This is a genomic window from Rhizobium sp. 01L419, from assembly GCF_056400025.1.
This window is the reverse complement of the sequence record NZ_JBFTSM010000001.1, coordinates 335,895-447,319: the sequence shown is the minus strand read 5'-3', so window position 1 is coordinate 447,319 and position 111,425 is coordinate 335,895. Positions and strand designations below refer to the sequence as shown.

The window sequence follows — 111,425 nt, the reverse complement described above, 5'->3', positions numbered from 1 at the left end:
AGCCGGCAGCGATCAACGTGTTGATTGTCGTGCCGAGGCGGCGATGCTGTTTGACGACACCTTTGGCCAGCCAGTCCGTCGTCCGGCTTCCCTCGACGGCATAGCTGTCGAGCGGCCATATGCGCCGTCCCTCACTATCGGTGCTCCAGCCGGCATTGCGCGGTGCCATGAAAATCGGATGCTCGATCGTAAAGACGAAATGCGAGCCGGGAACGAGCGCCCGGTGAACCATCGCAACGAGCCGCACGAAGTTGCTGACATAGTGAAATGCAAGCGAACTATGCGCAAAATCGAACGAGGCTGCCGGCAGTTGCAGCTCTTCGAGATCGGCAATCCCATAGGTGATCGCCTCATCCCGCGTATCCGCCTTCGCCCGGGCAATCATTTTCTGCGAGATATCGAGACCGAGCACGCTTGCGGCACCGGCTGAACGGGCATACCGCGCAAACCAGCCGAAACCACAGCCGAGATCGACAACGCGCTTGCCCGTGAGATCCGGCAATTGCGCCTGAACCGCCGGCCATTCAGCAGCGCCATCAAGCCCCTCGATCGAGCGGCGCATGACGCTGTATCCGGCGAAGAACTCCGCCGTATCATAGATATTCTGGCTCATGACGATCCTCCCGAGAGCAACTGTAAGACACCCGTCATCCTCTCAAGAATATGGCATCCTGGGGTCGCAAGGCTAAAGCCTACATAGCCGCGCTATTCATCGTGAGACAGGATGATATCGAGGAAGGCGTCGCCGTAGCGCTCGAGCTTCGACTGGCCGACGCCGGAAATGCCAAGCAGTTCCTTGCGGCTGCGCGGCCGTTCGGTGGCAAAGGCAATCAGCGTCGTATCGGGGAAGACGACATAGGGCGGCACGCCGAGCGATTTGGCGATCGACATGCGCTCGGCCCTGAGCGCCTCGAAGAGCGTGCCATCTGCACCCGAAAGCCCGGTCCTGCGCTCGGCACGCTCGGTCTTTTTCGCCCGTCGCTCGGAAGGCGCGCGATCCTTGCGGAAGAAGACTTCCCGCTCACGCTTGAAGACTGAACGCGCCTCCGGCTCCAGCTTCAAGGCGCCGAAAGCTTCGTGATCGGTACGCACCAGCCCCATCGCCAGAAGCTGGCGGTAGACGGATTGCCAGGTGCGCGCCGGAATATCCTTGCCGACGCCGAAGACCGGCATACCGACATGTCCGAAGCGCTCGGTCTTCTCATTGATGTTGCCCATGAGCACATCGATCACGTGGCCTGCCCCGAAACGCTCGCCGGTGCGGTAGATAGCGGCCAGCGCCTTGATCGCAGCTTCCGTCCCGTCCCAGGTTTCGACCGGCTTCACGCAGGTATCGCAATTGCCGCATTTGCCGCCATGCGCCTCGCCGAAATGCGCCAGGATCGCCTGTCGCCGACAGGACGCCGTCTCGCAGATCGCCAACAGCGCATTCAGCTTGCCGCGCTCTATGCGTTTGATCTCGTCTGCCGCATTGCCCTCATCGATCATCCGCCGGCGTTGGATCACATCAGCCATGCCATAGGCCATCCAGACTTCGGAGGGCAGGCCGTCGCGGCCCGCACGGCCCGTCTCCTGATAATAGGCCTCGACAGAGCCCGGCAGATCGAGATGGGCGACGTAACGCACGTTAGGCTTGTCGATGCCCATGCCGAAGGCAACGGTGGCGACAAGGCAGAGTTCTTCTTCCTTCAGGAAAGCATCTTGGTTGGCGTCGCGCAGCGCCCGATCCATGCCGGCATGATAGGCAAGTGCCCGGATGCCCTGCGTGTTCAGCCAATCCGCCGTATCCTCGACTTTGGCGCGCGACAGACAATAGACGATACCGCTATTGCCTTTGTGGCCGGCGAGAAAACGTAAGAGCTGCTGGCGCGGCTGATCCCGCTCGACGATCTCATAGGCAATGTTCGGCCGGTCGAAGCTCGTCGTGAAGACCTCGGCATTGTCGAGCATCAGCCGCTCGATAATGTCCTCCCGCGTATGCGGATCGGCGGTCGCCGTCAGTGCAATGCGCGGCACGCCGGGATAATGCTCCGCAAGCCTGCCGAGTTCGCGGTATTCCGGCCGGAAATCATGGCCCCATTGGGAGACACAATGCGCCTCGTCGATGGCGAAAAGCGCGATCTTCGCATTGCTGATAATTTCGCGAAAACCATCCGTGAGGATGCGTTCCGGTGTGACATAGAGCAGGTCGAGATTATCAGAGGAAATAGCACGGCGGATCGCGACATATTCCTCGCGAGAAATGGAGGAATTGAGTGCGGCGGCGCGAATGCCGAGCTGCTTCATCGCTTCCACCTGATCACGCATCAGCGCAATCAGCGGCGAGACGACGATGCCGAGACCTTGGCGACAAAGTGCAGGGATCTGGAAGCAGAGCGATTTGCCAGCGCCGGTAGGGAAGAGCACGACTGCATCGCCACCGGCAACGACATGCTCCACCACTTCCTGCTGACGCCCGCGAAAGGCGGGGTAGCCATAAATGCGCTTCAATACGTCAAGCGGCTGGGCCGGGCCCGCAAACAGGGCGTCCGATGCGGAGAGCGGCGGTTCGTTGCGTTCGGTCTGCTGCATCAGTGGCTCGCAGCGCCCTTGACGCGGCCGGAAAGCACACCGAAGCCATCGATGATGGCTTCCTGGTTCTCAAGCCGCAACGCCTCGAAATGGACTTCCTGTGAAGCGCGCATCAGCCGATCGATCTCGGCATCGTCGCCCGCCTCCGTCGCTTGCGCGATATCACGCTCCAGTTCGATCTTCTGCCAGCGCAGATCCTTGGCACGCTTGTGGAAGGCAAGCGCCTGGCGATAACCCTCGCGGGCATCTTCCATCGCTGCCTGCTCGGTGGCCGTCCAGAGCCGGGCATTACGCACCTGCTGATCAAGGTTCTTCAGGAGCGAACCGAAGCCCGCGACATCGAGGCACTCCAACAGGTAATCACGTGTCAGATGCGGCCCCGCGACAATGGCAGCCGCTCCCAGCATCGCCGACCAGAGCTTCTGCAGATCGCGATTGTCATAATCGATGGCAGCGATCTCGTCATAGTCGTCAAGCATCAGCGCGGGATGGTTGACGACAGTCAGCGCCAGCACACACTCACGGAGCGCCGCATTTTCCTGATGGCCACGCACGAGGCCCGAACGGGTCAAGCGATCCGATGCGAACGCCTGCGTTCGAGGTCCTCCGGCCTTCCCGCCCTGCTCCTTCTGCCCACGGAAATTGCCGCCCCTAGCAAAATTGCTGCCACCACCGAAATTGCCGCCGCCGAAGTTGCGACGATCGCCGCCGCGATTCTGGAACTGCGGTTGGAAGAAGCTGTTCAGCCGGTCGCGCATATCCTGCTGGTAATGGCGGCGCACATTCTCGTCACCAATGACGGCAACGAGCTGTTTCAACCGCGCTTCCAGCTCGGCGCGCGCTTCCGGCGTATCGAAAGTGCCGTTTCTCGCCTCGCGATCCCAGAGCATCTCCGAAAGCGGTTTTGCCTGCGCCATGACCTTATCGAAAGGTGCCCTGCCGTCCTGACGCACGAGATCATCGGGATCCTTGCCATCAGGCAGCAGAGCGAAACGCACGCTGCGTCCCGGCTTCAGATGCGGCAGTGCCAGATCGGCGGCGCGGTTGGCGGCACGAATGCCGGCGCCGTCGCCATCGAAGCAGAGCACCGGCTGCGACGTCATCTTCCAGAGCAGGTCGAGCTGGTTTTCCGTCAGCGCGGTACCGAGCGGTGCCACGGCATTCTCGATGCCCGCCTGATGCAGCGCGATCACATCCATATAGCCTTCGACGGCGATGATCGTGCCTTCGCCATTCGCCCCCTGCATCGAGCGGCGCGCACGGGCGAAATTGTAAAGCACATTGCCCTTGTGGAAGAGCTCGGTCTCATTCGAATTGAGGTACTTCGCAGGCGCATCCGGCGACATGGCGCGGCCGCCGAAGGCAATGACCTTCTCGCGGGAGGACAGGATCGGGAACATGATGCGATCGCGGAACCGGTCGTAGGAAACAGGCACATTCTCGTGCACGACAAGCCCGCAGGCCTCGATCTGCTCCTTGGGCACGCCCTTGCCCGCCAGAAATTCTTTCAGCGCATTGCGGCTGTCAGGCGCAAAACCCAGCCGGAAGGTCTCGATGGTGCGGCCTGTCAGCCCGCGCTCGCGCAGATAGGCGCGTGCTCGCGCGCCATTCGCCGTCTGCAACTGGTCCTGAAAGAACTGCGTCGCCATTTCCATGACGTCGAGAAGCGAGGTGCGCTCCTTCTCGCGTTTTTCCATCTGCGGATCGGCAACCGGCATCGGCACGCCGGCCATGTCGGCAATCGTCTGTACGGCTTCGGGGAAATTCTGGCCTTCGAGTTCGGTCAGGAAGCGGAAATGGTCACCGGTCACGCCGCAGCCGAAACAATGGTAGCGCCCCTTGCGGTCTTCGCAGTGGAAGCTCGGCGACTTCTCGCCATGGAAGGGGCAGCAGGCCCAATAGTCGCCGCGCGAAACGTTGGTCTTGCGCTTGTCCCAGCTCACGCGCCGCGCAATCACGTTCGATATGGGAACGCGTTCGCGGATATCGTCCAGGAAGGTGGGGGAAAAGCGCATCTCTACCTCTTGCAGAACCTCCATATAAGCAGCTTTGCCGCGCCGCGCCACGAAACTTCTGCCGTAAGTCCCGCTTTTCACAGGGCGGGAGACACTGTCACAAACGCTTGCCGACGCCATTCAACAACGCGTTATCGGGATCGCGCAGGGGGTGCGACATTTTTGACATCTCTCAATTTTCGAGGCCCCGGTTTCATCCACGCCGCGAGAACCCGTCTCTTTGGAAGATTCCATAAAAACAATAATTTAAAAAAGAAATGGCCGGTTTGGATTATGCTTCCGGAAGAGCGCCACACGCGTCCGTATACACAATCCGGAAGGTCGGATTCGGGATTATTATATTTTTGTAATTTGAATAAGCCGGGGCGTCGCAATAAGTTCGATCTCAACAAAGCGATCCTCGAGCGAGGCACCATCCCTACCCCCGGCGCCGCCTCGCAAGGGTGCCTTTGCAAATACCCGCCGGCTTGGGTTTCGACCCTGCGTCGCTGACGGAAGCAAAGAGCAAGAAGGCAGGAGCGCCCCCAGCTCCTGCCTTCTTATTTTTGGGAGCAATTCCAGCAAAAGTGCGCTGCGGTTTTGCATCTGGAATTGCGTAAAAGCAAAGAGACGGAGTATTTCCGTCTTTCGGAGAAAACCGGAAATGCTCATGGCTCTCCGCCGTGGCTTTTATTGAGCTTTACCTTACTGATTAACCCCTAAAATACAAAAGCATTGACACTTCCAATAGGCGTGGCAAATGAATGCGCAAAACTCCTGGACAGCGCTATGGCCTACACCGCAGAAAAACTTGCAGCCGATGATAATTTTCTTGCTGCAATTCTTCATTGTGCCAATCAAATGCTCGCGATCTATCGCGAGAGCCCGCGTATTGCATCGATATTCGCAGCACAACAGCGCTGGTTGATGGCGCATGCGGGCTTCGCTCTTTATTATGGCTATCCCGGTGATGAGAAGCGCGGCCTTTACTCTGGCCGTTTCATCGATTTCGTCATCCAGAACAAGATCGCCAGCCGCAACACCGCAGCCGCCTTCGTGCAGGAAATGCTGGCCTATCGCTTCCTGCGCCCCGTTCCGGGCGACGACAAACGCACCCGCTTTCTCGAACCGACGGAAACGGCCGAACACCATTTCACCAAATGGCTGACCGCCCACCTGATGATTCTCGATAGCCTCGATGGCGGCAGCCGCGCGGAAAATCTGACGACCGATCCCAAATTGATCGCGCGCCTGCAGCCGGTCATTGCCAGAAAGATCATCGAGACCGAAGCTGTCCGTGACCCCGGCGCCACCTTCAACCTCTTCAACTGGGCCAATTCCGGCGGCCTCGTCATGGACTATCTGATTTCGCGCCTGCCGGACTTTCCCCGTTCCGCCGACCGCGTCGCCGTCGGTCCACTGTCGCTGCGCGAGATACGCGATCAGTTCATGATTTCCAATACGCACCTGAAGCGCCTGCTCACGCAGGCGGCGGATATGGGAAGCGTGGGCTGGACCGAGCCGCCGAGAAAGGGCGATTTCTGGCTCTCCCGCGGCTTCGTGCTCGAATATTGGAATTATCAGGCGGCGAAATTCGCCATTATCGACGCTGGCGCCGAAACGGTGTTTGGGCCTGCGGTCGAAGAACAACCGCAGGCAAGACGTCTTATTTCAGCAGCTCTTTGACAGTGCCGGAGGCCTTGGCAAAGTCCATCTGGCCGGCGTAGCGCTCTTTCAGGGCAGCCATGATCTTGCCCATGTCCTTCGGGCCCTCGGCGCCGACATCCTTGATGATGGCAGCAATATTGGCGCGCACCTCATCGTCGGAAAGCTGCTTGGGCATGAAGTCCTGGATAAAGGTGATTTCGGCACGCTCCTTGGCTGCAAGCTCGGGACGGGCGTTCTCTTCGTAGATCTTTGCCGACTCATCGCGCTGTTTCACCATCTTGGCGAGGATCTGCAGCACTTCGTCGTCACCAGCCTCTTCCTTGCCGACACCACGATTGGCGATGTCGCGATCCTTGATCGCCGCCTGGATGAGGCGGATGGTGCCAAGACGCTCCATCTGCTTCGCCTTCATGGCCTCTTTGAGCTGGGTGCTGAGTTGATCGCGCAGCATGTCGTTACTCCTTCTGGAGCATCGCACCGAAAAGTGCGAAGCGGTTTTCGGGTGGTCCGATGCTTGAACAAAAACCTGGAGCGACGAATCCGTCTCTTGGGCCGCCGCTTTAGAATGGCGCTTCATAAACCAGGCTGATGCGTGGGATCAAATAAATTGCGAGAATCCCGGCAATATCAGCAGGAAAAGTGCGGCAATCTGCGGTACAAAGATTGACCTAGGCAAAGAGCGTGGCTATCTACCGCCACCTGCACCAAAATTCGTGATCAGGCGTCAAACGCGGCCAAAGCCGCGCGCCTGCACCTGCGAGATCAAATGGCCGGCCAGCGTTACCGAACGCAAGAGCCCGCCGGAAACGGGATGAAGATGACCGCAACAGCACCCTGGACAACCGAAAAGCCGACCGCCCTGCTCGTTCTCGCCGACGGCACCGTCATCGAAGGCAAGGGCATCGGCGCCACCGGCAAGGTCCAGGCCGAGGCGGTCTTCAATACCGCGCTGACCGGTTACGAGGAAATCCTGACCGACCCCTCCTATCTCGGCCAGATCGTTACCTTCACCTTCCCCCATGTCGGCAATATCGGCACCAACGAAGAAGACATCGAAGACCTGACGCCGGCTGCCCGCCACGGCGCAGTCGGGGTGATCTTCAAGGCCGATATCACCGAACCCTCGAACTATCGCGCCGCAAAACATCTCGACGCCTGGCTTAAGGCCCGCGGCATCGTCGGGCTCTGCGGCATCGACACGCGCGCGCTGACCGCCTGGATTCGCGAAAACGGCTCTCCGAACGCCGTTATCGCCCATGACCCCACAGGCAACTTCGATGTGGACGCGTTGAAGGCAGAAGCCAAGGCCTGGAGCGGCCTCGAAGGCCTCGACCTTGCCAAGATCGCGTCGTCCGGGCAGTCCTCGCAATGGTCGCAGACCCCCTGGATCTGGAACGAAGGTTACGGCGAACTCGCCGCCGCTGAGAGCAAGTATCATGTCGTCTGCCTGGATTACGGCGTGAAGCGCAATATCCTGCGCCTCTTCGCCGGTCTCGACTGCAAGGTCACGGTCATGCCGGCAACGGCTAGTGCACAGGATGTGCTCGCCCTTCAGCCGGATGGTATCTTCCTGTCGAATGGCCCGGGCGACCCAGCCGCCACAGGCGAATATGCCGTGCCAGTCATCAAGGAACTGATCAGCACCGATATCCCGGTCTTCGGCATCTGCCTCGGCCACCAGATGCTGGGCCTGGCACTCGGCGCCAGAACCAAGAAGATGCACCAGGGTCATCACGGCGCAAACCATCCCGTCAAGGACCACACGACCGGCAAGGTCGAGATCGTCTCCATGAACCACGGCTTCGCGGTCGATACGAAGTCGCTGCCCAAAGGTGTTGAGGAGACTCACGTTTCTCTGTTCGACGGCACCAATTGCGGCCTGCGCGTTCTCGGCAAGTCGGTCTTCTCCGTCCAGCACCACCCGGAAGCCTCGCCCGGCCCGCAGGACAGCCACTACCTCTTCCGCCGCTTCGTCAACATGGTGCGCGAGAAGAAGGGCGAACCGGCACTCGCCGAACGCTGATATCAGTTCAAGGCCCGTTCAAGCGGGCCTTTTTCTTTGTCCGCATATTGACCTCAACATAACTTGAGGAATTACAGAAGTGCCTGCAACACATCAGATGCAGGAGAAACTGGATGAGCGGAGCTTTCTACAGAATAGACAAATTCGTCGTGCCGGCTGCGGCGCGCGAGGAATTTCTCGTCAAAGTGATGATGACCCATAAGGTGCTGCAAGCCCAGGAAGGGTTCGTCAATCATGCGGTGCTGGAACAGGTTGCCGGCCCCGGCGAATTCAATTTTGTAACAGTTGCCGAGTGGGAAAGCGCCGATGTTGTCGAGCGTGTGCGGGCAGTTGTCGCCGCAGCCCACAAGGCGGCCAATTTCGACCCGCAGGAAATGTTTGCGCGCCTCGGCATTCGCGCCGATCTCGCCAGCTACAAGCCAGTGGCTGCCTGACAAAAAACGGCCGGCCTACGCGCCGGCCGCGACCCCTTCCCGGCGAACGAGGATATAGAAGCGCGCGCAGAGCATGGCGGCAGCGGCCGCAAGCCCGACGAGGAAGCCGTACCAGATGCCGAGCCCGCCGAAACCGAACGGAAAGGCAAAGGCCCATGCGAGGAAGAAACCGATCGGCCAATAGGCGATCAGCGCCATGATCATCGGCACGCGCGCATCCTTCAATCCGCGCAACAAGCCGCTGGCGATTGCCTGCAGGCCGTCGACGAACTGGAAGAGGCCGGCAATGATGATCAGCGGACCGGCATAGGCCAGCACCTGAGGCGCCTCCGGCAGGCTGACATCGAGGAACAGGCGCGCGAGAACCTGCGGTATGGTCGCGAAGATGATGCTGCCGATGATCGCGGCAACACTGGCGATGATCAGCACGGTGATCGCAGCCCGCACCAGACCGGCGTGATCGCCCTGCCCGTGCGCAACGCCGACGCGGACGGTTGCCGCCTGGCCAAGGCCGAGCGGGATCATGAAGGCCATCGAAGCCCACTGCAGGGCAATGCCGTGGGCTGCAAGTTCGATCGTGCCGATATGGCCCATCAGCAGCGAGGCGGCGGTGAACAGGCTGACTTCGGCCAGGATGGTGATGCTGATCGGCAAGCCCAAACGGATGACCTCGAAGAAGGCATGCCAGTCCGGCTTCCAGAAACGCACGAAGATCTCGTAGCGCCGCGTCTCCTCCCTGCTCTGCACGTAGGACAGAATGAACAGGAAACCGGCCGCCTGCACCGCAACGGATACGATGGCAGCACCTTCAAGGCCCATGACCGGCAGGCCGAAATGACCGAGCACCAGGATGTAAGCGCCGATCGCATTCAGCACCAGCATGGCGATGGTGACCTGGAGAATGACGCCGGCCTTGCCGATGGCGCTGACGAGTGCGCGCATCACATTGTAGAGCAGGCCCGGCAGCACGCCGAACTGACCAATGACGATATAGCCATGGGCGAGCTTCGCGACCTCCGGCTTCTGACCGAAGTACTGCAAGATCGCCTCGGAATTGAAGAAGGCCGGCTGCATCAGCAGCCAGTAGCAGATGACCACCCAGATACCCATGCGCAGCGACCGGCGCACCGTCACCACGTCGCCGCGGCCATAGGCCTGCGCCACCATCGGAATGACGGCAATCGCAAAACCCGAACCGAAGATCAGGATCGTGAACAGGAACTGCGCCGAAAGCACCATGGCAGCCAAATGCTCGGCTCCGAGCTGGCCGACGATCATGACGTCGGTCATGCCGATGCCGAACTGCGCCAGTTGGGCACCGATCAACGGCACGCCGAGCATCAGCGTGGCGCGGAAATGCGCAGACCAGCGGTTGTCGGTGGCAGGCGCGGCGGCGCGCACCTCGATCGGCGTGTCCATGACACTCTTCCTGTAATTGAATCTGTTTGGGCCATATTACGGCAAATATCCTGTCGCCTTAGAGCAAAGTAGCGCAAAGAACCACCCTGAAACGGGCAGATGCTGAAAAATTCATCATGGCTTCACTGATTTTGATAGATCACTCCGCGGCGTTGAAAGCGCCTGCCGGCGTCTTCGCCGTCGTCACCCGCATCAAGAATACAACTGCCGCGAAAAGAATGAAAAACGCTGCCAAGAGATAGGGCGCACCGGCGAAGGTGACCGGCGCGTCCGGCTTGGTGAAATAGCCGAACATCTGCGTAAAGATCAGCGGGCCGATAATCGTCGTGATGCTGCTGATGCTGGTGAGCGCGCCCTGCAGCTCGCCCTGTGCCGAAGGCGGCACCTTGCCGGCGGCAATGCTGCGAAGCGGCGGATCGGCGACATTCTCCATGACCGTCAATACGATCACGGCATAGACGACCCAGCCCTCCCAGGCGAAGGCATAGCCTGTGAGAGCGGTCATCGAGAAACACAGGCCAAGCAGCGCTGTCTTCCATTCACCGAGAACAGGGACGACACGCGGAAGAACGAGTCCCATGACGAGAGCTGCGCCGATCCCGTAAATGCCGAGGGACAGGCCGATCTGCCCTTCACTCCAGCCGTAACGGAAAGTCGAGACGAAGGACCAGACCGAGGGATAGACGGCATGGGCGAGGAAAAACAGGAACATGACGAGGCAAACCCAGCCGATGCCGGGATAGTGCCGCATCTGCCGCAAAGCGCCGAGCGGGTTTGCTCGCTTCCATTCGAAGGTGCGGCGGTTCTTCGCTTCCAGCGTTTCCGGCAGCAGGAAACAGGCGGCGACAAAATTGATGAAGGAAAGCGCGGCCGCACCGAAGAACGGCACGCGCGGCCCGAACTCGCCTAGGAAGCCGCCGATAACGGGGCCGACCGTGAAACCGACACCGAAGGCGATGCCGATCAGGCCGAAATTCTTGGCGCGGTTCTCCTCATTGCTGATGTCGGCGATATAGGCCGAGCAGGTGGCGAAACTGCCGCCGCTGATGCCCGCGAGCACCCTGCCGACGAAGAGCATCCAGTAGCTGGTGGCAATGGCGCAGATGAAATTATCGAACGCGAAGGTCAGCACGGAGAGCAGCAGGATCGGGCGGCGCCCGAAACGGTCGCTCAAGTTTCCGAGCAGCGGCGCAAACAGGAACTGCATCAGCGAATAGATCAGCATCAGCCAGCCGCCGTCGACGGCCGCATCGCTGACCGTGCCACCCGTCAACTCCTCCAGAAAAACGGGCAGCACCGGCATGATGATGGCAATGCCGATAATATCCAGAAAGAGAATGATGAAGACCAGGAAAAGGCCGCGGCGAACGAATTTCGGATCAAGCATGAGACATCTCTACAGCCGGTATTTTCTGAAAAGACGATCTCGTCGCCGAGTATATGACATAGCCGATTGAAATAGCCGAAACAATACGTGAACATTTCAATGTTTTGATGGCGGGGCCGCCAAAACAGATGGTTCAGACACTTTTCCGCTGCTCCATCCGCACAAAATCCACAAAAGCCCGCAGCGGCGTGGGCATGTGATGGCGGCTCGGATAATAGAGGGAGGGGCCGGAAAATTCGCTACCCCATTCGCTTAAAATGGGCATCAGCCGGCCATCCGCTATGCCGGGCGTCAGCAGCTCTTCGAACGTGTGGATGACGCCAAGCCCGGCAAGCGCCGCTTCAATTTCCATCTCCGCCGCATTGGCGATGATCGGGCCTGATGGAGTGATGACCAGCGTCTCATCGCCGCGTTCGAACTCCCATGCAAGAGAGGCGCCGCTCAGGAAGCGATGGCGGATACAGCTATGCTCCAGCAGATCCCGCGGGTGCTGCGGCACGCCTCGCCTCTCGAGATAGGCAGGAGAGGCAGCCGTCACATAGCGCTGCCTGCGTGGGCCGATCGGCACGGCAATCATGTCGCGTTCCAGCCTCTCATCATAACGAACACCGGCATCGAAACCGGCGGCCAGCACATCGATGAAATTATCGTCGGCTATGATCTCCAGCGTGATCTGCGGGTAGAGCGCGAGGAACCGTGCGGCGAGTCCGGCCATGAAAAGCTTCACGACTATGCTTGGCACATTGAGCCGCAGAGTGCCCGCCGGATTATCGCGGAAACTGTCGAGCTGACCAAGCGCGGCAGCGACTTCCAAAAGCGCCGGGGACAGCCGTTCGAGCAACCCCTCTCCGGCTGCCGTCGGTGTCACGGAACGCGTCGTGCGGTTGAGAAGCCGCACGCCGAGCCGTTCTTCCAGTCGCCGCAGAGAATCGCTTAAGGAGGAAGCGGAAACGCCGCGCTTGCGGGCCGCAGACCGAAAACTGCGCTCCCTTGCAATTGCAGCAAAGGCATCCAGATCACTGAGGGGAAGATCGTCCATTGTGCACTTACCCGTACGGCCTGTTCGAAACTATCCGGATTATCGCACAGAGTTAACAGCGATAAAACCGCATCCGAAGACGCCATCGGGGCGCTGAAGGAGAAGAAGATGCAGACCTATCGTTTGGGAAAGACCGGCCCGGAAGTTTCGGTCATCGGCCTCGGCTGCATGGGCATGTCGGGCATGTACGGTCCGTCCGATCGCGCTGAAAGCATTGCAACCATTCATGCCGCGCTGGATGTCGGCGTCAACCTGCTCGATACCGGCGATTTCTATGGCATGGGCCACAATGAAATGCTGATCGGCGAAGCACTGAAAGGCCGCAAGCGCGAGGACGTCGTCATCAGCGTCAAGTTCGGCGCGCTACGCGATCCCTCGAATGGCTGGAACGGTTACGACGCCCGCCCGATCGCGGTGAAGAACTTCCTCGCTTATACGCTGCAGCGACTCGGTGTCGACTACATCGATATCTACCGTCCCGCCCGCCTCGATCCGAACGTTCCGATCGAGGAAACGGTCGGCGCCATCGCCGATCTCATCAAGGCGGGTTATGTCCGCCATGTCGGGCTTTCCGAAGTCGGCGCCGATACGGTCCGCCGGGCCGCTACCGTGGCTCCCATCGCCGACCTGCAGATCGAATATTCGCTGATTTCCCGCGGCATCGAGGATGAAATTCTGCCGACGACCCGCGAACTCGGTATTTCCATCACCGCCTATGGCGTGCTGTCGCGCGGCCTCATCAGCGGCCACTGGCAGAAGGGCCAGCACGGACAAGGCGATTTCCGCGCCGTCAGCCCGCGCTTTCAGGAAGGCAATATCGATGAGAACCTCGCTCTGGTGGAAGAACTCAGGAAGATCGCCATCCTCAAGGGCGCCTCGGTCGCCCAGGTCGCCATCGCCTGGGTGGCGGCACAGGGCAAGGATATCGTGCCGCTGGTCGGCGCCCGCCGCCGCGACCGCCTGACGGAAGCGCTCGGCTCCCGCGCAGTCGAGCTCACCGCCGACGATCTCTCTGCCATCGAACGCGCGGTGCCGAAAGGGGCCGCCAGGGGCGCCCGTTATCCGGAGGCCCAACTCAAGCACATGGACAGCGAAAGGTAAGCTGCCCCGGCTGACCGGCACCCTGCTCTCGAGTCGGGTGCCGGATGTCCCGTTCAGATCGGGTTGGAGAATGTATCGCAGGCCGCAAGCTGTCCGCTGTCGAAACCGCGCTTGAACCAGCGCGCGCGCTGGGCCGACGTGCCGTGGTTGAAACTCTCAGGCACGACATAGCCCTGCGAGCGCTTCTGCAGCGTATCGTCGCCGATCTGCTGGGCGGCATTCAGCGCTTCCTCCAGATCGCCGGCGTCGAGAATACCCTTCTGCTGCGTATATTTGCCCCAGATACCGGCAAAGCAATCCGCCTGCAGTTCGACACGAACCGACATCTTGTTGGCGTCGGCCTCGCTCATGCTCTGGCGTGCCTGATTGAACTTCGGCAGGATGCCGAGCAGGTTCTGCACATGGTGGCCAACCTCATGGGCGACCACATAGGCTTCGGCGAAATCGCCGGATGCGCCGAACTGGTCGGAAAGCTGTTGGAAGAAGGCCGTGTCGAGATAAACCTTGTGATCACCGGGGCAATAGAAGGGACCAGTCGCAGCCGAGGCGAAACCGCAGGCTGATTGCGTCTGGCCGGAGAAGAGCACGAGGCGCGGTTCTTCGTAATCCTTGCCCTGGGACTGGAAGATGCCATGCCAGGTATCTTCGGTCTCGGCAAGAACCGTGCGCACAAAGGCGGTCATCTCGTCATTTGCGGGCGCCTGTGAGGAAGATTCGCTCTGCGAATAGCCAGAATCGCCCATCGAGCCACCACCGCCATCCATCACCTGCATGAGATCGATGCCCATCGCCTTGAAGATCAGGTAGATGACGACGAGGAAAATGATCATGCCGATGCTGAGCCCGCCACCGCGACGGCCGACACCGCCGCCCGATGGAAAGCTGAAGCCGCCACCGCGGCCGAAGGGATTGCGTCCCGTACCACCGGAGGGATCGCCGCGGCGATCCTCGATATTGTCGGACTGACGCCGGCCTTTCCATTCCATCTTCGATCTCCCCGGCGATGCGCGCCATGCATGCTCTCAGGAGTAAGTTATATATCCGGTGCGAGGACGAATTCCAGCCGCCGCTTCCTCACGCCGCGCGGTTGCGGCGCGCACGAAAGCGGATAGCGCCAAAAATCGCAGCGGCGACCAGCCCGAACACCGCTGCGGCCAGCCAGCTGTTGCCGGAGAAGGCGACCGCATTCATCAACCGGCCCGGCAGCAGCGTGGCAAGGCCCGCAACGACGATGCCGCCGAAATACATGCCCGATACGATCCGGCGATGCGTGTGGATATCGTGCCGCCGCGCGGCAAGGATCGCCCGCCAGCTTCCGGCCCCGCCGACGCTTCGGCTGAAGAAATGCCGGCAACTGCTTGACGCGACTCCAGCTTTCCCGCTTCCTGATGGTGAGGAGATCTGCAGGAGGATGTCGATGAAAGCTGTGCGCCTGGAAGCGACCGGAAAACTGTATATGCGCGAGGTCGAAAAGCCCGTTCCCGGACCGGGCGACCTGCTGGTGCGCATCGAAGCTTGCGGCATCTGCGGCACCGACCGGCATCTTTTCCTCGGCGAATTCCCCTCCCATCCACCGGTAACCCTCGGCCATGAATTCGCCGGCATCATCGAAGCGGTCGGACCCGAGGTCACCGGCTTCCGTTCCGGCATGCGCGTGACCGGCGATCCCAATATCGCCTGCGGCCGTTGCGAGGAGTGCCACAATGGCCGCGTCAATCTCTGCCGGAACCTGCAGGCGATCGGCATCCACCGCGACGGCGGTTTCGCTGAATACGTCTGCATGCCGCAAAGCCAGGCATTCGCGCTGCCGCTCGAACTCGATCCGCTGCACGGCGCCTTTTGCGAGCCTCTCGCCTGCTGCCTGCACGCCGTCGATCTCGCCAATATCAGGACCGGCGCTTCCGTCATCGTGCTCGGCGGCGGCGTGATCGGCCTGCTCACCGTCCAGCTTGCCCGGCTTGCCGGTGCGACGCGCATTCTTCTCGTCACCCGTAATGCGGACAAACGCGCGCTCGCTGAAAAACTTGGTGCCACCGCGACCGTCGACCCGTCGCAGGCGGATACCATCAGCGGCATTACCGGCGACGGCGGATTGCTTCCTGGCGGAGCCGACGTCGTCTTCGAATGCGCCGGCGTGCCGGAAACAATGATACAGGCACCACGGCTCGCAAGACGCGGCGGCACTGCCGTCATCCTTGGCGTCATGCCGCAAGGTGCAAAAGTAGAGATCGAACCCTTCGACCTCTTGTTCCGCGAGGTGAACCTCGTCAGCTCTTTCCTCAACCCCTTCACGCACCAGCGCGCTGCCGATCTCATCGCGACAGGCGCGATCAAGGTTGAGCCGTTGATTTCGCGCCGGATCACGCTCGAACAGGCGCCCAATGCGATTGCCAATCCGGCCCCCGGCGGCGAGATTCGCACGCTGGCGATACCTGCCGGGCAATAGGCCCCCAAAAGCGATCCGGGATTCCTGTCGATTCCGTGATTTATGGGGTTCCGTTTGCAAAAACATTTGCCTATAAGCCGCTTCTAGCCTGAAAAGACCCTCAATGCGCGACCCGACCCGGTGCCCTCCCACCCTGGCCGGCTTTTTGCGCAGCTAGAAATGGATATCGCCCATGCCGAAGCGCCAAGACATCAAATCGATCCTCATCATCGGCGCGGGACCGATCGTCATCGGCCAGGCTTGCGAATTCGACTATTCCGGCACCCAGGCCTGCAAGGCGCTGAAAGAGGAAGGCTACCGCGTCATCCTCGTCAACTCCAACCCGGCAACGATCATGACCGATCCCGGCCTCGCCGACGCTACTTACGTCGAGCCGATCACGCCTGAGGTCGTCGCCAAGATCATCGCCAAGGAACGCCCCGACGCGCTGCTGCCGACCATGGGCGGCCAGACCGCACTGAATACCGCTCTTTCGCTGAAGCGCATGGGCGTGCTCGACCGCTATAATGTCGAGATGATCGGCGCAAAGCCTGCCGCGATCGACAAGGCCGAAGACCGCGCCCTCTTCCGCGAGGCGATGGCCAAGATCGGCCTCGAAACGCCGCAATCGATGCTGGCCAACGCCACCGACATCAAGGATGCCGACCGCAAGACGCATGAGGCCGAACGCACCAAGTTGCGCGAGGGCTTCTCGGGTCCGGAACTCGACAAGGCGCTCGACGAACTCGAAAACCAGTGGAACCTCGGGGAGACCGACCGCAAGCAGCGCTATATCAGTCATGCCATGGCAATCGCCGCGCAGGCGATCGACGTCGTCGGCCTGCCGGCCATCATCCGCCCCTCCTTCACCATGGGCGGCACCGGCGGCGGCATTGCCTACAACCGCTCGGAATTCTTCGAAATCGTCGGCGGCGGCCTCGATGCCTCGCCGACCACGGAAGTGCTGATCGAGGAATCGGTGCTCGGCTGGAAGGAATATGAGATGGAGGTCGTCCGCGACAAGGCGGACAACTGCATCATCATCTGCTCGATCGAAAACATCGACCCGATGGGCGTCCATACCGGCGACTCGATCACCGTCGCCCCTGCGCTGACGCTGACGGACAAGGAATACCAGATGATGCGCAACGCCTCGATCGCGGTTCTGCGCGAGATCGGCGTTGAGACCGGCGGCTCGAACGTGCAGTTCGCCGTCAATCCCAAGGACGGCCGCCTCGTCGTCATCGAAATGAACCCGCGCGTATCGCGCTCCTCCGCCTTGGCATCGAAGGCCACCGGCTTTCCGATCGCCAAGGTCGCGGCCAAGCTCGCCGTCGGCTACACGCTGGACGAACTCGACAACGACATAACCGGCGGCGCTACCCCCGCCTCCTTCGAACCGTCGATCGACTATGTTGTCACCAAGATCCCGCGCTTCGCCTTCGAGAAATTCCCCGGCGCCTCGCCTGTCCTGACGACGGCGATGAAGTCGGTCGGCGAAGTGATGGCTATCGGACGCACCTTTGCCGAATCCCTCCAGAAAGCGTTGCGTGGCCTCGAAACCGGCCTTACCGGCCTCGATGAAATCGAAATCCCCGGCGTCGAAGAAGGCGAATCCAGCCAGAACGCCATCCGCGCCGCAATCGGCACGCCGACGCCCGACCGCCTGCGCATGGTCGCCCAGGCGCTACGCCAGGGCATGAGCATCGAAGAAGTACACGAAGGCTGCAAGATCGACCCGTGGTTCCTCGCCCAACTGAAGAACATCGTCGACATGGAGGCCCGCATTCGCGAGCACGGCCTGCCCGGTGATGCCGAAAACCTGCGCATGCTGAAGGCGATGGGCTTTTCCGACGCGCGTCTGGCGACGCTTGCCAACAAGCGTCCGAAGGAAGTGGCCGAAGTTCGCAACGCGCTGAACGTTCGCCCGGTCTTCAAGCGCATCGATACCTGCGCTGCCGAATTCGCCTCGCCGACCGCCTACATGTATTCGACCTACGAGACGCCCTTCGTCGGCATTGCCCGCTCCGAAGCCCAGGTCTCAGACCGGAAAAAGGTCGTCATCCTCGGCGGAGGCCCAAACCGTATCGGCCAAGGCATCGAATTCGACTATTGCTGCTGCCATGCCGCCTTCGCGCTGAAGGATGCCGGTTATGAAGCGATCATGATCAACTGCAATCCGGAAACGGTTTCGACCGACTACGACACGTCGGACCGCCTCTACTTCGAGCCGCTGACGGCCGAAGACGTGATCGAGATCCTCCGCGCCGAGCAGGAAAGCGGCGAAGTCGTCGGCGTTATCGTCCAGTTCGGCGGCCAGACGCCGCTGAAGCTCGCCGAAGCGCTCGAAAAGAACGGCATCCCGATCCTTGGCACCGCGCCCGACATGATCGACCTCGCCGAAGACCGCGACCGCTTCCAGAAGTTGCTGATGAAGCTCGACCTCAATCAGCCGAATAACGGCATCGCCTATTCCGTCGAGCAGGCCCGCCTCGTCGCAAGCGAAATCGGCTTCCCGCTGGTTGTGCGCCCCTCCTACGTTCTCGGCGGCCGCGCCATGCAGATCCTGCATGCGGAAAGCCAGCTGCAGAGCTACCTGCTCGACACCGTGCCGGAACTCGTGCCCGAGGATATCAAGCAGCGCTACCCGAACGACAAGACCGGCCAGATCAACACCCTGCTTGGCAAGAACCCGCTGCTCTTCGACAGCTACCTCAGCAACGCTATCGAAGTCGATGTCGATTGCCTCTCCGACGGCACCGACGTCTACATCGCCGGCATCATGGAACATATCGAGGAAGCCGGCATCCATTCGGGCGACAGCGCCTGTTCGCTGCCACCCCGCACGCTTTCGAACGAGATGCTCGACGAGCTGGAACGTCAGGCCAAGGCCATGGCCAAGGCGCTGAATGTCGGCGGCCTGATGAACGTGCAGTTCGCCATCAAGGACGGCACGGTCTACGTGCTCGAAGTGAACCCGCGCGCCTCGCGCACCGTACCCTTCGTCGCCAAGACCATCGGCGCGCCGATCGCCAAGATCGCCGCCCGCGTCATGGCCGGCGAGAAGCTCGATGCGACCTTCGCGGCCTATGGCGAAAAGCCAGATCCGCGCGCGCTCAAGCACATCGCCGTCAAGGAAGCCGTCTTCCCCTTCGCCCGTTTTCCTGGTGTCGATACGCTGCTTGGCCCGGAAATGCGCTCCACTGGGGAAGTCATCGGTCTCGACACCGATTTCGCGCTGGCCTTTGCCAAGTCGCAGCTCGGCGCCGGCGTCGAACTGCCGCGTGAAGGCACAGTCTTCGTGTCCGTGCGCGATGCGGACAAGACTCGCGTTCTGCCGGCGATCCGCATCCTCGTCGAACAGGGCTTCAAGGTACTGGCGACGGGCGGCACTGCCCGCTTCCTCGGCGAAAACGGCATCGAGGCGACCAAGATCAACAAGGTTCTCGAGGGACGTCCGCATATCGAGGACGCCATCCGCAACCGTCAGGTCCAGCTGGTCATCAACACGACCGACGGCAACAAGGCGATCTCCGACTCCAAGTCGCTGCGCCGCGCCACGTTGATGCAGAAGGTGCCTTACTACACCACGATGGCCGGCGCCGAAGCTGCCGCTCAGGCGATCAAGGCGCTCAAGGCCGGCAACCTCGAAGTCCGCCCGCTGCAGAGCTACTTCTGATCCGCAAGGAGGCATTGCCTCCTCGTCCGGAACATACCCCGAGTTTGCTGCTCTTGGATCGGGAGCAGCATATCCTCGTCCTCTTCAAAAACACTGGAACGCAGTGAATCACTTTCTGCACTCAGGCCGCCAAATGCCTGATCAGATTCATGTCCTGCCGGAAGCGGGCAAGCTCCTGCACCTTCCTCTCCTCGTCGGGAATCCGCAGCAGATAGGAGGGATGCACGGTGACGAAGAGCGATCGCCCCTCCTCCATCGCAATCGGGCGCCCGCGGACATCCCCCAGCTTCTGCTTCTCACCGGTCAGGGAAAACAGCGCCGTCGCGCCCATCGCCACGATCAGTTTTGGCTTCACCAGATCGAGTTCCAGCTTCAGCCACCAGCGGCAATGCTGCACTTCGCCCATATTGGGCTTCTGGTGGATACGCCGCTTGCCGCGCGGCTCGTATTTGAAATGCTTCACGGCATTGGTGACATAGAGCCTCGACCGGTCGATGCCGGCATCAGTGATCGCCTCGTCGAAAATCTTTCCGGCCGGACCGACGAAGGGTCGGCCTGCAAGATCCTCCTGGTCGCCCGGCTGCTCGCCGACGAACATGATCTCCGCATCGGCAGGACCCTCACCGAAGACGGTCTGCGTCGCCTTCGCATGCAGCGGGCATCGACTGCAGACGGCTGCCTCCTCGCGCAATGCCTCCAGCGTCCCGACTGGCGCCATTTGTGGCACCGGCATCCGGGACGCCGCTTCCTGAATACGGTTATGATAGGGAAGCGGCATGGTCGCTTCACGCTCGGCCATGGCGAGGACTTTTGCTTCCGCCTCGGCGATCAGGCCCGGAATGAGATCGGCTTCCGGAAGGTTCTTCCAGTATTTCTTCGGCATCTCGGCCTGCATGGCCTTAACCTTCAGCCGAGCCGGATTGAAGATGCTGGCGTAATAGGTGCGCCAGAGATCGTCGGTCGCATCGCTGATATCGGGCTTTTGGCAGGGCGTATTGCTTGTTGTCAGCCGCTCGCCATCCCAGGCAGCCGATCCTTTCGGCGTGACGATCAACCAGTCCATGTCGGTGAAACGGCGCTGGAAGAAAGGCGCCTTGCGTGCCACGATGTAATGATCCGGCTCAAACCAGGCGATGAATTTCCGCCGCCTGCCGTCTGATGTCGCAACCTCCTTGAAGCGGACGAAGGCGGTCATCTTGTGGGCGTCGCGATGCACGCTCTTCTGCATCAGCCGGGCGCGAGACACCTCTTCATCCGAGGCCAGATCGAGCAGATGCCGGTTCTCCTGCAAGCGCCATAGCAGGCTGTAGAGCAATGAAAAACGCTTGCGATCGCTATGGCAGATCACCGCTTCGGCCAGTGCCATAAAGGCTGGCGGGACAGTCATGGGCCTGCCGTTGCTGGTTGGATCGGGCGGCAGCGCATCATGCTGGAAGGCAAAGCCCCTCTCGCTGCTTTTCTCCTGCCAGTCGATCTCCTCTGGCGGAATTCCGGCCGCAGCAAAAGCACGGGCGGCCCTGCGCCACTCCTCGAAATCGCCCCTGCCCTCCAGCACGACCCGGCGCATCAAAGCAACGACAATTGTTCGGGTTGCGGTTCGAACATGGCTCGCAAGTCCGGCCGATCGACCAGCCGGTGCGGCGTCCAGCCTTCGGCTGTGATGAAGGCCTGCACCTTGCGGATCGACACGCCGAGCCGCGACAAATCCTCGAGCCGCAGACGACGTTGCCGCCGTTCGCTTAGGATCGCCTTCACAGTCTTGGTGCCAAACCCCGGCACCCGCAGCAGCTTTTCGCGATCGGCGCGATTGACGTCGACGGGGAAATCGCCGCGATGGCCGAGCGCCCAGGCAAGCTTGGGATCGAGATTGAGATCCAGCATGCCGCCGCCCTGCGTCGAGGTGATCTCGTCGATGCCAAATCCGTAAAAACGATAGAGCCAATCGGCCTGATAGAGCCGATGCTCGCGCATCAGCGGCGGCTTGATGAGCGGCAGGTTCTTCGAACTGTCGGGGATCGGGCTGAAGGCGGAATAATAGACGCGCTTGAGCCCGTAGCTGCTGTAGAGTTGACCGCTGGTAGAGAGGATCGTCGCATCATTGGCGCCATCGGCCCCGACGATCATCTGCGTGCTCTGGCCGGCCGGCACGAACCGTTTGCGCCTCTTCGTCTGCAGCGTCGGCTCGTCCGCCGCTTCGATCTTCAGCCGAAGATCGCCCATCGAGCGGCGGATGCTKGCGGGCTTTTTCTCCGGCGCAAACCGGCTGATGCCGCTATCGGTCGGCAGCTCGATGTTGAGCGACAGGCGATCCGCATAGAGGCCCGCCTCCTCGATCAGGTGCGCTGAGGCATCGGGAATGGATTTCAGATGGATGTAGCCGCGGAAATTATGGGTGACCCGCAATTCCCGCACGATGCGCACCATTTCCTCCATCGTATGATCGGAGGAACGGATGATGCCGGACGAGAGGAACAGCCCTTCGATGTAGTTGCGCCGGTAGAATTCCAGCGTCAGCCAGACGACCTCCTCCGGTGTGAAGCGGGCACGCTCGACATTGCTGGACGATCGATTGATGCAATAGGCGCAGTCATAGATACAGAAATTGGTGAGCAGGATTTTCAAGAGCGAAATGCATCGTCCATCCGGCGCATAGGCATGACAAATTCCCGCACCTTCAGTCGAGCCCAATCCGCCTGATGCCGTCGAATCGCGTTTGACCGTGCCGCTTGAGGCGCAGGAAGCGTCATATTTGGCGGCATCGGAAAGGATCGCCAATCGTTCTTTAAGCGACTTCTTCATAAGGATGTTCACTAAATGTTCACGATGGCAAAATCAAGACGGAGAAGCAGGTCGGCACCCAACTTCCTTTCAAAAGCAGGTACTTCTGGGTGAGGTCGAAACCTTCGATACGAATTTTATGGAAATTGCGCGTGCCGATCTGCTATAACCGACGAACCAAGATTGTAGCACGGTTCCGAAGTTCCCTTCGGGACCTGTTTTCTTTTGTGTCTGCGAGAACTGTGGACGCAGGGAGAGAAGGACGAAAAAATGGTTGATAAGGTACCGATGACACAGGGTGGTTTCGTCAAGTTGCAGGAAGAACTGCGCTGGCGTCAGCAGGAGGAGCGCCCGCGAATCATCGAGGCAATTGCGGAAGCGCGCGCCCATGGCGACCTTTCGGAAAATGCCGAGTACCATGCCGCCAAGGAAGCACAGAGCCACAATGAAGGCCGCGTCGCCGAACTCGAAGACCTGACGGCGCGCGCCGAAATCATCGACCTCTCCAAGATGTCGGGCGACAAGATCAAGTTCGGCGCCAAGGTGAAGCTCGTCGACGAGGACACCGAAGAGGAAAAGACCTACCAGATCGTCGGCGATCAGGAAGCCGACGTGAAGCAGGGCCGTATCTCCATCTCCTCCCCGATCGCTCGCGCGCTGATCGGCAAGGAAGTCGGCGACTCCATCGAAGTCAACGCCCCTGGTGGTTCGAAGGCCTACGAAATCCTTTCCGTTTCCTGGGGCTGATCGCCCGCGCCTTTCTCCGCGAGAGCAGCCAGTGCCGGATATCAGTGACGTCGAGATCATCGCGCCCAACCTGAAACGCCGGCTCTCCGGCGTTACGTCCACGATCGTTCAGTTGATCCCCTGCCAGATCCGGCTGGGGATCAGGATAGCAGCCCTCGGCCCCGGTCTTCCGCCACAGCTTCCGCGCCTGAAATGGCCGCAGCTATCAGGCCTCTGGCGTGCGCCCGCCGGGCGCCGCCATCGCGTCTGGCATGCGCGCCGCAACAATGAAATGGCGGCGGGTATCCTGATGCGGCAGGTATTGCGCATGCCGCTGAAGCTCGTCTTCACCTCAGCCGCCCAGCGCCGCCACACGTCCTATACCCGCTGGCTTATCCGCCAGATGGATGCGGTCATCGCCACCAGCAGCCGTTCCGGCTCCTTCCTCAAGGTGCCGCACACAGTCATCCAGCACGGCGTCGATCTCGAACTTTTCCATCCGCCCGAAGGGGCTGACGACACGATAGCCGCAACCGGCCTGCCCGGCCGTTACCTCGTCGGCTGCTTCGGCCGCGTGCGCCATCAGAAGGGCACGGACCTTTTCGTCCAGGCAATGATCGCATTGTTGCCGCAACATCCGGACTGGACAGCGGTCATTTCCGGCCGTGTCACCCCTGAGCACACAGCCTTCGCCGACAGGCTAAAGGCAGACATTGCTGCAGCAGGCCTTACAGATCGCATCGTCTTCATCGGCGAAGTACCTGATATCAAGGTTTGGTATCGCCGGCTGACGCTCTATGTCGCACCCTCTCGCAACGAAGGGTTCGGCCTGACGCCGCTGGAGGCCATGGCTTCGAAAACAGTAGTTGTGGCCTCTGACGCCGGCGCTTATGCCGAAATGATCGCGTCCGGCGAGAACGGCATCATCGTACCATCAGGCGATGGCGACGCACTGACGGCGGCCATCGCAACCTATCTTGCCGATCCCGCCCTCGCCGCTATACAGGGTGAGGCTGCCTTGCGACACGTGCGGGAAAATTTCGCGCTGGAAAAGGAAGCGACAGCGATCAACCGGATTTACCAGCAACTTCTCGGCGCGTAAGCCGTTCGTCATCCCATTGGCAACGGACATATCAGGGAAGTAGGGACAGGTAGATGTCGACCGCAAATAACAACGAAAACCTGGTCAACGTGCTCTGCATGAAGTGGGGAACGCTCTACGGTGCCGAATACGTCAACAATCTCTACCGCGGCGTCAAACGGCACCTGAAGCGCCAGCACCGTTTCGTTTGCTTTACCGACAACGCAGCAGGCCTCGACGGAGGCATCGAGACCTTTCCGCTGCCCGAGCTTGGCCTGCCGGCCGGATCCAAGGATCGTCGCTGGCAGAAGCTGGCGCTCTTCCGCCGCGAACTTGCCGATCTCAAGGGCATCGCCCTCTTCCTTGATCTCGACCTTGTCATCGCCGACGATCTGGAACCGCTCTTTCAGCACCCAGGCACGTTCCTCATCATCCGCGACGACGATCTCTTCCGCGCCAAGCCGCTACGCAAACTCAAGCCCGCCCGCGACAAGTTCCTGGCCTCGGTCGGCAACAGCTCGGTCTTCCGCTATGAGATCGGCGCCCACGCCTATATTCTCGATACCTACCTCGCCGATCCGGTGGCGGCCATGTCGAAATACGAGATTTCCCAGCAGTTCCAGAGCGCGCAGCTGGAAGCACATGGAAACCTGCAATATTGGCCGCGCGAATGGTGCGTGAGCTTCAAGAACGCCTGCGTGCCGCGTCATTTCAAGAGCTTCTGGCGCGATCCCGAACTGCCGCCGGATGCGAAGATCGTCGTCTTCGCCGGCAATCCGAAAATGAGCGAGGCTTTTGAAGGTGGCGGACAGAAATGGTACCGCCGGATCGGCAATACCGATTGGCTGAGCAAGGCCTGGCGAGGCCAGAGCATCTCACGCGAAAGTGTGTAGCGGTTTTACGACAATGACATGGGAAAACAGGACCTAAAGCATGGCAAGCGGATCTGGAAGATCGCGACACGCTTTGGATTACAGTTCGACGAGCCCGAGCTTCTTCACCTGCCGGATCGTCAGCATGGTGCGCACGGTATCGACATGCTCATTGGCCGTCAGCACTTCGATGACGAAGTCCTGGAAGCGGGTGAGGTTTTGGGCCACGCAATGCAGCAGGAAATCGCTGTCGCCGGAAACCATCCACGCCTGGCGCACCAGCGACCACTCGGCGGTGGCAGCGGCAAAGGCCTTTAGATTGGCTTCGGACTGATGCTTGAGGCCGACCATGCAGAAGGCGACGAGATCGAGCCCAAGCTTCGGGCTGTTCAGCATCGCATGGTATCCTTCGATGACACCAGCCTCTTCGAGCTTACGCACCCGGCGCAGGCAGGGCGGCGCTGAAATTCCCACCCGGTCGGCAAGCTCAACGTTGGTCATGCGGCCATCTGACTGCAGTTCCCGCAAAATCTTTATGTCGATGACGTCAAGTTCAGCGCGAACCACGCTTAGGCCTTTCTTTAATTCCCCGCGGGCAGCTTCTATATAAAGCCACGGAATACGCAAGAAAGTTTCAGTCGGATGACGGAATCTTGCACATCGCCTGTATTTGCCTTGTTGGTAATGCAAGGCTGCCCTTGAATAAAAGCATTGGTCGTTCATAAATGGCGATGGGATCGCGAAACGGCCTTATTCGCCTCTTAGCCGCCGCATCCTGCCAGTCGAAAGGAAATTCCATGTCTGCCCGCCATACCAAGGTGCTCATCATCGGCTCCGGACCTGCCGGTTATACGGCAGCGGTCTATGCCGCGCGCGCCATGCTGAAACCGGTTTTGATCGCCGGTCTCGAACAGGGTGGCCAGCTCATGATCACCACCGACGTCGAAAACTATCCGGGCTTTGCCGACCCCATACAGGGTCCCTGGCTGATGGATCAGATGCTGCAGCAGGCCCAGCATGTCGGCGCCGAAATCGTCAACGACCTCGTGACCGAAGTCGATCTCAACCAGCGCCCCTTCGTTGCCCGCACCGATAGCGGCCAGGTCTGGACCGCCGATACGCTTGTTATCGCGACAGGCGCCAAGGCCAAGTGGCTCGGTATCGAAAGCGAGCAGCATTTCCAGGGTTTTGGCGTTTCTGCCTGCGCCACCTGCGATGGCTTCTTCTATCGCAACAAGGATGTGATCGTGGTCGGCGGCGGCAACAGCGCCGTCGAGGAAGCGCTCTATCTCTCCAACATCGCGAAGTCGGTCACCGTCGTGCACCGCCGCGACGGTTTCCGCGCGGAAAAGATCCTGCAGGAACGCCTTTTCTCCAAGGAGAACGTCAAGATTCTCTGGAACACCGAGGTCGCCGAGATCACGGGCACGCCGGCAAAGCCCCCCATGCCGCCGTCCGTTTCCGGTGCTCGCCTGCGCGATACGCGCACCGGTGTCGTCACGGATGTGGTCATTGACGGCGTCTTCGTGGCGATCGGTCACGCGCCGGCAACCGAACTTTTCAAGGGCAAGCTGAAGCTGAAGGACAATGGCTATCTCTGGACCGCACCGGATTCGACTGCGACCAGCCTGGAGGGTGTCTATGCCGCAGGCGACGTGACGGACGATACGTTCCGCCAGGCGATCACCGCCGCAGGCTTGGGATGCATGGCCGCCCTCGAGGCAGAACGTTATCTGACGGGCCATATGCCCGTTGCCGTAGCAGCGGAGTAATAGTGGCATGAGGGGTGGGGGAATGCCATTGGACTGGGACAAGCTGCGTATTTTTCACGCAGCTGCCGAAGCCGGATCGTTTACGCATGCGGCCGACAAGCTGCATCTGTCCCAGTCAGCGATCAGCCGTCAGGTCAGCGCGCTCGAGCAGGATGTGGGTACCAAGCTCTTCCACCGCCATGCGCGCGGCCTGATCCTCACCGAACAGGGCGAGTTGCTTTATCGCACCGCACATGACGTGCTGCTGAAGCTCGAAACCGTGAAGATGCAGTTGACCGAGACGACGGAAACGCCGTCCGGCAAGCTGCGCGTCACCACCACGGTCGGTCTCGGCCAGGGCTGGCTGACCGACAAGATCCAGGAATTCCTGCAGCTCTATCCTGACGTTCAGATCCAGCTCATCCTCGACAACGAGGAAGTGGATGTGAACATGCGTCATGCCGATTGCGCCATCCGCCTTCGCCAGCCGCAGCAGTCCGATCTCATCCAGCGCAAGCTCTTCACCGTGCATATGCACGTCTATGCGGCCCCCTCCTACATCAATCGCCACGGCGAGCCGCAGACGATCGAGGATCTGGACAACCACCGCATCATCACCTTCGGCGAACCGGCACCGAATTACCTGCTCGACGTCAACTGGCTGGAAATCGCCGGCCGCTCGTCGGACAACAAGCGCATTCCGCACCTGCAGATCAACAGCCAGACCTCCATCAAGCGCGCCTGCCTGCTTGGCATCGGCATTGCCTGCCTGCCGGATTATATTGTCGGCCGAGACCCGGGTCTGATCCAGCTGGCGATCAATGCCGACGTTCCCTCCTTCGATACCTATTTCTGCTATCCGGACGAGATCAAGAACGCCGCCAAGTTGAAGGCTTTCCGCGATTTCATCGTCAGCAAGGCCCGCAACTGGAACTTCTGAGTTCCATTTTTATGGAATGAATTTCAAATCATGCAGCCCACGCATGACTGACATGCACAAAAAAGGGTTGCCGTTTGCTCATTAAAGCACCATATCGCTTATAGCTGATGCACACGGTGGCTTTTCCTCCCAGTTCCACCGCATTAGCTGTTCCCCTCTGGAGGTTTTTGACCTTCACACTTATAAGGGCCCTGGTTTTCCGGTGGCCCTCTTTTTTTGCCTGAATTTTACCTTTTGCCTCAATTTTTGTCGGCAGATACCGCAATGCGGAAAAATTTGTGCAGTGCATAGCTGGCATGCACAAAAAACTATTGAAAGCTGCACAAGGAAGCACCATATCGCACATAGCTGATGCATTTGGTGGTTTCTCTCCCAGTGCCACCGCGTTGGCTGTTCCCCTCTGGAGGTTTTTGACCTTCACACTTAAAAGGGCCCTGGTTTTTCCGGTGGCCCTCTTTTTTTGCCCGTTTTTTTAGCAGCCTGAGAAAAACTCCAGCTCACGCCTCCGTGATTTGCATATCGAAAATCGTCGATCCATATATCGAGAAAATCCGATTTATACTTCGATGAACGACGATGGACAAAGACGAGATTCTCAAGGCGCTGGCCAACCCTGCCCGGATGGACATCCTCAACTGGCTCAAGAACCCGGAAGAGCACTTTCCGACGCAGGAACACCCGTTTGAAATGGGCGTCTGCGCCAGCCAGTTCGAACGCTGCGGCCTTTCCCAGTCCACGGTGTCTGCGCACCTGGGCACCCTTCACCGCGCCGGCCTCGTCACCAGCAAGCGCGTCGGCCAGTGGATCTTCTACAAGCGCAATGAAGAAACGATCGCGACCTTCCTCCAGCAGCTAACGCAGGATCTGTAATCATGCCCCTTGCCCTGCTCGTTCTTGCCTTGAGCTCTTTTGCGATAGGCACCACCGAATTTGTCATCATGGGCCTTCTGCCGGAAGTCGCAGCCGACCTCTCTGTCACGATCCCTGAGGCCGGCTGGCTGGTGACGGGTTATGCGCTGGCCGTCGCACTCGGCGCGCCCATCATGGCAATCTCGACCGCCAAGCTGAAGCGTCGCTCGGCCCTTATCATGCTGATGGCCTTCTTCATCGCCGGCAACCTGCTCTGCGCCATTGCCCCTAACTACTGGGTGCTGATGATCGCTCGCATCGTTACCGCACTTTGCCACGGCGCCTTCTTCGGCATCGGTTCGATCGTGGCGGCCAATCTCGTCAGCGAAGACCGTAAGGCCCGCGCCGTGGCCTTGATGTTTACCGGCCTGACGCTGGCAAATGTGCTGGGCGTCCCGCTCGGCACCGCGATCGGTCAGGCCTATGGTTGGCGCTCCACCTTCTGGGTGGTCACTGTCATAGGCATCGTCACCATCGCCGGCCTGATCGCAATCCTGCCAAAAGACAAAAAGGAAGAGCAAAGCAGCATCCCGCGAGAGATCGCCGCACTGCGGAATGGCCGCCTCTGGATGGCGCTGTCGGTCACCGTCTTCTTCTCGGCGTCGATGTTCACGCTGTTCACCTATATCGCCCCGTTGCTGCGTGACGTCACCGGCGTCTCGCCTGAAGGTGTCACCTGGACACTGTTCCTGATCGGCCTTGGTCTGACGGTCGGCAATCTTATCGGTGGCAAGCTGGCGGACTGGCGTCTTGGCGCCACCCTCGCGGGCGTCTTTGCCGCTATCGCCCTCACCTCCGCAGTCTTCTTCTATACGAGCCGCTTCTTTATCCCGGCGGAAATCACCCTCTTCTTGTGGGCAGCGGCAAGCTTTGCAGCCGTGCCCGCCCTGCAGGTCGGCGTGGTGGGTTTCGGCAAGGATGCGCCCAACCTCGTCTCGACCATCAATATCGGCGCCTTCAACACTGGCAATGCTCTTGGCGCCTGGGTCGGCGGCATGGTCATCGATGCCGGCCTCGATCTCACCCGCGTTCCCCTCGCCGCAGCCGCCATGGCCCTCATCGGCCTTGCCGCCACTGTTCTCACCTATCTCTCCGGCCGGGCGCAGACTGCCCCCGCTGCCGCCGAGTAATCCCCCCAAGAAGAAAGGACCTTTCATGGCCAAGCTTTTCCAGCCGACGCAGATCGGCGATATTGCCCTCAAGAACCATATCGTCATGGCGCCGCTCACCCGTAACCGCTCGCCGGGCGCAATACCGAATGACGTGAACGTCGAATATTATAGCCAGCGCGCCACTGCCGGCCTGATCATCACCGAGGCGACCGCCATCACGCATCAGGGCCAGGGTTATGCCGATGTTCCCGGCCTCTACAGCAAGGAAGCACTCGACGGCTGGAAGCGCGTGACGGACGCAGTCCATGCCGAAGGCGGCAAGATCGTCGTGCAGATGTGGCACGTCGGCCGTATTTCCCACACCACGCTGCAGCCTGATAACGGCAAGCCGGTCTCCTCGACGAACCGTGTCGCCAAGGCGAAGACCTATCTCGTCAACGCTGATGGCACCGGCGCCTTCGCCGATACTTCAGAGCCCCGCGCGCTCGAGGCCTCTGAAATCCCCGGCATCATCGAGGATTATCGCAAGGCGGCCCGTGCTGCGATCGATGCTGGCTTTGATGGTGTCGAGATCCACGGTGCCAACGGCTACCTGCTCGATCAGTTCATGCGCGACGGCGTCAACGACCGCACCGACGAATACGGCGGCTCGATCGAAAACCGCACCCGCTTCACTTTCCAGGTCGTCGAAGCAGTAACCAGGGAAATCGGCGCCCGCCGCACCGCAATCCGCATTTCGCCGGTCACGCCCTCGGGCGAATCCTATGATTCCAACCCGCAGGCGCTCTTCACCCATGTTATCGAAGGCCTCGCCAAGTACGATCTGGCCTATATCCACGTCGTGGAAGGCCAGACCGGAGGCGAGCGCGATTATCGCCAGGGCGACAACCCGTCCTTCAACTACAAGGCGCTGCGCGCTGCCTATGAAAAGGCCGGCGGCAAGGCTGCCTGGATGGTCAACAACGGCTACGTCAGGGACATGGCGATCGAAACCGTCGAAACCGGCAAGGCCGATCTCGTCGCCTTCGGCAAGCCCTTCATCTCCAATCCTGACCTCGTCGAGCGTCTGGAAAAGAACCTGCCGCTCAACACGCCGGATCAGTCCACTTTCTACGGTGGCGGCGCCAAGGGCTATATTGACTATCCGCTGCTCGAAAAGGTCGCCTGAGCTTTCACGAAACGAAATCCCGCCATCCGGCGGGATTTCCAATTCTGCGAGTCACCGCTAGCATGCGGGTCATGTTCTCGCCCTATCTCGAACGCTGGTCGCTGACAACTGACGGCGACCCCATCATCACCCATTCAAGCCGCCTCCTGCCAGTCATCTGGCGGGACAATAGAGCCATGCTGAAAGTCGCAACCCACAGCAGCGAGCGCGAAGGTGCATTGCTGATGCAGTGGTGGAGCGGCGACGGCGCGGCTCACGTCTATGCGCAGGAGGATGACGCGGTGCTGCTGGAACGCGCTGCGGATAAACGCTCGCTGCTGCAGATGGCAATGAACGGCGAGGATGACGAGGCAAGCCGCATCATGGTCCGCACAGCGGCAAAGCTGCATACGCCGCGCCCGACACCCCTTCACGACTCCACGCCGTTAAAGCGCTGGTTCCGCGATCTGGAGCCAGCTGCACTCACCCACGGCGGCACCTTTGCCGAGTGCTGGAAGATCGCAAGCGCCCTGCTGGCCGATCCGCAGCAGCTCAGCATTCTTCACGGCGACATCCACCACCGCAATATCCTCGACTTCGGCGAACGGGGCTGGCTGGCGATCGATCCCAAGCGTCTTTATGGCGAACGTGGCTACGACTTTGCCAATATCTTCGCCAACGAAGACCTGCCGACCACAACGGATCCTGCCCGTCTGAGGCGTCAGCTTCCGATCGTCTCCGAGGGGGCCGATATCGAGCCATCAAGGCTGCTCAAGTGGATCGTCGCCTATTCCGGCCTTTCCTCCGCCTGGTTCCTCGAAGATGATGACCACGTCTCGGCGGAAAAGCCTCTGAAGGTCGCCCGCATCGCGCTTGCCGAACTCGCTTAACTTGCCTTCTCACCATGGGAGAGAAGCGCCGCCGTCGTCGTTGAACGTGCCTCCGGCAGGGATCCCTGTGCGATAAGCGTGGCCCGAACTGCCTCGTCGATGGGAGTGTGCGGCTCGGTTCCGAGTTCGGCGGCCAGCTTGTCGTTTCTCATGCGCAGCGATACTTTCCAGAGATAACGCATCTCCTTCAATTCATGCATGACAGTCATGAAGGGAGCAAGCAGCGGCACGATGAACCACGGAAAGCGGCCGATCCTCGCCTTGCCGCCGGCAACGCGCCTGACCGCCTCTGCCATTTGCCGGCCATCGCCATCCCAGAAGCCGTTCATGTGATAGCAGGCGAAAGCCGGCAGGCGCTCGGCCCGCTCGACGAGCTGCACCATCGTCTCGGCGACGTCGGGCAGATAGGCCCATTGGTGCCCGATGCCGGGCATTGCCGGATTTTTGATGGTACCAACAGGCTTGCCCGGCGTGGCGAAAGCGGCGGAGAACCAGCTGTTGCCCGTGGCGCCGGGTCCGAAGAAATCCCCTGCCCGCACCACGATGACACCGATGCCGGTTTCAGAAGCTGCCTTCAATCGCTTCTCCATCTCGACACGGATCTTGCCCTTCTTCGTCACCGGATGCTGCGGACTGTCCTCGGTCACGACGCCGAAGGCATCCGGCCCGAAATTATAGACCGTGCCCGGCAGCACGATGCGGGCGCCGACGGCGCGGGCCGCGGCAATCGTATTGTCCAGCATCGGCAGAACCAGCTTCTCCCAGTCGCGATAGCCTGGCGGATTGACGGCATGGACGATCAGGCTTGCGCCCTCCGCGGCCTTGCGCACATCGGCCGCGTTCATCGCGTCGCCCTGCACCCACTCGAAACCCTGCTCACTCCCCTTCGCAGCGTTTCGGTTGAGCGCCCTCACCTTCCAGCCGCGCGCCTGCAGCTTGCGGGCGACGGCGCCACCTATGCCGCCGGTAGCGCCGAGAACAAGCGCCAGCTTCCTGTCCTGATATTCGCTGCTCATGATCATCTCCTTGTTCGATGAGACGACTATGCGTCCATGAGCAGATAAACAAAATTGACGAAATAAGTTGCATAGCTATACATAATTATATGGACACCGAACCAAGCTGGGATTTCTACCGCTCCTTTCTCACCGTACTCCGCCACGGATCGCTTTCGGCTGCGGCTCGCGAGCTCGGTCTGACGCAGCCGACGATCGGTCGCCATATTGATGCTCTGGAAGAAGCGGTCGGCGCCGAGCTTTTCATCCGCTCGTCAAACGGCCTGCTGCCGACCGACGTGGCGCTCGATCTGCAACCCTATGCGGAAACACTGGCGACAACAGCCGCTGCACTTCTGCGCACGGCATCCAGCCGGCGCGACACGGTGGAAGGCACCGTGCGCATCAGCGCCAGCGAGGTGGTGGGCATCGAAGTGCTGCCGCCGATCATCGCCGATCTGCAGGAAGCCTATCCCGGATTGCAGGTGGAGCTGTCGGCCTCCGATACGCTGGAAGACCTCACGAATCGCGAAGCGGACATTGCCGTGCGCATGGCCGAGCCACAGCAGGATGCGCTGCTGGTGCGCCGCATCGGCGATATCCCGCTCGGCTTTCACGCGCATCGCCGTTATCTGGAGCGCCACGGCACGCCTCAGACCATGTCCGAGCTCGCCGGCCATCGCCTCATCGGCTTCGACCGGCAGACGGCCTATATCCGCATGATGCGCAAACTCTACCCGCTGGCGGACGAACTCACCTATGCCTTCCGCACCAGCAACCATCTCGCGCATCTGGCCGCCATCCGCGCCGGTATAGGCATTGGTATCTGCCAGACGGGACTTGTCCGTCCGAACCCCGATCTCGTCCACATTCTGGCTGAAGAATTCGAAATCCCGCTCGGCACATGGGTCGCGATGCACGAGAGCCTCAAGACCGCTCCCCGCTGCCGCGTCACCTTCGACGCGCTGGTGAAGGGGCTGCTGAACTATATCAGGTCATGCACGGAAGCGCGCGTCTGACAACACGTCCGATGAGGCCGCAAGGCCGACGACACTATCAGGGCTCGGGCGAAACCTCGGGGGGGTGGCTCTTTGAAACCCCGTCCACGACCTCTGTTTCCGGACGATCACCGCCTTCGGCATATTCCTCATGCCACTTGCCTTGGGCGTCCTGCCAGCTGATCTCGGCGGAATCGCCGCCGACCTGCTGCTCGGCCGCGACGATACGGGCAGCCTCCAGCGCTTCGGCATGGGACGGAAATGCTTCGGAATAGACGTCTCCGAGCTTGTAGGCCCAGCCGCCGTCATGCGGCACGACTTCGTAGACCACCTTGACCATGCATGTCTCTCCTCTTCTTCTTGCGCATCCGTCCGCTTCCGGATCGGCTCCGGTTCCAGCGCGGGTCGCTTGAGAAGATTTCGAGGACGCCGCGATCTGTTTGCCGGCTGCCGTATGACAGGCAGTATTCCATTAAACGCTGAAGACTGCAAATTTCATCGACCACGGGTGTGCTTGCGAAGAAAATACATCGGCCTAGATTTCGCAGAAGAATCAAAATCGGCACTGGTGGCGGAAATGGCATTGCACCTTAAAGAAGAAAAATTTCTGATCGTGGCCGCAGTCGTCGCGGTTATCGCCTACCTGCTGGAACATGCGCTGATGGAGGGCGGCAGGGGGATCGCTCTTGCTGCGGCGGTGGCGCTGATTGCGACCATCGTTCTCGCCTCCATGCGCGTCGCCCACCATGCCGAGCTCTTGGCCGTCAAGGTTGGCGATCCCTATGGTACGATGATCCTGACGCTCTCGGCCGTCGCCGTTGAGGTGATCATCCTCGCCATCATGATGAACAGCGAGGATAGCTCGCCGACCCTGGTGCGTGACACGATCTATTCGGCGCTCATGCTCGATATCAACGGCATTCTTGGCCTTGCCGCTCTGCTCGGTGGCCTTAAGCATGGCGAGCAGCCCTATAACGACAACTCGGGCAAGACCTATGGCGTGATGATCCTGACGGCCATGGGCATCTCGATGATCGTTCCGGAATTCGTGCCTCATGACAAATGGCACTATTATTCCGGCTTCACCATCATAGCGATGATCGCCCTTTATGGCCTGTTCCTCCGTATGCAGGTCGGTCAGCACAGTTACTTCTTCTCCTACAGCTATCCGCGCTCGGAACGGCAAAAGGAACATCCCGACGAACACCATGAGGAAGGTTCGGTCGCGACCTCGATCACGATCATTCTCATCGGCGTCGTCATCATTGGCACGCTTGCCGAATTCATGTCGGGCTTCATGACCGAGGGCCTGCGGGACACCGGCGCACCGATCGCTGTGACCGCCATCGTCGTTGCGGCAATCTCTGCCGCACCGGAAATCCTGACAGCGCTGCGGGCAGCACTCCGCAACCGCATGCAGGCGACCGTGAACATCGCCATGGGCGCCTCGCTGTCGACCGTCATTCTCACCGTACCTGTCATGGAAGCGATCGCGCTCTATACCGGCCAGCCCTTCGTCATGGCCATGTCGCCGGTGCAGACCGTGATGGTGGCGATTACTCTGATTGCCGCCGCCATCAACCTCAACGACGGCGAGACGAATGCCATCGAAGGCATGACCCATTTCATCCTCTTCGCCACCTTCATCATGCTGACGGCGATCGGACTTTGAATCTGGAATCAGCGACTTAACGCGACAAGCGGATTCATTTTCGCAGCGCGTTAAACCAGAAGGTCAGGCAAACAAAAAGCCCACCATCTCTGGCGGGCTTTTTAATGAGATTGGCAGTCGCCGATTACTTGCAGGCGCCGCAGAAGCGCTGGATGCGGCGGCACGCTTCTTCCAGAAGGTCTTCCGAGGTCGCGTAGGAGATGCGGAAGTTCGGGCCGAGGCCGAAGGCCGAGCCGTGAACGACGGCGACGCCTTCCGATTCCAGCAACTCCGTGACGAAGTCCTCGTCGGTCTCGATCACCTTGCCGGACGGAGCCGTCTTGCCGATCAGGCCCTTGCACGACGGATAGACGTAGAAGGCGCCTTCCGGAACCGGGCAGGAAATGCCCTTGGCCTGGTTCAGCATGGAAACGACCAGATCACGGCGGCCTTCGAAGATCTTCTTGTTTGCAGGGATAAAGTCCTGAGGACCGTTGAGCGCTTCGACGGCTGCCCACTGGGCGATCGAGGTCGTGCCCGAGGTCTGTTGCCCCTGGATCATGTCCATCGCCTTGATGAGCTGGATCGGGCCGGCCGCATAGCCGATGCGCCAGCCGGTCATGGCATAGGCCTTGGAGACGCCGTTCATCGTCAGCGTGCGGTCATAGAGCGACGGCTCGACTTCGACCGGCGTGGCGAACTTGAAGTCGCCATAGGTCAGGTGCTCGTACATGTCGTCGGTCAGCACCCAGACATGCGGATGCTTGACGAGCACGTCCGTCAGTGCCTTCAGCTCGTCATGCGTATAGGCAGCGCCCGACGGGTTCGACGGCGAGTTGAACATGAACCACTTGGTCTTCGGCGTGATCGCCTTTTCGAGATCGGCAGCCTGGAGCTTGAAGTTGTTCTCCTGCGTCGTCGCGACGAAAACCGGCGTGCCGCCGCAAAGGGCAACGATCTCGGGATAGGAAACCCAATAGGGTGTTGGGATGACCACTTCGTCGCCGGCATTCAGCGTCGCCATGAAGGCGTTGAAGAGAATGTGCTTGCCGCCGGTGCCGACGATCGTCTGCTCCCAGCTATAGTCGAGATTGTTCTCGCGCTTGAACTTGGCGGCAATCGCCTTGCGCAGTTCCGGGATACCCGAGATCGGCGTGTACTTGGTTTCGCCGCGGCGGATCGCGTCGATCGCTGCTTCCTTGATATTATCGGGCGTATCGAAATCCGGCTCGCCGGCGCCAAGCCCGATCACGTCACGTCCTTTTGCTTTCAGCTCGCGCGCTTTCTGGGCGACGGCGATGGTGGCTGAAGGCTTCACGCGGGAAAGGGCATCGGCAAGGAAGGCCATGATATCGGTCCTACAAGGTTGAAACGGGCAGAAGGCCGGGACCGGAGTTCTGCGCTAAGCTCTATGTCCAATGTATGACATCATTTCAAGCGCAAAGGCGTGATGGGGACAATGATTCTTATTGATCAATTGCTTCAGCTGCACCCTGAAATCTGAACCGGCCTTCGCCGACCGTATGCGGTCGGCTCGCTCAGCGTCTGAAGAACTTGAATCAGTTTCTGAAGCCGGCTCTGTTTTATTCCTTAAAATCAAGGTTATCGCCCGTTTACCATTTGCCACGATTAAGCCGCAACAAATGCTGCGGCATGCCGCAATTCGGTCGTGAGAGCGCCGAGATCAAACCGGTATTCTACCACCATCCGACATTGGTCATTGAGGGTATGCCATGTTTCTGGAAGACGAGCGCGCTGCGGGACGCCTGCGCGCAAGCCGGGTTTCCCTGTCGCTGATGGTGGCAGTCATTGCTTTTGCATGCTGCGTCGTTGCGACGTTCGGCCTCTTTTCAGTCGCCGAAGCAGCACCGGCCATGGCCTCCAGCGCCCTTCAGCCAAGCCATGCCGACCAGACGATCACCCAGGGCCTGACTGTACTTTTTGCCGCTTTCGTCGCCGCGAACGGTTTTGCCATCTGGCTGCGGCGCATCAAGGGTCTCGTTGTTTCCGGAGGCAAGCGCGATGCCCGGTAAATCGCGGCGGACAAGCTGGAACGACGATGAAGACGTGTTCGAGCCGCTGCCGACCTACATGGAACTTGCCATGGCTGCCGCGGTGGCCCATGAAACGCCGCCCGCACTGCAGAGACCCCGCCTCCCCGGACTTTCGATCATCGAGAAACTGGTCGCCGTCGGCATCGTGTGCCTTGCCTTCTACGGCATGGCGCTGATCGGCTGCGGGCTTTTCCTGAAGGCTGAAGCAAAGCGCACCGGCTTCGTCACACAAAGGATGATGAGTGCGGAGCTGCAATATGCTGACTTCGATACCCGCTTCCCTCCCCGTGTGACCAACTGACCTCCTCTCATTCAACCCGAGAACACAAAACCGTTATGGGCTCCCCAATACGGTTGAAGCGTCCCATGCCCCGCGCCACCTTCATGGAACTGACGACGGGGATTATGATGGACGCCATTTCGACATTCCGTTTTGCCGCGCTGCTCGCCACCTTTGCAGGTCCCGCCCTTGCCCAGAGCGGGGATATCGTAAAGACGCAGGAAGTCTCGGTTCGTGTCGAGAAGCTCGCCGAGGGACTGGAACACCCCTGGGCAGTCGAGGTTCTGCCTGACGGCAGCTATATCGTCACGGAGCGACCGGGACGGCTGCGCATTATCCGCGACGGCAAGATCTCCGACCCGGTCAGCGGCGTGCCCCAGGTCAGCGCCCGCGGTCAGGGCGGTCTCTTGGATGTCGCGCTTGCCCCGGATTTCGCCACCAGCCGCAGACTCTATCTGACCGCAGCAACCACCAGCAACAGAGGTTCCGGTACGGAAGTGTTCAGCGCCACGCTGTCATCAGATGAAAAAATCCTGGAGAACGTCACGCCCATCTTCACCATGCGGCGCTTTACCCGCGGCAACATCCAGTACGGCTCGCGCATCGCGATCGCCGGCGATGGCTCGCTGTTCATCAGCATCGGCGATCGCGGCAACCGCGACCGTTCGCAGGACTGGAAGGATGACGCCGGCTCCATCGTCCGCCTCAATGCCGATGGCAGCATACCCACCGACAATCCCTTCAAGGACGGCCGCAAGGCCCTGCCGGAAATCTGGTCCAAAGGCCACCGCAACCCGCAGGGCATCACTTTCGACAGCGCCGACGGCAAGCTCTACACGGTCGAGCATGGCGCGCGCGGCGGCGACGAAATCAACAATCCCGAGCCCGGCAAGAATTACGGCTGGCCGATCATCACCTACGGCCGCGACTATTCCGGCGCCAAGATCGGCGAAGGAACCGCCAGGCAGGGACTTGAACAGCCCCTCCACTACTGGGATCCGTCGATCGCTCCGGGCGCTCTCGCCATCTATCGCGGCAAGATGTTTCCGGAATGGAACGGCAACTTCATCGTCGCCGCCCTGAAGTTCCAGTTGCTGTCGCGCATGCAGCGGGATGCGAGCGGCGCCTTCACCGCCGAGGAGCGCATGTTCGAAGGCGATTATGGCCGAATCCGCGATGTCATCGTCGCCCCCGATGGGGCACTCCTGATGGTGACCGACGAGGATGACGGCGAGTTGCTCCGGGTTTCTCGCGCCGATAACCGGGCCGGCTAAAGCGGGCCTCGCAATTCCCTGCGGATCATGAATTTCAACCCCGACCATGTCTCGTCGATGGCGCAGACCTTGACGTCGACAAGTCCGGTCGGCAGCAGGATTTCGCGTAGCGCATCCTCAGTGATGCTGGTCGGCACATCAGAACTCTTCTTCGGCCAGGAGATCCAGATCATGCCATCAGGCCTGACCACGCAAAACAGCGCCGCCGCCAGCTCTTCCAAAACCGCGCGTTGCGTTTCGAAGACATGGATGTAATCGAAATGTCGTTGAACAACTGCCGGCAGGCCACGATCGACCGAAGCAAAACCGTCGAACCCGCCGATCTCAATTAGCCTCTCGGGAACATTGATCAGCAGGGCCGTCTGCCCCGGCTTCAGCCCCAGTTTCTTCGGGAGCGGCGTGCCGGAATATCCTGCCGTCATTTCGCGACCTCGGGCGATGCGACCGCTTGTTCCAGCATAACAGCAGCAATCCCAATTCCACTCATTCGCATCCCCCGAACCATAAGGACGAGCCTCATCCTTGCCGAAAAGAAATGCAACTGCTAACCGCTGAACAAAACTCCTAGACGCTTCCCCAACATCGAGAGTGGAAATGACGCGTATTCAGGCGAACCTCCTTCTGTTGCTTGCAGCCGCCATCTGGGGCGGAGGCTTCGTCGCCCAGTCGACGGCGATGAAGGCGATCGGCCCGTTCTGGTTCATCGGCCTGCGTTTCGCCATCGCTGCACTCGCCACCCTGCCTTTCACGCTCATCGAAGCCCGCAAGGCAAAGGATGCAACCAGCCGCAGACACCTCGGTCTCTATCTGATGATCGGCCTGGCACTCTTCGGCGGCGCGTCGACACAGCAGATAGGCCTGCAGACCACGACCGTCACCAATTCCAGCTTCATCACCGGTCTTTATGTGATCTTCGTGCCGTTGATTGCCGTCTTCTTCCTGCGCCGCTCGCCGCACTGGATCATCTGGCCGGGCGCCATCATGGCGGTCAGCGGCATCTACATGCTGTCGGGCGGCAAGCTCTCGTCCCTGACCACAGGCGACTTGCTGACGGTCGTCTGCGCTGTCTTCTGGTCGATACAGATCACGCTTGCCGGAACGACGGTTGGCGAAACCGGCCGGCCGCTCGCCCTGTCCAGCGCCCAGTTTGCGGTTACGGCAGTCTGCGCGCTGGTCATCGCCGCCATTTCCGAACCAGTCAGCCTGGCCGATATTCGCGCGGCTGCACCGGAAATCCTCTATGTCGGCATCTTCTCTTCGGGTGTCGCGTTCGTGCTGCAGGTCGTCGCCCAGCGCTACACCACGCCGTCACAGGCAGCGATCTTCCTCTCCGCCGAGGCGCTGTTCGGCGCCACGCTCGCCGCACTGCTTTTGGGTGAGAGCATGCCGCCGCTCGGCTATGTCGGTTGCGCACTGATGTTTATCGCTATGCTTGTAGTCGAACTTGTGCCTGAAATGACCCGCCGCCGCTCGCAACAGGCCTGAACACGCGTCCATTTGTGGGGCGTTAGGGCCATCTAGAATTTTTTTTAAGCAATCGATAAGACGCGCTATCGTTGCATTCTTGGTAAAATCTGCCCGGAACTTATATTGCAGACGATACAAAACGTTAATCATTTGCTCCTAACGGAGGATTTTTTGCGCTTTCGCGAAAACAGGCCAAATCTGCGGGTGTGTTCTTAGGAACACGTTAAAAAACTTTTGCTTGCCAAAAAAACCTAAACGCAGCAATCTTCGCGCGTTCGGGCATTTTGCGAGCATGGGAAGTCCTTAAGAATTTGCGAGCCGGAAACGCTGATATTCCGGTCAGCCAGTTCCAAGAAAGCAGGCGCTAAGTCCTGTCTGGAGCCGGCGGAGGTAGAGGGGACCTTTTTCTCACATTTCAAGATTGCCTGCCAGCGCCTTCGCGAGAAGGCAATAGCGTAATGCTGCCCGTGTGGATGGCGGGTGGAGACAAAAGGACCTGAGGCATGGCCGAGACTGGCACTGTAAAATTCTTCAATACCGACAAGGGCTTCGGCTTCATCAAGCCGGACAAGGGTGGCGCCGATATCTTCGTTCACATTTCTGCCGTTCAGGCTTCCGGCCTGGCCGGTCTGACGGAAAATCAGAAAGTAAGCTTCGACACGGAGCCAGATCGCCGCGGCAAAGGCCCGAAAGCTGTCAATCTTCAGATTTCAGGCTGATATCCTCGCCTAGGCGTGGAATTCGAGTTGAAGCCCGGCAGCGATGCCGGGTTTTGTCGTTCAGCCTTCATTCAGCATGACGCCGCTAGCTTCAGAACCATTGAGAAGGGACCGCTTCTTGGTTCCAGATACCGGGATTTTACGCCATGAACAGGCTTGCAAAGACCATTCTTCTGGCAGCAACCGCCGCTGCCCTGACCCTCTCGGCCATCGGCGAAGCGTCCGCACGTGACCGCTACTGGCGTCATGGCCACGACAACGGCAACGATGCACTGGTTGGTGGCGCTGTCGGCCTTGCCACCGGCCTGATCGTCGGCTCTGCCATCGCCAATGCCAATAACGGTCCTGTTTATGAAGAGCGCCGCTACATCGACCCGCCAGTCTATGAGCCGGAATATGCTCCGCCGCCGGTTTACCGCGCGCCGCGTCCGGTATACTCCGAGCCCGTTTATTCCGAGCCGGTCTATGGCCGTCCGGTGTACGGCCGCCCGGTCAGTGCAATGGAGCCCTGGAGCCCGCAATGGCAGCGTTATTGCTCCTACCGTTACCGCAGCTTCGATCCGCGGACCGGCACCTATGTCGGCAATGACGGCCGCGACCACTTCTGCGTCGCAAGCTGATAGGCTGACACCATTCTGATGACAAGCGCCGCCGCCGAGCGGCGCTTTTCATTTGTCTACACCTCAGCCGGCCTTCTTCTCCCAAGGCATGGGCTCTGCCCCTCCCTGCTCGAAATCGGTCGACTGGGTGAGAACACGCCAGGCGCGATCGGCTTCCATGCGCGCGGCATCCGCCTTTTCCACCGCCGCAGCCGCATCGCTGCCAAGCAGCAACCGAAGCGGCGGCGCATCGAGCGAAGCAATGTGCAGCACCACGGCGGCCGCCCTGGCCGGATCGCCGGGTTGACGGCCGTTATAGTTGCGCTGGTAATCTGCCATGGCTCCAACCGTTTCGGCATATTCCGGGCGGCCTTGATAGATCGCCGTCGACGAGCCGGCGAAATCCGTGCGGAAGCCGCCAGGTTCGATCACTGTGACCTTGATGCCGAGTGGCCCGACCTCCTTGGAGAGCACTTCCGAAAAGCCCTCGACGCCCCATTTCGCCGCCGCATAAGGCGCGCGGCCCACGGGTCCGATCCTGCCGCCGACGGAAGAGAACTGGATGATATGCCCTGCCCCCTGCGCGCGCATGACCGGGATAGCCGCCTTGGTCATAATGATCGTGCCGAAGAGATTGGTCTCGATCTGTGCCCGAAAATCCGCAAGGCTCGTCTCCTCGATCGGCGCGACATTGCCGTAACCGGCATTGTTGACCAGAACGTCGAGCCGGCCGAATGTTTCGACCGCGGTCTTCACCGCCGCTTCTGCAGCAACCTCATCCGTCACATCAAGGGGCAGCGCGAGAACGCTTGAGCCATACGCTTCGACGAGATCGGCAAGCTGGCCGGGATCGCGCGCCGTCGCAACCAGCTTGTCACCGGCCTCAAGCACGGCATTGGCCAGCGCTCGCCCGAGGCCGCGCGAGCTTCCTGTAATCAACCAAACCTTCGACATGGAAACCTCCTTTTCGGTTCTCGCTTCATTTAGGATCTATTGTTTCTTTTGGAAAGAAGGTACCTTATCGATCTATACGCACCTGAAAGTAACTTAGATGAAAGACGATATCTTCGACTTTTGCCGTAACATGAGCGACGAGCAGGATGCACGGGCGCGGCAGATGCTGGAGCGCGCCGCAGCCAAGTGGCCGCTGCGCGTCCTGCACGTGCTTTCGGAAGCCGATGGCCCCTTGCGATTTTCAAGAGTGCTGGAGCGGGTGGAGGACATCAGCCAGAAGGTGCTGACGCAGACGTTGCGCACGCTCGAAAGCGACGGCCTCGTCATCCGCACGCTCTATCCGCAGGTGCCGCCGCGCGTCGAATACGAGCTGACCCCGCTTGGCCGCGAATTGCTGACGCAGGTCGTCTCGCTTTGGCGCTGGATCGTCGTCCACCTGACTGAGTTCGACCCCGTCAAACCGGTGGCCGAACGCTAGAGTTTTGTTTTACGCAAATCCGGACGCAAAACCGCTGCACACTTTTGCTGGAATTGCTTCAGGCAGGAATACGCACCGTCGCTCTGAGGCCGCCGAGCGGGCTGTCGCCAAGCGTGATGTTACCGCCGTGGCTACGGGCGATGTCTCTGACGATGGCAAGCCCCAGGCCGGTGCCCGAGGCATCGAGATTGCGTGCGCTGTCCAGCCGAAAGAACGGCTTGAACACATCCTCCCGGTACTTCTCGGGAATGCCTGGACCATTGTCGTCGAAGATGATGGTCAGCCATTTCGCACCATGCTTGGCCTCGATGTTGAGCGCATCCGCATAGCGCCTTGCATTAGAGGCGAGATTGGTCACAAGCCGCAGGAAGGCATTGGGGCGCACCGAGATATGGTCCTCGCCATCGATGGAATAGGTCAGGGTCTTGCCGTGCAGCTCGAAATCGATCTCGAGCTTCTCGAAGATCTCGCTCAGCTTCAACTCGCCGACATCCTCCTCCACCTCGCCTTTGGCAAAGGCCATATAGGCCTCCAGCATGGTCTGCATGTCGTTGACGTCTTCGTTGAGCCCGGCAAGATCAGGGTTGTCCCCGGCGAGCGCCAGTTGCAGCTTGAAGCGCGTCAGGATGGTTCTGAGGTCGTGGCTGACGCCTGAGAGCATCGCCGTGCGCTGCTCCATCTGCCGCTCGATACGCTCACGCATGAGAATGAAAGCAAGGCCGGCCCGGCGAATTTCGTCGGCGCCGCGCGGATAGAAACTGTCGGCCTTCTGTCCCTTGCCGAAGTTTTCCGCCGCCCTGGCCAGATTGAGGATCGGCCGGATCTGGCCGCGCAGAAAAAGGATCGAGATGGCGATCAGTACCAGTGACGCACCGACCATCCAGAGAATGAAAATATGCGTGTTCGATGCATAGGCCTGGCTGCGTTTGGTGATCACACGCAGGATGCGGTTATCGAGCTTGATCCGGATCTCGATGAGGTTGGAGTTGCCGACCGTATCGATCCAGAACGGCCGGCGGATTTCTTCGGTGATCTCATCACTGAGGATACCGTCGAGGATCGAGAAAAATGGTTTGATGCGTGGCGGCGGCAGATCTCCATCCGGCTCGACCGAAATCTGCAGGTTGAGTTGGTCGCGGGCAATGCGGACTACATCGCTATAGTCCGTATCCTGCGGATAGGTGTTGATGATCTCGATGATGGCGGCGATATCGCGGGTCACGGCGAGCGACAGCCGTTCCGTCACCATTTGCCAATGACGCTCCATGAAGACAGCGGCAACGACCGACTGCAGAAGCACCATAGGAATGATGATGATAAGCAGCGAACGCGTATAGAGCCCTGTCGGCAATCGCCGCCGCAGCCAGCGGATAAACCAGCGCCAGCCGGGCGCAGGAGAGCGGTCTTCCCGCCGCAAGCTGTCGAATGTCACCATTTGCGCCGGTCCCGAACCTGTCGTTTCAGTCGATGCTCAGCCTGTATCCGATACCGCGCACCGTCTGCAGCCAGACGGGATTGGCAGGATCATCCTCGATCTTGCGGCGAAGACGGTTGATCTGCACGTCAATGGTACGTTCGCCGACTTCCGCATCGTCTCCGATCAGTTCGTGCCGCGGGATCGTGTCACCTGCCCGTCGGGCGAAAAGCAGCATGATCTCCTGCTCGCGATCCGTCAGGCGGATCACTTCCGCCGCTTTCTTCAGCTCCCTGCGCGTCAGCGAGAAAGTATAGGGGCCGAACATGATCTGCTCGATCTTCAGCGTATCACCGCCGACGTTGCGTCGCAGGATGTTGTTGACACGCAGAACGAGTTCGCGCGGATCGAAAGGCTTGGAGAGATAGTCGTCGGCGCCGGCTTCAAGACCAGCGATGCGGTTGTCGGATTCGGCAAGCGCCGTCAGCATGATGATCGGCACGTTCTTCACAGCCCTGAGCCCGCGCGTTACATCGATGCCGGATTCGCCCGGCATCATCACATCCATGATGATGAGGTCGAAATCGAGACCCGCAAGCTTGCGCTGTGCCTCCGCCCCGTCAGACGCGATAGTCACGCGAAAACCGTTTTCCGTCAGGTAGCGGTTCAGCAACGCGCGGATACGGGTATCGTCGTCGACGACGAGAAGATGCGCCGCGTCATCGGAAATGCCTGTCTTCACCGCCATTTAATCCGCCTTCTGTCTGTCTCGCATGCCTCTGAGGAATGCCTTTACGCCCTCTCGCGCCTCCGGGGTAGCTCCCTCGAATGCCCGTTCAATACGGCGTGATTGCGGCTCGGCGAGCGCCAGCGCCAGCTCCCTGCCAGATTTGGTGGGGTAGAGCTTGCGCTGACGGCGATCCTCCGGGCCGGCCACCTGCCGAATATAGCCTGAATCGATCAGTTGTTTCAGCACCCTTGCAAGGCTCTGTTTGGTGATCTTCAACGTATCGAGCAGATCCGCGACGGTCATTCCCGGATTGCGGTTGACGAAGTGCACGACGCGATGATGCGCCCGCCCGAAGCCGCTTGTTTCGAGAATGGCATCGGGATCGGATACGAAATCGCGATAGGCGAAGAAGAAGAGCTCGATGATTTCGAAATCGATGATCCCGATATCTTCCATCGGCGTGGCCAGCGGCTCAGGTTTGCCTGCTTTCGAGCTGGTCTGTCGTGGCACTCGGCATTTCCTCTCTCTGTGCGCGATATCAGCGAAACTTTCGCAAATATGTCAACTTTATTGACGCAAATTTGCGTCGCCGACAGCGTCCGCAAACCTTGCGGGAGCCCCGCCCGGACCGTTCTTTCCCTGGAAACTAAAGCCCACCCGGCAAATCTCCAACGCAACGCGCAATTTCCCCTTGCGTCAGTGGATAAAACGTAATGGGGACAACAATCAACAGGCATGGCGCAAACGCACCGGAGGAGGCAGGGTCTTCAAGCTTACCAAGCATAATCAGCGCCTGCACAAGGCGGCGAATCTTCGGCTTCAAAGTGCCCTGCGCCGTCGAGGAGCTGAATGCGGCGGCGATCGAGCTTCTAAAGCGCCAGGGCTTCTCGGAAGCCTACGTGCGGCCGATCGCATCGCGCGGAGCGAAATGATGGATCTTTCCGCCAAGGCGACCGCATCAACGTGGTGATCACCATCTGGCAGTGGGGCAGCTGCTTCAATCCGGCTGAAAAGCTGAAGAGGATCCGTTCGACATCGCCGGATATCTCCGCCCCGATCCAAAGAGGGCGCCGTGAGCCTCCGAGGCAGCGGTCTCTCGTCTGTACCAAATCCAAGCTGCTGCGGAAGCCAAGGGCCATACCGATGCGATGATGCTCGACTATCGCGGTCAGATAGCCGAGGCGAGCGGCGCCCGTATCTCCTCGTCGAGCACAGCATCATTCACACGCCGATTCCGGATTGCTACCTGAACGGCATCGCCCACCAGACGGTGATCGAGCTCGACAAGCGCCGTGGTATCGAAACCGTCGAACTGGCAATCCTCCCGGAAGAGCTGAGCAGCTTCTCCGAATGCTTCCCGACCCGCTCGGCCGCGGAAATCCCGTGTCCGAGATCGGCTCCCATCGCTTCACGCCCTCGACGATATCAGAGAGGCAGACTGTCCAGCATCCGCCGCGTCCGAACCTTCAGCGTGCCTTGGCCATGACCAGCCCGGCGAGCGTCGAAAGGATGCCGCCGCCGATCAGCCCGCCGATACCATCTGCGATCAGACCGGTCATTGCCGCTTCGCCGCCGAGCATGCTGAGCAGCATGCCGCCGCCGATACCGCCGATAGCGCCTGCGACCGTGCGGGCAACGACGTTGATCGCCTGCTGCTTGAGCGCAGCGCTTGCGACGTTGCCGCCGACAGCACCCGCAACCAATTGTGTGATGAGCGGAAGTAGTGCTTCCATCATTCCCTCCTATGGCGATCTCCCCGATCGCCGACTCATGCCATCGCCTGATGGCATGTTAGAATATTATCATATTTCAGAGGAGAAGTAGAGGAATATAGCAACTCATGCGAGAGGAAGCCGGCTCGCACGGATGGGCCTGCCCCGACACGCCCGGGGGCTTTGTCTCCAATATATCACCGCCCGCAGCAGTAGCGAATGACGCCGAGTGGAAAGCGAAGGCGGCCCGAAGGCCGCCTTCCTCAATGGCTTATTGATAGACGTAGACGATACGGCGCGTACCCGGATCGACCAGGACCGGCCGGTCATTGATACGGACATAGCGATACTGATAGTCCGGGATCGTCTGAAACGTCACGTCGCCGGGTACTTCGGCGCCAACGACCACGTCGCCACCAAGCTGTACCGCCTGCCCTGGCGTCGTGTCGATATAGGTGCGGACTTCGTCCGGCGGTGTGATCGCATCAACCGAGCCGACCGGACCAATCAGCTCATCGCCGGGCGCCGGCGTCGGCTCACCCGGCACCACGCTTGCCGTGGTCTCATAGGTCACCACAGGTACACCGAGATCGGTGCGATGTTGTTCGACGACGACGGGCGAACCGCCCTGATCGACCTGTAGGTATTCGGCATAGACCCAGCCTCGCACGCCGCCAACATCGACCCGGCACCAGCGGCTGCCTTCGATGCATCCGTCAAGCACTGCAGTCGAGCCACGCGCAGCAACGCCGACAGAGGGATATTGCGGTCCAGGACCGGAGCGAATGTTCAGGTCGTTGATGGACGTCGCCACCATTTCCGCCTGGGCAAAGCCAGCACTCGCAGCCAGAATGGCGCCCGCCAGCAGAATGTTTCTCTTCAAGGTCATTGTAATCTCCTTGTTGCGATGGGCTGACAACGCACGGTTTTCGTCGTTGTTCCGCCGCGCACGGCGTGGCTGAGGAGCGGCACAAGGGAGACGCCAGCAAGCGACTGAAACGACAACGAAAATACACATAGTGGCGATGGCCCGCCCATTTCCGAAAGTCGATAAATTCCTGTTGCAGTCTGTCTTTTCCGCGTGAGCCGGCCGAAAATTCCGGCTGCCTTCGAGTGTATTTGCGCCTATAGAGACAGGGGTATTGAAAGACGCGAAGCGAGGCATTCATGGGCATGCTCCAGGCCGGCATCATTCCGGTGACACCCTTCCAGCAGAACTGCACCATTCTCTTCGACCCCGACACGAAGGAAGGCGTGGTCGTCGATCCCGGCGGCGACGTGTCGGTCATTGCGGGCGTGATCGAAGAGCATGGCCTCAAAATCAAGGAAATCTGGCTGACGCATGGCCATCTCGATCATGCCGGCGGCGCCAGGGAGCTGAAGGAAAAGCTCGGCGTCGATATCGTCGGCCCGCATGAGGACGACCTGCCGCTCCTGCAACGCATCGAGACCCAGGCTGAGAAGTATGGGATACAGGGCCTGCAGAACGTCACGCCTGACCGCTGGCTCAAGGACGGCGACAAGATCTCCTTCGGCTCCCACGAGTTCGAGGTCTATCACACACCCGGCCATGCGCCGGGCCACGTCATCTATTTCAACCGCGCCCAGAACTTCGCCCATCTCGGTGACGTGCTCTTCAACGGCTCGATCGGCCGAACCGATCTGCCGGGCGGCAATCATCGCCAGCTTCTCGATTCCATCAGAGACAAGGTACTGCCGCTCGGCGACGAAGTCGGCTTCATCTGCGGCCACGGCCCCGGCAGCCGCATCGGCGACGAACGGCGGAGCAATCCGTTCCTGCGGGAGATCTGAGGATGAAACATATGACCTGGCTGAACGCGCCGCCCTTCTTCGAGGAACGCGACGGCGCCCTTCACGTCCGCTCCGGCGAGAAGGTCGATTTCTGGCAGGGCACCTACTACGGCTTCCACCACGACGATGGCCACTTCCTGCACGAAAGCCGAAAGGGCGACTTCACCGCCGAAGTCACCTTCTCCGGCAGTTATGAGGCGCTCTACGATCAGGCCGGACTGATGATCCGCGCCGATGAGAAGCACTGGGTGAAATGCGGCATCGAATATACCGATGGGGCCAGGCATTTCAGCGTCGTGGTCACCAATGGCAATTCCGACTGGTCGGCCTTCCACATCGGCCATGACTTTGATGCCATTTCGGTCCGCGCCACCCGCAATGGCGATGCCCTGTTCATCCAGTACAGCACGGATACGATGGACGAATGGCGCATGGCTCGCCTCGCCTGGTTCGATCCGGCTTTCGAAGAGGTGCTGGTCGGCCCCGTCTTCTGTTCGCCGCAACGCGCCGGCTTCGAGGCCGTCTTTACTGATTTCACATTGAGCGATCCGCTCTCGCGCGAGATCCACTGAGGCCCATCCCTGGGCACCTGCCTGCGATCGGTAACCTCAGCGGCCTACATCAGCTTCTGGCCGTTCGGCACCGGCCGCTCGACCGCAGCAAGCACGATATCTCCCGCCTCATCGGCAAAACCGAGCGTCAGCACTTCCGAGCGGAACGGCCCGATCTGGCGCGGCGGAAAGTTGATGACGGCGAGTACCTGCCGTCCGACAAGCCGCTCCGGCGAATAGTGAACCGTGATCTGCGCCGAGGATTTCTTGACGCCTATCTCGGAGCCGAAATCGATCAGCAGCTTGATCGCCGGCTTCCTGGCTTCCGGAAAGGGATTTGCTTCGATGATCGTGCCGACACGGATATCCACACGCTCGAAATCGGCAAAAGTGATCTCTTCAGCCATAACAGTCTCTCTCAGCCGGCGAGCTCTTCGGCGCGCTTGCGGGCAGCCGCGAGCGCCTTGTCGAACAGCGGCTGCATGGCGTCTTCGGCCATCAGCACGGAAAGGGCAGCCGCGGTCGTACCACCAGGAGAAGTCACATTCTGGCGCAGGCGCGCAGCGTCGTCGGGGGACTGGTGCAGCAGCTCACCAGCCCCCGCGACAGTTTCCCGCGCAAGACGCATGGCAAGGTCCGCCTGCAGGCCAAGTTTACGACCTGCTTCTGCCATACACTCGACGAGATAAAACACATAGGCCGGTCCGCTGCCTGAGAGCGCCGTCACCGAATCGATATCGGATTCGGTAGGCACCCATTCGACAGGACCGGACACACCAAGAAGGGCGTTGACGCCATCACGCTGTTCGGTACTGACGCGCTCATTGGCGAAAGCACCGGTCACACCGCGCCCGATCATGGCAGGCGTGTTCGGCATGGCGCGCACCATGGCAGCCTCTCCGAGATGCTTTTCGAGGAAGGCAAGCGTCTTGCCTGCAGCGACCGAAACCACCACCGTCTGCGGCCCCACCAAGCTTTTCACCGCCGGAAGCACCGCCTCCATCACCTGCGGCTTCACGGCAACGAACAGCACCCCGGCCTTGAGACCAGCAGGAGCGGCGGTGACATGGGAGGCGCCCGCATCGGCAATGGTGGAGAGCATCGTCGGCGACGGGCCGGGATCGACCACGACCACGGCAGAACCCGGAACTCCGCTCTTCAGCCAGCCGGAAAGCATGGCTCCGCCCATATTGCCGGCTCCGATGAGAACCACCGGATTTGCCGCGGAAAAGGTGGCCACAGGCATGTTATGCCTCGCCGACGGTTTCAAAGAGGACCACTTCCATCGCCTTGTTGGCTTCCATGCCGGACCATACGACGAACTGGAAGGCCTGATAATAGGCTTCGCATGTATCGAGCGCGCTGGAAAGCAGCACCTCGACCTGACGGTTGGTGGGCTCAGCACCGCCGGCAAGCAGCAGCGACTGGCGGAAGATGACGACATCTTCCTGTCGCCACAGGTCGAAGTGACCCATCAGCACCTGGCCGTTGATCGCCGAGAGCAGCTTCACTACCTCGTTGACCCTGATTTCGGGAACCTTGATATCGAAGGCGCAGCCGAGATGCAGCGCTTCGAATTCCTCCATCCATGAGAAGGAGACGTGATAGTCGGTCCAGCGCCCCTCGACCGTCATCGCGATCTCGTCTTCGCCGGAGCGCTCGAAGGCCCAGTCATTGTTTGAAGCCACGTACTCGATCATGTCGACCGGGTTCGACTGGCGTTCGACTTCCAATTCCATAAGGCTCATGCAGCACCTTCTTGACCGGAATGAATGCGGCCTAACTTCGTGAACAAACACAAAACAAGACACACGCAATACCGGAAACCATCACTTGGGATGATCGCTGAACCGCTGCCAGACTAACGCAGTGAACCTGCCTGGAGCTTACCAATTCGCTTCGAATCATCATGTAAAATCAGTCTATAATGCCCCTCACGGCCTGCCAGCCCCCTTCAAGGAAATTTGGCCAGACCTGCTGTGGAAAGCACTTATGGAATCAGATTCAGCGGGGGAGGTAAAAGACTCTGCCCATTGGCTTTTTTGGCAGTTTCCACAGGTGAAAAATCACACCAATTTTTTTCTCCAGGATGCGGCATGTTACATATGAGCCACGCCGCACCTTATACAGCATCTTCTTTAAGCTGATATCACTTGCCCTTTGCGGCAAGCTTGGCTTCGAGCGCGGCAACGCGAGCGGCGAGCGCCTCGTTTTCGTCACGGGCCTTGATGGCCATTTCGCGCACGGCTTCGAACTCTTCGCGCTTGACGACGTCCATGCTGTTCAGCCAGCGCTCGGCATGAGCATTGAAGGCGGTCTCGACCTCCTTGCGCACGCCCTGCGCAGCACCCGCGGCATCGGTCATCAGCTTGGCGAATTCATCCATGATGCGGTTCGTTCCGGTCGTCATGGCGTATTTCTCCCTTCGCACGACGTGAATATCAGGCCTTGCGGCCACTGAAATTGAGGTAGGGCTTCGCCGTTAAGGATGCAAGCGCTTTGCACGGGATAAGCCCTTGCGTACGGGGCCGTAACGAACAATGCACTTGACCGCCAAAGATCGCGGCGCCATGTTCCGCGCATCTCAACGGGTGGGAAAACCTTGCCGATAGCTGCTGATCTTCTTGCTATAATGCCTTTCCCTAATATCGACCCGATCGCTTTTTCGATCGGCCCGCTGGCGATTCATTGGTATGGCCTGGCCTATGTCGCCGGCATCCTGCTCGGCTGGGCCTATGCCCGCCGCATTGCCGCAAACGATGCACTCTGGCCGAACAATACCTCGCCCATATCAAGGACGCAGCTCGACGACTTCATCGTCTGGGCAGCCCTCGGCATCGTCCTCGGCGGCCGCATCGGCTACATCCTCTTCTACGATCTCGGCGCCATAATCGAAAACCCGATCCGCGCCGTGCAGATCTGGAACGGCGGCATGTCCTTCCATGGCGGCCTGGCCGGCACGACGATCGCCATGATCCTTTTTGCCCACCGCAACCGCATCCCGATCTGGAACCTCTTCGATATCGTCGCGACGGTCGTGCCCTGCGGCCTGTTCTTCGGCCGTATCGCCAACTTCATCAACGGCGAGCTCTGGGGTCGGCTGACGGACGTGCCCTGGGCAGTCGTCTTCCCGACTGGAGGCCCCTTCGCCCGCCATCCGAGCCAGCTCTATGAAGCCGGCCTCGAAGGCATCGTCCTGCTGCTCGTCCTTGCCGCCCTCGTGTACGGCGCCAAGGCGCTGAAGAGCCCCGGCCTCATCACCGGCGTCTTCGTCTGCGGTTACGCGCTGTCGCGCATCTTCGTGGAATTCTTCCGCGAGCCGGATGCGCAGCTTGGCTACCTGCTCGGTACCCGCTGGTTGACGATGGGCATGGTTCTGTCCTTCCCCATGATCCTGCTCGGCCTTTGGGCGATCTTCCGCGCCCGCCGTCAGGCTGCTGCCCTGCAGCACTGAAGCCACCGGGACGACCGCTATGACCACCGCATTAAGCGAAAAGATCAAGACGATCATCCAGGCAAACGGGCCGATCAGCGTCACCGACTATTTCTCGCTGTGCCTTGCCGATCCCGAACACGGCTATTACCGCACCCGCGAGCCCTTCGGCCGTTCAGGCGATTTCGTCACTGCACCCGAGGTCAGCCAGCTCTTCGGCGAAATGATCGGCGTCTTCGTCGTCCATGCCTGGCAGCGGCACGGAACGCCTGCCGGAGTTCGCCTCGTCGAGATCGGCCCCGGCCGCGGCACGATGATGGCCGACATGCTGCGCGTGATTTCGCGCATCGCCCCGCCGCTCTTCGACAACATGACGATCCATCTCGTCGAGACCAGCGAACGCCTTCGTGATGTCCAGAGCCAGACGCTCGAAGCCTATGAAGGCAAGATCAGCTGGCATGCCGGCTTCGACGAAGTGCCATCGGGCTTCACTCTGATCGTTGCCAACGAACTCTTCGACGCGATCCCGATCCGCCAGTTCGTGCGCACGCAGACCGTTTTTCGCGAACGCATGGTGGGCCTCGATGCAGATGCGGAACTGACCTTTGCGGCGGGTGTCGCTGGCATCGATCCGGCACTGCTGCCGGAGCCGACGCAGAACGTGCCTGTTGGCACGTTGTTCGAGATCTCGCCTGCGCGTCAGGCAGTCATGAGTGCCATCTGCGAGAGGTTGCGGGCCTTCGGCGGCACGGCGCTTGCAATCGACTACGGACACCTCGTCACCGGTTTTGGTGACACGCTGCAGGCTGTGCGCATGCACGAGTTCGATCCGCCGCTTGCCCATCCCGGCGAAGCGGACCTGACGAGCCATGTCGATTTCCAGCAGCTTGCGGAAACGGCAGCGGCTGACGGCGTCCACGTCAATGGCGCGTTGCATCAGGGTGACTTCCTGACCGGTCTCGGCATTCTGGAGCGTGCCGCAGCCCTTGGCCGCGACAGGGAGCCGCACACGCAGCAGATCATCCAGAGCGCCGTCGATCGGCTCGCCGGTGCAGGCGAAGGCCGGATGGGCGAACTCTTCAAGGTGCTCGCCGTCTCCTATCCGGCGATCGACCTGATGCCGTTCCGTCCGGTGGATTGACAGATAGCCTTACGCTCGCCAACATCCGCCGCAAAATGACAACGCTTCGCCGGACGAGACCCGGCCAGGATGACGTCGATCCCTCTCCAAAAAAACCGGAATATCAGATGACAGACGCGGCCTCTCCCGCACCGATCGAAAGCGCGCTGCTGAACGACGCGGCCGGCGGCGCTATCGACCACGGCTATTTCACCCGCGCCGGTGGCGTTTCGCAAGGCATCTATCGCGGCCTGAATGTCGGCCTCGGCTCGCATGACGAGCGCGAAAACGTGCAGGAAAATCGCAGGCGCGTCGCCGCTTGGTTCGATCTGCCGCTTGAGCGGCTGGCGACCGTCCATCAAGTCCACTCCCCTGATGTCGTCACCGTCGGGCTTGATTATGATGGCGCGCGGCCGCCGGCGGACGCTATGGTCACCGCAACACCGGGCATCGTACTCGGCGTCCTCGCCGCCGATTGCGGACCGATCCTCTTCGCAGACCCGGAAAACCGCGTGATCGGTGCGGCCCATGCCGGCTGGAAGGGTGCGCTGACCGGCGTGCTTGAAAACACCATCGATGCCATGGAAGCCCTTGGTGCTGACCGGGGCAATATCGTCGCCTGCCTCGGCCCCTCGATCAGCCAGGCAAGTTATGAAGTCGGCCCGGAATTCGTCGAGCGCTTCCTCGCCTACGATCCGGCCTACGAACGCTATTTCATCCCCTCCCCGACATCGGGGCACGCCATGTTCGATCTGCCGGGACTGACTGTCGAACGGCTTAAAAAAGCAGGCGTGCGCGCTGAAAGTCTCGGCCTTTGCACCTATCCGGACAGCGAGCGCTTTTTTTCCTACCGCCGGACCACACATAAAAAGGAGCCGGATTACGGCCGCCAGATTTCGGCGATCAGCATCAGGGAGATGTAAGCAGCATGGCACTTCATTTCGAACGGGCAGAATTCGCAAGCCGGCTTGCCCGCCTTACCGAGAAGATGAAGGAAGAGAAGCTCGACGCCCTGCTGCTTTTTGCGCAGGAAAGCATGTACTGGCTGACCGGCTACGACACCTTCGGCTACTGCTTCTTCCAGACGCTCGTCGTCAAGGCTGACGGCACCATGGCGCTCCTCACCCGCTCAGCCGATCTGCGTCAGGCCCGGCACACCTCCGTTATCGAGGACATCCACGTCTGGGTTGACCGCGTCAACGCCGACCCGACGATGGATCTGAAGAACCTGCTCGTCGAAATGGATCTGCTCGGTGCCCGCATCGGCATCGAATACGACACGCATGGCATGACCGGCCGTGTCGCCCGGATGCTCGATGCGCAACTGACGACCTTCGGCCAGATCAGCGATGCCTCCTACCTCGTCAGCCGCCTGCGCCTCATCAAGAGCCCGACCGAGGTCGCCTATGTCGAGCATGCCGCCGCGCTGGCAGACGACGCGCTTGATGCCGCCGTCCGGATAGCGAAACCGGGTGCCGATGAATCCGATATTCTCGCGGCCATGCAGGGTGCCATCTTCTCCGGCGGCGGCGACTACCCGGCCAACGAGTTCATCATCGGCTCCGGTGCTGATGCCCTGCTCTGCCGCTACAAGGCCGGCCGTCGCAAGCTCGACGCCAATGATCAGCTCACCCTCGAATGGGCCGGTGCTTACGCACACTATCATGCCGCCATGATGCGCACGATCGTGATCGGCGAGCCGACGCACCGCCACCGCGAGCTCTACAATGCCTGCCTCGAAACCATCCAGGCGATCGAGACCGTGCTGAGGCCCGGCCATAGTTTCGGCGACGTCTTCGATATGCATGCCAGGATCATGGACGAGCGCGGCCTCGCCCGCCATCGCCTGAATGCCTGCGGCTATTCGCTCGGCGCGCGTTTCTCGCCGTCCTGGATGGAGCACCAGATGTTCCATGCCGGCAACCCGCAGCCGATAGAACCGAACATGTCGCTCTTCGTGCATATGATCATTGCTGATTCCGATACCGGAACCGCCATGACGCTCGGCCAGACCTATCTCACGACAGGTGAAGCACCGCGAGCGCTCTCACGACATCAGCTGAATTTCATCGGTCTCTAAGTCTCTGCAATCACCGGCAAGAATCGAGAATTGACAGACAGGTCCCCCTACCCGCATAAATTCGCACGGGGCTGATGCGAATGTGGGAAGGACGAACCGAGGGATGACGCGAGTTGCGACTGCGCCCACGCTCCTGATCTGTCTTGCCTTGCTTTCTGCCTGCAACACGACCGATGCATTGACGCTGACGCCGCCGATGGAAATCGGCGACTCCTCGACGGGTCAGCGCTCATCCACACCGGTGACGCAGAGCGAAGCCGAGCGCATGGCCGGAGCATCACAACGGACCTTCCCGGCGACACCTCGTCAAAACGGCTATACGCCCGCCTACAGCCAGCAGACCTACCCGACCCAGCCGAACTATCCGGCACAGGCCTACCGTCCCGGCAATGGCGCTCCGCCGACGACGATGCAGGCCCAGGCCGATGCGCTTTCCCGCAACGGCTCTTCGCCCGACACTTCCGGACCGATCGAAGGCCAGTCACTCGCACCGCCCTCCTCCGCCGCTGAGCAACCGGCGTCACAGCAGCCGACGCAGACAGCAGCGCTTGATCCCACGGTTTCCTCATCGACTTCGATACGCGGCAATACCGTGCGTTTCCTGCCGATCATCGGCGCGCCAGTACAGGCCGTCACCCCGCTGTCCCGTCAGCTGGGCGCAGAGGCCCGCGCGCACGGACTTGCCATCAAGAGCTCCAACGACACCAGCAGCGACTATATTCTGAAGGGCTACCTCTCCGCTTTCAGCGACGAGGGCAAGGTCACCGTGGTCTATGTCTGGGACGTGCTTGACAATGCCGGCGCCCGCCTGCACCGCATTCAGGGACAGGAAAGCGTGCCGACGGCGGCGACCGATCCCTGGGCCGGCGTACCCGCCTCCGTGATGCAGCAGATTGCTTCAAAGACGATCACCGAGTTCACATCCTGGCGGCAAAGCCAGGGCGGTTAGTCACAAGCTTTTTATAAATATAAACGTATGTGACGCCTTAGCCCTTGCATTCACCGGGAAGCTGGCTAAAAAGCGCGGCTATCAGCGCATAACAGGCGGACCAAGATGAAGGTTTTCGCAGGCAATTCGAACCGGCAACTCGCCGAAGCGATCTGCAACTATCTCAATGTTCCCTTAGGGAAAGCCAGCGTCCGAAGGTTTGCCGATCAGGAAATCTTCGTGGAAATCCAGGAAAATGTGCGCGGTGAGGACGTTTTCCTCGTGCAGCCGACCGCCTTTCCCGCCAATGACCACCTGATGGAATTGCTGATCATGATCGACGCTATGCGTCGTTCGTCAGCCCGCCGCATTACCGCCGTGCTTCCCTATTTCGGTTATGCCCGCCAGGACCGCCGTGCCTCCGGTCGCACGCCGATCTCTGCCAAGCTGGTTGCAAACCTCATTACCGAAGCCGGCGCCGACCGCGTCATGACGCTCGATCTCCATGCCGGGCAGATCCAGGGCTTCTTCGATATTCCGACCGACAACCTCTTTGCCCTGCCCGTGCTGACGCGCGACATCAAGAGCCATTATGACCTCAGCAACGTCATGGTCGTCTCACCCGACGTCGGCGGCGTGGTGCGTGCCCGCGCGCTCGCGAAACGACTGGACTGTCTTCTGGCCATCGTCGACAAGCGTCGCGATCGGCCGGGTGAATCCGAAGTCATGAACATCATCGGCGACATCACCGGCAAGGACTGCCTGCTGATCGACGACATCGTCGATTCCGGCGGCACGCTCTGCAATGCGGCCGACGCGATGCTTGCCAAGGGCGCCTCCAGCGTCACCGCCTATATCACCCATGGCGTCCTCTCCGGCGGCGCGGTCACCCGCGTCACCTCCTCGAAGCTGCGCGAACTCGTGATCACGGATTCGATCCAGCCGACGACGGCCGTCCTCTCGGCCCACAACATCCGCGTCGTGACAACAGCGCCGCTGATCGGCGAAGCCATCAGCCGCACGGCCCAGGAAGAGTCCGTCTCCAGCCTCTTCGACTAAAAGAGCCGGCATTCGACCGGCTCTTTCGATTTAGAACTGAAAAGGCCGGCGCGGAAATCGTCGGCATCTTTCTGCCGCATCTCCATCCCTTGGGCCGCACTGATTGCCGAGAGCAATAAAAAGCTCGCTACCGCAACAATTTTTAGACGCATCTGCGAAATATCCCCATCCGCTGAAGTTGCGCGCATGGCGGAACATGACGCTCGATGTCAAGCACGCGGCATCGATAAAAGCTCTTGAAAAACAAACCCTAATAGAGCCGTCTGGCGGGAAGAAAAAAGCCGGCACGAGGCCGGCTTCCTTTATCTTTGATCGCCACTGAGAAAACTCAAGGCTGCTTCGGAGGCGCCGGGTCCTGCCCTTGATCTGGTTCCTGACCCTGATCCGGTTCCTGCTCCTGGTCTGGCTCCAGCCCCTGATCTTGATCCTGATCCGGCTCCTCGGCATCCGGTCCCTTGATCTGCTGGCCGTTGATCGCCACGGAGCCGTCGCCGGCGACGCTGATATCCCAGCGCGAGCGGCCATCCGGATCGGTCTTGGCGAAACCTTTGGCCATCATCATGCCGAAGGAGACCTGCTGGAGGTTGGGGTCGCTCTTGGCAAGCTCCTGGATGGCGGCGATCGACTTGTCGAGATCCCGCGCCAGGACCGAGGCCTGGACCGAATAGTCCTTCTGCGTGTCGACACGGCCCTGCAGCTTGCCGGTGACGTCGATATCGTAGACGTCGGAGACCGCAGTAAACTTCGGCAGATCCACCACGACGACACCATCATGGAAAAGCTTCTCGGCTGCCTGCCTGCCGCTTTCCTCCGAATTGCCACTGGTCGAGAAATCGATCTTCATGAACTCGTCGCTGAAAGCGGCGAAATCCATGTCTGGAACGGCGATCTGCATATCGAGGCTCTTTGGCAGGAAGCCATGGTAGGCAGCCGGCACCACTGCGCTATCGAGCGTCACGTCCTGGGCATTCACGCCGAAGGCAAACCGGACAGCGTCGCTCGGCCCGTCGATGGAGAAATTATAGCCGAATGCCTTGGCGCCACCGTTTCCAGCAACCGTGGCCACCGCCAGATTGTTCACCGTAATCGTTTCGTCGACGGAGGAGAACAGCGGGAAGGAAGCCTTGAGGACCGACTTCAGCTTCTCGCCGTCTTCCTTGCTCAGTTCCTTCTCATCCACATGATCCAGGATGAAGAAGACGATATCGCGGATTTCCTTCGCCGGCAGGCTCGCGACATTGGCGTTGAAGTCGATCGAATCCGCCTTGATGTTGACTGGCGGCATCTGTGGGCTGGTGACCGTCTCAGACAGCGCGGACAGCGAACCATTCGCCTTGAAATCGAGGCGACCGTTGCCGCTGGCGCTATCGGTCGAATCAAGCCGGTAGTTCATCCCGGCGAAGCTCGCATCGACCTGGTCGGTATCGGACTTCGAGGTGAGCCTGATGTCGCTGGCTTTGAAATCGCCGGAACGCAGATAGGCAATCGCCGGATCGAAGACGCCGTTATAGACCATCGAGGCGATGGAATAGGTGAAATCCGTGGCCTTTTCGTCCGGCCCCTTTAAGTTGCCGGAGATGTTGAAGCTGTTGGTACCTTCGAGGTTCCAGAATCCGTTGTCGAGCGGCGTGGCAAAAACCGACCAGGGCGTCAGTCCGTTGACGACAACCTTGGCCGGGTCCACTTTCGAAAGCAGTTTGGCGAGATCATAAATGACCTCATAGCGGTTGCCCGCCGGGTTGACGGTTACAAAACCGCTCTTTGCAAAATCGTCAGGCAATATTCTCGTCAGGCTGTCACGAAGCTTGTTCGCTCCATCCTGATTGATCTCGGCACCATGCGCTGCCCCGAACAGCGATAGGGCAACTAGGCTCGTTGTCGTGACAAGTTTCAGACGCATCCGCACTCTCCTCAGCCGCTTTGAACGCGGCCATAGGAAGATCGGATATCTTCCGGTGTCAACCCGCCACGTTTGGACAAATGTTATTTTGCGATCACGGCTGAGGGAATAAACTACCCTGCCGGATATTGCCTCACCCGCGCGCTCTCGATCCTGATCTCGCTCGGCGTCAGGCTGCAGTATTGAGCGTAACCGATTGTTGTTCCATTCGCGCAGGACGACCGAAATAGTAGCCCTGGGCCTCGTCGCAGCCTTCGGAAGTCAATAGTTCGAGCTGGCTCAGGGTTTCGACGCCCTCGGCAAGCACGGGGATCGACAGGCCGCGTCCCAGCGCCAGAATGGACCGAATGACCGCCTTTGCCTCATGACTGGTCTCGACTTCATTCATGAAGCTGCGGTCCAGCTTGATCTTGTCGAAGGGGAACGAGCGAAGGGTCTCGAGCGATGAATAGCCTGTTCCAAAATCGTCGATCGCGATCGCAACGCCCTGCTGCTTCAGCGCACGCATGGCAACCAGCGCCTTGGCCTTGTCGACGATGATCGATGACTCGGTTATTTCAAGCTCTAGCCGCGATGCTGGCAGGCCGGTTTCCTGGAGGACGGAACGGACCAGCTCGGCGATGTTTGCATGGGCGATCTGGATGGGCGAAATATTGACGGCGATCTTGATGTCGTCCTTCCAGCTGACCGCTTCCCTGCATGCCTCGCGAAGGACCCATTCTCCGATGGGCACGATCGCACCGCATTCCTCGGCTATCGGAATGAAATCGACGGGCGGGATATTTCCGCGTTCAGGATGGTTCCATCTGAGCAGCACTTCGTAGCCGGTCGTCTTGCCGGTCGCCACCGACTTCTGAACCTGATAGTGAAGATACATCTGGTCGCGCTCGATCGCGACCCAGAGGTCGCGAGCCAGCTTTCTCCTTTCCCGCGACGCTTCATCCATGGACTCTTCATAGAAACAGACGTTGCGCCCGACCTCGTGTTTTGCGCGATACATGGCCAAATCTGCATTTGCGAGAAGCGTTTCGGCCTTTTCGCCAGCCTCGGGGTAAAGTGCGACACCCACGCTCGCGCCGGGGACGATCTGATGCCCCTCGAAATCCATCTTCTCCATGAGTGTGGCTTCCAGCCTCGCAACGAAGTCGTCAAGCTCGGCCCTGTCGTTGAAGCGCTTCACCGCCGCGAACTCATCGCCCCCAAGCCGGGCGACGAGTTCCTCGTCACGCAGGATGCCGTTCAACCGTACGGCCAATGTGCTCAACACGAAATCGCCCGCGACATGGCCCATCTGGTCATTGATTTCTTTGAATTTATCCAGATCGATACCGATGACCGCGACCTTGCTCGACAGCCGTTTGGCAATCGCCAGCTGATGCGAGAGATAGTCATTGAAGGTCGGACGGTTCGGCAGACCAGTCAAAGCATCGTGCTTCGCCATGAACGCGATTTTCTCTTCGCGCGCCAGCCGTTCGGTGATGTCTTCGAATGTCGTGACCCAGCCACCATCCGCCAGAACATTGAACGTCGCAAGAATTGACCGACCGCTCGTCGTCTGATGCACCAGGGTCTTCTGGCCAGAGCGCATGGTCGCCATATGCCTGCGATAGTGATCGATCGCCCGTGAATTTGCGGCATCGCCATCACCGAAGACGATCTGATAGCCGTTGCGAACGATCTCGGAATAGGCAAGGCCTGGGCGAATGAAGTCCTGCGGGAACCCGAAGAGCTGACTGTATCGGGCGTTTGCGAGGATAAGCCGCTCATTGCCGTCAAACATGGAGATGCCCTGGCTCATGTTCTCCAGAGCGAGGTCGAGGTTCCTCGATACATCCTTGATGCGATCCCCGTCGATCTTTGCCTGTGTGATGTCGCGGGTAATCTTCGCGTATCCGATGAGATGATGGCCATCGTCATACACGGGTTGGATAACCACATGCGCCCAGAAAGAGGAGCCGTCCTTGCGAAAACGCAGCCCTTCGGCCTCAAACCTGCCGTCGGCGAGAGCGGATTCGAGAGCTCGCTGCGGAAGGCCCTTCTGCTGATCCTCGGCTGAGTAAAACCGCGTGAAATTCTGGCCGACGATTTCCGCGGCGCTATAGCCCTTCGCGCGTTCGGCTCCCGCATTCCAGTTCGTCACGATACCTGAGGGATCCAGCATATAGATCGCGTAATCGGTCACGCCCTGCAAAAGCAGCTCAAACTTGGTTTCGCTCGCATTCGCCTGCTTGGCCGCCTGGAACGCGATGATCGATGCCGAAATGCCCGATGCGAGCATCGAGATCGACACGACGAGAATGGTCACGAGAAGGAATGGCTTCGAAAGCGCCTGAGGCTCGATCGCGTTCGCGCCCCCTTCGATAAACGACAACGCGCCCATTGCGGTGAAATGCATCAGCACGACGCCGAGCGACAATGCAGACGCCGCAGTAAGAATGCGCCAGTTCGAACCTTTCCAGTTCTTTGTGAGCGTGAATCCCCAGGTCGCCATGGCAACCGATATGATCAGGGCAGCGATAACGAGATGCTTATCCCAGACGACGGTGCCCGGAACCTGCAGACCGGTCATGCCGACGAAATGCATCGCTGCAACGCCGACACCGAAAACCAGGCCTGCGGCAATGTTGGCTTGAGAACCCGCAAGTGACACGGCGGCAAGGCCGGCCACAAAGGTAGACGCAAAAGCCGCACCAAGCGAAATAAGCGTCAGGTCGCGATCGTAGCCGACGACGATGCCCGGATCATAGGCGAGCATCGCGACGAAATGCGTCGACCAGATGCCGAAGCCGCCTGCCGCCCCCGCAACGGAAAGCCATATCCAGCGCGGCGCGCCTTTTGACCTGCCCGCACTTCTCAGGAACAGGATCGTTCCGAGATTGGACACAAGGCATAGGACGGCAGCTACCAGAACCAGCGTAAAGTCATGTTGGTATGTCAGGCAGGATACGATCGCAAACATGAGAAAACCCACTCTTTTCAAGACTGGCATCGGTCTTGCCGCGTTAAAGAAGGGATAATCCGGCGCCTTTCCGGGTAAAGTGGAACCTTCTGTTCGACTTTGTGATTAACGCCCAAACAACGAAGGCTTATCAGCGGTTTTTGGAACTACTTGCAAAATACCAAGGATTGTATTCCGCGATCTTTCGGGTGTATTACCGATGAGGCGCGATCAGCGGATACGGCCAAAGGCATTGGCCCTCTCGACAGGGCCTGTCACCGCTTGCGTTTGCATGACACTTATATTATAGGCCACGCGTCCGCGTAGACACCCTTGGAGGCAACGCGGATGAGGTTGGGCTTGCCCGCCTCCGGTCCGATGGCACAAGGCTTCAAGCCCGCCGCGGGCTCTCCAAATAACCTCGAAAGGACTAGCCATGAGCCACGAAACTTACGAGCTCAAGGCCGAGGCGCGCGAACGGGTTGGTAAGGGGTCCGCCCGTGAACTCCGCCGCAACGGCTTTATTCCCGCTGTCATCTATGGTGACAAGCAGGCCCCAGTTTCTATCGCTATCAACACCAATGAGGTGACGAAGCGCATTCATGCCGGTGGCTTCATGACCACCGTTGCGACCATCGACGTCGACGGCAAGAAGTACAAGGTTCTGCCGAAGGACTACCAGCTCGATCCGGTCCGCGACTTCACGATGCACGTCGATTTCCTGCGCGTATCTGGCAACACCCAGGTTACCGTTGAAATCCCGGTTCACTTCGTCAACGAAGAAAAGTCCCCGGGCCTCAAGGTCGGCGGCGTTCTGAACATCGTTCGTCACGAAGTCGAAGTTCACTGCCCGGCTGACGCGATCCCGGAATTCTTCACGGTCGACCTTTCCGGTCACAAGATCGGCGATAGCATTCATATTTCGGAAGTCACCCTGCCGAAGGGTGTAACGCCGGTCATCACCGATCGCGACTTCACCATCGCGACGATCATTGCTCCGGCTGGCGGCATCGACGAAGCTGCTGGCGAAGGCGAAGCAGAAGCCTGATCGCTTCTACCAATTTGTAAAGCATAAGGCCCGTTTTCCGTGAGGAAGGCGGGCTTTTTCATTGCCGAAAAAGGCCCATTTCAGCAACATTTAACACATTCATGGAAGCATGCTCCGGCCGGTTGCGAAGTCCCGCCCTGCTGCGCGACCGCAGAATATTTTGACCCCGTGGAGCAAACGGAACCATGAATAATTCCGTTGAGAACAGATTTTTTACGATTGTTTGCGGCGCGCTGCTTGTTTTTGTAGCTCCCCTCTTTGTTCTTTTTCTTTTCCTTTCCTCTGAGCGCGCCGACAAGGAAATACGCGACCATATCTCCGTTCTTCTTGTGGCCAACGCTCAGGCGCTCGCCAAGCCGCTTTGGGATCTCGATGCCGATAGCGTGACCCAGATCAGCGCGACGGTCGTTTCGCAGGGCGCCATCGTCAAGGTGGAAGTCCGCGACCAGTCCGGCGAACTCGATGTGAGCCAGTCGACCATTCCGAGATCCTTCGATGGCAAGCTGGTTCAGGTTTCCCGAGCCATCATCTACAACACCGTCGATGGGCCGAAGAACCTCGGCAGCATTTCCGTCTTCTATCCGGCACTCGGCCTGTTCTCCGGCCTGAAGCAGGAAGAAGTCGTCTTCATCTCGATCTTCATTTTCGCGGTGCTGGCCGTTTTCGCGACCGCTCTCATCGGCAACCGCATCTTCGTCATTCAGCCTCTGATGCGCCTGACGGCCGCCATCGAGGCGACACGTCAGCTCGGCTCCCGCCACCATGTCGATTGGCAATCGAACGACGAGATGGGTCGGCTCGCCCAGAGCTTCAACGAAATGCAGACGAAGCTCGAAAACGAGGAAACCGAGCTGAAACTCGCGCATCGCCGCACCACCGACATCTACAACTTGACGCCCGCCATGCTCTTCTCCCTCGACGAGGAAGACCGCATCACCGCCGTCAGCGACTACTGGCTGTTTGCGACCGGCTACCATCGCGCCGCGCTCATCGGCCGAAACTTCTGCGATCTCGTTACCCCCTTCACCCGCGACAAGTTCATCAAGCGCAAGAGCCAGCGTGAAAACGGCACCGGCGACGTCACCGTCAAGTTCGTCTGCATGGACGGCCGCATCATGGACGTCCTCATCATGGAATCGGCGCTCACGACCCAGGGACAGGAAGGTCAGTCGCTCTCCGTCATGACCGACGTGACGGAACTCAAGGCCTCCGAAGACCGCAACCATCGCCAGGCGATATCAGACCATCTGACCGGTCTCTTGAACCGCCAGGGCTTCGAAGCCGTGCTCGACAGCAAGATTGCTGCCGCCGATGCCGCCGATCAGGAACTCGCCTGCCTCTTCGTCGACCTCGACCGTTTCAAGTGGATCAACGACAATATGGGCCATGCTGCCGGTGATGCTGCCCTGATCGAGCTCGTGGAGCGGCTGAAGACCCTGCTTGCCCCCTCCGATGAAGCGGCCCGTCTCGGCGGCGATGAATTCGCGATCCTGCTGCCGGCCAAGAATGCCGAAAAGCGCGCCCGCGCCATGTGCGACCAGATCGCTTCGATCTTCGAGACGCCGTTCGGCCCGGATATGCATCTGAGCGCCTCTGTCGGTATCGCTATCTATCCTCACCACGCCGCGACCGCTGCCGAACTGCTGCAGAAGTCCGACATGGCCATGTACGCCAAGAAGCGTGACGGCAAGAACGGCGCACAGATCTTCGATAGCGGCATGCTCGATCACGCCCGCCGCCGCGCCGAGATCGAAGCCCATATCGAAGCCGGCCTCGCCGACGACTGGTTCGAGGCCTATCTCCAGCCGATCGTCAACCTGAACGGCCGCGGCATCGCCGGCTTCGAGGCGCTGATGCGCCTCAACCACCCCCAGAAGGGTCTCATGCCGCCGGCCGAGATCATCAGCGTGGCCGAAGAAACCGCCAAGATCGTCCGCGTCGGCAATGTCATCATGGAAAAGGCGATCGCCAATCTGGCGAAGATCTCCCGCCTGCCCGGCATGCAGGACACCTATCTCGCGATCAATTTCTCACCGCTGCAGTTCGAGCCGGCGCTCGCTGCCCGCCTTGCCGCTATCCTCGGCCGCCATGGCATCCTGCCGGATCGTATCGTCGTCGAAATCACCGAAGCCGTACTGATGCACGACAACCCACAGATCCGCATGATCGTGACGGAACTTCGCCGTTTCGGCTGCCGCATTGCGCTTGACGATTTCGGTACCGGCTACTCGTCGCTGAGCTATCTCAACCGCTTCCCGGTCGACATTATCAAGATCGACCAGTCCTTCACCCGCGCCATCAATGATGCAGACGACGACGTGCGCCAGAAGAGCCGCATGCTGATCGAAGGCATCACCACGCTGTCTCACAAGATGAATTGTACCGTCATCGCCGAAGGCATCGAGACGGAGGAGGAATGCGGCACACTGCATCAAATGGGCCTCGACTATGGTCAGGGCTATCTGTTCCACCGTCCGCAAAACGCTGCAAAGCTGATCGAGGAATTGAGCATCTCGCTGCCGAACGTGGCGCGTGCTTCATGAACTGACGAGATATGGGAGGTATACGATGAAAAAGCTGCTGCTTCTTGCACTTCTTACCCTACCCTGCTTTGCCACGTCTGCTTCAGCCCAGGCGGTAGCCTTCGTGACCGAGGAATACGCCCCCTTCAACTACCGCGACGGAAAGGTCATCAAGGGTGCGACCGTCGACCAGGTCGAGAAAGTCATGGCCGATATCGGCATCGATTATACGATCGAGGTAATGCCCTGGGCTCGTGCTTTCAGCCTCGCCCGCGCAACGCCGATGACCTGCGTATTCGCGACCGCCCATAACGCCGCGCGTAACGGTCTGTTCAAATGGGTCGAGCCACTTCTCATCGACCGTAACATCCTGATCACCCGCCAGGGATCGGGCGTTTCGGCAGCCGATCTTGAAGACGCCAAGAAATACGTGATCGGCACGCAGCGCGACGATTACACGGAAGTGACGCTGAAGGAGAAGGGCTTCACCAAGCTCGATGTCGCCAGCGATTTCAACGCGACGCTGCGCAAGCTGCTCGGCGGCCGCATCGACATGATGCCGATCTCCGAACTATATTTCCATAAGCTGAAGGCCGACCAGCCCCTGGAAATGGTAACGGTGCTCTCCTCCCAGCCGATGGGTATCGCCTGCGAGAAGAACTTCCCGGACGACCTTCTGGGCCGCATGCAGGCCGCGCTGGACAAGCTGATTGCCAGCGGCGAACAGAAGCAGATTTTCCTGAAATATGGCCTGCATCTGCTGAACTGATGGGCGCACCGTCGTTCACGCCCGCCTTTGCCACTTGACTTTAACGCCGTTTCGCGGTGGTGAACGGCAACAGCTCTTGCAAGGAAAACGGCCATGCTGATCATCGCGGGTCTCGGTAATCCCGGCGCGAAATATGCCGGCAACCGGCACAATATCGGCTTCATGGCAGTGGATGCCATCTACCGCCGCCATAGCTTTTCGCCCTGGTCGAAGAAGTTCAAGGCCGAGATATCAGAAGGCGAGCTTGCCGGCGAGAAGGTGCTGCTGATCAAGCCACAGACTTTCATGAACCTGTCGGGCGAAGCGGTCGGCGAAGCCATGCGCTTCTACAAGCTGCAGCCGTCCGATCTCGTGGCGATCTATGACGAGCTCGATCTTCCGGCCGGCAAAGCGCGGTTGAAGACCGGCGGCGGCCATGGCGGCCACAATGGCATCAAATCGCTCGACGCCCATTGCGGTAAGGAATACCGCCGCCTGCGCCTCGGAATCGGCCATCCCGGCGTCAAGGAACTGGTGCATAACCATGTGCTTGGCGATTTCGCCAAGGTCGACAGTGACTGGCTGGGGCTGCTTCTCGACACGCTCGCCGACAATGCCGAAATGCTGGTCCGCAAAGAGGATTCCCAGCTGATGAACAAGATCGCGCTGGCGCTCGGTGGCAAGGCGGAGGAAGAAAAACCGAAGCCGGAGAAGAAGCCGGCGGGGAAATCTCATATCCATCAGGCCCGCAATCAGAGCCAGCAGAAGCTTCCGACAACCGGCCCCATGGCCGAAATGCTGAAGAAGATGTTCGGCAACAAGGGCGACTGAACGCCATGGCGGACGGGGATTTAAGCATCCGACCTGCGGTTATCCGCGATCTGCAGAACCTGATCACCCTTTACCAGCACCTCAGCCCGACCGATCCGGTCCTCGCGCCTGATGTGGCAATCGAACGTTTCTCCGCCATTCTGGCGCAGCCCGGCATGACGATCTTCATCGGCGTTGCCGGCGAGATTGCTGCTGCGACAGTAACGCTGATCATCGTGCCCAACCTGACGCGCAATGGCGCCTCTTACGCGCTGATCGAAAACGTCGTCACCCACGCCGACCACCGCAAGCAAGGTTATGCCGGCAAAGTCATCCAGCATGCGATTGCGGAAGCTTGGAAAGCCGGCTGTTACAAGATCATGCTGCTGACCGGATCGAGAAATCCGGCAACACTGCGTTTCTATGAAAATTGCGGCTTCGTGCAGGACAAGACCGGCTATCAGATCCGCCGGGCGTCTTGAGACGCGCAGGTCCTGTTCCTCGGGCCCCTATTCCTCAGGCTCCGTGGTGAACATCAGCGGAAAGTCCATCTCCTTTGCAAGGTCGATGGCTTCCTTGGCCTTGGTCTCCGCTATGTCCTTGGTGCAGACCACGACCACGCACGAGCCGAGCTTGTGCGCCGTCATCATCACGCGGTAGCCGGTGTCCTCGCTCATGCGGAAGACGGCCTTCAGCACCATGATGACGAATTCGCGCGGCGTGTAATCGTCATTGACGAGGATGACCTTGTAAAGCTTCGGCTTGTCCAGCTTGAGCTTCGTTCTGGTCTTGGGTTTTAAGGCAATGTCGTTGTCAACCATCGGAAATCCGCCCGTTGATGACATGGGAAGGGGTTTCGATCTAACTAAACCTTTTAGATTGCAGAATTTCGACACTTGGTGCCGGGGGATATCCCGCTACCATAAGAATAAAGCTGCTACGCCCTGTCGGCAAGGGAGCAGCGAGAAAAGCTCTCTAAGACTTGACCGCTCCCCTCCTTTATCCCATAGCCACGACCAAGGACTTCCAGAGAACAGCAGGTTTCAGCCATGGGCTTCAAATGCGGTATCGTCGGCCTGCCGAATGTCGGCAAATCGACCCTCTTCAATGCACTCACCAAGACGGCAGCCGCGCAGGCGGCGAACTATCCCTTCTGCACGATCGAACCGAATACCGGCGAAGTGGCTGTTCCCGATGAACGCATGCAGAAGCTTGCCAACATCGCGAAGTCCAAGGAAATCATCCCGACCCGCATCAACTTCGTCGATATTGCCGGCCTCGTGCGCGGTGCCTCGAAAGGTGAAGGTCTCGGCAACCAGTTCCTCGCCAATATTCGCGAAGTCGATGCCATCGTGCATGTGTTGCGCTGCTTCGAAGACGGCGACATCACACACGTGGAAGGCCGCATCGACCCGGTTGCCGATGCTGATACGATCGAGACCGAACTGATGCTCGCCGACCTCGACAGCCTCGAGCGCCGCACCGAGCAGACGCGAAAGCGCGCCACCAGCAAGGACAAGGATTCCATGGCAATGCTGCCGATCATGGAGGCCTCGCTCGCGCTGCTGCAGGACGGCAAGCCGGTCCGCACGCTACTTTCGAAGCTCGATGCCGAAGAGATCGACATCCTGAAGGGCCTCAACCTTCTGACATCGCACCCGGTTCTCTATGTCTGCAACGTCGCCGAAGGCGATGCCGCGACCGGAAACAAATATACCGAGGCCGTCGCTGCGATGGCGAAGGCTCAGGGTGCCGAAACCGTCACCATCTCGGCGGCGATAGAATCCGAGGTCGCCCAGCTTCCGGATGAAGAGGCCGAGGAATTCCTTTCGGCACTCGGTCTCGACGAAGCAGGCCTCGATCGCCTGATCCGTGCCGGCTACAAGCTGCTTCATCTGATCACCTATTTCACGGTCGGACCGAAGGAAACGCGCGCCTGGACGATCGAGCGTGGCACCAAGGCGCCGCAGGCCGCAGGCGTGATCCATTCGGATTTCGAACGCGGCTTCATCCGCGCCAACACAATCGCCTATGACGACTATATTCAGTTCGGCGGCGAAGTCGGCGCCAAGGAAGCTGGCAAGGCACGCGACGAAGGCAAGGAATATGTCGTCCAGGACGGCGACGTCATCCACTTCCGCTTCAACACGTGATTGACCAAAACATGTCGCGCAAAACTGTGGAGCGGTTTTGCGATAACGACATGCGGAAAACCAAGGCCTAAAGCGTGGGAAACGGATCTGAAAGATCGCGACACGCTTTTAGCTGCCGCTCAGCCGGGCGGCAGCCTTTCCACCACGCCTGAGGGCAAGGCGCGCAGCACGATGCGCCGAAGCGGCATCCAGCCCGTACCGATGACGAGCACGATCACGCCGACGATAACAAGCGTTCCGAAGATGTAGATATCGACGGTCGCACTCCCCTGCCGGAATATCCCATAGATCGCCAGTCCCAGCGTCAGCAGGCCGGACGTCACGAAAGCGCGCCGGTCGATGATGAGACCGACCAGCATCAGCAGCGCGACGATTACGACGACGACAGGCGTCTTGAAGGAATTGGCGTCCATGATATCCAGCCAGCCGCCGTCGAGCGAGAGCAATATCCGTATGCTGTAAAGCAGGGCGGGTGCGGCGACGAGATGAAGCCAGAAGGCCACATCCGATCGCGTCGTCCGGCGGAACCTGTCGCTGAGGTCGAAGCCGAGTGCGGCGACGAACAGGCCGACGGCGCAGGCAAACAGGATGATCGAGACGAGCGTGGGATGATTGAGGATGAAGGCATCGTCACCGCTCGCCCACTGGAGAATCCGGAAGACAAGAGCCAGCACGAGGGCAAGACTGGAGAAGATGGAGAGCGCGAGTGCAAGCGGCACACGATAGCGCAGATAGAAAAGCCCCATGATGACGGGGAATGCGACGATAAATCGGTCGATACCGTCACCGGTGAGCCACAGATCAGCATTGGACGGATAGAGCGACAGCATCATCCGGAAGGTCCAGGCAAAGACCGCCAGCGTCAGCACGACGGCCGGCAGAGCGAGACGCTGGCGCTTGATGAGGATTTCCGCCAGCACCAGGATCGCCGGCAGCACCGCATAGAGTGACGCAATCCCCCAGAGTCCTGCAAGTGCGATGAGAATGCCGATGGTGATCAGCACATCGTGGAAGCCGCGCACGAAACGCGGCGTCTCGGTATCCGACCAGGCCGGCTCCGAAGGCCCGGCCGTACGCGCCTCGACGATCACGCCGCGCGCCTCAAGAAACGGCGCCAGCCGCGAGCTCGCCTCAGTGGTAATCAGCCCCTCGCGCGCCGCCTCATCGAGTATCGACCTTAGTTCAGCCATCCTGGTTCGTCCCTACGGAATCATTGAGCCCGCGCGGATGCTATTGTAAGCAATGAGGCCTGCCTATGATGAGGGACCCTGATGCCTGCAGAAAAGCTCGCCTATGAGGATTTCCAGCCCGGCCGTCGATTTCCGCTCGGCCCGAAAGCGGTAACGGCAGCCGAAATCATCGAATTCGCCGCGGAGTTCGACCCACAGCCCATGCATCTGGACGAGGCCGCCGGCCGCGCCAGCATCCTCGGCGGCCTCGCGGCATCCGGCTGGCACACTTCGGCGATGTTCATGCGCATGATGGCCGACAGCTTCGTGTTGAACTCACTTTGCGAAGGCGCCCCAGGCGTCGATTTCATGGAGTGGCGCAAGCCGGTGCTTGCGGGCGACATGCTCTCCGGCCATTCGACGGTGCTGGAGGCACGTCCGATGCGCACGCGTCCGGGCCTCGGTATCGTCAAATTCCGCCATGAGGTGGAAAACCAGCGCGGCGAACTGGTCTGCCTGTCGGAAAATTCCGTCATCTTCGGCATGCGCAACACTTCGGAGGCAGGCGCATGAGAATGTCGGAACTCTATGCCGCCGGCGAAAAGGTCGAGATCGGCGCTTACGTCTTCACCGAGGAAAAAATCCTCCGCTTTGCCAGGAAATACGATCCGCAACGCTTCCATATCGACAGGCAGGCGGCGGAGGACACCATGTTCGGCGCCCTCTGCGCCTCCGGCTGGCATACGGTGGCCGCCTGGATGCGCTGCTTTCTGGATCACTGGATGGCAGAAATGCGCCGGCTGTCGGAACAGGGCATGGAGCCGCCAAAGCTTGGTCCCTCGCCCGGCTTCCAGAAGCTGCAATGGCTAAAACCGGTCTTTGTCGACGAGACGATCACCTATTCGGTGACCTTTCTCTCCAGCCGGCCGCTCACGTCGCGGCCGGGTTGGCATCTCAACGCCATCCTCTGCGAAGGCGTCAACCAGAATGGTATTGCAGTCATCCGCTTCGAGAGTAGCGTGCTGGAATTCGACTAACCTGGCCCACTCAGTGGCCGGCGAATTCCACCAGCGTGTGCACTTCGACACCGAGATCTTCGAGCTTCTTGCGGCCGCCGAGATCCGGCAGGTCGATGACGAAGCAGGCGCCGACCACTTCAGCGCCGATCTGGCGAAGCAGCTTGGTTGCACCGACAGCCGTGCCGCCTGTAGCGATCAGATCGTCGACAAGGATCACCTTCTCGCCCGGCTGAACGGCATCGCGGTGCATCTCCATCTCGTCCACGCCATATTCCAGACTATAGGCGATGCGCACCGTCTCATGCGGCAGCTTGCCCTTCTTGCGGATCGGCACGAAACCAGAGGAAAGCTGATGCGCGACGGCACCTCCGAGGATGAAGCCCCGCGCTTCCATACCGGCGATCTTGTCGACCTTCAGGCCGGCATAGGGCTGCACGAGTTCATCGACAGCGCGGCGAAAGGCACGTGGATTGCCGAGCAACGTGGTGATGTCGCGAAAGATGATGCCGGGCTTGGGGTAATCCGGAATGGAGCGGATGCTGGCCGCAAGCTCCGAAAGCGTATTGTTCATCGAAAATCCGTATCTGCGAGGGGCATGAAGCGCCGCACACTATCAATTGCGCCTGACCAAACCAAATAAAAAAGGCGGCCGTAAAGCCGCCTTTTCCTTGGGAATGAAGATCGCTTAGTGATCGGTCCGGGAGTAAATCGAACGCTTGGTCAGGTAGATCAGCACCGTGAAGATCAGCAGGAAGATCATGACCATGAAGCCGGTGCGCTTACGCTCTTCGAGATGCGGCTCGGACGCCCACATCAGGAACGACGAGACATCCTTGGAATACTGATCAACCGTCTGCGGCGAACCGTCGTCATAGGTGACCTGGTCGTCGGAGAGCGGCTTCGGCATGGCGAGGACGGCAGCGGCATGGAAATACGGGTTGTAATGCGCACCTGCCGGAACCTGGAAGCCGGCCGGCGGCTCTTCGTAGCCGGTCAGCAGCGAGTGGATATAGTCCGGACCGCTTTCCTGATACTGGGTGAAGATGTCGAAAACGAACTGCGGGAAGCCACGTTCGACTTCGCGTGCCTTGGCAAGCAGCGACATATCCGGCGGAGCCGCACCATTGTTCGCGGCAGCGGCAGCTTCCGCGTTCGGATAGGGCGACGGGAAGTGGTCTGACGGAACCGCCTTGCGGGTGAACATCTCACCGTTGGCATCAGGGCCGTCCTGGACTTCGTAATTGGCTGCGAAGGTCTTCACCTGCGCATCCGAATAGCCGAGTTCGCTCAACATGCGGAAGGGCACGAGGTTCATCGAGTGGCAGGCGGAACAGACTTCAGTGTAGACCTTCAGGCCACGCTGCAGCTGGCCCTTGTCGTAATTGCCGAACGGACCGGCGAAGGTCCAGTCGATCTCCTTCGGCTCCTTCAGCGGATAGTGCGGGGTGGCACTTTCCTCATGGTGAGCGGCCGGAGCCGCCTCTTGGGCGAAAGCCACGCCACCGAGACCGGCCACGACAGCAAGCGAGAGAATGCTTGCAACAAGCTTATTCATATTTCTGGTCCTTCCCGTCGCTCGCTCAGGCCTTGGCCGCAGCAGTCTTGTTGCGCTTTTCGAGCACCGCTTCAGTGATCGAGTTCGGAATGCGGCGCGGTGTTTCCACCAGACCGAGAACCGGCATCGCGACCAGGAAGAAGGCGAAGTAGAGGAGTGTGCAGACCTGCGAGATCGTCGTGTACAGGCCTTCCGCAGGCTGCGAACCCAGCCAGCCCAGGATGATCGCGTTGATCGCGAACAGCCAGTAGAACAGCTTGAACCACGGACGATAGACCGCCGAACGCACCTTCGAAGTGTCGAGCCAGGGCAGGAAGAACAGCACGAGGATGGCGCCGAACATCACCAGAACACCGCCGAGCTTGGAGTCGATCGGACCGACGTTGAAGGTGATCGAACGCAGCATGGCGTAGAAGGGCAGGAAGTACCATTCCGGAACGATGTGGGCCGGGGTCTTCAGCGGGTCGGCCGGAATGTAGTTGTCGGCATGGCCGAGATAGTTCGGCAGGTAGAAGACGAAGTAGGCATAGACGAGCAGGAAGATCGAGACGCCGAGCGCATCCTTGAGCGTTGCGTAAGGCGTGAAACGAACCGTATCTGTCTTGGTCTTGACCTCGACGCCCGTCGGATTTGTCTGGCCGACCACATGCAGAGCCCAGATGTGCAGGACGACGACGCCGGCGATCATGAAGGGCAGCAGGTAGTGCAGCGAGAAGAAGCGGTTCAGCGTCGGCTGATCGACGGCGAAGCCGCCAAGCAGGAACTGCTGCACCCATTCGCCGACCAGCGGGAAGGCCGAGAAGAAGCCGGTGATGACGGTCGCGCCCCAGAAGGACATCTGCCCCCAAGGCAGAACGTAGCCCATAAAGCCGGTCGCCATCATCAAGAGGTAGATGACGACGCCGAGGATCCAGAGGATTTCGCGCGGCGCCTTGTAGGAACCGTAGTAGAGACCGCGGGCGATGTGCAGGTAGACGGCGACGAAGAAGAAGGATGCGCCGTTGGCATGCATATAGCGCAGCAGCCAGCCGTGGTTGACGTCGCGCATGATCTTTTCAACGGAGTTGAAGGCGATCGTCGTGTCGGCGGCGTAGTGCATGGCGAGCGTGACACCCGTCAGGATCTGCACGATCAACATGACGGCGAGCATGGCGCCGAAAGTGTAAGCGTAGTTCAGGTTCCGCGGAACCGGATAGGCAATGAAGCTGTCATAGACCATGCGCGGCAGTGGAAGGCGCGCATCGACCCACTTTTCCAGGCCGGTTGATGGTTCGTAGCTGGAATGGCCACTCATTAATCAGTCTCCCCTCAACCGATCTTGATCTTCGTGTCGGACAAAAACGAAAAGGTCGGAATCGCCAGGTTCTGCGGCGCCGGACCTTTGCGGATGCGGCCGGCCGTGTCGTAGACCGAGCCATGGCAGGGACAGAACCAACCATTGTATTCACCGGCCTGACCGAGCGGAACGCAACCGAGATGGGTGCAGGTGCCGACCATGACGATCCAGTTTTCCTTATCTTTGCCGCCCGAGCGGTCAGCGCCCGTTGCAGGAGCATCGGCAGGAAGGTTTGCGTTGCGGGCGATCGGATCCTTGAGGTCCGACAACTGCACATCGGCTGCGGCCTTGACTTCTTCCGGCGTGCGGTTGCGGATGAAGATTGGCTTGCCGCGCCACTTTACCGTCAGCGACATGCCGGGCGTAAGGCTTGCAACATCGACTTCGATGGAAGCAAGCGCCAGCGTCGACGCGTCCGGACGCATCTGGTCGATGAACGGCCACGCAACCGCAACGGCGCCGACCGCACCAGCCATGCCAGTGGTGAGATAAAGGAAATCACGGCGAGTGGGCTCTGCGGCCTCGCTTGTCGTTAAGTGTTCGCTCACGGCTTAACCATCCTCTGCGCAATTGTCGCGGAATTCCGCCCTGCCCCTCCAGAGGCGGCGAATCTATCACAACATATTTCGGCCATAGATTCCCCACCAATCCGGCGCGTTCTATGCTTGATCGCAAATTATGTCCAGCCTTGGCAAGGGGATGAGGGCACAATGTCGCGGGAAATTTCAGTGAATTTTTTAAGGCAATCACTGGCTTGCAACTTTGCTGCATTGCAACAAAGCAGGGGGCGTGTTAGGCGCTGGTGAGTTTGCCATACGAATTTGGATTTGCGCCGATGAGGCATACTGTTTTCTGCGTATTGAGCGTCCTCATCACCATCGTTCTGGCTCTCGTTTCGCTTCGCTACTTCACCGATTTCTGGCTGCTTTCGCTCGTTTATAGCTTCCAGATTCATCTCAGCATCATCTGCGCCATTGGCGCGGTCGTTGCCCTCTTTTTCAAGCGGCACTGGTACGGCTTCGTGATGCTGGCAGTGGCGACCTTCCTGAATATCCACGGCGTCATAATGCTGCGCGAATTCGCCGGCAAAATGCCTGCGGAAGATGCCCCCCGCCTTTTCCGGCTGATGTCCTTCAATATCGAGTTCGACAATTTCGGGAACGGCGAGAAGATCGCCGACGCCGTGCTGGCATCCGGCGCCGATGTGGTCGACATCATGGAAGCACAACCGGTCTTCTCGCAATTGCCGCGGCTGGCACAGATCTATCCATATCGCATCGGCTGCGACACGAGCGACGCCTGCGATACGCTCGTGCTGTCGAAACGCCCATTTGCCGCGCACAAGGTCTACGATCTCGGCGCTCTCTGGAAGCAGAGGCTGGTTTCGATCAAGATCGATTTTGACGGAACCTGGGTAGATTTTCTGTTTCCGCACCTCACCAAGCCTTATTTCGACGATTTTCAGGCCGATGAACTGGTGGAGCTGAAGGCTATCATGCAGTCCCGCACCGGTGCGCTGGTGGTTGCCGGGGATTTCAATTCCGCAATCCTCGCACCAACCATTCAGGAACTACTGCGCGGTTCGGGCCTCACCACCGCATTTCCCGAACCCACGACCTGGCCGGTCTCCGCCGGGCCGTTCGGCATCAGCATCGACCATATCTTCGCAAGACCACCGCTGCTCATCCGCTCGACGAGCCGGCTGGAAGACAGCTTCGGCTCGAACCATTATGGCCTAGTCAGCGATTTCGTTCGCGAATACTGAGCGCGTATCGTCATCGTCGGAGGCGAGGAAACCGCCGGACTGGCGCGCCCAGAGCTCTGCATAAAGCCCGCCCTGTTTCAGAAGCGCATCATGCGTGCCTTCTTCGATGATCTTGCCGCGGTCGACCACGACAAGCCTGTCGAGTGCCGCGATCGTCGAAAGCCGGTGGGCGATCGCCAGCACCGTCTTGCCTTCCATCACGCGGTTGAGGTTCGACTGGATCGCCTCCTCCACTTCCGAATCGAGCGCCGACGTCGCCTCGTCGAGAACGAGTATCGGCGCATTCTTGAGCATCACACGCGCAATGGCGATGCGCTGACGCTGGCCGCCCGAGAGCTTGACCCCGCGCTCGCCGACATGCGCATCGAAACTCTTGCGGCCCTGCTGGTCCCGCAGCAACTCGATGAAGTCGAGCGCCTCGGCGCGTCTGGCTGCCTCGACGAGGCGCTCCTCGCCGGCATCTGGCCGGCCGAACAGGATATTGTCGCGCACGGATCGATGCAGCAGCGACGTATCCTGGCTGACCATGCCGATCTGCATGCGCAGTGATTCCTGCGTGACGGCGGCGATATCCTGCCCGTCGATAAGGATGCGTCCACCCTGAATATCGTAAAGGCGCAGGAGAAGGTTCACGAGCGTCGATTTGCCTGCGCCGGAGCGGCCGATGATACCAACCTTCTCGCCCGGCCGGATCGTCAGCGAGAAATTCCCAATGACTGCGTTTTCCTTGCCGTAATGGAAGGAAACATTCTCGAAGCGGATGCCCGGCTGCTTGATGACGAGTTCCTTCGCATGGGGACGGTTGACGAGATGCAGCGGCTGCGAAATCAGTTCGGCCGCATTCTGGATGGTTCCGAGGTTGCGCATGATGCCGTTGAATTGCGTCATCAATCGCCCGAGCAGGAAGTTCAGCCTGAGCACCAGAGTCAGCGAAAAGGCGACCCCGCCCGAGCTGATCAGTCCGCGCAGCCACAGATCGACGCTGATGCCTGCCATTGTGACGATCATCAGGCCCGACAGCAGCGCCATTGACGCGCGAACGCCAGTGATGAAGCGCGTGAACTTCAGCACCGTTTCCTGGTAGGCATTGAAGCCGTCGAGCATGTACCGGTCGCTCTCTTCGTCGCGGGCGAAGAGCTTCAACGTCTGGATATTGCTGTAGGCATCGACGATGCGGCCATTGAGCAGGGAGGCCGCTTCCGCAGTCTCGCGCGAGTGATAGCGGATGCGCGGCACGAAATAGCGCGCAAGCACGCCGAAGGCCACCAGCCAGAAGAGAACCACCGCCGCGAGCGATAAATCGAGCTGCCCCACCAGAACGAGGGTAGTGACGGCATAGATGCCAACGAACCAGACGCTTTCCATCAGCGACGTCACGAGATCGCCTGTCGCCTGCCCCGCCGACCAGACCTTGGTGACGATGCGGCCGGAAAAATCACTCTGGAAGAAGGCAAGCGACTGGCGCGACACATGCAGATAGGACTGCCAGCGCGCCATGTTGTAGAAACCCGGCGTGATGACCTGCTGGTCGATCAGCGCGATCAGGAAGGCAACGACGAAGCGGACGATGCCGATCAGCGCCAGCATGCCGAAAAGCTCGCCGCCATGGGCGTCAAGAAGCGTGCTCCAGCCGGCCCCGGGCTTTATCGCTCCGAGAATATCGATGAGCCGCCCGACGAACCAGAAGAGCGCTGCCTCGATCGCCGCCGAAATGCCGCCAAGCACCAGCATGGCGATGAACGGCCATCTGGCTTGGCCGATATAGAACCATATGAATCCCAGCGTATTGCCCGGCGGTTGGACATTACCGCGGGCGCGGAACGGATCTATCCAGGTTTCGAACAGGCGGAGGATCGGAGTGAGCAGCATCATCGCGATATAGGCCCGTTCAGAATTGCGGCAAAGAGAATACAAGCCCGACGCAACCTTATATTTTCGTAATGATCGGTAATATCGGCGTCATCTCTATTGATACGGGTGGAAGCAGCCACGATCTCATGCCATGATCGCGCCTTACCGGAGACCGCAGTAATGGAAACGAAAACGCTTAATGCGCATCTTCCGCTCCCCCTTGCGGAAAAGCTTGACGCTCTGGCAGACGCGATGGACGTGCCGCGCGACAGCATCGTGACGGACGCCATCGCAAGCTGGATCGAACGAGAGGAGCGACAGCGGATTTTCACGCTTCGTTCGCTCGCTTCGAACTCGATCATTGTCGTGGAGCATCATCGCGTCATCGACTGGGCCGACAGCCTCTGCGCTGACCGGATCCGCACGCTCTAAGCGGAAAATTGATTTTCTTCAGCAGGACAAAAAAATAGCCCTCCCCGCAGAAACGGGAAGGGCTTGTTTTATTGGGCGGCGACTTCGGCCTCTTCCTCGTGATCGGCGAGGAAGCCGCCGGACTGGCGGTTCCAGAGATCGGCATAGACGCCGCCGTGGCTGACCAGTTCGCCATGTGTGCCGCTTTCGGTCATGCGGCCTTTGTCCAGCACGATCAACCGGTCCATCTCAGTCAGCGTCGACAGGCGGTGGGCAATCGCGATGACAGTCTTGCCCTCCATCAGCGCGAAGAGGTTTTCCTGGATCGCCGCTTCCACTTCGGAATCGAGCGCCGAGGTCGCCTCGTCGAGCACCAGGATCGGCGCGTCCTTCAGGAAGACGCGGGCGATCGCTATGCGCTGGCGCTGGCCGCCCGACAGTTTTACACCGCGCTCGCCAACCTGCGCGTCGAGCGCCTTGCGGCCCTGCAGATCGACAAGCCCTTCGACGAACTCCCAGGCATTTGCCCGTTTTGCAGCCTCGATCACTTCCTCGTCCGTCGCGTCTGGACGGCCATAGGCGATGTTGTCGCGGATCGAACGATGCAAGAGCGACGTATCTTGCGTCACCACGCCGATCAGCGCACGAAGGCTGTCCTGCGACACCTCGGAGATATCCTGGCCGTCGATGGTGATGCGCCCGGCCTCCAGATCGTAGAAACGAAGGAGCAGGTTCATCAATGTCGTCTTGCCGGCGCCGGAACGTCCGACGAGACCGACCTTCTCGCCAGCCTTGATATCGAGCGACAGGTTGTCGATGATGCCCTTGCCCTTGCCGTAGTGGAAGCCGATGCGATCATAGTGGATCGCACCTTTCTTCGCAGTCAGTGTGGGCGCATCAGGCTTGTCGACGATATCGTGCTGCTTCGACATCATCTCCATGCCGTCATAGACGGTGCCGATGTTTTCGAAGAGTGCCGAGACTTCCCACATGATCCACTGCGACATGCCGTTGACGCGCATCGCAAGGCCGATGGCGATGGAAATCGCGCCGACCGAGATCGTTCCGTTCAGCCACAGCCAGATGGACAGGCTGGAAATGACGAACAGCGAGATGCAGTTGTTCATGTAGACACTTATATGGAAGAGCGTCACCTTGCGCATCTGCCTGTGCACCGTATCCAGGAACCCGTCCATGCTCTCCTTTGCATAGACCTCTTCACGACCTGCATGTGAGAACAACTTCACGGTGGCAATGTTCGTGTAGCTATCCACCACACGGCCGGTCATCAGCGAGCGCGCATCCGCCTGCTGAGCGGCGATCTTGCGAAGCCGCGGCACGAAATAGGCGACGATGCCGATATAGACGCCGAGCCAGGCAAGGATCGGCAGCATCAGCCGCCAGTCAGCCGCCGCGATGATGACGATCATCGACAGGAAGTAGGTGACGACATAGACGAAGACGTCGAGGATCTTCATGACCGTCTCGCGCACGGCAAGCGACGTCTGCATGACCTTTGTGGCAACGCGTCCGGCGAACTCGTTGGCAAAGAAGGTCATGCTATGACGCAGCAGGAAGCGGTGCATCTGCCAGCGCGCAATCATCGGATAATTGCCGAGCATCATCTGATGCATGATCAGCGAATCGAGACCGGCGATGAGCGGCAGTCCGATCAGCACCAGCGCACCCATCCAGATCAGCTTGTGACCCTCATTCTGCAGGAAGGTCGCCTTATCGGCATTCGTCAGCCAGTCGACGATATCGCCAAGGAACTGGAAGAGCGCCACTTCGCCGACCGCGATCAGCGCCGTCAGAAAGGCCATGAGCGCAAGCCATCCCGCCGCCGGCTTGCTGTAGTGCCAGCAGAAGGCAAAAAGACCCTTCGGCGGAGCAACCGGCTCCTCGCTCGGATAGGGATTAAGTCGCTGTTCGAACCAGCCAAACATGAAATCGCTCCAGAACTTCCGCGTTCCGGTCCCTGCTTTGCGCTCTTGTGTCGCACGAAAGCACATATGGGAACCGGAGGCTCAAGGGGCGAGGCCGTAATGGCCGCGCAATTATTCAAAAATGGGCAATTGGGAAGAGAAAGCGCCTATACGCGCCAGATCGCCAAGCGTGGCATCACGGGCAGGAGACGCATCAGCACAAATGTATTCATGTCGGCGCTCCCTGTTGGCGATTGAAGATATGCACCGATAACGCGAAAATGCCTAAATTTCCAGCCCTGAACTCTTGGAAAGTGACTGTCCCATGGTCAAAAAGCGTCTTGTTGCTTCAAAATCACAGTTCGGATAGGCCATTTGCGCATCATGGCAACGGATGGCTTCCCTTATGGCGGATATCAGACTGGCGCTCTACCAACCGGATATTCCCGGCAATACCGGCACGATTCTGCGCCTTGCCGCGTGCCTGGGTTTTGCTGTCGACATCATCGAACCTGCGGGCTTCGACATTTCCGACCGAAACCTGAAACGCGCAGGCATGGACTATCTGGCTGCGGCAGCGCTTACGCGACACGTCAACTGGGAACATTTCGAGAAATGGCGTGTTGGAACCCGCCGACGCCTGATCCTCGCCACCACCAAGGCATCGCAGCGCTATGCGGATTTCGCCTTCCGCCCGGACGATATCCTGCTGTTCGGCCGGGAAAGTGCTGGGGTGCCTGATCATGTGCATGAACGCGCCGACGGACGCATCCTGATCCCGATGGTGGAGGGCCAACGCTCGATCAACCTCGCCCTCTCCGCCGCTATGATAGCAGGCGAAGCCATGCGCCAGACCGTCTGGGCATAACGGGCAAAATGCCGGTCCTTGCCGGCCATTCTGTCGTAAACAACGCTTTGAATCGGCGCAAAAGCGCCTATATTTATTAGCCGAGCAATCAATAAATCTGCGCGAGCACTGCGATTCCAATGATTTGCTTGACTACAGACTCGTAGAATCGAGCGAACTCTTTTCAAGAAGAAGAAAAAGACCGAGCCCATGGAATCCACGATCGTCATGATCAATCTGTTCGGCGCGATTGCGCTGCTGCTTTTCGGCCTCGCACAGGTCAAGGACGGCGTCACGCGTGCCTTCGGCGCACGGCTGAGGACCGGGCTTGCGACAGGCACGGCGAACGGGCCGCGCTCGATCCTGTCGGGGTTCCTGGCGACCATCGCCCTCCAGAGTTCGACCGCGACTGCCCTGATGACGGCCTCTTTCGTGGAGCGCGATCTCATCAAGCCACGCATGGCCCAGATCGTGCTGCTCGGTGCCAATGTCGGGACTGCCGTAACCGCCTGGATAGTCGCCACCGGCATCGAGTGGCTTTCGCCGCTGCTCATTCTTGGCGGCATCGTGCTCTATCGCGGAAAGTCCAGCGCTCGCCACGGCGGCGGCGCGGCCATGATCGGCATCGGCCTGATGCTGCTCTCCCTGCATCTGCTCGGCAATGCGACAGAGCCCATGCGCACATCGCCAGCACTGGCAGCTTTCATCGGCCTGCTCGGCGATGCCTGGCCCGTTGCCCTTGCCCTGTCGGCAGCGCTTGCCTTCATCTCCTCATCCAGCCTTGCGGTCGTCGTGCTGATCCTGTCGCTGGCGTCGACGGGAATCGTATCGCCTGAACTCATCATCGTTCTCGTCCTTGGCGCCAATCTCGGCGGTGCGATCCCGCCTGTCGTCGCCACCCTCTCCGGCCCTGCCTCGGCAAGACGCGTCACGCTCGGCAATCTCATCGTCCGCACGGTCGGCTGCTTGATCGCCCTGCCGCTTGCCGGCTACGCCGCCCCGCTCCTGCATTTGTTGCCTTTCGGCCCGGCCAAGCTGCCGGTCGATACGCATCTGATCTTCAACATCCTGCTCGCCACTCTTGCCTGGCCTTTCTCCCGAATGCTGGCTGCCTTCACTGCCCGCCTCGTGCCCGATGATGAGCAGCCGGATCAGGGTCCCAAGTTTCTCGATATGCAGGAGCTTTCGACGCCCGTCGTGGCTCTTGCCAGCGCGACACGCGAAGTGCTCGGCGTCGGCGATCTCATCGAACGCATGCTGCTGCGGGCTTCGGATGCCTTCCAGCACAATGACATGTCCAAGCTCGCCGAGATCCCTGCGCTCGAAAAGCGTGTCGATCTGCTGCAGCAGGAGGTGAAGGTCTATCTTTCCAAGCTCGGCCGCGCCGGTCTCAGCGACGAGAACGCCCGCCGCTCGATCGTCATCATCGACTACGCGATCAATCTCGAGCACATGGGCGACATCATCGAGAAAGGCTTGCTGGAGCAAGTCGGCAAAAAAGCCTCGCTCGGCCTGAAATTCTCCGAAGACGGCTACAGGGAATTGCGCAAGCTGTTCGAGCTGACGATCGACAACCTGCGTGTCGCACAAACGATCTTCGTCACTCGCGATTTCAATCTCGCGCGGCAAATGATGGAAGTGAAGGTCGAGGTTCGCCACATGGAGAAACAATCTGCCGAGCGTCATCTGGAGCGCCTGCGTGACGGACGCGCCGACAGCCTGCAAACGAGTTCCCTTCATCTCGACATGCTGCGCGATCTGAAACGCATCAACGCCCACATCGTCTCGGTGGCCCATCCGATCCTAGACGAGAGCGGCCTTCTGATCGAAAGCCGCCTGCGCGACGCGGCAGAATAGGTTTAGTCGGCGGACGGCAGACGCCGCATGGTGAATTCGATCTGATCGCCCTCGAGCTGACGCCAGCTTTCCACTTCGGTCCAGTAGGCCGCCTTTGGATATTCGTCGAACCATTCGCGCGCCTTGGCACGGGCTTCCATAAGCCCCATTCGGTATGTCTCGCGGACGAAATGATCTCGCTCACGGGCGGACGCTTCTGCCCGATGCTTTGCGATTCTGCGCTTCAAGCCTTCGAAGGGCGGAGGCCCCGGAATTTTCACCATGAAACCTACCTCTGAATGAAAAATAGTATCGAAATCCGTCCGTTGCGAGTCGAATCTTGCGAACCCTGTCGGCCTCCATCCGCTGGCGGGCGCCTGCCGCACCTGCTAAACCATGAGCATAATCAACAAAGAGCGAATCGCATGGAAAGACCGGAACTGCCGATCGGCCTGCCCGAAGACATCGAGGACAAGAAGACCGCTGCCCGAACATGGTTTGAGGGACTGCGGGACACTATCTGCGCATCCTTCGAAGCACTGGAGGATGAACTCGAAGGCCCCCTCTCCGACCAGGAGCCCGGCCGCTTCGTCGCCAAGGACTGGTCGCGTGAAAATGGCGCGGGCGGCGGTGGCCGCATGTCGATGATGGAAGGCCGCGTCTTCGAGAAGGTCGGCGTCCACACTTCCACCGTCTACGGCGAATTCGCGCCTGATTTCCGGTCACAGATACCCGGCGCCAGCGAGGATCCGCGCTTCTGGGCATCAGGGATTTCGCTGATCGCCCATCCCGTCAATCCCAACGTGCCGGCCGTTCACATGAACACCCGCATGGTCGTCACCACCAGCCGCTGGTTCGGCGGTGGCGCCGACCTGACGCCGGTGCTTGGCCGCCGCCGCACGCAAGAAGACGAGGACACGCAGCTCTTCCACAAGGCCATGGAAATTACCTGCCGCAACCATGCGGTTGCCGACTACGATGCCTATAAAAAATGGTGCGACGACTATTTTTTCCTTAAGCATCGCAACGAGGCGCGCGGCGTCGGCGGCATCTTTTATGATTGGCTGCACTCCAGCGAGGAAGCCGGCGGCTGGAATGCCGATTTCGCCTTCACACGGGATGTCGGCCGGGCCTTTTCCATGGTCTACCCGAAGATCGTCCGCTCAAACTTCAATGAAACGTGGACAGAGGCCGATCGTGACGAACAATTGATTCGCCGCGGCCGCTATGTCGAGTTTAATCTGCTCTACGACCGGGGAACGATCTTCGGCCTGAAAACCGGCGGCAATGTCGAATCCATTCTCTCATCCCTGCCGCCCGTGGTCCGCTGGCCCTGATTCAAGCCGCGAGAAGCGCGCTGATAAAATTGAAATACTATTCCGGTAAAATCGCGTTGAAAGGCCTTCATCAGAACCGAGTGCGTCCTAAATTAGTCTCTGTGCGTTACAATCGGAGGAGGATTGTCATGACGATACAAAGCGGCTTGCCTGCTTCTGCAGATATCCCGGAAGCGTCCCGTGCAATCGACGCGCCCGAATTTCTGACGCGCATCGCCGAAGACCTCAGGGCCAGGAGCGGCTCCGACCTGCCGCTCTCCTGCTTCGTCGAGCAGGTGAAACTGCAGCTCGCAGGCGGCAAAACTCCGGAAGAGCTTCAAGAGCAGGCAACGGGCGCTGCCAATAGCAACAAGCCCGCCCATCTTTCGGACACCTACATGGCTTGGGCAATGCCCCACCAATAACAGAGCTTCGGCCGGCGTTCACGTCGGCCGGAACCTTCTCCCCGGAACCTTCTCAATTGCCGCACATTCCTCAATCGCGCGAAAGCGTGCTGGTTTTGCAGTTAAGAAACAGGAGAAGACCATGCGACTTTTCGAATGCGGAACGCTCGTTCCCGGATGCGACTGGCACACCAGAGCCGACAACGACGCCGAAGTCGTTCGCCGCGCCGTCGAACACATGAAGACCGCCCACGGCGAAACGACGATCCGCGAAAACATGGTGGACAATATCAAGGCCCGCATCCGCGACGAAGCGAACGCGGCCTGATTTCAATCGACAATCTCTGCAAGCCGGGCGAGCAATGCCGCCCGGTCGGAGACGAAATTCTCCTCCACCCATTGGTTTTCCAGCGTCGAGAGAATTTCGCCGACCTTTGGCCCTGCCTGTATGCCTGCGGCCATCACATCCGCGCCACTCAGCGGAAATTGCGGCTTCTTCCAAATATTTGCGCGATCGAGAAGCTTCGAAAGCCGTGCCGAACGGCTCATCTCGTCGAAGCTGCCGCCCTCTGCCTTACCCCGTGCAACGCCAAGCGCCAGTTTCAGCCGCACTACGATCCCGTCTGTACCATTTCTGTAGAGCAGCTTTTCGAAAGCGGCAGCGGAGATTTCATCGTTGACGGGTGCTGCTTTTGCCCAGGCTTTGAAATAGGCCGCCTCCGCATTCGAGAATTTCAGGCGTGCAGCCAGCGCATCCAGCCGGGCCGGATCCGGCGGAACGATCGAGGCAAGCCGCAGCAGTGGATCAGGCTCCCAACCGAGCGCCTTCTCGGTCGCAACGAGTGCCGGAATGGCATCGATGCCCCATTTTTCCGTTTCCGGCAGGATTTCCGTGAGAACTGCAACCTGCCGCATCCAGAGCAGCGCCCGGCCGGGATCTTCCGCCGACAGGAGCTTCCTGAGCTCGGACCAGACCCGCTCTGAAGATAGCGTCTTCAGCTTCGAACGTGCGGCCGATGACGCTCTTAGCCCCTCTGCATCTGGTCGTCCGGAACCGTACCAGGCGAAGAAACGGAAAAACCGCAGAATACGCAGATAATCCTCGGCTATCCGCGTTGCTGCATCGCCGATGAAGCGGATATTGCGCTTCTCGATATCCTCGAGCCCGCCTACGAGATCGATCACCTCGCCTGCGGAATTCGCATAAAGCGCATTGATGGTGAGGTCGCGCCGTTCCGCATCCGATTGCCAGTCCGCGCTGAAGGCCACCTTGGCGCGACGCCCGTCCGTCTCCACGTCGGTGCGCAGCGTCGTCACTTCGAAGGGCCTGGCGTCGATGACGAGCGTCACCGTTCCATGGGCAATGCCTGTCGGTACGGCCTTGATACCGGCAGAAGCGGCCCGTTCCATGACGGCTTCCGGAAGCAGCGTGCTGGCGATATCGATGTCGGCGACGGCCAGCCCCATCAGGCTGTTGCGTACGGCCCCCCCGACCACGCGACCCTCCCCGCCATCGGCGTTCAGGAGCGCAAAGACCCGGCCGAGCGCCGGATCCTGAAACCATGCCTGGTCGGCAACAGACGTCATGCATAAAGCCTTTCGTAGAGTGTGCGGACGATACCGGCGGTGATGCCCCAGATCATGCGCGTTTCATAGGGCATACGGTAGAAATGCCGGTCGATGCCGTCGACCACGCGCTTGTCCCGCGTGTGATTGGCCGGGTTCATCAGGAAGGAAAGCGGCACCTCGAAAACATCGTCCACTTCGATCGGATTGAGCTGCAGCGAAAAACCGCGTTGCACCACGCCGAGCACGGGCGTGATGCGGAATCCGGTGGATGACAGATAATTCGGCAGCCGTCCGACCGTCTCGACGAAGCCGCCGCCAAGGCCGATCTCTTCCTCGGTTTCGCGGATCGCCGCCATCTCGGGCGAGACATCCTCGGGATCGATCGAACCACCGGGAAAGGCGATCTGGCCGGAATGCTTGCGAAGTGTCGACGTCCGCTTGGTGAAGATCACCTTCGCCTCTTCGCCATCATCGACGACGGGCACCAGCACCGCCGCATCTCGCAGCTTGAAGGTTTCGACCAGCGCAACGATATCGGGATTGAGGACGTGATCGCCATGATCGCGCCAGGCATGATCGATGGGCGCACCAACCTGGTTGAGCGCGCGGCGGCGGAACTCGGCAGCCGAAAACGGGGGATAGGTCCTGCTGATCGCTTCACTCATCGGGAGGCTGCTTCCAGTTCATCGGCCGGCATGATCGGAAAGGTCTCACCGCCCGAGCGGACGACGAACATGTCCCGGCCCGCGACCTCGGCCACCTCGCCGAGCTCGACCAGTTCATACATCACGGCGCGTGACACCAATGCTTCGAGCCGCCCCCGCACATGCAGATAGGGCTTCAATTCGCTATCTTTCCCATGCCCTGGCCCGTGCCCCGGAAAACGCAAAGGGTGATCCTTCCCGGCTTCTATGACATCACCGACATTCGTGCGAAACGTCAGAATCTGCAGTCCATCCTGCTCGCTCGCATTCATCTCGACGGCGACGAAGGGGGCGTCGATAACCCTGATGCCGACCTTTTCCACAGGAGTTACGAGATAGGTTTTCCCGTCATCGTCCTTCCTCAAAACGGTGGAAAAGAGCTGGACCAGCGGCTGCCGGCCGATCGGTGTGCCCATGTAGAACCATGTGCCATCCGCCCGAATTTCCATGTCGATATCGCCGCAAAAGGGCGGATTCCATTTCTCGACAGGCGGCAATCCACGCTTTTTGCCGGATTTCGCCTCGGAGGCGCGCGAAATAAGCGCGGCAAGCCCCGCTGCATCCGCCATTTGCCTCATTTCCTCGGCTGCCATTGTTCCGTCCCGGTTTGCTCTTAACGAAATAAAGTCACGAGATAGTCATTTGAAACAAACTTGTCAGCCCGCAACATCTTCATAACTGTATCGGGTATGAGGCACGCCTATTAAAGTCAGACGATTCGCAGCCGAATGATTTCAGCCGTTGGAGATGCCCGTGGGTATGATCAAGACCGAAGCCAGCCTCGATGAACAGGCGATTGTTGCCGCCGCCGAAAGAGCGCTATCCGACATCGCCGCCATCCGCGCGGAAGTTTCCAAGGTTATCTTCGGTCAGGAAAGCGTCGTTGAAAACACGCTTCTCGCCGTTCTCTCCGGTGGTCATGCCCTTCTCGTCGGTGTTCCAGGCCTTGCCAAGACGAGGCTCGTGACGACGCTCGGCGAAGTCCTCGGCCTTGCCGCAAACCGCATTCAGTTCACGCCCGACCTTATGCCATCAGATATCCTCGGTTCCGAAGTGATGGACCAGGACGAGAGCGGCCGCCGCTCCTTCCGCTTCGTCAAGGGGCCGGTCTTTGCTCAGCTTCTAATGGCCGACGAAATCAACCGCGCGTCTCCGCGTACCCAGTCGGCTCTGCTGCAGGCCATGCAGGAATATCATATCACGATCGCCGGCCAGCGTTATGACCTGCCCTCGCCGTTCCATGTCCTGGCAACGCAGAACCCGTTGGAACAGGAAGGCACCTATCCCCTTCCCGAGGCCCAACTCGACCGCTTTCTGCTGCAGGTCGATGTCAACTATCCCGAGCTTGCGGCCGAACGACAAATCCTGCTTGAAACAACCGGCTTGACCGAAGCCAAGCCAGAACCAGTCATCAATGCCGCGCGTCTCGTCGAAATCCAGACGCTGGTGCGGCAGATGCCGGTCAGCGACACTGTCGTCGACGCCATCCTTTCGCTGGTGCGCTCCGCCCGTCCGGGCCAGGGCAATGCCTCCACCGACAAGCATGTCGCCTGGGGTCCCGGCCCGCGCGCCGGTCAGGCAATGATGCTTTGCGCCCGCGCCCGCGCACTCTACGAAGGCCGCCTGGCACCGTCGCTCGACGATATCTACGCCTTGGCCGAGCCGGTGCTCGAGCACCGCATGGCGCTGACCTTCGCCGCCCGCGCCGAGGGCATGTCGGTGCGTGACGTCATCGCCGGGCTGGTCAAACAGGCAAAGGGATAAGGAAGCGCTGCGCGTGGCATCCATCGGACAGATCGTCAATCCGACACCTGGCAGCGATGCCCTTTCCCGCGCCAGGCAGCGGGCCGCTCTGGTGCCGGATTGCCTGGTCGAAGCCAAGCGTATCGCCAACACCGTGATCGCCGGCTGGCACGGCCGTCGCAAACGCGGCATCGGCGAGAATTTCTGGCAGTTCCGCCCCTACAGCGACGGCGAAAGCCTCTCACGCATCGACTGGCGCCGCTCCGCCCGTGATGATCATACCTATGTGCGCGACCGCGAATGGGAAGCCGCCCACACGATCTGGCTCTGGGCCGACATGTCGCCCTCGATGATGTACAAGTCGAGCTACGGGAGCGTTTCCAAGGAAAGCCGTGCGCTGGTCATCATGCTGGCACTTGCAGAGATCCTCGCCCGCTCCGGCGAGCGCATCGGCTGCCCCGGCATAATGGAGCCTATATCCGCCCGCAATGCGGCCGAAAGGCTCGCAACGGCCCTGATGCACACGCCATTGACCGGCGGCCTGCCGGAAACCCTGATGGTGCGCGGCTGGAGCGACCTCATCCTCATCGGCGATTTCCTCGATGATGCACCTGCCATCATGGCCCGCCTCGGCCCGCTTGCCCGCCGCGGCCTGCGTGGGCACGTGGTGGAAATTGCCGATCCTGCCGAGGAAATATTCCCCTATAACGGCCGCACCGAATTCACCGATCCGGAAACCGGCGAAAGGCTAACCTCCGGCCGGGCCGAGAATGTGCGTGAGGCCTATCGCAACGCCTATCTCGCCCGACGCGAAAATCTCGGCCTGTCGCTGCGCCATCTCGGCTGGACCTTCGTCAGCCACCGCACCGATCATCTGGCGTCCGAAGCGCTGGTTGCAGTCCATATGTATCTTTCAGGCATGCCGGCAAAGGCAACGCATGGAGGACAGCTTTGAGCGCGCTTCCATTCGCCTTCGCCTATCCCGCCATCCTTGGCGCGCTGATTGCCCTTCCCGTCATCTGGTGGCTGCTGCGGTTGACCCCGCCGCGCCCACAGGCAGAGGTTTTCCCACCGCTGAAAATCCTTGCGACGGTGCTGAAGCGCGAGGAAACACCGGCCCAGAGCCCTTGGTGGCTCACGCTGCTGCGCATGCTGCTGGCAGCCGCCATCATTTTCGCGATCGCCGATCCGGTCTTCAATCCGCGCACCGGCTCGCTCGCGTCAGGCGGTCCCCTCGTCCTCTTCGTCGACAATAGCTGGGCTTCGGCGCCCGATTGGGAACGTCGCGTCCAGACGGCCGATGCGCTGATCGACGATGCAGAGTCTGCAGGCGCTGTCGTCTCCATCGCTTTCACCGCCGACCCGACCAATGACGCGACGCCCGGCACGGCCTCGGCTGCCCGCGAGAAACTGCGCGCCGCCGAGCCGAAGCCGCTCGTGCCGGATCGCCAGCGGGCTTTCGAAGCGTTGCGTGCGGCCCTCAATGGCACGCATCCCGGCACGCTTGCCTTCCTCACCGATGGTGCGGCAAGCGGCGACAATGATACCACCGTCCGTCAGCTGTCCGACCTCCAGCCCGCCGAACTGCGCGTCATCGAGGGTAATACGGCCGACACCGTCGCGATATCAGGCGCCACCAACACGGCCGACGCGATGACCGTGAAGGTAACGCGCCTCAGCCCAGGTGGCGCGGCATCCCTCCCCCTCAACGCGCAGGATGCGCAGGGCCGCGTGATCGCCAGCGGCAGGGCCGACTTCGCCCCCGGCCAGACCTCTATCAATGCCGGCATCTCAGCTCCCTTCGAGATGCGTAACGACTTTGCCCGCGTCAGCATCAATACCGGCGCCACTGCAGGCGCGGTGCATCTGCTTGACGACGCCTTCAAGCGCCGCAGGGTCGTGCTGCTGTCAGGTGAAGGGGGCGACGAATTCCAGCCACTGCTCTCGCCGCTCTATTACATCCAGCGTGCGCTGGAGCCCTATGCCGATCTGGTCCGGCCGACCGATTCCGACCTGTCGGTCGCCATTCCGAAACTGCTTGCCAACAATCCCTCCGTCATCATCCTGGCCGATATCGGCCGCCTGCCGGAAGATACCTACGCTCCCTTGCAGCGCTGGATATCGAATGGCGGCATGCTGCTGCGTTTCGCTGGCCCGCGCCTTGCCGCGGCACCCGCTGAAGATCCGCTGATCCCGGTCACCCTGCGCCAGGGCGAACGCGCGCTTGGCGGCAGCCTGTCCTGGAGCGAACCGCAAGCGCTCGCCGAATTCCCCAGTTTCAGTCCGTTTGCCGGAATACCGCGTCCGACCGACGTAACGGTCAACCGCCAGGTGCTGGCAGAGCCGACGCCGGATCTTGCCGAGCGCACATGGGCAAGTCTTGCCGATGGCACGCCGCTGGTCACCATGAACCGCATCAGTGCCGGCCAGATCGTGCTCTTCCATGTCAGCGCCGAGGCGACCTGGTCGAACCTGCCGATTTCTGGCACTTTCGTCGAAATGCTGCGCCACCTTATCCAGATCTCGCGCTCCGGCGGGGTAACCTCGGAATCATCAGGCAGTGCGCGCGTTGCCGAAACCCTGCCGCCCTTCCGCATGCTGACCGCCAAGGGCATCCTGGTCACCGAAACCGGCAATGCCCGTCCGCTGATCCCGAATGCCAAGGCGGCCCCCGTTGCCAACTTCGACAATCCACCGGGCCTCTACGGCTCGGAGGATGGCTTCGCGGCACTGAACGTCCTGCCAAACAATGCCGAGCTGAAACCGCTCGGCATTGATGGCATCAACGTCGTGCGCGCCGGTCTGGTCGGCGGCGAAAGCTGGTCGGCCAAGCCCCTGCTCTTCTTCATCGCCTTCCTGCTGCTTGTGGCCGATAGTCTTGTCGTGCTCTTCATGAACGGCGCCTTTTCACGCCTGCGCCCGCGCGCCCGCGCTGCCGCAACGATCGCCATTGCGCTTTCGGCTGGTCTCATGCTGCATCCGGACATCCTGCATGCCAATGATACACAGCCGGGCGACGACGTCGTCATGCAACGGCTGGACAAAACCCATCTCGCCTATGTCGTGACCGGCGAGCAGGACGTGGACAATATTTCCGAACAGGGGCTCCATGGTCTCACGAGTTTTCTGACATACCGCACAACGCTGGAGCCGGCTCCGCCCGTCGGCCTCGACCTCAACAAGGACGAGCTTGCCTTCTACCCGATCATCTACTGGCCGATTTCGGCGACTGCGCCAATGCCCTCCAACGCCGCCATCAGCCGCATCGACGCCTATATGCGCAATGGCGGCACCGTTCTTTTCGATACGCGCGATCAGATCGACTCGCTCGAAGGCGCCAGCGACACGACCGCCAATGGCCAGCGCCTGCAGCAGATCCTTGCCAATCTGGATATTCCGCCGCTCGAGCCCGTCCCGCACGACCATGTGCTGACCAAGTCCTTCTATCTGCTGTCGAGCTTCCCCGGCCGTTATGCCGGCAGCCCGCTCTGGATCGAGGCACGGCAGGGTGGACAGAGCAACAGCAACAAGCCGGCCGCCGCCGCAGATGGCGTCTCGCCGATCTTGATTACCGCAAACGATTTTGCCGGCGCATGGGCCGTCGATGATAATGACACGCCACTGCTGCCCACCGTGCCGCCGGATGAGACGCAGCGAGAATATGCCTTCCGCTCCGGCGTCAACATCATGATGTACATGCTGACCGGCAACTACAAGACAGACCAGGTCCACGTGCCCGACCTGCTCGAACGTCTGGGGCAGTGACATGACGCTCGATTATTCGCCCTTCCTGCCCTGGCCGCTTCTGGCGGTATTGACCGGCATTGTCCTCGTGATCGCCGTCTTCGCGATCTGGCGCGGCATTCGCGGCGCATGGATCCGCGCGCTTGCGGCACTTGCCCTGCTTGCAGCACTTGCTAATCCGGTATTGCTGCAGGAAGACCGCGACCAGCTTTCGACCATCGTCCCCGTTATCGTGGACCGCAGTCAGAGCCAGCAGACAGCTGATCGCATGACGATGACCGATGATGCGCTTGCATCGCTGAAAACGCAGCTCGCCCGCTTTCCCCAGATCGAGCCCCGCTTTGTCGATGTGAACGAAGACCGCAATTCCGACGTGCCGTCCACCCGCCTCTTCGATGCGCTATCGGCTTCGATCGCCGATGTGCCGCCTTCGCGCGTCGGCGGCGCGATCATGCTGACGGATGGCGAAGTGCATGATGTGCCCGGCGTCAACCAGGCGCTCGGCTTTGACGCACCAATCCATGGCCTGATCACCGGCAAGCCGAACGAATTCGACCGCCGTATCGAGGTGATCAAGGCGCCCCGCTTCGGCATCGTCAACGAGGAGCAGCAGCTGGTGCTGCGCGTCTTCGACGACGGCCCAAGCCCCGGCGGCGTGGCCAATGTGACCGTGCGCCTCAACGGCGACGAGATCGCCACGCTGCAGGCGACACCCGGCCAGGATACGCCCTTCTCCTTCAAGGTGACGCGCGGCGGCGCAAATGTTCTGGAATTCTCCGTTGCCGGCATTCCCGGTGAGGTCACGGATGCCAATAACCGCGCCGTACACATCATCGACGGCATCCGCCAGAACCTGCGTGTTCTTCTCGTCTCGGGCGAACCGCATGCAGGCGAGCGCGCATGGCGCAATCTGCTGAAGTCCGATGCCTCCGTCGACCTCGTACACTTCACCATTCTGCGACCGCCGGAAAAACAGGACGGCACGCCGATCAACGAGCTGTCGCTGATCGCCTTTCCGACGCGCGAGCTGTTCGTCGACAAGATCAAGGATTTCGACCTGATCATCTTCGATCGATATCAGGATCGCGCCAATGTGCTGCCGATGCTTTATTACGACAATATCGCCCAATACGTGGAAAATGGCGGCGCGCTGCTGATTGCCGCCGGTCCGGAACATGCCAGCCCCGAGTCGATCGCCATGACGCCGCTCGCCTCCGTGCTGCCGGCCGAGCCGACCGGCCGGATGATCGAGCAGGCCTTCTATCCCCGCTTGTCCGAGCAGGGCCGCAAGCATCCGGTCACCCGCGGGCTTGACGGTTCCGGCGATGAGCCCCCGCATTGGGGCCGCTGGTTCCGCAGCGTCGATGTCGACCGGCCGCAGGGCCAGACCGTCATGGTCGGCGCCGATAACCATCCGTTGCTGGTCCTCAACCGCGCCGGCCAGGGCCGTGTCGCCATGCTGCTCTCCGATCAGGGCTGGCTCTGGGCGCGTGGCTTCGAAGGTGGTGGTCCGCACGTCTCGCTCTATCGCCGCATCGCACACTGGCTGATGAAGGAACCGGCGCTGGAAGAAGAGGCTCTGACGGCGCGCACCTCCGGACGTACGCTGGAGATTACCCGCCAGACGATCGGCGATGCGCCGGGAGACGCGATCGTACGTTACCCCTCCGGCAGGACCGAGAACCTGCCGCTGACGCAGACCGAGCCTGGCCTCTACAAGGCCGAAAAGCGCATGGACGAAATTGGCCTCTTCGAAATCCGCAACGGCGATCTGACGACGCTCGCCCATGTCGGCGCCGTCGATGCGCCGGAATTCAAGGCGATGATCTCGACGACCGCGGCGCTGAAGCCGATCACCGACAAGAGCCGCGGCCTGGTCACCCGCGTCGTCAACAATGCCGGCGCCATCTCCGTCCCGCCGATCCTGCCGGTGCGCGGCCAGGTGCGCGTGACCGACAATGACCGGATGCAGATCCGCATGACCAACGAGACCGTGCTGAAGGGCATCAACACCCTGCCGCTCTTTGCGGGATTTGCCGGTGTCGGCATCCTGCTTCTCGCCTTTGGCGCCATGTGGTGGCGTGAAGGACGTTAGCTGTGCCGGAATTCGAGCTCACCGCCTCCCCTTCGCCGGAAGAGCTCGCCGTCATTTCCGATGGGCTGGCGGCCTTCAACAAAGAGGATGTCGGCCCGTCCGGACGGCAAACGCTTGCCATTCTCATCCGTGACACCGATGGAAAGGTCTCGGGCGGCCTGTCCGGTTTCACCGCCTGGGGCTGGCTCTTCGTGCAGATGCTCTACATTCCCGATACGCTGCGCGGCGGCGGGCTGGCCGGCAAGATTCTCGCGAAGGCGGAAGAGGAAGCCGCCGCCCGCGGCTGCCGCGGCGCGTGGATCGATACCTTCAATCCGCATGCCCTCAGCGCTTATCAGCGCCAGGGCTATGAGATCTTCGGTGAACTGCCGGATTTTCCAGAGGGTCGCACCCGGACGTTTCTCAAGAAGCTGCTCTGACTATACCCGCCATGCGATCGTCCCCTTCAGCCGCGCATGCGTGTCTTCAGCGATCGGGACGACGAGCACACGGCCCGGATCGACTGGACCCGGAAAAGTCAGCGCGCCGTAAGCAACCTTCTCGAAACCGAGCGGACCGTAATAGGGCGGGTCGCCGACGAGGATGACGGCCTCCGAACCCTTTCGTTTAGCAGCCTCGACCGCGATACGCACCAGTTCCCGGCCGATACCCTTGCTCTTGTGCGAGGGCCGCACCGCAAGCGGCCCGAGCAGATGGCCCTTCACTGTTCCCGCCAGAACCGGCGTCATGCGCACCGAAGCGATCGTCTCCCCGTCATCGGCACAGATGAAGGAGAGCGACAGGTCATGCGGCCCCTGTTCGCGGATGCGCGCGGCGGCACGCGTATGCCGGCCGGGACCGAATGCTTCTTCGTTGATGAGTTCGATAGCCGCGTCGTGAGACGCATCCTCGGTGAGGTAGACGAGATCGTGCTTGTACATGAGCATGGAAACAGAGACCGTATAGACGCAGATATATGGGTTCGCGAACACGCCGTCAGGCGTTCGGGAGCATCAGCGTCGTCGCAGGCCTCTGAGAATAGACATCAAGCAGGATTCCAGAAATTTGTGAGGAAGGCGGATAGCAGGAAAAAATTTCGGCGTCCATTGCAAAAATTCGGGCAGAAGCCGGACGGCTGAGACGCAGTGTTCAATCTTTGCCGCCTGCAAAAAGCGGCATACTGCGATATCTATCTCGTAACAAACAATTTCAGAGGTAAGCTCATGGGCATGCTGGTAGACGGCGTCTGGCGTGACGTCTGGTACGACACGAAGGAAACGAAGGGCCATTTCAAGCGTCAGCCCTCGCAGTTCCGCAACTGGATCACGGCAACAGGCGAAGCCGGCCCCAGCGGCAGGGGCGGCTTCAAGGCCGAGGCCGGCCGCTATCACCTCTATGTCTCCCTCGCCTGTCCCTGGGCGCACCGCACGCTGATCTTCCGCAAGCTGAAGAAACTCGAAGATCTGATTTCCGTCTCGGTCGTCGACCCGCTGATGGTGGAAAACGGCTGGGAGTTCAAGGTCGGCGATGGTGCCACTGGCGACCAGCTCTTCGGCTCCAAGGCACTATGGGAAGTCTACGTGAAGGCCGATCCGCACTATTCCGGCCGTGTCACCGTGCCTGTTCTCTGGGACATCAAGACCGGCACGATCGTCAACAACGAGTCGGCTGAAATCATCCGCATGTTCAACAGTGCCTTCAATCATCTGACGGGCTCGACGGCGGATTATTACTCGGAAGACCTGCGGAGCGATATCGATGCGCTGAACGACATCGTCTATGACACCGTCAACAACGGCGTCTACAAGGCGGGCTTTGCCACCACGCAAGCGGCTTATGAAGAGAATGTCGTCAAGCTCTTCGAAACGCTGGATAAGCTCGACAAACGTCTTGGCAAGGGCCGCTACCTTTTCGGCGATCGCCAGACCGAAGCCGACTGGCGGCTCTTCACGACGCTTGTGCGTTTCGACCCTGTTTATGTCGGCCACTTCAAGTGCAACATCCGGCGCATCGAGGACTACCAAAACCTGTCGGGTTATCTGCGTGACCTTTATCAGACTCCCGGTGTCGCTGAGACGGTGAACCTGCGCCACATCAAGGGGCATTATTACCGCAGCCACAAGACGATCAACCCGACCGGTATCGTGCCTGTCGGTCCGGCGCTCGATCTCGACCGGCCACATGGCCGTGACAAGCTCGCAGCCGCAGCCTGAGTCTCACCAGTAATGCGCCGGCTCCGCCTCGCCGCGGAGTTCGGCGAGCCTTCGTAGCGTCGCCTCGGTCGTCTCCCCGGGCAGATTATCGATCTCGAAGAAGCCGCTTTCGGCAATCTCCCAGTCCGGCGGCCGCGGCGCGGTCTGCTCCACTGTGGCACGGTAGAAGACCACGTGGTCGCGCCGGGTGATGCTGGTATTGAAATAGACGTGAAAGAGCTGCGGCTTGCCCACGATCTTGAGGTTGCCTTCCTCCCGCAATTCCTTGATCAGCGCCTCTTCTGCCGTCTCGTTGCGCTCCAGCCCGCCGCCCGGCATGTGCCAGCCGCCCGTATAGCCGTGACGAACGAGAAAGAGGCGGCCCTGCTCGTCGAAACAGGCTGCACGCACTCCCATCGTCATGCTGCGCACGAAGGAAAAATACACGTGCAGCAACCTCAACAACACTTTCCTGTGAAGCGGCCATTTTTGTTTGTCTGCCATGGTTTCTTTCAGGCTCGCATCGCCGGGATGTGTTTGAATTGTAAATAAGCTGGTCTATGTGTCGTTGCATGTTCAAGCTCGCGCATATCTCTGACATCCATCTCGGACCCCTGCCCCGCCTTTCCATTCACGAGCTTTTCTCGAAACGCATTACGGGCTTTGTGAACTGGCACCGCAACCGGCGCAAGCATCTTTTCGGCAGCACGCTCGATCTGCTGCTGGACGACATCCGCACCCATAAGGCCGACCATCTGGCGGTGACCGGCGACCTCGTCAATCTGGCGAGCGGCATCGAGATCCGCTCCGCCGCAGCCTGGCTGCGCGAACTCGGCGATCCCGCCGCCACCTCGGTCGTTCCCGGCAACCATGACGCCTATGTGCCGGGCTCCTACGAGAAATCGATGCGCGCCTGGTATGACTATGTGCGCGGCGACCTCGCCCCGCCGGAATGGGAAGAAGGCCGGCACATTTTTCCTTATCTGCGCATCCGCGACAAGGTCGCGATCGTCGGCTGCTCCACCGCCGTCGCAACCCCGCCCTTCGCCGCGTCGGGCTTCTTCGGTGCGCGGCAGGCCCGCGATACGGTCAACATGCTGCGCGCCGCTGGCGAGGCGGGCCTTTTCCGTGTCGTCATGATCCATCATCCGCCGATCCGCGGCGCAACCTCTTTCTACAAACGCATGATCGGCATTCGCCGTTTTGCGGCCGTCGTGTCCACCGGCGGAGCGGAACTCGTGCTGCACGGCCATACCCATCTCAATACGCTTTACTGGTTGCGCGGCCAGACAGGTCCGGTACCCGTCATAGGCATCGCATCGGCGTCTCAGGGGCCGGGCGGCATCAAGCCGCGCGCCGCCTATAATCTCTTCTCGATTTCCGGTTCTCCGGGCGCCTGGGAGGTGAAGGGAGAGCGTTTCAGCATAAACGACACGGGCGACGGCATGATGCCGGAAAGTGCAGATATTTTCAGACTTTAGAGGCAATTGCGGAATCAATTCCGACAGCCATTGAACCAACCTGTGAAGAGCGGTTGCCGATGTCATAACATCAGCAATAAAGGCCTCCGGGCCTCTTGGTATTTTTATCTGTCGGCGTACAATCCGGTCACCGCATCGCCTCAAAACGGAGTACGCCCGATGACTGCCTCCCTTCATCGCCTGTGCAGACTTTCGCTTGTTTCCGTCTTCACTCTCGGGCTTGCCACATCCGCCTTTGCGGTCGGTGGCGGGAACGATGACACCTCGCCTCCGCAGAAGACCCAAACGACCAAGACCTGCACCAAGGGCAAGGTCTGGGATGCCAAGAAGAAGGAATGCGTCGATCCGAAGAAGCAGAGCTTCAACGATGACGATCTCTATAAGTTTGCCCGCGAATTCGCCTATGCCGGCCAGTATGAGAACGCCATCACGGTGCTTAACCTCGCGCAGAACCAGAACGACCCGCGCATCCTGAATTATCTCGGCTATGCCAACCGCAAGGCCGGCCGCGTGGAACTCGGCATGTCCTACTACAAGAAGGCGCTGCAGCAGGATGAGAATTACATTCTCGCCCGCTCCTACATGGGCATGGCGCTAGCCGAACAGGGCGATGTCCAGGGCGCCCGCGTCCAGCTCGTCGAGATCCGCGATCGCGGCGGCGAAAATACCTGGGCTTATCGCGCTCTTCTCCAGAGCCTGAACGGTCACAGAACATATTGAGGCAAGCTGCGCGGGCTATGGTACGAAATCCTTGGGAAGGGATGGATGAATTGAACCCCGCGCTTGCGAAATACAGGCGACTTGTTCCATAAAGCCGCCTGTATGGCCGGGATAGATACGATGGCTTCGCGCCCGCCGGGCAAGGCCCGTACGCGAAGCCGCCCGAATGCAAAGCCAGTATGAATGCCGGCCGATGTGAATGCTTCTTGGAAAGACGATGCGCCAACCCGCCACCACCACCGATATCCGGCGTGATCTCGTCGGCCTCCTGCCCCGCCTCCGCCGCTTTGCCATCACGCTCGCGGGAGAGACGGCTGTGGCCGACGAGCTGGTACAGGCGGTCTGTCTGCGCGCAATTTCCAGGGGGCATCAGTGGAACGGTGAAGGCCGACTGGAAAGCTGGATTTACACACTGGCCCGTCAGCAATGGGCCGATGACAGTCGCAAGCGCAAGCCGCGGCCAGCCGCACGAGGCAATGTGACAGATATCCGCGACGCCATTCGCGACCGCGCGACGGTCGTCGATGCCGATGCTCTCCACCGCATGCTCTTGGAAATGCCTGAGGGTGTGGCCAGTATCTTCCTGCTGATCGATGTGGAAGGGCACAACTATCAGCAGACAGCCGAAATCATGAGCATCGCGATCGGCAGCATTGCCGGCCAGCTTGCGACGGCACGACTCCATTTCGCCGCATTGTCCGGTCACAATCCGCCCATCCACAGGTACTGACTGATTTGCTCGATTTCAAAAAACAGCCGCTCGAAGCCCAGCTTGCCGCTCTCCTCGACGGCGAAACCACACCGGAACAGAAGCTGGAGCTGGAAAACCGGCTCGTGATCGATGAAAACGCCCGCAAGATCTACGATAAGCTCCGCCACGGTGTCGATTTCGGCCGCCGCAAGCTGGACGACATGCTGAAGGAGCCGGTTCCGCTGGCGCTCGTCCGCTCGATCAAGAGCACGCAGCCGCCGAAGACACCGATCGCCCAGCGCAACAGCCGCCCGCAATTCAAGCTCGCACCGAGCGGTCGTCAGGCGCTTGCCGCGGCCCTTATCCTCTTTGTCGTCGGCGGCGGCATCGGCTATTTCATCGGTAATGCGCCGGATACGGATGACACCGCGCCTGTCGCAGCAACCCAGATCAATACGAATGACTGGCTTGGTGACGTCACCGCCTTCCAGCGGCTTCTCTTGCGCCAGCCGCGCCACCTGGTCGAAGTGCCGGCCTCGCAGTCCGAGGAGATCTCATCCTGGCTGACGACGGCAATCGGCGTGCCGTTCCGCGTTCCGGATCTGTCTCGCGACTCCTGGACCTTCCAGGGCGCCCGCGTGATCCTCGGCGATAGCCGTCCTGTTGGTCAGCTCGTCTATTCCAACACCGACGGCGACATCATCTCGATCTGCTTCCGCAAGGATGCGCAGCCGCCGGAAACGGAAGACTTCAAGGAAACAATCCGCGACGAGATCGGCCTCGTGACCTGGCACAATGCCGGGACCTCCTATGTACTGGCCGGCCCCTCGGCCGAAGCCACGCTCGGCCAGCTCGCCATGGAAATCGCCGCCGCCATCTGACGGTCAAGGTACCAGCACGACCTTTCCACCGACCCGGTGCTCCTCAAGCGCGCGATGCGCCTCTGCGGCCTGGCTCAGGGAAAAGCTTCCGCCATGCACGATCCTCAGCGCTCCGGATGCCGCAAGATCGAAGAGAGCCGCGAGATCATCCCTCCACCTGCCTCCCGAGATCAGCGGCAGGAGCGAAAAGCCTTTCAGTGACTGGTTCGCATCAAGCATGGAGCGGATTTCGGAAAGCTCGAACGAAAACCGCCCCATGGCCGCAAGCAGCATCTCTCCGGCGGGAGCAAGTGCTGTCAGCGAAGCTCTGGCGATATCGCCGCCAACGGTCTCATAAATGACATCGGCACCCTGCCCTGCAGTCGCAGCCTTCACCGAAGCAGTCCAGTCTTCCCCAGTGTAGTCGACTGCCAGATCGGCACCGAGAGAGATGGCAAGCTTCCTCTTGTCATCGCTGCCGGCAGCCGCGATCACCATGCTCGCTCCTTCCAACCTTGCAAGCTGCACCAGCAGGGAGCCCACACCGCCGCCGGCGGCGTTGATCAGCACCACCTTTCCCTTCGGCGGGCTGCGACGCACCATGTTCAGGGCCGTCAAACCCTGAACCATCAACGCCGTCGCATCCGCAAAAGAAAGGTTCTCCGGCAGTCGCACCACCGAGCCCGAGTTCACAGCCACAAATTCCGCGTAACCGCCGAAGCCGCGTCCAATGGCAAAAAGCGGCACGGCGACGCGCGCACCCTGCAGCGAAGGGTCGGCGTCAGGTCCGAGCCTTTCGACGACGCCTGCCACTTCCACGCCGGGAAAGGCAGGCAGCGGCGGCGTGACGGCATAACGATCCGCCCGCATCAAAACCTCGAAGAAATTAATGCCGGCAGCATGGATACGCACCAGCACTTCGCTGCCTTCCGGCTCCGGCGTCGGCACTTCGACGATTTCGAGAACCTCAGGCGGACCGAAGCGGGTGAACTGAACGGCTTTCATCACAGACCTCACGTTTTGATGGCGTGAGGCAGGCTTTACCACTCGATTTCCGGATAAAAATACACACATGTCAGTGCCATACCCACCAGGAGGTGACCATGGCCGTGCCCATGAAAAGACTGCCGAAACTGCCTGTGGAGCGGGCCTTGAAGGTCATTTCCGGGCGCTGGAAACCCGTCATCCTCTATCATGTCTTCTCCGGCCCCAAACGGCTTTCGGAGCTCAAGCGCATGATGCCCGAGATCACCCAGAAGGTCCTGATCCAGCAGCTGCGCGAGATGGAGGAACACGGCCTCGTGCGCCGGGAGATCTTTGCCGAGGTGCCTGCGCGGGTGGAATATACGGCGACCGAACTCGGTCTCGGCTTGGAGCCGATCCTCTTTGCTCTCTGCCAATGGGGACAGAACCATGCGGAAGCGCAGGGCGAGCTCGATGAGCTCGCCGATTGCATCGTCAGGCCGCGTCACCCCGAGGCGATCGCGGCCTGATCAGAATGCTCAGGCCTTGCCGGCCTTTACCTCAAGCACGCGGTTGGCGGCCGACACGATTGCTTCGAGCGATGCGCCAACGATATTGGTGTTGATGCCTGCGCCGAAGAGCTTGCCGCCCGGATAGGATGTCTCGACATAGGAAATGGCCGAGGCATTCGAGCCATGCTGCAGCGAATGCTCCGAATAATCCTCGACCGACATTTCGATGCCGAGATAGTGCGACAGCGCATTGATGAAGCCATCGATCGGCCCGTTGCCGCGGCCTTCGATGCGTTTGATCTCACCATTGTCGGTGATCTCGGCCGCGACGATTCGCTGTCCCTTGTTCTCGGTATCGGGATAGGTGTGGTGGTCGACGAACCGGAGGCGAGCGCCCGGCTGCGTCACGTAGCGCTCGATGAAGCGGTCGTGGATACGCTTTGAGGGAAGCTCCTTGCCCTCTTCGTCGGTAATGCGCTGGATGTCTCCGCGGAATTCGACCTGCAGGTTGCGCGGCAGGTTGAGCCCGTAATCTTGCTGCAGGATATAGGCGATGCCGCCCTTGCCGGACTGCGAATTGATGCGGATGATCGCCTCGTAGGAGCGGCCGACATCGCGCGGATCGATCGGCAGATAAGGCACTTCCCATACCGGATGGTTGGCGATCTGTGCAGCCTTCATGCCCTTGTTGATCGCATCCTGATGCGAGCCGGAGAAGGCCGTGTAGACCAGCTCGCCGACATAGGGATGACGATCAGCGATCACCATCTGGTTCGAATACTCGAACACTTCCTTGATGCGCTCGATATCAGAGCAGTCAATTTCCGGATCGACGCCCTGCGTGAACATGTTGAGCGCCATCGTCACCACATCGACATTACCCGTGCGCTCGCCATTGCCGAACAGCGTACCTTCGACGCGGTCGGCACCTGCCAGCAGCGCCAGCTCGGCAGCGGCAATGCCGGTGCCGCGGTCATTATGCGGATGCAAAGAGATGATCAGGTTTTCGCGATTGTCGAGATTGCGACACATCCACTCGATCTGGTCGGCATAGACGTTGGGCGTCGCCATCTCCACCGTCGAAGGCAGGTTGATGATGAGCTTGTTGTCAGGCGTCGGCTTCACGACGTCGATGACGGCGTTGCAGATTTCCAGCGCCACATCCAGCTCGGTGCCGGTGAAGCTCTCAGGCGAATATTCGAAACGGTAACCGCCGCCAGCCTTGGCTGCCATATCGGTGATCATCTTGGCGGCATCGACGGCGATCTGCTTGATGCCCTGCACATCCTTGGCGAACACCACGCGACGCTGCAATTCGCTGGTAGAATTATAGAAGTGCACGATCGGGCGGTTGGCACCTTCCAGAGCTTCGAAGGTGCGGGTGATCAGTTCCGGACGGCACTGCACCAGCACCTGCAGCGAGACGTCGTCGGGTACATTGCCCTCTTCGATGCACCAGCGGGCAAAATCGAAATCGGTCTGCGAGGCGGATGGGAAACCGATCTCGATTTCCTTGAAGCCCATTTCCAGCAGCAGCTGGAACATGCGGGCTTTGCGGTCGTGGCCCATGGGATCGACGAGCGCCTGATTGCCGTCGCGCAGGTCGACGGAGCACCAGATCGGCGCCTTGGTAATGGTCTTGGTCGGCCAGGTACGATCAGGAATGTTTACCTGTGGATAGGGCCGGTACTTCATGCCGGCGTCGGGCATGCCCTTGGCAGAAGCAGCGCTTGCGGAGGATCGGCTGGTGTTCGTATCCATTGTCTTGTCTCCTCGTCCCGGCATTTGCCGCGTCTTAGCCGATCATATCTGGCTTGGCGACAGCAAATGCGGACCTTTGATCGGTCGTTTGGTCAATTTTGAAAGTGAGTCGCGAGGAGCGATGGCCGGGCGGGCTTTCGGCCGCCGGGCGCTCCTCAAAGGACCCGGCAACCGCGCGTAAGGCCGAGGAGAAGAAGCGAGGTCAGGGCGCGCGTATTGTCACGCAATGCCGTGCGGCTGCGTGCAATCGTCTCGGAAATCCGTGCGCTCGTGCTCTTCATGACCGCGCTTATAGCCTCCGGCGGAAATTCCGGCAACCCCTCACCTATTTTTTCATCACCTGCACAATTCGAGAGAGCGCAAGCATCAGCCCGCCGGCAACCAGTCCCCAGAAGGCGCCGGAGATGCCGCCGAAGGAAACACCGGAGGCAGTGACGAGGAAGGTAATCGCTGCTGCCTCTCGGGTTTCAGGCGCCTGGAAGGCTGCCATCGCGGAACCCGAGAAGGCGCCGACCAGCGCCAGACCGGCAACGGCTTCGATGAGGATCGGCGGTGCGAGCGCGACGAAAGCAGTCACCGCCCCGGCAAGCAGGCCGAGAATGACGTAACCAACACCCGAGATCAGTGCGGCCCAGTAGCGCCGCGAAGGATCGGCATGCGCGTCCCGCCCGGCGCACATCGCAGCCGTGATGGCCGCCAGATTGACAGCATGCCCGCCGAAGGGCGCGGCCAGCAACGAGAAGACGCCAGTCACGGCAAACAGCGGCCCCGGCTTCGGATCATAATGATTGACCTTCAGCACAGCGATGCCGGGAATATTCTGCGAGGCCATCGTCACGATGAAGAGCGGCAGGGCGATCGACACGAAGCCCGCGAGATTGAAGACCGGGTGCACGATGCCGATAACAGGCACCAGCGACTGCTCGAGCGACGCCAAGGCGCCCTCGGGAATATCCACACCGAAGGCCAGCACCAGCGTGAAGGCCACAAGCGCCGCCGGCACCGCCCACAAACGCTTGAACGCGCCGACGACGATCCATGTCAGAATGATCGGCAGACCGAACATCGGATTGAAGGCGATTGCCTTGACCGGAGCAAAACACAGACCGAGCAGCACGCCCGAAAGCATGGCATTGGCAAGCGGTGCGGGAATAGCGGCAACCGCCCGTCCGAGCGGCTTGAACAGCCCGGCAATGACGATCAGCGCACCGCAAAGAATGAAGGCCCCGACCGCTGCGTTGAAACCGCCATCAATCGTGCCGATGCTCGCCAGCAGCGCCGCCCCCGGCGTCGACCAGGCGATACTGACCGGCAGGCGTGTGACGGCACAGAGCACGATGGCGCAAAGCCCCATCGAGATCGACAGCGCCATCAGCCCTGAAGCGGCCTGCACATCGGTCGCGCCCACCGCCTGTAGCCCATGCAGCACGACGGCGAAGGAACTGGTGAATCCCACGAAAGCCGTCAGCAGACCCATGAAGAGACTTTGAACGGAAAAATCTTTGATCATGCGAGACTCCCGGCTGCGAAGATTGCGCATGGAGCAGCATAAGGGGGAGGCGCGCAAGCCGCATTGCCACCGGAAATGTTCGCTGGGCTGGCAATTTCCGTGGGGATTTCATGCTGATACCCAGCGTGACGTGGGCAGATATGAAAACGCCCCGCCTGCGATGGCAGACGGGGCGTAAATTCACAGCCGTATCGGCGAAAGATCAGATTTCGCTCTGCGAGGTGACCACGCGCGAAACGAGACCGTAGGCCACGGCGTCTTCAGCCGAGAGCCAGTAATCGCGGTCGATGTCCTTGGCGATCTTTTCTTCCGTCTGGCCGGTTGCCTTCGAGAAGATCTTGATCAGACGTTCGTTCATCTTGATGATTTCACGCGCCTGGATTTCGATGTCCGAAGCCATGCCGCGCGTGCCGCCGGACGGCTGGTGCAGCAGGAAGCGGGTGTTCGGCAGGCAGATGCGACGTTCCTTCGGAGCCGCGGCATAGATCAGCGCGCCGGCCGAGGCGACCCAGCCCGTGCCGATCATCCAGACCTTCGGCTTGATGAACTTGATCATGTCGTGGATGGAATCGCCGGATTCGACGTGACCGCCGGGCGAATTCACATAGATACGAATATCTTCGTCATTGGCGGCTGAAAGCGCAACGAGCTGAGTGCTGACCTTCTGCGCCAGTTCCTGCGTGATCGGCCCATAGATGAAGATCGAACGCGACTTGAAAAGGTTCGCCTCCGTTTCCTTGCCGAGCGGCAGTTCCTTCGTCTTGTCGTCCTGTTCTTCTTCTTCGTTCATTCGAACCTCTCTCACGTCCAATGCGGTTCCTCGCACATAGTGCGACTCAATGCGTAAAACAATGCGGGAAAAAGAGGAAGCAGGAAGCGGTGAAGATATTCTTATGACAAACGCACGATATCATCGCATCCTCTGAAAAGACCGGGAGAAACACAAAATGACCTCCTCCTTGCTACGCGCAGCCGTGCGCAACAACGCATTCTGGTGCGACGCCGTCTGCAAGGCGCAGGGCTCGCCCGGCGAGTTCACGGCGACAATCTGGTTTCATCGCCGCGGCACGCCGCCCTTCTATCCCGATGCCGTAACGCTGGCGGAGACCGAGGTCGAAGCGGCAGAAGCGATCGCCACGCTGATCAACAGCGACAAGCGCGACTGGGCAGTCAAGGACAGCTACGCAACCCTCGATCTCGCGCCGCTCGGTTTCACGATGCTGTTCGAGGCCGAATGGATCGGCATGCGCACGCCAGTCTCGGCGCCGTCCCCATTCACCTGGCAGCGCATGGAAAGCGCTGTCGATCTTGCGCGATGGGAGGCGGAATGGGGCAAGGCGAACGGGTCGACGACACAGAAGATCTTTACCGAGCCACTGCTGCACGATCCTGAAATCGCGTTCCTGCTTGGTTTCAAACATGGCCAACCGGTCGGCGGCGGCATCCTCAATCACCACGCCGGCGTCGTCGGCCATTCCAACCTGTTTGCCGAGGCCCGGCACGGTGAAGCCATTCGCCGCGGGCTGATTGCGCAGGCTGCCTCGCTCTATCCGGGAGAACCGCTTGTCGGCTACGAACACGGCGATGATCTGGACGAGGCGCTGCGCACGGGCTTCGAACTTCTGGGGCCTCTGCGCGTCTGGCTGAAGGAGGTCTGACCTTACTGAAATGTAAGCCGCCAAGGCTTTGAAATGCCCCAATCGCTTCCTAACTCAGTTTTACGCGGCCCTCCCGCCGAACGTTGAAGCCGCAGAACTTTAAAGGAGACAGGCTATGTCACCGGAAGAACGCCAATTGCTGACTGCCCTCTTCGATCGCGTCCGCACCGCAGCCGCCACGCCGCGCGACCCGGAAGCCGAAGCGCTGATATCAGAAGCGAACCGTGCGCAACCCTCCGCCACCTATTATCTGGCGCAAGCGGTCATCGTTCAGGAAAAGGGTCTGGAAGCCGCCGCCAACCATATCAAGGAACTCGAAGAGCATGTCCGCCAGCTCGAAGCAGGTGTAGGCGATCGCCGCCAGGCCGAGCAGGGCGGCTTCCTGAGCTCTATCTTCGGCAACACACAGACGCAGCAGCCGGCACCCGCTCCCGGCCCATGGGGCGGCGCGCCGAGAGATAGCTATGAACAATCGCGCGGCTATGACAACACCCGCCAGATGCCGCAACAGCCTACCGGCCCCTGGACGCAGCAGGCCGGTGCGCCGTCTGCCGGTGGCAGCTTCCTGCGCGGCGCTCTCGGCACGGCAGCCGGTGTCGCAGGCGGCATGCTGCTTGCAAATTCGCTTTCCGGCATCTTCGGCAACCACATGTCATCGCTTGGCTGGGGCTCGCCTTTTGGCGGCGCCAACCCCTTCGGCGGGGAGAACGCGCCGGTCGAGGAGACCGTCGTCAACAACTACTACGGCGACAACAGCCAAGCTGACGATAACCGGGCGGATGATAACGACAATATCCAGCAGGCCGATTACGACGACAATGATGACGACTCTTCCGACGATTCCGGTAATGACACGACGGATGTCTGAGTTTTGATGCAAGGAACGGGCAACAGTTGGCTTTAAACGGCCGCGCCGTTGCCCGGCCCTTCGCTTCGGCTCAGGGCGCTGCAATCGATTCAGAGCAATTCCAGAAAAGTGCCAAGCGGCTTTAAGTCGGGAATTGCGTAAGAACTAAAGGGCGCGTCGATTGCTCGGGCTGCGCCCGACCGCGGCTCACCCACGTCCACGATAGGTCGCAACGCCCTGATCCGGCAGCCATACACCTTCCGGCGACTTGCCTGTCTGCCAGAAGACGTCGATCGGAATACCGCCGCGCGGATACCAATAGGCGCCGATACGCAGCCATTTCGGGTCGAGCAGGTCTACGATACGTTTGGCGATATAGATCGAGCAATCCTCGTGAAAGGCGCCGTGATTGCGGAAGGAATGCAGAAAGAGCTTCAGCGATTTCGATTCCACGAGCCATTCGTTCGGAATGTAGTCGATGACGATATGGGCGAAATCCGGCTGCCCGGTCATCGGGCAGAGCGACGTGAATTCCGGTGCCGTGAAGCGCACGACATAGTCTGTGCCGGCGTGAGTGGCGGGCACCTTTTCCAGGACCGCGTCCTCTGGGTTCTTTGGGGTTTCCGTCTGCTGGCCCAGCATCGAAAGGCTGGAAACGTCCGTATTCGGCATTACGCCTCCTTGATCACTTTGACGCGGATACCGTGCGCTTTTTCGCCCTCCGGCTCCACGTGAATGGCAATTGTCGCGCCCGCATGCGCTGCGCGGATGGCATCTTCAAGGCGGTCGCAAATATCATGGGCTTCGCGAACCGTCATCCTGGCGGGCACGACAAGATGGAAATCGACGAAGGTCACCGAACCGGCGCGCCGCGTCTTCAGGTCATGGACGCCGATCGAGCCTGACGCATGGGTGGCAATCGCCTGCTTGATCGCCTCCTCCTCCTGCGGCTCGACCGCCTGATCCATCAGCCCGCCGATCGACTGCGAGATCACCTTCCAGCCCTGATACAGGATGTTCAGCGCAACGAGGATGGCGAGAATGGGGTCGAAGATCGCATAACCGGTTGCGAGCGCCAGAAGCAAGCCAAAGAGAACGCCAACGGAAGTGACCACATCCGACATGATGTGCTGCCCGTCAGCCGTCAAAGCTGCAGAGCGGTGCTTTCGCCCGGTACGGATCAAAAGCTGCGCCCAGACGGCATTGATGACACCGGCGACGAAGTTGATCGCAAGACCGAGCACCGGTGCCTCGAGCATGCGCGGATCGGCGAGATGATTGACGGCCTCCTGGACGATCAGCAGCGCGGCGACGACGATCATCACGCCCTCGGTGACGGCCGAAAGATATTCCGCCTTGTGATGGCCGAAGGGATGGTCGTGGTCGGCGGGCTTCTGCGCATAGCGGATGACGAAGAAGGCTATGAAGGCAGCCACCACGTTGACGACGGATTCCAGCCCGTCCGAGAGCAGCGCCACGGAACCCGTCACCCACCAGGCGACCATCTTCAGCCCCATGACACCAAGCGACAGGGGAATGCCCCAGAACGCCAGTTTCCGGACCGTGAGATTGCCCTCGTCGCTCATATCATCCCCCTGCGGATGCGAATGAATTGCAGCATATAAGCCGTTGAAACGCAAAACCGCCCACGCGGAATCGCGCAGGCGGCCAATGCGGTTGATATGGGCAATCAGCCCTTAAATGTCAAAGGCTTTGGCGTGTGAGACAGTGCCCTATTCGAACGTTATCCCGATCCGTTCCGCATCAGGAGAGACAAGGACCAATACGGCTTGGCCGGAGACATCCTGCGCGGGCACGAAGCCCTTCTTGCCCAACCGATCCGGAAAGCGGCTGTCGACGGAATTGTGCCTGTTGTCTCCGAGGACGAAATAATGGCCGGCCGCTACCTAGAAAAGGCCGGCATCGTGCAATTGACGGCAATTCCATATGCACTTATATAATACGTTATATAAACAGAGATGGGTCTTTCCGTGGTCGAAGATGTGGTGAAATCGCTAGGCTACTTATGCCTCGGCAGCCGCTTCCGCCGCATCGGCGAACGCCTGCAGGCAGACACGCAACAGATGATCGAGGAATTCGGCGTCGGCATCCAGGCCGCGCAATATCCGTTCCTCGGCGCCATCGACAGGCTCGGCCCACTCACCATAGGGGAACTGGCACAGGCAGTGGGTATCACCCAGCCCGGCGCCACACGCACCGCTTCCCAACTCATGGAACTCGGCTTCCTCAGCATGCAGCCATCTGCCGAAGATCAGCGCCGCAGGGTCGTTTCGTTGACGCCCGAGGGGCAGGAACTCGTCGAATATTCAAAACAACAAGTCTGGCCGCGCATTGCCGCCGCCGTCGCCGATCTTTGCAAAGATCTCGACGGCCCGCTGCTAGCGCAGCTTGCGGCGATGGAGGATGGGCTGGCCGAAGCGCCGCTCATCCGCCGCGCCAGGGCCGCACAGGAGAAAACACCATGAGCCATATTCTCAACCGACCGATCTGGAACGCGCTCCGGACGGCGCATGCCGACCTCGCCGAAGGCAGCGAACATGCAATGCGCTATCCGCCGTCCATCGTTCC

General features: G+C 60.2%; 112 protein-coding genes and 3 pseudogenes (2 of these 115 cut by a window edge). 63 read left to right on the top strand and 52 right to left on the bottom strand.

All coding sequences use genetic code 11. The annotated features are described in order from the left end of the window. From AC1DUP_RS02215 to dnaG, 3 genes are all read right to left on the bottom strand, one after another. Nucleotides 1-613: the 5' portion of a class I SAM-dependent methyltransferase gene (locus AC1DUP_RS02215; RefSeq protein ID WP_477831965.1), read on the bottom strand. It extends 116 nt beyond the left edge of the window; 613 of the gene's 729 nt are visible here — the first part of the coding sequence; it begins with the start codon at nt 611-613; its stop codon lies beyond the left edge, outside the window. 92 nt (nt 614-705) lie between these two features. Then, on the bottom strand, nt 706-2,571 hold the full coding sequence (gene recQ / locus AC1DUP_RS02210) for a DNA helicase RecQ (protein WP_115034341.1): 1,866 nt from the start codon (nt 2,569-2,571) through the stop codon (nt 706-708). After that, nucleotides 2,571-4,586: a DNA primase gene (dnaG, locus tag AC1DUP_RS02205; RefSeq protein ID WP_477831964.1), complete on the bottom strand. Its 2,016-nt coding sequence runs from the start codon at nt 4,584-4,586 to the stop codon at nt 2,571-2,573. The genes recQ and dnaG overlap by 1 nt, the downstream gene beginning before the upstream one ends. Nucleotides 4,587-5,354: 768 nt before the next feature. Between dnaG and AC1DUP_RS02200 the strand changes: the two genes are divergently transcribed. Beyond that, complete coding sequence (locus AC1DUP_RS02200; RefSeq protein ID WP_477831963.1) at nt 5,355-6,251, top strand: hypothetical protein; 897 nt, start codon at nt 5,355-5,357, stop codon at nt 6,249-6,251. Here AC1DUP_RS02200 and AC1DUP_RS02195 read toward each other — a convergent pair. Beyond that, nucleotides 6,232-6,684: a GatB/YqeY domain-containing protein gene (locus tag AC1DUP_RS02195; protein ID WP_477831962.1), complete on the bottom strand. Its 453-nt coding sequence runs from the start codon at nt 6,682-6,684 to the stop codon at nt 6,232-6,234. The two genes, AC1DUP_RS02200 and AC1DUP_RS02195, sit on opposite strands and share 20 nt — an antisense overlap. 366 nt (nt 6,685-7,050) lie before the next feature. Between AC1DUP_RS02195 and carA the strand changes: the two genes are divergently transcribed. Continuing rightward, the gene (gene carA, locus AC1DUP_RS02190; RefSeq protein WP_477832136.1) at nt 7,051-8,256 is read left to right on the top strand and encodes a glutamine-hydrolyzing carbamoyl-phosphate synthase small subunit; all 1,206 of its coding nucleotides are present in this window, start codon (nt 7,051-7,053) and stop codon (nt 8,254-8,256) included. A gap of 113 nt (nt 8,257-8,369) precedes the next feature. Further along, a complete protein-coding gene (locus AC1DUP_RS02185; protein ID WP_477831961.1) occupies nt 8,370-8,690 on the top strand; it encodes an antibiotic biosynthesis monooxygenase in 321 nt (106 codons plus the stop codon). Between the two features lie 15 nt (nt 8,691-8,705). On the opposite strand, the gene AC1DUP_RS02180 is transcribed toward AC1DUP_RS02185, so the two are convergent. From AC1DUP_RS02180 to AC1DUP_RS02170, 3 genes are all read right to left on the bottom strand, one after another. Beyond that, nucleotides 8,706-10,109: an MATE family efflux transporter gene (locus AC1DUP_RS02180; protein ID WP_113308839.1), complete on the bottom strand. Its 1,404-nt coding sequence runs from the start codon at nt 10,107-10,109 to the stop codon at nt 8,706-8,708. Between the two features lie 139 nt (nt 10,110-10,248). Continuing rightward, the gene (locus AC1DUP_RS02175) at nt 10,249-11,496 is read right to left on the bottom strand and encodes a TCR/Tet family MFS transporter (protein WP_115034340.1); all 1,248 of its coding nucleotides are present in this window, start codon (nt 11,494-11,496) and stop codon (nt 10,249-10,251) included. 133 nt (nt 11,497-11,629) lie between these two features. Continuing rightward, on the bottom strand, nt 11,630-12,535 hold the full coding sequence (locus tag AC1DUP_RS02170) for a LysR family transcriptional regulator (RefSeq protein ID WP_477831960.1): 906 nt from the start codon (nt 12,533-12,535) through the stop codon (nt 11,630-11,632). Between the two features lie 108 nt (nt 12,536-12,643). On the opposite strand from AC1DUP_RS02170, the gene AC1DUP_RS02165 reads away from it, so the two are divergent. Beyond that, the gene (locus tag AC1DUP_RS02165; protein WP_477831959.1) at nt 12,644-13,636 is read left to right on the top strand and encodes an aldo/keto reductase; all 993 of its coding nucleotides are present in this window, start codon (nt 12,644-12,646) and stop codon (nt 13,634-13,636) included. A gap of 53 nt (nt 13,637-13,689) precedes the next feature. Here AC1DUP_RS02165 and ypfJ read toward each other — a convergent pair whose 3' ends face one another. Together ypfJ and AC1DUP_RS02155 are read right to left on the bottom strand one after the other, a co-directional pair. Further along, nucleotides 13,690-14,622, bottom strand: coding sequence for a KPN_02809 family neutral zinc metallopeptidase (gene ypfJ / locus AC1DUP_RS02160; protein ID WP_113308835.1), 933 nt, complete (start codon nt 14,620-14,622; stop codon nt 13,690-13,692). Between the two features lie 88 nt (nt 14,623-14,710). After that, nucleotides 14,711-14,953: pseudogene (locus AC1DUP_RS02155) on the bottom strand (DUF2306 domain-containing protein); the annotation flags it as partial. Nucleotides 14,954-15,053: 100 nt separating this feature from the next. Between AC1DUP_RS02155 and AC1DUP_RS02150 the strand changes: the two are divergent. Then, on the top strand, nt 15,054-16,082 hold the full coding sequence (locus tag AC1DUP_RS02150; protein WP_477831958.1) for a zinc-dependent alcohol dehydrogenase family protein: 1,029 nt from the start codon (nt 15,054-15,056) through the stop codon (nt 16,080-16,082). Between the two features lie 172 nt (nt 16,083-16,254). Continuing rightward, a complete protein-coding gene (gene carB / locus AC1DUP_RS02145; RefSeq protein ID WP_113297619.1) occupies nt 16,255-19,740 on the top strand; it encodes a carbamoyl-phosphate synthase large subunit in 3,486 nt (1,161 codons plus the stop codon). A 121-nt stretch (nt 19,741-19,861) separates the two neighbouring features. Here the strand turns inward: carB and AC1DUP_RS02140 are convergent, their stop codons facing one another. After that, complete coding sequence (locus tag AC1DUP_RS02140) at nt 19,862-21,307, bottom strand: UdgX family uracil-DNA binding protein (RefSeq protein WP_477831957.1); 1,446 nt, start codon at nt 21,305-21,307, stop codon at nt 19,862-19,864. Beyond that, complete coding sequence (locus tag AC1DUP_RS02135; RefSeq protein ID WP_477831956.1) at nt 21,307-22,539, bottom strand: putative DNA modification/repair radical SAM protein; 1,233 nt, start codon at nt 22,537-22,539, stop codon at nt 21,307-21,309. Before AC1DUP_RS02135 ends, AC1DUP_RS02140 begins: the two co-directional genes overlap by 1 nt. Before the next feature lie 249 nt (nt 22,540-22,788). On the opposite strand from AC1DUP_RS02135, the gene greA reads away from it, so the two are divergent. Genes greA through AC1DUP_RS02120 form a run of 3 tightly spaced genes read left to right on the top strand, consistent with a single transcriptional unit; the run spans nt 22,789 to nt 25,218 of the window. Beyond that, nucleotides 22,789-23,265, top strand: coding sequence for a transcription elongation factor GreA (gene greA / locus AC1DUP_RS02130; protein WP_113297616.1), 477 nt, complete (start codon nt 22,789-22,791; stop codon nt 23,263-23,265). Nucleotides 23,266-23,296: 31 nt separating this feature from the next. Continuing rightward, a complete protein-coding gene (locus AC1DUP_RS02125; RefSeq protein WP_477831955.1) occupies nt 23,297-24,346 on the top strand; it encodes a glycosyltransferase family 4 protein in 1,050 nt (349 codons plus the stop codon). Nucleotides 24,347-24,399: 53 nt separating this feature from the next. Then, complete coding sequence (locus AC1DUP_RS02120) at nt 24,400-25,218, top strand: hypothetical protein (protein WP_477831954.1); 819 nt, start codon at nt 24,400-24,402, stop codon at nt 25,216-25,218. Between the two features lie 78 nt (nt 25,219-25,296). Here the strand turns inward: AC1DUP_RS02120 and AC1DUP_RS02115 are convergent, their stop codons facing one another. Beyond that, the gene (locus AC1DUP_RS02115) at nt 25,297-25,764 is read right to left on the bottom strand and encodes an Lrp/AsnC family transcriptional regulator (RefSeq protein ID WP_113297613.1); all 468 of its coding nucleotides are present in this window, start codon (nt 25,762-25,764) and stop codon (nt 25,297-25,299) included. 230 nt (nt 25,765-25,994) lie between these two features. Here AC1DUP_RS02115 and trxB point away from each other — a divergent pair, with 230 nt between their 5' ends. After that, nucleotides 25,995-26,969, top strand: coding sequence for a thioredoxin-disulfide reductase (gene trxB / locus AC1DUP_RS02110; protein ID WP_113297612.1), 975 nt, complete (start codon nt 25,995-25,997; stop codon nt 26,967-26,969). 22 nt (nt 26,970-26,991) lie between these two features. Next, on the top strand, nt 26,992-27,888 hold the full coding sequence (locus tag AC1DUP_RS02105) for a LysR family transcriptional regulator VtlR (protein WP_112543602.1): 897 nt from the start codon (nt 26,992-26,994) through the stop codon (nt 27,886-27,888). A gap of 28 nt (nt 27,889-27,916) precedes the next feature. Here the strand turns inward: AC1DUP_RS02105 and AC1DUP_RS02100 are convergent, their stop codons facing one another. After that, nucleotides 27,917-28,309, bottom strand: a complete 393-nt coding sequence (locus AC1DUP_RS02100; RefSeq protein WP_162748481.1) for a hypothetical protein — start codon at nt 28,307-28,309, stop codon at nt 27,917-27,919. A 155-nt stretch (nt 28,310-28,464) separates the two neighbouring features. Between AC1DUP_RS02100 and AC1DUP_RS02095 the strand changes: the two genes are divergently transcribed. From AC1DUP_RS02095 to AC1DUP_RS02080, 4 genes are all read left to right on the top strand, one after another. Further along, the gene (locus AC1DUP_RS02095) at nt 28,465-28,758 is read left to right on the top strand and encodes an ArsR family transcriptional regulator (protein ID WP_113297611.1); all 294 of its coding nucleotides are present in this window, start codon (nt 28,465-28,467) and stop codon (nt 28,756-28,758) included. A gap of 2 nt (nt 28,759-28,760) precedes the next feature. Beyond that, complete coding sequence (locus AC1DUP_RS02090; protein WP_477831953.1) at nt 28,761-29,927, top strand: MFS transporter; 1,167 nt, start codon at nt 28,761-28,763, stop codon at nt 29,925-29,927. 25 nt (nt 29,928-29,952) lie between these two features. Beyond that, the gene (locus tag AC1DUP_RS02085; protein ID WP_477831952.1) at nt 29,953-31,077 is read left to right on the top strand and encodes an alkene reductase; all 1,125 of its coding nucleotides are present in this window, start codon (nt 29,953-29,955) and stop codon (nt 31,075-31,077) included. 71 nt (nt 31,078-31,148) lie between these two features. Next, complete coding sequence (locus tag AC1DUP_RS02080; RefSeq protein WP_477832135.1) at nt 31,149-31,946, top strand: aminoglycoside phosphotransferase family protein; 798 nt, start codon at nt 31,149-31,151, stop codon at nt 31,944-31,946. On the opposite strand, the gene AC1DUP_RS02075 is transcribed toward AC1DUP_RS02080, so the two are convergent. Then, a complete protein-coding gene (locus AC1DUP_RS02075) occupies nt 31,943-32,962 on the bottom strand; it encodes an NAD(P)H-binding protein (RefSeq protein ID WP_477831951.1) in 1,020 nt (339 codons plus the stop codon). The two genes, AC1DUP_RS02080 and AC1DUP_RS02075, sit on opposite strands and share 4 nt — an antisense overlap. Before the next feature lie 89 nt (nt 32,963-33,051). Between AC1DUP_RS02075 and AC1DUP_RS02070 the strand changes: the two genes are divergently transcribed. After that, on the top strand, nt 33,052-33,960 hold the full coding sequence (locus AC1DUP_RS02070) for a LysR family transcriptional regulator (RefSeq protein WP_477831950.1): 909 nt from the start codon (nt 33,052-33,054) through the stop codon (nt 33,958-33,960). 37 nt (nt 33,961-33,997) lie between these two features. On the opposite strand, the gene AC1DUP_RS02065 is transcribed toward AC1DUP_RS02070, so the two are convergent. Further along, nucleotides 33,998-34,279 carry a DUF2188 domain-containing protein gene (locus AC1DUP_RS02065; RefSeq protein ID WP_113297606.1) on the bottom strand — a complete coding sequence of 94 codons (282 nt, stop codon included), beginning with the start codon at nt 34,277-34,279 and terminating at the stop codon, nt 33,998-34,000. Nucleotides 34,280-34,516: 237 nt separating this feature from the next. Here AC1DUP_RS02065 and AC1DUP_RS02060 point away from each other — a divergent pair, with 237 nt between their 5' ends. Beyond that, complete coding sequence (locus AC1DUP_RS02060) at nt 34,517-35,611, top strand: calcium:cation antiporter (protein ID WP_113297605.1); 1,095 nt, start codon at nt 34,517-34,519, stop codon at nt 35,609-35,611. A 124-nt stretch (nt 35,612-35,735) separates the two neighbouring features. On the opposite strand, the gene AC1DUP_RS02055 is transcribed toward AC1DUP_RS02060, so the two are convergent. Next, on the bottom strand, nt 35,736-36,938 hold the full coding sequence (locus AC1DUP_RS02055) for a pyridoxal phosphate-dependent aminotransferase (protein WP_113308826.1): 1,203 nt from the start codon (nt 36,936-36,938) through the stop codon (nt 35,736-35,738). Between the two features lie 385 nt (nt 36,939-37,323). On the opposite strand from AC1DUP_RS02055, the gene AC1DUP_RS02050 reads away from it, so the two are divergent. From AC1DUP_RS02050 to AC1DUP_RS02040, 3 genes are all read left to right on the top strand, one after another. Further along, nucleotides 37,324-37,623: a hypothetical protein gene (locus AC1DUP_RS02050; RefSeq protein ID WP_113297603.1), complete on the top strand. Its 300-nt coding sequence runs from the start codon at nt 37,324-37,326 to the stop codon at nt 37,621-37,623. Then, nucleotides 37,613-37,945 (top strand): sortase, encoded by a 333-nt coding sequence (locus AC1DUP_RS02045; RefSeq protein ID WP_113509477.1) that lies wholly within the window; start codon nt 37,613-37,615, stop codon nt 37,943-37,945. The genes AC1DUP_RS02050 and AC1DUP_RS02045 overlap by 11 nt, the downstream gene beginning before the upstream one ends. Before the next feature lie 107 nt (nt 37,946-38,052). Further along, the gene (locus AC1DUP_RS02040; protein WP_477832134.1) at nt 38,053-39,198 is read left to right on the top strand and encodes a PQQ-dependent sugar dehydrogenase; all 1,146 of its coding nucleotides are present in this window, start codon (nt 38,053-38,055) and stop codon (nt 39,196-39,198) included. Here the strand turns inward: AC1DUP_RS02040 and AC1DUP_RS02035 are convergent. Beyond that, nucleotides 39,195-39,620: a DUF3052 domain-containing protein gene (locus AC1DUP_RS02035; RefSeq protein ID WP_477831949.1), complete on the bottom strand. Its 426-nt coding sequence runs from the start codon at nt 39,618-39,620 to the stop codon at nt 39,195-39,197. The two genes, AC1DUP_RS02040 and AC1DUP_RS02035, sit on opposite strands and share 4 nt — an antisense overlap. Before the next feature lie 172 nt (nt 39,621-39,792). Between AC1DUP_RS02035 and AC1DUP_RS02030 the strand changes: the two genes are divergently transcribed. From AC1DUP_RS02030 to AC1DUP_RS02020, 3 genes are all read left to right on the top strand, one after another. Further along, nucleotides 39,793-40,683, top strand: coding sequence for a DMT family transporter (locus AC1DUP_RS02030; protein ID WP_113297600.1), 891 nt, complete (start codon nt 39,793-39,795; stop codon nt 40,681-40,683). A 485-nt stretch (nt 40,684-41,168) separates the two neighbouring features. After that, complete coding sequence (locus AC1DUP_RS02025) at nt 41,169-41,384, top strand: cold-shock protein (protein WP_007824341.1); 216 nt, start codon at nt 41,169-41,171, stop codon at nt 41,382-41,384. Between the two features lie 146 nt (nt 41,385-41,530). Then, nucleotides 41,531-42,004, top strand: coding sequence for a BA14K family protein (locus AC1DUP_RS02020; RefSeq protein ID WP_113297599.1), 474 nt, complete (start codon nt 41,531-41,533; stop codon nt 42,002-42,004). 63 nt (nt 42,005-42,067) lie between these two features. Here the strand turns inward: AC1DUP_RS02020 and AC1DUP_RS02015 are convergent, their stop codons facing one another. Next, a complete protein-coding gene (locus tag AC1DUP_RS02015) occupies nt 42,068-42,937 on the bottom strand; it encodes an oxidoreductase (RefSeq protein ID WP_113297598.1) in 870 nt (289 codons plus the stop codon). A gap of 97 nt (nt 42,938-43,034) precedes the next feature. On the opposite strand from AC1DUP_RS02015, the gene AC1DUP_RS02010 reads away from it, so the two are divergent. Continuing rightward, nucleotides 43,035-43,415 (top strand): winged helix-turn-helix transcriptional regulator, encoded by a 381-nt coding sequence (locus tag AC1DUP_RS02010; protein WP_477831948.1) that lies wholly within the window; start codon nt 43,035-43,037, stop codon nt 43,413-43,415. Between the two features lie 58 nt (nt 43,416-43,473). Here the strand turns inward: AC1DUP_RS02010 and AC1DUP_RS02005 are convergent, their stop codons facing one another. From AC1DUP_RS02005 to AC1DUP_RS01985, 5 genes are all read right to left on the bottom strand, one after another. Further along, entirely contained in the window at nt 43,474-44,850 is a 1,377-nt protein-coding gene (locus AC1DUP_RS02005; RefSeq protein ID WP_113297597.1) for an ATP-binding protein, read from the bottom strand. A gap of 25 nt (nt 44,851-44,875) precedes the next feature. Beyond that, nucleotides 44,876-45,577 carry a response regulator transcription factor gene (locus AC1DUP_RS02000; RefSeq protein ID WP_113297596.1) on the bottom strand — a complete coding sequence of 234 codons (702 nt, stop codon included), beginning with the start codon at nt 45,575-45,577 and terminating at the stop codon, nt 44,876-44,878. Next, complete coding sequence (locus AC1DUP_RS01995; protein ID WP_113297595.1) at nt 45,578-46,069, bottom strand: MarR family transcriptional regulator; 492 nt, start codon at nt 46,067-46,069, stop codon at nt 45,578-45,580. It lies immediately after the preceding gene. A gap of 956 nt (nt 46,070-47,025) precedes the next feature. Further along, nucleotides 47,026-47,292 (bottom strand): hypothetical protein, encoded by a 267-nt coding sequence (locus tag AC1DUP_RS01990; RefSeq protein WP_113297593.1) that lies wholly within the window; start codon nt 47,290-47,292, stop codon nt 47,026-47,028. A 250-nt stretch (nt 47,293-47,542) separates the two neighbouring features. Continuing rightward, a complete protein-coding gene (locus tag AC1DUP_RS01985; protein ID WP_113297592.1) occupies nt 47,543-48,160 on the bottom strand; it encodes a DUF1236 domain-containing protein in 618 nt (205 codons plus the stop codon). Nucleotides 48,161-48,438: 278 nt separating this feature from the next. Between AC1DUP_RS01985 and AC1DUP_RS01980 the strand changes: the two genes are divergently transcribed. Both AC1DUP_RS01980 and AC1DUP_RS01975 read left to right on the top strand, forming a co-directional pair. Next, nucleotides 48,439-49,083: an MBL fold metallo-hydrolase gene (locus tag AC1DUP_RS01980; RefSeq protein WP_113308821.1), complete on the top strand. Its 645-nt coding sequence runs from the start codon at nt 48,439-48,441 to the stop codon at nt 49,081-49,083. A 2-nt stretch (nt 49,084-49,085) separates the two neighbouring features. Continuing rightward, nucleotides 49,086-49,655: a DUF1349 domain-containing protein gene (locus tag AC1DUP_RS01975; RefSeq protein WP_477831947.1), complete on the top strand. Its 570-nt coding sequence runs from the start codon at nt 49,086-49,088 to the stop codon at nt 49,653-49,655. 44 nt (nt 49,656-49,699) lie between these two features. Here the strand turns inward: AC1DUP_RS01975 and AC1DUP_RS01970 are convergent, their stop codons facing one another. From AC1DUP_RS01970 to AC1DUP_RS01955, 4 genes are all read right to left on the bottom strand, one after another. Beyond that, on the bottom strand, nt 49,700-50,041 hold the full coding sequence (locus tag AC1DUP_RS01970; RefSeq protein WP_477831946.1) for a tRNA-binding protein: 342 nt from the start codon (nt 50,039-50,041) through the stop codon (nt 49,700-49,702). 11 nt (nt 50,042-50,052) lie between these two features. Beyond that, nucleotides 50,053-50,880, bottom strand: coding sequence for a pyrroline-5-carboxylate reductase (proC, locus tag AC1DUP_RS01965; protein ID WP_477831945.1), 828 nt, complete (start codon nt 50,878-50,880; stop codon nt 50,053-50,055). 1 nt (nt 50,881) lies between these two features. After that, nucleotides 50,882-51,382, bottom strand: a complete 501-nt coding sequence (locus AC1DUP_RS01960) for a type III secretion system chaperone family protein (RefSeq protein WP_113297587.1) — start codon at nt 51,380-51,382, stop codon at nt 50,882-50,884. 401 nt (nt 51,383-51,783) lie between these two features. After that, nucleotides 51,784-52,044 carry an accessory factor UbiK family protein gene (locus tag AC1DUP_RS01955; protein ID WP_113297586.1) on the bottom strand — a complete coding sequence of 87 codons (261 nt, stop codon included), beginning with the start codon at nt 52,042-52,044 and terminating at the stop codon, nt 51,784-51,786. A gap of 192 nt (nt 52,045-52,236) precedes the next feature. Here AC1DUP_RS01955 and lgt point away from each other — a divergent pair, with 192 nt between their 5' ends. From lgt to AC1DUP_RS01925, 6 genes are all read left to right on the top strand, one after another. Next, nucleotides 52,237-53,088 carry a prolipoprotein diacylglyceryl transferase gene (gene lgt, locus AC1DUP_RS01950; protein ID WP_477831944.1) on the top strand — a complete coding sequence of 284 codons (852 nt, stop codon included), beginning with the start codon at nt 52,237-52,239 and terminating at the stop codon, nt 53,086-53,088. 19 nt (nt 53,089-53,107) lie between these two features. Next, a complete protein-coding gene (locus tag AC1DUP_RS01945) occupies nt 53,108-54,208 on the top strand; it encodes a class I SAM-dependent methyltransferase (RefSeq protein WP_477831943.1) in 1,101 nt (366 codons plus the stop codon). A gap of 107 nt (nt 54,209-54,315) precedes the next feature. Beyond that, on the top strand, nt 54,316-55,110 hold the full coding sequence (gene pgeF, locus AC1DUP_RS01940; RefSeq protein ID WP_113308856.1) for a peptidoglycan editing factor PgeF: 795 nt from the start codon (nt 54,316-54,318) through the stop codon (nt 55,108-55,110). Nucleotides 55,111-55,115: 5 nt separating this feature from the next. Then, nucleotides 55,116-56,267 (top strand): M24 family metallopeptidase, encoded by a 1,152-nt coding sequence (locus tag AC1DUP_RS01935; RefSeq protein ID WP_477831942.1) that lies wholly within the window; start codon nt 55,116-55,118, stop codon nt 56,265-56,267. Nucleotides 56,268-56,370: 103 nt separating this feature from the next. Further along, nucleotides 56,371-57,216 carry a hypothetical protein gene (locus AC1DUP_RS01930; RefSeq protein ID WP_477831941.1) on the top strand — a complete coding sequence of 282 codons (846 nt, stop codon included), beginning with the start codon at nt 56,371-56,373 and terminating at the stop codon, nt 57,214-57,216. A gap of 105 nt (nt 57,217-57,321) precedes the next feature. Then, nucleotides 57,322-58,254, top strand: a complete 933-nt coding sequence (locus AC1DUP_RS01925; protein ID WP_007824382.1) for a ribose-phosphate pyrophosphokinase — start codon at nt 57,322-57,324, stop codon at nt 58,252-58,254. On the opposite strand, the gene AC1DUP_RS01920 is transcribed toward AC1DUP_RS01925, so the two are convergent. The 3 genes from AC1DUP_RS01920 to AC1DUP_RS01910 form a co-directional block, all read right to left on the bottom strand. After that, complete coding sequence (locus AC1DUP_RS01920; protein WP_477831940.1) at nt 58,251-58,406, bottom strand: hypothetical protein; 156 nt, start codon at nt 58,404-58,406, stop codon at nt 58,251-58,253. The two genes, AC1DUP_RS01925 and AC1DUP_RS01920, sit on opposite strands and share 4 nt — an antisense overlap. A 176-nt stretch (nt 58,407-58,582) precedes the next feature. Continuing rightward, entirely contained in the window at nt 58,583-60,154 is a 1,572-nt protein-coding gene (locus AC1DUP_RS01915; RefSeq protein ID WP_477831939.1) for a hypothetical protein, read from the bottom strand. Between the two features lie 169 nt (nt 60,155-60,323). Further along, the gene (locus tag AC1DUP_RS01910) at nt 60,324-63,113 is read right to left on the bottom strand and encodes a bifunctional diguanylate cyclase/phosphodiesterase (RefSeq protein WP_477831938.1); all 2,790 of its coding nucleotides are present in this window, start codon (nt 63,111-63,113) and stop codon (nt 60,324-60,326) included. 415 nt (nt 63,114-63,528) lie between these two features. Here AC1DUP_RS01910 and AC1DUP_RS01905 point away from each other — a divergent pair, with 415 nt between their 5' ends. The 5 genes from AC1DUP_RS01905 to AC1DUP_RS01885 all read left to right on the top strand — a co-directional run bounded on the left by AC1DUP_RS01905 (nt 63,529) and on the right by AC1DUP_RS01885 (nt 68,702). Next, nucleotides 63,529-64,140 (top strand): 50S ribosomal protein L25/general stress protein Ctc, encoded by a 612-nt coding sequence (locus tag AC1DUP_RS01905; RefSeq protein WP_113297578.1) that lies wholly within the window; start codon nt 63,529-63,531, stop codon nt 64,138-64,140. Between the two features lie 185 nt (nt 64,141-64,325). After that, nucleotides 64,326-66,683, top strand: a complete 2,358-nt coding sequence (locus tag AC1DUP_RS01900) for an EAL domain-containing protein (protein ID WP_113297577.1) — start codon at nt 64,326-64,328, stop codon at nt 66,681-66,683. A gap of 25 nt (nt 66,684-66,708) precedes the next feature. Then, a complete protein-coding gene (locus tag AC1DUP_RS01895; protein WP_477831937.1) occupies nt 66,709-67,431 on the top strand; it encodes a substrate-binding periplasmic protein in 723 nt (240 codons plus the stop codon). Nucleotides 67,432-67,524: 93 nt separating this feature from the next. Then, complete coding sequence (pth, locus tag AC1DUP_RS01890; RefSeq protein WP_477831936.1) at nt 67,525-68,241, top strand: aminoacyl-tRNA hydrolase; 717 nt, start codon at nt 67,525-67,527, stop codon at nt 68,239-68,241. 5 nt (nt 68,242-68,246) lie between these two features. Then, complete coding sequence (locus AC1DUP_RS01885; protein WP_477831935.1) at nt 68,247-68,702, top strand: N-acetyltransferase family protein; 456 nt, start codon at nt 68,247-68,249, stop codon at nt 68,700-68,702. 27 nt (nt 68,703-68,729) lie between these two features. Here AC1DUP_RS01885 and clpS read toward each other — a convergent pair whose 3' ends face one another. Continuing rightward, complete coding sequence (clpS, locus tag AC1DUP_RS01880) at nt 68,730-69,041, bottom strand: ATP-dependent Clp protease adapter ClpS (RefSeq protein WP_113297573.1); 312 nt, start codon at nt 69,039-69,041, stop codon at nt 68,730-68,732. A gap of 228 nt (nt 69,042-69,269) precedes the next feature. Here clpS and ychF point away from each other — a divergent pair, with 228 nt between their 5' ends. After that, nucleotides 69,270-70,373 carry a redox-regulated ATPase YchF gene (ychF, locus tag AC1DUP_RS01875; protein WP_477831934.1) on the top strand — a complete coding sequence of 368 codons (1,104 nt, stop codon included), beginning with the start codon at nt 69,270-69,272 and terminating at the stop codon, nt 70,371-70,373. 119 nt (nt 70,374-70,492) lie between these two features. Here ychF and AC1DUP_RS01870 read toward each other — a convergent pair whose 3' ends face one another. Continuing rightward, complete coding sequence (locus AC1DUP_RS01870; RefSeq protein ID WP_477831933.1) at nt 70,493-71,563, bottom strand: hypothetical protein; 1,071 nt, start codon at nt 71,561-71,563, stop codon at nt 70,493-70,495. 81 nt (nt 71,564-71,644) lie between these two features. Between AC1DUP_RS01870 and AC1DUP_RS01865 the strand changes: the two genes are divergently transcribed. Then, nucleotides 71,645-72,115, top strand: coding sequence for a MaoC family dehydratase (locus tag AC1DUP_RS01865; protein WP_477831932.1), 471 nt, complete (start codon nt 71,645-71,647; stop codon nt 72,113-72,115). Next, a complete protein-coding gene (locus AC1DUP_RS01860; protein ID WP_113308809.1) occupies nt 72,112-72,579 on the top strand; it encodes a MaoC family dehydratase in 468 nt (155 codons plus the stop codon). Before AC1DUP_RS01865 ends, AC1DUP_RS01860 begins: the two co-directional genes overlap by 4 nt. A 10-nt stretch (nt 72,580-72,589) precedes the next feature. Here the strand turns inward: AC1DUP_RS01860 and AC1DUP_RS01855 are convergent, their stop codons facing one another. The 4 genes from AC1DUP_RS01855 to petA form a co-directional block, all read right to left on the bottom strand. Continuing rightward, nucleotides 72,590-73,132: an adenine phosphoribosyltransferase gene (locus AC1DUP_RS01855; protein ID WP_113297568.1), complete on the bottom strand. Its 543-nt coding sequence runs from the start codon at nt 73,130-73,132 to the stop codon at nt 72,590-72,592. 114 nt (nt 73,133-73,246) lie between these two features. Further along, a complete protein-coding gene (locus tag AC1DUP_RS01850; protein ID WP_113297567.1) occupies nt 73,247-74,116 on the bottom strand; it encodes a cytochrome c1 in 870 nt (289 codons plus the stop codon). A gap of 25 nt (nt 74,117-74,141) precedes the next feature. Further along, a complete protein-coding gene (locus AC1DUP_RS01845) occupies nt 74,142-75,410 on the bottom strand; it encodes a cytochrome b N-terminal domain-containing protein (protein WP_113297566.1) in 1,269 nt (422 codons plus the stop codon). A 14-nt stretch (nt 75,411-75,424) separates the two neighbouring features. Then, nucleotides 75,425-76,000, bottom strand: a complete 576-nt coding sequence (gene petA, locus AC1DUP_RS01840; protein ID WP_113297565.1) for a ubiquinol-cytochrome c reductase iron-sulfur subunit — start codon at nt 75,998-76,000, stop codon at nt 75,425-75,427. A 287-nt stretch (nt 76,001-76,287) separates the two neighbouring features. Between petA and AC1DUP_RS01835 the strand changes: the two genes are divergently transcribed. Then, entirely contained in the window at nt 76,288-77,217 is a 930-nt protein-coding gene (locus AC1DUP_RS01835) for an endonuclease/exonuclease/phosphatase family protein (RefSeq protein WP_113297564.1), read from the top strand. Here AC1DUP_RS01835 and AC1DUP_RS01830 read toward each other — a convergent pair. Further along, nucleotides 77,188-79,086: an ABC transporter ATP-binding protein gene (locus AC1DUP_RS01830; RefSeq protein WP_113308855.1), complete on the bottom strand. Its 1,899-nt coding sequence runs from the start codon at nt 79,084-79,086 to the stop codon at nt 77,188-77,190. The two genes, AC1DUP_RS01835 and AC1DUP_RS01830, sit on opposite strands and share 30 nt — an antisense overlap. 162 nt (nt 79,087-79,248) lie before the next feature. On the opposite strand from AC1DUP_RS01830, the gene AC1DUP_RS01825 reads away from it, so the two are divergent. After that, nucleotides 79,249-79,500, top strand: coding sequence for a ribbon-helix-helix domain-containing protein (locus AC1DUP_RS01825; RefSeq protein WP_113297563.1), 252 nt, complete (start codon nt 79,249-79,251; stop codon nt 79,498-79,500). Nucleotides 79,501-79,568: 68 nt separating this feature from the next. Here the strand turns inward: AC1DUP_RS01825 and AC1DUP_RS01820 are convergent, their stop codons facing one another. Beyond that, the gene (locus AC1DUP_RS01820; protein ID WP_113308807.1) at nt 79,569-81,425 is read right to left on the bottom strand and encodes an ABC transporter ATP-binding protein; all 1,857 of its coding nucleotides are present in this window, start codon (nt 81,423-81,425) and stop codon (nt 79,569-79,571) included. 99 nt (nt 81,426-81,524) lie between these two features. On the opposite strand from AC1DUP_RS01820, the gene AC1DUP_RS01815 reads away from it, so the two are divergent. The 3 genes from AC1DUP_RS01815 to AC1DUP_RS01805 all read left to right on the top strand — a co-directional run bounded on the left by AC1DUP_RS01815 (nt 81,525) and on the right by AC1DUP_RS01805 (nt 84,108). Then, nucleotides 81,525-81,662: a hypothetical protein gene (locus AC1DUP_RS01815; protein WP_162747110.1), complete on the top strand. Its 138-nt coding sequence runs from the start codon at nt 81,525-81,527 to the stop codon at nt 81,660-81,662. A 148-nt stretch (nt 81,663-81,810) separates the two neighbouring features. Then, nucleotides 81,811-82,272 (top strand): tRNA (cytidine(34)-2'-O)-methyltransferase, encoded by a 462-nt coding sequence (locus AC1DUP_RS01810; RefSeq protein ID WP_113308806.1) that lies wholly within the window; start codon nt 81,811-81,813, stop codon nt 82,270-82,272. Between the two features lie 189 nt (nt 82,273-82,461). Continuing rightward, the gene (locus tag AC1DUP_RS01805; protein WP_113308805.1) at nt 82,462-84,108 is read left to right on the top strand and encodes a Na/Pi cotransporter family protein; all 1,647 of its coding nucleotides are present in this window, start codon (nt 82,462-82,464) and stop codon (nt 84,106-84,108) included. Between the two features lie 2 nt (nt 84,109-84,110). Here the strand turns inward: AC1DUP_RS01805 and AC1DUP_RS01800 are convergent, their stop codons facing one another. After that, on the bottom strand, nt 84,111-84,371 hold the full coding sequence (locus AC1DUP_RS01800) for a hypothetical protein (protein ID WP_113308804.1): 261 nt from the start codon (nt 84,369-84,371) through the stop codon (nt 84,111-84,113). Between the two features lie 141 nt (nt 84,372-84,512). On the opposite strand from AC1DUP_RS01800, the gene hemF reads away from it, so the two are divergent. The 3 genes from hemF to AC1DUP_RS01785 all read left to right on the top strand — a co-directional run bounded on the left by hemF (nt 84,513) and on the right by AC1DUP_RS01785 (nt 86,135). Further along, entirely contained in the window at nt 84,513-85,424 is a 912-nt protein-coding gene (hemF, locus tag AC1DUP_RS01795) for an oxygen-dependent coproporphyrinogen oxidase (protein WP_113308803.1), read from the top strand. Between the two features lie 128 nt (nt 85,425-85,552). Then, nucleotides 85,553-85,828, top strand: coding sequence for a hypothetical protein (locus tag AC1DUP_RS01790; protein WP_113297557.1), 276 nt, complete (start codon nt 85,553-85,555; stop codon nt 85,826-85,828). Nucleotides 85,829-85,949: 121 nt separating this feature from the next. Continuing rightward, nucleotides 85,950-86,135 carry a DUF1059 domain-containing protein gene (locus AC1DUP_RS01785; RefSeq protein WP_113297556.1) on the top strand — a complete coding sequence of 62 codons (186 nt, stop codon included), beginning with the start codon at nt 85,950-85,952 and terminating at the stop codon, nt 86,133-86,135. A gap of 2 nt (nt 86,136-86,137) precedes the next feature. Here AC1DUP_RS01785 and AC1DUP_RS01780 read toward each other — a convergent pair whose 3' ends face one another. The 3 genes from AC1DUP_RS01780 to AC1DUP_RS01770 are packed head-to-tail and all read right to left on the bottom strand — an operon-like array spanning nt 86,138 to nt 88,673. After that, complete coding sequence (locus AC1DUP_RS01780; RefSeq protein ID WP_113308802.1) at nt 86,138-87,394, bottom strand: CCA tRNA nucleotidyltransferase; 1,257 nt, start codon at nt 87,392-87,394, stop codon at nt 86,138-86,140. After that, nucleotides 87,391-88,041, bottom strand: a complete 651-nt coding sequence (locus tag AC1DUP_RS01775; protein WP_113308801.1) for a CoA pyrophosphatase — start codon at nt 88,039-88,041, stop codon at nt 87,391-87,393. The genes AC1DUP_RS01780 and AC1DUP_RS01775 overlap by 4 nt, the downstream gene beginning before the upstream one ends. After that, a complete protein-coding gene (locus tag AC1DUP_RS01770; RefSeq protein WP_113297553.1) occupies nt 88,038-88,673 on the bottom strand; it encodes a DUF1285 domain-containing protein in 636 nt (211 codons plus the stop codon). Before AC1DUP_RS01770 ends, AC1DUP_RS01775 begins: the two co-directional genes overlap by 4 nt. 160 nt (nt 88,674-88,833) lie before the next feature. Here AC1DUP_RS01770 and AC1DUP_RS01765 point away from each other — a divergent pair, with 160 nt between their 5' ends. Genes AC1DUP_RS01765 through AC1DUP_RS01745 form a run of 5 tightly spaced genes read left to right on the top strand, consistent with a single transcriptional unit; the run spans nt 88,834 to nt 96,081 of the window. Next, nucleotides 88,834-89,844 (top strand): AAA family ATPase, encoded by a 1,011-nt coding sequence (locus AC1DUP_RS01765; protein ID WP_113308800.1) that lies wholly within the window; start codon nt 88,834-88,836, stop codon nt 89,842-89,844. A 13-nt stretch (nt 89,845-89,857) separates the two neighbouring features. Then, complete coding sequence (locus AC1DUP_RS01760) at nt 89,858-90,778, top strand: DUF58 domain-containing protein (protein ID WP_113308799.1); 921 nt, start codon at nt 89,858-89,860, stop codon at nt 90,776-90,778. After that, nucleotides 90,775-93,588: a DUF4159 domain-containing protein gene (locus AC1DUP_RS01755; RefSeq protein ID WP_477831931.1), complete on the top strand. Its 2,814-nt coding sequence runs from the start codon at nt 90,775-90,777 to the stop codon at nt 93,586-93,588. Before AC1DUP_RS01760 ends, AC1DUP_RS01755 begins: the two co-directional genes overlap by 4 nt. 1 nt (nt 93,589) lies before the next feature. Beyond that, on the top strand, nt 93,590-95,662 hold the full coding sequence (locus AC1DUP_RS01750; RefSeq protein ID WP_113308797.1) for a hypothetical protein: 2,073 nt from the start codon (nt 93,590-93,592) through the stop codon (nt 95,660-95,662). Nucleotides 95,663-95,664: 2 nt separating this feature from the next. Beyond that, complete coding sequence (locus AC1DUP_RS01745; RefSeq protein ID WP_477831930.1) at nt 95,665-96,081, top strand: GNAT family N-acetyltransferase; 417 nt, start codon at nt 95,665-95,667, stop codon at nt 96,079-96,081. Here AC1DUP_RS01745 and AC1DUP_RS01740 read toward each other — a convergent pair. Further along, nucleotides 96,082-96,655: pseudogene (locus AC1DUP_RS01740) on the bottom strand (GNAT family N-acetyltransferase). 209 nt (nt 96,656-96,864) lie between these two features. Between AC1DUP_RS01740 and AC1DUP_RS01735 the strand changes: the two are divergent. Further along, nucleotides 96,865-97,854, top strand: coding sequence for a glutathione S-transferase family protein (locus AC1DUP_RS01735; RefSeq protein ID WP_477831929.1), 990 nt, complete (start codon nt 96,865-96,867; stop codon nt 97,852-97,854). Between the two features lie 3 nt (nt 97,855-97,857). Here AC1DUP_RS01735 and AC1DUP_RS01730 read toward each other — a convergent pair whose 3' ends face one another. Next, on the bottom strand, nt 97,858-98,337 hold the full coding sequence (locus tag AC1DUP_RS01730; RefSeq protein ID WP_477831928.1) for an NUDIX domain-containing protein: 480 nt from the start codon (nt 98,335-98,337) through the stop codon (nt 97,858-97,860). A 68-nt stretch (nt 98,338-98,405) separates the two neighbouring features. On the opposite strand from AC1DUP_RS01730, the gene AC1DUP_RS01725 reads away from it, so the two are divergent. The 4 genes from AC1DUP_RS01725 to AC1DUP_RS01710 all read left to right on the top strand — a co-directional run bounded on the left by AC1DUP_RS01725 (nt 98,406) and on the right by AC1DUP_RS01710 (nt 101,606). After that, nucleotides 98,406-99,314, top strand: coding sequence for a metallophosphoesterase family protein (locus tag AC1DUP_RS01725; protein ID WP_113297545.1), 909 nt, complete (start codon nt 98,406-98,408; stop codon nt 99,312-99,314). Between the two features lie 159 nt (nt 99,315-99,473). Continuing rightward, nucleotides 99,474-100,034 carry a tetratricopeptide repeat protein gene (locus AC1DUP_RS01720; protein ID WP_113308795.1) on the top strand — a complete coding sequence of 187 codons (561 nt, stop codon included), beginning with the start codon at nt 99,474-99,476 and terminating at the stop codon, nt 100,032-100,034. A gap of 217 nt (nt 100,035-100,251) precedes the next feature. Continuing rightward, nucleotides 100,252-100,764, top strand: coding sequence for an RNA polymerase sigma factor (locus tag AC1DUP_RS01715; RefSeq protein ID WP_477831927.1), 513 nt, complete (start codon nt 100,252-100,254; stop codon nt 100,762-100,764). A gap of 5 nt (nt 100,765-100,769) precedes the next feature. Then, nucleotides 100,770-101,606, top strand: a complete 837-nt coding sequence (locus AC1DUP_RS01710; protein ID WP_113308793.1) for an anti-sigma factor family protein — start codon at nt 100,770-100,772, stop codon at nt 101,604-101,606. A 3-nt stretch (nt 101,607-101,609) separates the two neighbouring features. On the opposite strand, the gene AC1DUP_RS01705 is transcribed toward AC1DUP_RS01710, so the two are convergent. Further along, the gene (locus tag AC1DUP_RS01705; protein ID WP_477831926.1) at nt 101,610-102,590 is read right to left on the bottom strand and encodes a quinone oxidoreductase family protein; all 981 of its coding nucleotides are present in this window, start codon (nt 102,588-102,590) and stop codon (nt 101,610-101,612) included. 98 nt (nt 102,591-102,688) lie between these two features. Between AC1DUP_RS01705 and AC1DUP_RS01700 the strand changes: the two genes are divergently transcribed. Continuing rightward, nucleotides 102,689-103,078, top strand: a complete 390-nt coding sequence (locus AC1DUP_RS01700) for a winged helix-turn-helix transcriptional regulator (protein ID WP_477831925.1) — start codon at nt 102,689-102,691, stop codon at nt 103,076-103,078. Between the two features lie 9 nt (nt 103,079-103,087). Here AC1DUP_RS01700 and leuA read toward each other — a convergent pair whose 3' ends face one another. The 4 genes from leuA to AC1DUP_RS01680 form a co-directional block, all read right to left on the bottom strand. Further along, complete coding sequence (gene leuA / locus AC1DUP_RS01695; RefSeq protein WP_113297539.1) at nt 103,088-104,821, bottom strand: 2-isopropylmalate synthase; 1,734 nt, start codon at nt 104,819-104,821, stop codon at nt 103,088-103,090. Between the two features lie 155 nt (nt 104,822-104,976). Beyond that, the gene (locus AC1DUP_RS01690; RefSeq protein WP_280110109.1) at nt 104,977-105,102 is read right to left on the bottom strand and encodes a hypothetical protein; all 126 of its coding nucleotides are present in this window, start codon (nt 105,100-105,102) and stop codon (nt 104,977-104,979) included. Between the two features lie 44 nt (nt 105,103-105,146). Continuing rightward, nucleotides 105,147-106,331 carry a benzoate/H(+) symporter BenE family transporter gene (locus tag AC1DUP_RS01685; RefSeq protein ID WP_477831924.1) on the bottom strand — a complete coding sequence of 395 codons (1,185 nt, stop codon included), beginning with the start codon at nt 106,329-106,331 and terminating at the stop codon, nt 105,147-105,149. Between the two features lie 202 nt (nt 106,332-106,533). After that, nucleotides 106,534-107,121, bottom strand: a complete 588-nt coding sequence (locus AC1DUP_RS01680; RefSeq protein ID WP_113297537.1) for an ATP-dependent Clp protease proteolytic subunit — start codon at nt 107,119-107,121, stop codon at nt 106,534-106,536. Between the two features lie 157 nt (nt 107,122-107,278). Between AC1DUP_RS01680 and AC1DUP_RS01675 the strand changes: the two genes are divergently transcribed. Together AC1DUP_RS01675 and AC1DUP_RS01670 are read left to right on the top strand one after the other, a co-directional pair. Next, nucleotides 107,279-107,989 (top strand): hypothetical protein, encoded by a 711-nt coding sequence (locus tag AC1DUP_RS01675; protein WP_477831923.1) that lies wholly within the window; start codon nt 107,279-107,281, stop codon nt 107,987-107,989. 115 nt (nt 107,990-108,104) lie between these two features. Next, complete coding sequence (locus AC1DUP_RS01670) at nt 108,105-108,857, top strand: DUF2076 domain-containing protein (RefSeq protein ID WP_477831922.1); 753 nt, start codon at nt 108,105-108,107, stop codon at nt 108,855-108,857. Between the two features lie 186 nt (nt 108,858-109,043). Here the strand turns inward: AC1DUP_RS01670 and queF are convergent, their stop codons facing one another. The 3 genes and pseudogenes from queF to AC1DUP_RS01655 form a co-directional block, all read right to left on the bottom strand. Further along, nucleotides 109,044-109,508, bottom strand: a complete 465-nt coding sequence (gene queF / locus AC1DUP_RS01665) for a preQ(1) synthase (RefSeq protein ID WP_477831921.1) — start codon at nt 109,506-109,508, stop codon at nt 109,044-109,046. Continuing rightward, nucleotides 109,508-110,422, bottom strand: coding sequence for a CDF family cation efflux transporter EmfA (gene emfA / locus AC1DUP_RS01660; protein ID WP_113297533.1), 915 nt, complete (start codon nt 110,420-110,422; stop codon nt 109,508-109,510). The genes queF and emfA overlap by 1 nt, the downstream gene beginning before the upstream one ends. 147 nt (nt 110,423-110,569) lie before the next feature. Continuing rightward, a pseudogene (locus AC1DUP_RS01655) lies at nt 110,570-110,731 on the bottom strand (S26 family signal peptidase); the annotation flags it as partial. Nucleotides 110,732-110,827: 96 nt separating this feature from the next. Between AC1DUP_RS01655 and AC1DUP_RS01650 the strand changes: the two are divergent. Both AC1DUP_RS01650 and AC1DUP_RS01645 read left to right on the top strand, forming a co-directional pair. Beyond that, a complete protein-coding gene (locus AC1DUP_RS01650; RefSeq protein WP_477831920.1) occupies nt 110,828-111,322 on the top strand; it encodes a MarR family winged helix-turn-helix transcriptional regulator in 495 nt (164 codons plus the stop codon). Beyond that, nucleotides 111,319-111,425, top strand: the 5' end (the start) of a protein-coding gene (locus AC1DUP_RS01645) for a GNAT family N-acetyltransferase (RefSeq protein ID WP_477831919.1). The gene runs 574 nt beyond the window's last position; 107 of the gene's 681 nt are visible here — the first part of the coding sequence; it begins with the start codon at nt 111,319-111,321; its stop codon lies beyond the right edge, outside the window. The genes AC1DUP_RS01650 and AC1DUP_RS01645 overlap by 4 nt, the downstream gene beginning before the upstream one ends.

What these genes read in the sequence shown, in the direction of transcription:
- AC1DUP_RS01725 (WP_113297545.1), top strand. Translation starts at nt 98,406, where the DNA reads ATGTTCAAGCTCGCGCATATCTCTGACATCCATCTCGGACCCCTGCCC.
- AC1DUP_RS02065 (WP_113297606.1), bottom strand. Translation starts at nt 34,279, where the DNA reads ATGGTCAAGGTGGTCTACGAAGTCGTGCCGCATGACGGCGGCTGGGCC.
- AC1DUP_RS01870 (WP_477831933.1), bottom strand. Translation starts at nt 71,563, where the DNA reads ATGGCTGAACTAAGGTCGATACTCGATGAGGCGGCGCGCGAGGGGCTG.
- greA (WP_113297616.1), top strand. Translation starts at nt 22,789, where the DNA reads ATGGTTGATAAGGTACCGATGACACAGGGTGGTTTCGTCAAGTTGCAG.
- AC1DUP_RS02045 (WP_113509477.1), top strand. Translation starts at nt 37,613, where the DNA reads ATGCCCGGTAAATCGCGGCGGACAAGCTGGAACGACGATGAAGACGTG.
- AC1DUP_RS02020 (WP_113297599.1), top strand. Translation starts at nt 41,531, where the DNA reads ATGAACAGGCTTGCAAAGACCATTCTTCTGGCAGCAACCGCCGCTGCC.
- AC1DUP_RS02015 (WP_113297598.1), bottom strand. Translation starts at nt 42,937, where the DNA reads ATGTCGAAGGTTTGGTTGATTACAGGAAGCTCGCGCGGCCTCGGGCGA.
- AC1DUP_RS02195 (WP_477831962.1), bottom strand. Translation starts at nt 6,684, where the DNA reads ATGCTGCGCGATCAACTCAGCACCCAGCTCAAAGAGGCCATGAAGGCG.
- AC1DUP_RS01820 (WP_113308807.1), bottom strand. Translation starts at nt 81,425, where the DNA reads ATGTTTGGCTGGTTCGAACAGCGACTTAATCCCTATCCGAGCGAGGAG.
- AC1DUP_RS02005 (WP_113297597.1), bottom strand. Translation starts at nt 44,850, where the DNA reads ATGGTGACATTCGACAGCTTGCGGCGGGAAGACCGCTCTCCTGCGCCC.
- AC1DUP_RS01855 (WP_113297568.1), bottom strand. Translation starts at nt 73,132, where the DNA reads ATGAACAATACGCTTTCGGAGCTTGCGGCCAGCATCCGCTCCATTCCG.
- AC1DUP_RS01985 (WP_113297592.1), bottom strand. Translation starts at nt 48,160, where the DNA reads ATGACCTTGAAGAGAAACATTCTGCTGGCGGGCGCCATTCTGGCTGCG.
- ypfJ (WP_113308835.1), bottom strand. Translation starts at nt 14,622, where the DNA reads ATGGAATGGAAAGGCCGGCGTCAGTCCGACAATATCGAGGATCGCCGC.
- AC1DUP_RS02080 (WP_477832135.1), top strand. Translation starts at nt 31,149, where the DNA reads ATGTTCTCGCCCTATCTCGAACGCTGGTCGCTGACAACTGACGGCGAC.
- leuA (WP_113297539.1), bottom strand. Translation starts at nt 104,821, where the DNA reads ATGGATACGAACACCAGCCGATCCTCCGCAAGCGCTGCTTCTGCCAAG.
- AC1DUP_RS01715 (WP_477831927.1), top strand. Translation starts at nt 100,252, where the DNA reads ATGCGCCAACCCGCCACCACCACCGATATCCGGCGTGATCTCGTCGGC.
- AC1DUP_RS02150 (WP_477831958.1), top strand. Translation starts at nt 15,054, where the DNA reads ATGAAAGCTGTGCGCCTGGAAGCGACCGGAAAACTGTATATGCGCGAG.
- AC1DUP_RS01930 (WP_477831941.1), top strand. Translation starts at nt 56,371, where the DNA reads ATGACGCGAGTTGCGACTGCGCCCACGCTCCTGATCTGTCTTGCCTTG.
- emfA (WP_113297533.1), bottom strand. Translation starts at nt 110,422, where the DNA reads ATGAGCGACGAGGGCAATCTCACGGTCCGGAAACTGGCGTTCTGGGGC.
- AC1DUP_RS01945 (WP_477831943.1), top strand. Translation starts at nt 53,108, where the DNA reads ATGACCACCGCATTAAGCGAAAAGATCAAGACGATCATCCAGGCAAAC.
- AC1DUP_RS02200 (WP_477831963.1), top strand. Translation starts at nt 5,355, where the DNA reads ATGGCCTACACCGCAGAAAAACTTGCAGCCGATGATAATTTTCTTGCT.
- AC1DUP_RS01905 (WP_113297578.1), top strand. Translation starts at nt 63,529, where the DNA reads ATGAGCCACGAAACTTACGAGCTCAAGGCCGAGGCGCGCGAACGGGTT.
- AC1DUP_RS01975 (WP_477831947.1), top strand. Translation starts at nt 49,086, where the DNA reads ATGAAACATATGACCTGGCTGAACGCGCCGCCCTTCTTCGAGGAACGC.
- AC1DUP_RS02025 (WP_007824341.1), top strand. Translation starts at nt 41,169, where the DNA reads ATGGCCGAGACTGGCACTGTAAAATTCTTCAATACCGACAAGGGCTTC.
- AC1DUP_RS01780 (WP_113308802.1), bottom strand. Translation starts at nt 87,394, where the DNA reads ATGACGTCTGTTGCCGACCAGGCATGGTTTCAGGATCCGGCGCTCGGC.
- AC1DUP_RS01910 (WP_477831938.1), bottom strand. Translation starts at nt 63,113, where the DNA reads ATGTTTGCGATCGTATCCTGCCTGACATACCAACATGACTTTACGCTG.
- AC1DUP_RS02070 (WP_477831950.1), top strand. Translation starts at nt 33,052, where the DNA reads ATGGACACCGAACCAAGCTGGGATTTCTACCGCTCCTTTCTCACCGTA.
- AC1DUP_RS01790 (WP_113297557.1), top strand. Translation starts at nt 85,553, where the DNA reads ATGACGATACAAAGCGGCTTGCCTGCTTCTGCAGATATCCCGGAAGCG.
- AC1DUP_RS02185 (WP_477831961.1), top strand. Translation starts at nt 8,370, where the DNA reads ATGAGCGGAGCTTTCTACAGAATAGACAAATTCGTCGTGCCGGCTGCG.
- AC1DUP_RS02050 (WP_113297603.1), top strand. Translation starts at nt 37,324, where the DNA reads ATGTTTCTGGAAGACGAGCGCGCTGCGGGACGCCTGCGCGCAAGCCGG.
- pgeF (WP_113308856.1), top strand. Translation starts at nt 54,316, where the DNA reads ATGACAGACGCGGCCTCTCCCGCACCGATCGAAAGCGCGCTGCTGAAC.
- ychF (WP_477831934.1), top strand. Translation starts at nt 69,270, where the DNA reads ATGGGCTTCAAATGCGGTATCGTCGGCCTGCCGAATGTCGGCAAATCG.
- AC1DUP_RS02060 (WP_113297605.1), top strand. Translation starts at nt 34,517, where the DNA reads ATGGCATTGCACCTTAAAGAAGAAAAATTTCTGATCGTGGCCGCAGTC.
- carA (WP_477832136.1), top strand. Translation starts at nt 7,051, where the DNA reads ATGACCGCAACAGCACCCTGGACAACCGAAAAGCCGACCGCCCTGCTC.
- AC1DUP_RS02170 (WP_477831960.1), bottom strand. Translation starts at nt 12,535, where the DNA reads ATGGACGATCTTCCCCTCAGTGATCTGGATGCCTTTGCTGCAATTGCA.
- AC1DUP_RS01990 (WP_113297593.1), bottom strand. Translation starts at nt 47,292, where the DNA reads ATGGAAGCACTACTTCCGCTCATCACACAATTGGTTGCGGGTGCTGTC.
- AC1DUP_RS01885 (WP_477831935.1), top strand. Translation starts at nt 68,247, where the DNA reads ATGGCGGACGGGGATTTAAGCATCCGACCTGCGGTTATCCGCGATCTG.
- AC1DUP_RS02055 (WP_113308826.1), bottom strand. Translation starts at nt 36,938, where the DNA reads ATGGCCTTCCTTGCCGATGCCCTTTCCCGCGTGAAGCCTTCAGCCACC.
- recQ (WP_115034341.1), bottom strand. Translation starts at nt 2,571, where the DNA reads ATGCAGCAGACCGAACGCAACGAACCGCCGCTCTCCGCATCGGACGCC.
- AC1DUP_RS02035 (WP_477831949.1), bottom strand. Translation starts at nt 39,620, where the DNA reads ATGACGGCAGGATATTCCGGCACGCCGCTCCCGAAGAAACTGGGGCTG.
- AC1DUP_RS01680 (WP_113297537.1), bottom strand. Translation starts at nt 107,121, where the DNA reads ATGAACGAAGAAGAAGAACAGGACGACAAGACGAAGGAACTGCCGCTC.
- AC1DUP_RS02165 (WP_477831959.1), top strand. Translation starts at nt 12,644, where the DNA reads ATGCAGACCTATCGTTTGGGAAAGACCGGCCCGGAAGTTTCGGTCATC.
- AC1DUP_RS01675 (WP_477831923.1), top strand. Translation starts at nt 107,279, where the DNA reads ATGACCTCCTCCTTGCTACGCGCAGCCGTGCGCAACAACGCATTCTGG.
- AC1DUP_RS02030 (WP_113297600.1), top strand. Translation starts at nt 39,793, where the DNA reads ATGACGCGTATTCAGGCGAACCTCCTTCTGTTGCTTGCAGCCGCCATC.
- AC1DUP_RS01720 (WP_113308795.1), top strand. Translation starts at nt 99,474, where the DNA reads ATGACTGCCTCCCTTCATCGCCTGTGCAGACTTTCGCTTGTTTCCGTC.
- AC1DUP_RS02075 (WP_477831951.1), bottom strand. Translation starts at nt 32,962, where the DNA reads ATGAGCAGCGAATATCAGGACAGGAAGCTGGCGCTTGTTCTCGGCGCT.
- AC1DUP_RS01955 (WP_113297586.1), bottom strand. Translation starts at nt 52,044, where the DNA reads ATGACGACCGGAACGAACCGCATCATGGATGAATTCGCCAAGCTGATG.
- queF (WP_477831921.1), bottom strand. Translation starts at nt 109,508, where the DNA reads ATGCCGAATACGGACGTTTCCAGCCTTTCGATGCTGGGCCAGCAGACG.
- AC1DUP_RS01860 (WP_113308809.1), top strand. Translation starts at nt 72,112, where the DNA reads ATGAGAATGTCGGAACTCTATGCCGCCGGCGAAAAGGTCGAGATCGGC.
- AC1DUP_RS01970 (WP_477831946.1), bottom strand. Translation starts at nt 50,041, where the DNA reads ATGGCTGAAGAGATCACTTTTGCCGATTTCGAGCGTGTGGATATCCGT.
- AC1DUP_RS01705 (WP_477831926.1), bottom strand. Translation starts at nt 102,590, where the DNA reads ATGAAAGCCGTTCAGTTCACCCGCTTCGGTCCGCCTGAGGTTCTCGAA.
- dnaG (WP_477831964.1), bottom strand. Translation starts at nt 4,586, where the DNA reads ATGCGCTTTTCCCCCACCTTCCTGGACGATATCCGCGAACGCGTTCCC.
- AC1DUP_RS01670 (WP_477831922.1), top strand. Translation starts at nt 108,105, where the DNA reads ATGTCACCGGAAGAACGCCAATTGCTGACTGCCCTCTTCGATCGCGTC.
- AC1DUP_RS01825 (WP_113297563.1), top strand. Translation starts at nt 79,249, where the DNA reads ATGGAAACGAAAACGCTTAATGCGCATCTTCCGCTCCCCCTTGCGGAA.
- AC1DUP_RS01960 (WP_113297587.1), bottom strand. Translation starts at nt 51,382, where the DNA reads ATGAGCCTTATGGAATTGGAAGTCGAACGCCAGTCGAACCCGGTCGAC.
- trxB (WP_113297612.1), top strand. Translation starts at nt 25,995, where the DNA reads ATGTCTGCCCGCCATACCAAGGTGCTCATCATCGGCTCCGGACCTGCC.
- AC1DUP_RS01685 (WP_477831924.1), bottom strand. Translation starts at nt 106,331, where the DNA reads ATGATCAAAGATTTTTCCGTTCAAAGTCTCTTCATGGGTCTGCTGACG.
- AC1DUP_RS01865 (WP_477831932.1), top strand. Translation starts at nt 71,645, where the DNA reads ATGCCTGCAGAAAAGCTCGCCTATGAGGATTTCCAGCCCGGCCGTCGA.
- AC1DUP_RS01850 (WP_113297567.1), bottom strand. Translation starts at nt 74,116, where the DNA reads ATGAATAAGCTTGTTGCAAGCATTCTCTCGCTTGCTGTCGTGGCCGGT.
- AC1DUP_RS01805 (WP_113308805.1), top strand. Translation starts at nt 82,462, where the DNA reads ATGGAATCCACGATCGTCATGATCAATCTGTTCGGCGCGATTGCGCTG.
- AC1DUP_RS01735 (WP_477831929.1), top strand. Translation starts at nt 96,865, where the DNA reads ATGGGCATGCTGGTAGACGGCGTCTGGCGTGACGTCTGGTACGACACG.
- AC1DUP_RS02105 (WP_112543602.1), top strand. Translation starts at nt 26,992, where the DNA reads ATGCCATTGGACTGGGACAAGCTGCGTATTTTTCACGCAGCTGCCGAA.
- AC1DUP_RS02140 (WP_477831957.1), bottom strand. Translation starts at nt 21,307, where the DNA reads ATGCGCCGGGTCGTGCTGGAGGGCAGGGGCGATTTCGAGGAGTGGCGC.
- hemF (WP_113308803.1), top strand. Translation starts at nt 84,513, where the DNA reads ATGGAAAGACCGGAACTGCCGATCGGCCTGCCCGAAGACATCGAGGAC.
- AC1DUP_RS02085 (WP_477831952.1), top strand. Translation starts at nt 29,953, where the DNA reads ATGGCCAAGCTTTTCCAGCCGACGCAGATCGGCGATATTGCCCTCAAG.
- AC1DUP_RS01895 (WP_477831937.1), top strand. Translation starts at nt 66,709, where the DNA reads ATGAAAAAGCTGCTGCTTCTTGCACTTCTTACCCTACCCTGCTTTGCC.
- AC1DUP_RS02010 (WP_477831948.1), top strand. Translation starts at nt 43,035, where the DNA reads ATGAAAGACGATATCTTCGACTTTTGCCGTAACATGAGCGACGAGCAG.
- AC1DUP_RS01935 (WP_477831942.1), top strand. Translation starts at nt 55,116, where the DNA reads ATGGCACTTCATTTCGAACGGGCAGAATTCGCAAGCCGGCTTGCCCGC.
- AC1DUP_RS02090 (WP_477831953.1), top strand. Translation starts at nt 28,761, where the DNA reads ATGCCCCTTGCCCTGCTCGTTCTTGCCTTGAGCTCTTTTGCGATAGGC.
- AC1DUP_RS02095 (WP_113297611.1), top strand. Translation starts at nt 28,465, where the DNA reads ATGGACAAAGACGAGATTCTCAAGGCGCTGGCCAACCCTGCCCGGATG.
- AC1DUP_RS01810 (WP_113308806.1), top strand. Translation starts at nt 81,811, where the DNA reads ATGGCGGATATCAGACTGGCGCTCTACCAACCGGATATTCCCGGCAAT.
- AC1DUP_RS01700 (WP_477831925.1), top strand. Translation starts at nt 102,689, where the DNA reads ATGGCCGTGCCCATGAAAAGACTGCCGAAACTGCCTGTGGAGCGGGCC.
- AC1DUP_RS01815 (WP_162747110.1), top strand. Translation starts at nt 81,525, where the DNA reads ATGGCCGCGCAATTATTCAAAAATGGGCAATTGGGAAGAGAAAGCGCC.
- AC1DUP_RS01690 (WP_280110109.1), bottom strand. Translation starts at nt 105,102, where the DNA reads ATGAAGAGCACGAGCGCACGGATTTCCGAGACGATTGCACGCAGCCGC.
- AC1DUP_RS01750 (WP_113308797.1), top strand. Translation starts at nt 93,590, where the DNA reads ATGACGCTCGATTATTCGCCCTTCCTGCCCTGGCCGCTTCTGGCGGTA.
- clpS (WP_113297573.1), bottom strand. Translation starts at nt 69,041, where the DNA reads ATGGTTGACAACGACATTGCCTTAAAACCCAAGACCAGAACGAAGCTC.
- AC1DUP_RS01830 (WP_113308855.1), bottom strand. Translation starts at nt 79,086, where the DNA reads ATGCTGCTCACTCCGATCCTCCGCCTGTTCGAAACCTGGATAGATCCG.
- AC1DUP_RS02175 (WP_115034340.1), bottom strand. Translation starts at nt 11,496, where the DNA reads ATGCTTGATCCGAAATTCGTTCGCCGCGGCCTTTTCCTGGTCTTCATC.
- AC1DUP_RS02040 (WP_477832134.1), top strand. Translation starts at nt 38,053, where the DNA reads ATGGACGCCATTTCGACATTCCGTTTTGCCGCGCTGCTCGCCACCTTT.
- AC1DUP_RS01775 (WP_113308801.1), bottom strand. Translation starts at nt 88,041, where the DNA reads ATGAGTGAAGCGATCAGCAGGACCTATCCCCCGTTTTCGGCTGCCGAG.
- AC1DUP_RS01915 (WP_477831939.1), bottom strand. Translation starts at nt 60,154, where the DNA reads ATGCGTCTGAAACTTGTCACGACAACGAGCCTAGTTGCCCTATCGCTG.
- pth (WP_477831936.1), top strand. Translation starts at nt 67,525, where the DNA reads ATGCTGATCATCGCGGGTCTCGGTAATCCCGGCGCGAAATATGCCGGC.
- AC1DUP_RS01925 (WP_007824382.1), top strand. Translation starts at nt 57,322, where the DNA reads ATGAAGGTTTTCGCAGGCAATTCGAACCGGCAACTCGCCGAAGCGATC.
- proC (WP_477831945.1), bottom strand. Translation starts at nt 50,880, where the DNA reads ATGCCTGTGGCCACCTTTTCCGCGGCAAATCCGGTGGTTCTCATCGGA.
- AC1DUP_RS01800 (WP_113308804.1), bottom strand. Translation starts at nt 84,371, where the DNA reads ATGGTGAAAATTCCGGGGCCTCCGCCCTTCGAAGGCTTGAAGCGCAGA.
- AC1DUP_RS01920 (WP_477831940.1), bottom strand. Translation starts at nt 58,406, where the DNA reads ATGCGTCTAAAAATTGTTGCGGTAGCGAGCTTTTTATTGCTCTCGGCA.
- AC1DUP_RS02000 (WP_113297596.1), bottom strand. Translation starts at nt 45,577, where the DNA reads ATGGCGGTGAAGACAGGCATTTCCGATGACGCGGCGCATCTTCTCGTC.
- AC1DUP_RS01785 (WP_113297556.1), top strand. Translation starts at nt 85,950, where the DNA reads ATGCGACTTTTCGAATGCGGAACGCTCGTTCCCGGATGCGACTGGCAC.
- AC1DUP_RS01980 (WP_113308821.1), top strand. Translation starts at nt 48,439, where the DNA reads ATGGGCATGCTCCAGGCCGGCATCATTCCGGTGACACCCTTCCAGCAG.
- AC1DUP_RS02180 (WP_113308839.1), bottom strand. Translation starts at nt 10,109, where the DNA reads ATGGACACGCCGATCGAGGTGCGCGCCGCCGCGCCTGCCACCGACAAC.
- AC1DUP_RS01770 (WP_113297553.1), bottom strand. Translation starts at nt 88,673, where the DNA reads ATGGCAGCCGAGGAAATGAGGCAAATGGCGGATGCAGCGGGGCTTGCC.
- AC1DUP_RS01845 (WP_113297566.1), bottom strand. Translation starts at nt 75,410, where the DNA reads ATGAGTGGCCATTCCAGCTACGAACCATCAACCGGCCTGGAAAAGTGG.
- carB (WP_113297619.1), top strand. Translation starts at nt 16,255, where the DNA reads ATGCCGAAGCGCCAAGACATCAAATCGATCCTCATCATCGGCGCGGGA.
- AC1DUP_RS02120 (WP_477831954.1), top strand. Translation starts at nt 24,400, where the DNA reads ATGTCGACCGCAAATAACAACGAAAACCTGGTCAACGTGCTCTGCATG.
- AC1DUP_RS01730 (WP_477831928.1), bottom strand. Translation starts at nt 98,337, where the DNA reads ATGGCAGACAAACAAAAATGGCCGCTTCACAGGAAAGTGTTGTTGAGG.
- AC1DUP_RS01900 (WP_113297577.1), top strand. Translation starts at nt 64,326, where the DNA reads ATGAATAATTCCGTTGAGAACAGATTTTTTACGATTGTTTGCGGCGCG.
- AC1DUP_RS01835 (WP_113297564.1), top strand. Translation starts at nt 76,288, where the DNA reads ATGAGGCATACTGTTTTCTGCGTATTGAGCGTCCTCATCACCATCGTT.